General features: G+C 72.3%; 75 protein-coding genes, 1 tRNA gene and 1 pseudogene (1 of these 77 running past the window's edge). 46 read left to right on the plus strand and 31 right to left on the minus strand.

From position 1 onward, the window contains the following. The 8 genes from ACZ6YG_RS00470 to ACZ6YG_RS00505 all read left to right on the plus strand — a co-directional run. Nucleotides 1–4,312: the 3' portion of a type I polyketide synthase gene (locus tag ACZ6YG_RS00470; protein WP_466016797.1), read on the plus strand. Its footprint begins 533 nt before the window's first position; only the last 4,312 of its 4,845 coding nucleotides appear in the window; the start codon falls outside the window, past its left edge; it ends in the stop codon at nt 4,310–4,312. A gap of 8 nt (nt 4,313–4,320) precedes the next feature. After that, nucleotides 4,321–13,992: a type I polyketide synthase gene (locus tag ACZ6YG_RS00475; protein ID WP_466016798.1), complete on the plus strand. Its 9,672-nt coding sequence runs from the start codon at nt 4,321–4,323 to the stop codon at nt 13,990–13,992. 44 nt (nt 13,993–14,036) lie between these two features. Beyond that, complete coding sequence (locus ACZ6YG_RS00480; protein ID WP_148030048.1) at nt 14,037–14,888, plus strand: 3-hydroxyacyl-CoA dehydrogenase family protein; 852 nt, start codon at nt 14,037–14,039, stop codon at nt 14,886–14,888. 15 nt (nt 14,889–14,903) lie between these two features. Continuing rightward, entirely contained in the window at nt 14,904–15,158 is a 255-nt protein-coding gene (locus ACZ6YG_RS00485) for an acyl carrier protein (RefSeq protein WP_148030049.1), read from the plus strand. Next, a complete protein-coding gene (locus tag ACZ6YG_RS00490; protein ID WP_466016799.1) occupies nt 15,155–16,321 on the plus strand; it encodes an acyl-CoA dehydrogenase family protein in 1,167 nt (388 codons plus the stop codon). The genes ACZ6YG_RS00485 and ACZ6YG_RS00490 overlap by 4 nt, the downstream gene beginning before the upstream one ends. Next, a complete protein-coding gene (locus tag ACZ6YG_RS00495; RefSeq protein WP_466016800.1) occupies nt 16,312–17,391 on the plus strand; it encodes an HAD-IIIC family phosphatase in 1,080 nt (359 codons plus the stop codon). Before ACZ6YG_RS00490 ends, ACZ6YG_RS00495 begins: the two co-directional genes overlap by 10 nt. A gap of 9 nt (nt 17,392–17,400) precedes the next feature. Then, nucleotides 17,401–18,195 carry a thioesterase II family protein gene (locus ACZ6YG_RS00500; RefSeq protein ID WP_148030052.1) on the plus strand — a complete coding sequence of 265 codons (795 nt, stop codon included), beginning with the start codon at nt 17,401–17,403 and terminating at the stop codon, nt 18,193–18,195. A gap of 323 nt (nt 18,196–18,518) precedes the next feature. Then, nucleotides 18,519–19,325: a 4'-phosphopantetheinyl transferase family protein gene (locus ACZ6YG_RS00505; protein ID WP_187281022.1), complete on the plus strand. Its 807-nt coding sequence runs from the start codon at nt 18,519–18,521 to the stop codon at nt 19,323–19,325. Here ACZ6YG_RS00505 and ACZ6YG_RS00510 read toward each other — a convergent pair. From ACZ6YG_RS00510 to ACZ6YG_RS00530, 5 genes are read right to left on the minus strand one after another with little or no spacing between them, the layout of a single operon-like run. Then, complete coding sequence (locus ACZ6YG_RS00510; RefSeq protein WP_219547799.1) at nt 19,288–20,445, minus strand: acyl-CoA dehydrogenase family protein; 1,158 nt, start codon at nt 20,443–20,445, stop codon at nt 19,288–19,290. The two genes, ACZ6YG_RS00505 and ACZ6YG_RS00510, sit on opposite strands and share 38 nt — an antisense overlap. 7 nt (nt 20,446–20,452) lie before the next feature. Beyond that, a complete protein-coding gene (locus ACZ6YG_RS00515; RefSeq protein ID WP_466016801.1) occupies nt 20,453–24,373 on the minus strand; it encodes an SDR family NAD(P)-dependent oxidoreductase in 3,921 nt (1,306 codons plus the stop codon). Beyond that, entirely contained in the window at nt 24,370–29,070 is a 4,701-nt protein-coding gene (locus ACZ6YG_RS00520) for a type I polyketide synthase (protein ID WP_148030056.1), read from the minus strand. Before ACZ6YG_RS00520 ends, ACZ6YG_RS00515 begins: the two co-directional genes overlap by 4 nt. Nucleotides 29,071–29,113: 43 nt before the next feature. Then, the gene (locus ACZ6YG_RS00525; protein WP_148030057.1) at nt 29,114–29,899 is read right to left on the minus strand and encodes an ABC transporter permease; all 786 of its coding nucleotides are present in this window, start codon (nt 29,897–29,899) and stop codon (nt 29,114–29,116) included. Continuing rightward, nucleotides 29,889–30,719 (minus strand): ABC transporter ATP-binding protein, encoded by an 831-nt coding sequence (locus tag ACZ6YG_RS00530; RefSeq protein ID WP_315970644.1) that lies wholly within the window; start codon nt 30,717–30,719, stop codon nt 29,889–29,891. The genes ACZ6YG_RS00525 and ACZ6YG_RS00530 overlap by 11 nt, the downstream gene beginning before the upstream one ends. Before the next feature lie 187 nt (nt 30,720–30,906). Between ACZ6YG_RS00530 and ACZ6YG_RS00535 the strand changes: the two genes are divergently transcribed. The 3 genes from ACZ6YG_RS00535 to ACZ6YG_RS00545 all read left to right on the plus strand — a co-directional run bounded on the left by ACZ6YG_RS00535 (nt 30,907) and on the right by ACZ6YG_RS00545 (nt 34,633). Next, complete coding sequence (locus ACZ6YG_RS00535; protein ID WP_148030059.1) at nt 30,907–31,644, plus strand: phosphotransferase; 738 nt, start codon at nt 30,907–30,909, stop codon at nt 31,642–31,644. Then, complete coding sequence (locus ACZ6YG_RS00540) at nt 31,641–32,867, plus strand: acyltransferase family protein (protein WP_466016802.1); 1,227 nt, start codon at nt 31,641–31,643, stop codon at nt 32,865–32,867. Before ACZ6YG_RS00535 ends, ACZ6YG_RS00540 begins: the two co-directional genes overlap by 4 nt. Nucleotides 32,868–33,328: 461 nt before the next feature. Next, complete coding sequence (locus ACZ6YG_RS00545; protein WP_466016803.1) at nt 33,329–34,633, plus strand: hypothetical protein; 1,305 nt, start codon at nt 33,329–33,331, stop codon at nt 34,631–34,633. Nucleotides 34,634–34,745: 112 nt separating this feature from the next. Here the strand turns inward: ACZ6YG_RS00545 and ACZ6YG_RS00550 are convergent, their stop codons facing one another. Further along, entirely contained in the window at nt 34,746–35,363 is a 618-nt protein-coding gene (locus tag ACZ6YG_RS00550) for a hypothetical protein (RefSeq protein ID WP_466016804.1), read from the minus strand. 79 nt (nt 35,364–35,442) lie between these two features. On the opposite strand from ACZ6YG_RS00550, the gene ACZ6YG_RS00555 reads away from it, so the two are divergent. Together ACZ6YG_RS00555 and ACZ6YG_RS00560 are read left to right on the plus strand one after the other, a co-directional pair. After that, nucleotides 35,443–36,933 carry an MBL fold metallo-hydrolase gene (locus tag ACZ6YG_RS00555; protein WP_466016805.1) on the plus strand — a complete coding sequence of 497 codons (1,491 nt, stop codon included), beginning with the start codon at nt 35,443–35,445 and terminating at the stop codon, nt 36,931–36,933. Beyond that, nucleotides 36,930–37,529, plus strand: coding sequence for a TetR/AcrR family transcriptional regulator (locus ACZ6YG_RS00560; protein ID WP_308249101.1), 600 nt, complete (start codon nt 36,930–36,932; stop codon nt 37,527–37,529). Before ACZ6YG_RS00555 ends, ACZ6YG_RS00560 begins: the two co-directional genes overlap by 4 nt. Here the strand turns inward: ACZ6YG_RS00560 and ACZ6YG_RS00565 are convergent. From ACZ6YG_RS00565 to ACZ6YG_RS00585, 5 genes are all read right to left on the minus strand, one after another. Continuing rightward, nucleotides 37,523–37,717: a DUF4236 domain-containing protein gene (locus tag ACZ6YG_RS00565; RefSeq protein WP_466016806.1), complete on the minus strand. Its 195-nt coding sequence runs from the start codon at nt 37,715–37,717 to the stop codon at nt 37,523–37,525. The genes ACZ6YG_RS00560 and ACZ6YG_RS00565 overlap by 7 nt on opposite strands. A gap of 63 nt (nt 37,718–37,780) precedes the next feature. Continuing rightward, on the minus strand, nt 37,781–39,610 hold the full coding sequence (locus ACZ6YG_RS00570; RefSeq protein ID WP_466016807.1) for a glycoside hydrolase family 127 protein: 1,830 nt from the start codon (nt 39,608–39,610) through the stop codon (nt 37,781–37,783). Then, a complete protein-coding gene (locus tag ACZ6YG_RS00575; protein ID WP_148030066.1) occupies nt 39,603–40,367 on the minus strand; it encodes a carbohydrate ABC transporter permease in 765 nt (254 codons plus the stop codon). The genes ACZ6YG_RS00570 and ACZ6YG_RS00575 overlap by 8 nt, the downstream gene beginning before the upstream one ends. Beyond that, nucleotides 40,364–41,281 carry a carbohydrate ABC transporter permease gene (locus tag ACZ6YG_RS00580; protein ID WP_271280118.1) on the minus strand — a complete coding sequence of 306 codons (918 nt, stop codon included), beginning with the start codon at nt 41,279–41,281 and terminating at the stop codon, nt 40,364–40,366. The genes ACZ6YG_RS00575 and ACZ6YG_RS00580 overlap by 4 nt, the downstream gene beginning before the upstream one ends. Next, nucleotides 41,278–42,543, minus strand: coding sequence for an ABC transporter substrate-binding protein (locus tag ACZ6YG_RS00585; protein WP_466016808.1), 1,266 nt, complete (start codon nt 42,541–42,543; stop codon nt 41,278–41,280). Before ACZ6YG_RS00585 ends, ACZ6YG_RS00580 begins: the two co-directional genes overlap by 4 nt. A gap of 120 nt (nt 42,544–42,663) precedes the next feature. On the opposite strand from ACZ6YG_RS00585, the gene ACZ6YG_RS00590 reads away from it, so the two are divergent. Beyond that, entirely contained in the window at nt 42,664–43,668 is a 1,005-nt protein-coding gene (locus tag ACZ6YG_RS00590) for a LacI family DNA-binding transcriptional regulator (protein ID WP_148030069.1), read from the plus strand. 41 nt (nt 43,669–43,709) lie between these two features. On the opposite strand, the gene ACZ6YG_RS00595 is transcribed toward ACZ6YG_RS00590, so the two are convergent. After that, nucleotides 43,710–47,165, minus strand: coding sequence for an alpha-L-arabinofuranosidase C-terminal domain-containing protein (locus ACZ6YG_RS00595; protein WP_466016809.1), 3,456 nt, complete (start codon nt 47,163–47,165; stop codon nt 43,710–43,712). Between the two features lie 231 nt (nt 47,166–47,396). Here ACZ6YG_RS00595 and ACZ6YG_RS00600 point away from each other — a divergent pair, with 231 nt between their 5' ends. The 12 genes from ACZ6YG_RS00600 to araA all read left to right on the plus strand — a co-directional run bounded on the left by ACZ6YG_RS00600 (nt 47,397) and on the right by araA (nt 62,076). Then, complete coding sequence (locus ACZ6YG_RS00600) at nt 47,397–48,380, plus strand: LacI family DNA-binding transcriptional regulator (RefSeq protein WP_148034373.1); 984 nt, start codon at nt 47,397–47,399, stop codon at nt 48,378–48,380. A 74-nt stretch (nt 48,381–48,454) separates the two neighbouring features. After that, on the plus strand, nt 48,455–49,444 hold the full coding sequence (locus ACZ6YG_RS00605) for an ABC transporter substrate-binding protein (RefSeq protein ID WP_222708856.1): 990 nt from the start codon (nt 48,455–48,457) through the stop codon (nt 49,442–49,444). Between the two features lie 58 nt (nt 49,445–49,502). Then, a complete protein-coding gene (locus tag ACZ6YG_RS00610; RefSeq protein ID WP_148030072.1) occupies nt 49,503–51,008 on the plus strand; it encodes a sugar ABC transporter ATP-binding protein in 1,506 nt (501 codons plus the stop codon). Continuing rightward, nucleotides 51,008–52,021, plus strand: coding sequence for an ABC transporter permease (locus ACZ6YG_RS00615; RefSeq protein ID WP_148030073.1), 1,014 nt, complete (start codon nt 51,008–51,010; stop codon nt 52,019–52,021). Before ACZ6YG_RS00610 ends, ACZ6YG_RS00615 begins: the two co-directional genes overlap by 1 nt. After that, nucleotides 52,018–53,004 (plus strand): galactofuranose ABC transporter, permease protein YjfF, encoded by a 987-nt coding sequence (yjfF, locus tag ACZ6YG_RS00620; protein WP_148030074.1) that lies wholly within the window; start codon nt 52,018–52,020, stop codon nt 53,002–53,004. The genes ACZ6YG_RS00615 and yjfF overlap by 4 nt, the downstream gene beginning before the upstream one ends. 197 nt (nt 53,005–53,201) lie before the next feature. Further along, the gene (gene chvE, locus ACZ6YG_RS00625) at nt 53,202–54,320 is read left to right on the plus strand and encodes a multiple monosaccharide ABC transporter substrate-binding protein (RefSeq protein ID WP_246640663.1); all 1,119 of its coding nucleotides are present in this window, start codon (nt 53,202–53,204) and stop codon (nt 54,318–54,320) included. Between the two features lie 59 nt (nt 54,321–54,379). Then, entirely contained in the window at nt 54,380–55,921 is a 1,542-nt protein-coding gene (gene mmsA, locus ACZ6YG_RS00630) for a multiple monosaccharide ABC transporter ATP-binding protein (RefSeq protein ID WP_148030076.1), read from the plus strand. A gap of 6 nt (nt 55,922–55,927) precedes the next feature. Further along, nucleotides 55,928–57,190, plus strand: coding sequence for a multiple monosaccharide ABC transporter permease (gene mmsB / locus ACZ6YG_RS00635; protein ID WP_222708857.1), 1,263 nt, complete (start codon nt 55,928–55,930; stop codon nt 57,188–57,190). Nucleotides 57,191–57,263: 73 nt separating this feature from the next. Next, the gene (locus ACZ6YG_RS00640; RefSeq protein WP_148034375.1) at nt 57,264–58,256 is read left to right on the plus strand and encodes a LacI family DNA-binding transcriptional regulator; all 993 of its coding nucleotides are present in this window, start codon (nt 57,264–57,266) and stop codon (nt 58,254–58,256) included. Between the two features lie 51 nt (nt 58,257–58,307). Then, nucleotides 58,308–59,981 (plus strand): ribulokinase, encoded by a 1,674-nt coding sequence (gene araB, locus ACZ6YG_RS00645; RefSeq protein WP_466016810.1) that lies wholly within the window; start codon nt 58,308–58,310, stop codon nt 59,979–59,981. Beyond that, entirely contained in the window at nt 59,978–60,625 is a 648-nt protein-coding gene (locus ACZ6YG_RS00650; protein ID WP_148030078.1) for an L-ribulose-5-phosphate 4-epimerase, read from the plus strand. Before araB ends, ACZ6YG_RS00650 begins: the two co-directional genes overlap by 4 nt. After that, the gene (araA, locus tag ACZ6YG_RS00655; RefSeq protein ID WP_148030079.1) at nt 60,622–62,076 is read left to right on the plus strand and encodes an L-arabinose isomerase; all 1,455 of its coding nucleotides are present in this window, start codon (nt 60,622–60,624) and stop codon (nt 62,074–62,076) included. The genes ACZ6YG_RS00650 and araA overlap by 4 nt, the downstream gene beginning before the upstream one ends. A 41-nt stretch (nt 62,077–62,117) precedes the next feature. On the opposite strand, the gene ACZ6YG_RS00660 is transcribed toward araA, so the two are convergent. Next, a complete protein-coding gene (locus ACZ6YG_RS00660; RefSeq protein ID WP_466016811.1) occupies nt 62,118–63,494 on the minus strand; it encodes a DHA2 family efflux MFS transporter permease subunit in 1,377 nt (458 codons plus the stop codon). Nucleotides 63,495–63,574: 80 nt separating this feature from the next. Here ACZ6YG_RS00660 and ACZ6YG_RS00665 point away from each other — a divergent pair, with 80 nt between their 5' ends. Further along, on the plus strand, nt 63,575–64,189 hold the full coding sequence (locus tag ACZ6YG_RS00665) for a TetR/AcrR family transcriptional regulator (RefSeq protein ID WP_466016812.1): 615 nt from the start codon (nt 63,575–63,577) through the stop codon (nt 64,187–64,189). Nucleotides 64,190–64,300: 111 nt separating this feature from the next. Here ACZ6YG_RS00665 and ACZ6YG_RS00670 read toward each other — a convergent pair whose 3' ends face one another. Beyond that, a complete protein-coding gene (locus ACZ6YG_RS00670) occupies nt 64,301–64,678 on the minus strand; it encodes a hypothetical protein (protein WP_466016813.1) in 378 nt (125 codons plus the stop codon). Nucleotides 64,679–64,975: 297 nt separating this feature from the next. On the opposite strand from ACZ6YG_RS00670, the gene ACZ6YG_RS00675 reads away from it, so the two are divergent. Then, a complete protein-coding gene (locus ACZ6YG_RS00675; protein WP_466016814.1) occupies nt 64,976–65,272 on the plus strand; it encodes a hypothetical protein in 297 nt (98 codons plus the stop codon). 28 nt (nt 65,273–65,300) lie between these two features. Here ACZ6YG_RS00675 and ACZ6YG_RS00680 read toward each other — a convergent pair whose 3' ends face one another. Both ACZ6YG_RS00680 and ACZ6YG_RS00685 read right to left on the minus strand, forming a co-directional pair. Then, complete coding sequence (locus ACZ6YG_RS00680) at nt 65,301–66,278, minus strand: threonine ammonia-lyase (RefSeq protein ID WP_466016815.1); 978 nt, start codon at nt 66,276–66,278, stop codon at nt 65,301–65,303. 30 nt (nt 66,279–66,308) lie between these two features. Continuing rightward, complete coding sequence (locus tag ACZ6YG_RS00685; RefSeq protein ID WP_466016816.1) at nt 66,309–67,025, minus strand: TetR/AcrR family transcriptional regulator; 717 nt, start codon at nt 67,023–67,025, stop codon at nt 66,309–66,311. A gap of 79 nt (nt 67,026–67,104) precedes the next feature. On the opposite strand from ACZ6YG_RS00685, the gene ACZ6YG_RS00690 reads away from it, so the two are divergent. Further along, the gene (locus ACZ6YG_RS00690; protein ID WP_466016817.1) at nt 67,105–68,727 is read left to right on the plus strand and encodes an ABC-F family ATP-binding cassette domain-containing protein; all 1,623 of its coding nucleotides are present in this window, start codon (nt 67,105–67,107) and stop codon (nt 68,725–68,727) included. 14 nt (nt 68,728–68,741) lie between these two features. Here ACZ6YG_RS00690 and ACZ6YG_RS00695 read toward each other — a convergent pair. The 3 genes from ACZ6YG_RS00695 to ACZ6YG_RS00705 form a co-directional block, all read right to left on the minus strand. Then, nucleotides 68,742–68,814 (minus strand) — tRNA-Ala (locus ACZ6YG_RS00695). A 54-nt stretch (nt 68,815–68,868) separates the two neighbouring features. Further along, nucleotides 68,869–69,717, minus strand: coding sequence for an alpha/beta fold hydrolase (locus tag ACZ6YG_RS00700; RefSeq protein ID WP_219547848.1), 849 nt, complete (start codon nt 69,715–69,717; stop codon nt 68,869–68,871). Between the two features lie 40 nt (nt 69,718–69,757). After that, complete coding sequence (locus tag ACZ6YG_RS00705) at nt 69,758–71,185, minus strand: vWA domain-containing protein (RefSeq protein WP_466016818.1); 1,428 nt, start codon at nt 71,183–71,185, stop codon at nt 69,758–69,760. Nucleotides 71,186–71,307: 122 nt separating this feature from the next. Here ACZ6YG_RS00705 and ACZ6YG_RS00710 point away from each other — a divergent pair, with 122 nt between their 5' ends. Then, nucleotides 71,308–73,098 (plus strand): asparagine synthetase B family protein, encoded by a 1,791-nt coding sequence (locus tag ACZ6YG_RS00710; protein WP_148030085.1) that lies wholly within the window; start codon nt 71,308–71,310, stop codon nt 73,096–73,098. Here ACZ6YG_RS00710 and ACZ6YG_RS00715 read toward each other — a convergent pair whose 3' ends face one another. The 4 genes from ACZ6YG_RS00715 to ACZ6YG_RS00730 are packed head-to-tail and all read right to left on the minus strand — an operon-like array spanning nt 73,099 to nt 77,420. Continuing rightward, nucleotides 73,099–74,154 (minus strand): type III polyketide synthase, encoded by a 1,056-nt coding sequence (locus ACZ6YG_RS00715; RefSeq protein WP_148030086.1) that lies wholly within the window; start codon nt 74,152–74,154, stop codon nt 73,099–73,101. It lies immediately after the preceding gene. 9 nt (nt 74,155–74,163) lie between these two features. Further along, nucleotides 74,164–75,711, minus strand: a complete 1,548-nt coding sequence (locus tag ACZ6YG_RS00720; protein WP_466016819.1) for an acyl-CoA carboxylase subunit beta — start codon at nt 75,709–75,711, stop codon at nt 74,164–74,166. A 33-nt stretch (nt 75,712–75,744) separates the two neighbouring features. Next, the gene (locus ACZ6YG_RS00725) at nt 75,745–76,152 is read right to left on the minus strand and encodes a DUF3224 domain-containing protein (RefSeq protein ID WP_148030088.1); all 408 of its coding nucleotides are present in this window, start codon (nt 76,150–76,152) and stop codon (nt 75,745–75,747) included. A 35-nt stretch (nt 76,153–76,187) separates the two neighbouring features. Continuing rightward, complete coding sequence (locus ACZ6YG_RS00730; protein WP_466016820.1) at nt 76,188–77,420, minus strand: FAD-binding protein; 1,233 nt, start codon at nt 77,418–77,420, stop codon at nt 76,188–76,190. A gap of 27 nt (nt 77,421–77,447) precedes the next feature. Here ACZ6YG_RS00730 and ACZ6YG_RS00735 point away from each other — a divergent pair, with 27 nt between their 5' ends. Continuing rightward, complete coding sequence (locus ACZ6YG_RS00735; RefSeq protein WP_271277111.1) at nt 77,448–78,383, plus strand: DUF5996 family protein; 936 nt, start codon at nt 77,448–77,450, stop codon at nt 78,381–78,383. Nucleotides 78,384–78,417: 34 nt separating this feature from the next. Here the strand turns inward: ACZ6YG_RS00735 and ACZ6YG_RS00740 are convergent, their stop codons facing one another. Continuing rightward, nucleotides 78,418–79,341, minus strand: coding sequence for a DMT family transporter (locus ACZ6YG_RS00740; protein WP_466016821.1), 924 nt, complete (start codon nt 79,339–79,341; stop codon nt 78,418–78,420). An 80-nt stretch (nt 79,342–79,421) separates the two neighbouring features. Further along, a complete protein-coding gene (locus ACZ6YG_RS00745; RefSeq protein WP_466016822.1) occupies nt 79,422–80,372 on the minus strand; it encodes a GlxA family transcriptional regulator in 951 nt (316 codons plus the stop codon). Nucleotides 80,373–80,443: 71 nt separating this feature from the next. Between ACZ6YG_RS00745 and ACZ6YG_RS00750 the strand changes: the two genes are divergently transcribed. From ACZ6YG_RS00750 to ACZ6YG_RS00785, 8 genes are all read left to right on the plus strand, one after another. Further along, complete coding sequence (locus ACZ6YG_RS00750) at nt 80,444–81,709, plus strand: MFS transporter (RefSeq protein ID WP_219547866.1); 1,266 nt, start codon at nt 80,444–80,446, stop codon at nt 81,707–81,709. Next, nucleotides 81,706–82,386: a peptidyl-tRNA hydrolase gene (locus ACZ6YG_RS00755; protein ID WP_466016823.1), complete on the plus strand. Its 681-nt coding sequence runs from the start codon at nt 81,706–81,708 to the stop codon at nt 82,384–82,386. The genes ACZ6YG_RS00750 and ACZ6YG_RS00755 overlap by 4 nt, the downstream gene beginning before the upstream one ends. A 164-nt stretch (nt 82,387–82,550) precedes the next feature. Beyond that, entirely contained in the window at nt 82,551–83,435 is an 885-nt protein-coding gene (locus ACZ6YG_RS00760) for a hypothetical protein (RefSeq protein ID WP_466016824.1), read from the plus strand. 38 nt (nt 83,436–83,473) lie between these two features. After that, nucleotides 83,474–85,417 carry an ATP-dependent zinc metalloprotease FtsH gene (ftsH, locus tag ACZ6YG_RS00765; protein WP_466016825.1) on the plus strand — a complete coding sequence of 648 codons (1,944 nt, stop codon included), beginning with the start codon at nt 83,474–83,476 and terminating at the stop codon, nt 85,415–85,417. Nucleotides 85,418–85,484: 67 nt separating this feature from the next. Beyond that, the gene (locus ACZ6YG_RS00770; protein WP_187281024.1) at nt 85,485–86,033 is read left to right on the plus strand and encodes a DUF937 domain-containing protein; all 549 of its coding nucleotides are present in this window, start codon (nt 85,485–85,487) and stop codon (nt 86,031–86,033) included. 16 nt (nt 86,034–86,049) lie between these two features. Beyond that, nucleotides 86,050–86,631, plus strand: coding sequence for a Maf family protein (locus tag ACZ6YG_RS00775; protein WP_148030098.1), 582 nt, complete (start codon nt 86,050–86,052; stop codon nt 86,629–86,631). A gap of 10 nt (nt 86,632–86,641) precedes the next feature. Continuing rightward, nucleotides 86,642–87,370, plus strand: coding sequence for an EI24 domain-containing protein (locus tag ACZ6YG_RS00780; RefSeq protein ID WP_187281025.1), 729 nt, complete (start codon nt 86,642–86,644; stop codon nt 87,368–87,370). Between the two features lie 144 nt (nt 87,371–87,514). Next, complete coding sequence (locus ACZ6YG_RS00785; RefSeq protein WP_466016826.1) at nt 87,515–88,858, plus strand: DUF4192 domain-containing protein; 1,344 nt, start codon at nt 87,515–87,517, stop codon at nt 88,856–88,858. 939 nt (nt 88,859–89,797) lie between these two features. Here ACZ6YG_RS00785 and ACZ6YG_RS00790 read toward each other — a convergent pair. Beyond that, nucleotides 89,798–90,145: a hypothetical protein gene (locus ACZ6YG_RS00790; RefSeq protein ID WP_148030100.1), complete on the minus strand. Its 348-nt coding sequence runs from the start codon at nt 90,143–90,145 to the stop codon at nt 89,798–89,800. Nucleotides 90,146–90,327: 182 nt separating this feature from the next. Here ACZ6YG_RS00790 and ACZ6YG_RS00795 point away from each other — a divergent pair, with 182 nt between their 5' ends. Beyond that, complete coding sequence (locus ACZ6YG_RS00795; protein WP_261808380.1) at nt 90,328–90,879, plus strand: DUF1707 and DUF4870 domain-containing protein; 552 nt, start codon at nt 90,328–90,330, stop codon at nt 90,877–90,879. A gap of 205 nt (nt 90,880–91,084) precedes the next feature. Then, on the plus strand, nt 91,085–92,278 hold the full coding sequence (locus tag ACZ6YG_RS00800) for an RNA-guided endonuclease InsQ/TnpB family protein (RefSeq protein WP_466016827.1): 1,194 nt from the start codon (nt 91,085–91,087) through the stop codon (nt 92,276–92,278). 39 nt (nt 92,279–92,317) lie between these two features. Here the strand turns inward: ACZ6YG_RS00800 and ACZ6YG_RS00805 are convergent, their stop codons facing one another. Then, nucleotides 92,318–93,094: an alpha/beta fold hydrolase gene (locus ACZ6YG_RS00805; protein WP_466016828.1), complete on the minus strand. Its 777-nt coding sequence runs from the start codon at nt 93,092–93,094 to the stop codon at nt 92,318–92,320. A 57-nt stretch (nt 93,095–93,151) separates the two neighbouring features. Here ACZ6YG_RS00805 and ACZ6YG_RS00810 point away from each other — a divergent pair, with 57 nt between their 5' ends. Further along, nucleotides 93,152–93,616 carry a MarR family winged helix-turn-helix transcriptional regulator gene (locus ACZ6YG_RS00810; protein ID WP_148030103.1) on the plus strand — a complete coding sequence of 155 codons (465 nt, stop codon included), beginning with the start codon at nt 93,152–93,154 and terminating at the stop codon, nt 93,614–93,616. Between the two features lie 48 nt (nt 93,617–93,664). Here ACZ6YG_RS00810 and ACZ6YG_RS00815 read toward each other — a convergent pair whose 3' ends face one another. From ACZ6YG_RS00815 to ACZ6YG_RS00830, 4 genes are all read right to left on the minus strand, one after another. Then, the gene (locus ACZ6YG_RS00815; RefSeq protein ID WP_466016829.1) at nt 93,665–95,089 is read right to left on the minus strand and encodes an arabinose isomerase; all 1,425 of its coding nucleotides are present in this window, start codon (nt 95,087–95,089) and stop codon (nt 93,665–93,667) included. Nucleotides 95,090–95,103: 14 nt separating this feature from the next. Then, entirely contained in the window at nt 95,104–96,009 is a 906-nt protein-coding gene (locus tag ACZ6YG_RS00820) for a discoidin domain-containing protein (protein ID WP_466016830.1), read from the minus strand. Between the two features lie 12 nt (nt 96,010–96,021). Beyond that, on the minus strand, nt 96,022–97,590 hold the full coding sequence (locus ACZ6YG_RS00825) for an alkaline phosphatase D family protein (protein WP_466016831.1): 1,569 nt from the start codon (nt 97,588–97,590) through the stop codon (nt 96,022–96,024). Between the two features lie 92 nt (nt 97,591–97,682). Beyond that, nucleotides 97,683–98,468, minus strand: coding sequence for a DeoR/GlpR family DNA-binding transcription regulator (locus ACZ6YG_RS00830; RefSeq protein ID WP_271279191.1), 786 nt, complete (start codon nt 98,466–98,468; stop codon nt 97,683–97,685). A gap of 213 nt (nt 98,469–98,681) precedes the next feature. Between ACZ6YG_RS00830 and ACZ6YG_RS00835 the strand changes: the two genes are divergently transcribed. The 4 genes and pseudogenes from ACZ6YG_RS00835 to ACZ6YG_RS00850 all read left to right on the plus strand — a co-directional run. Continuing rightward, nucleotides 98,682–99,986 carry an extracellular solute-binding protein gene (locus ACZ6YG_RS00835; RefSeq protein WP_466016832.1) on the plus strand — a complete coding sequence of 435 codons (1,305 nt, stop codon included), beginning with the start codon at nt 98,682–98,684 and terminating at the stop codon, nt 99,984–99,986. Then, nucleotides 99,983–100,897: a carbohydrate ABC transporter permease gene (locus tag ACZ6YG_RS00840; RefSeq protein ID WP_364230304.1), complete on the plus strand. Its 915-nt coding sequence runs from the start codon at nt 99,983–99,985 to the stop codon at nt 100,895–100,897. Before ACZ6YG_RS00835 ends, ACZ6YG_RS00840 begins: the two co-directional genes overlap by 4 nt. After that, complete coding sequence (locus tag ACZ6YG_RS00845) at nt 100,894–101,706, plus strand: carbohydrate ABC transporter permease (protein WP_148030109.1); 813 nt, start codon at nt 100,894–100,896, stop codon at nt 101,704–101,706. The genes ACZ6YG_RS00840 and ACZ6YG_RS00845 overlap by 4 nt, the downstream gene beginning before the upstream one ends. Beyond that, nucleotides 101,703–103,226 (plus strand): annotated as a pseudogene (locus ACZ6YG_RS00850) (hypothetical protein); the annotation flags it as partial. The gene ACZ6YG_RS00845 and the pseudogene ACZ6YG_RS00850, both read left to right, overlap by 4 nt.

The raw sequence follows: 103,226 nt of genomic DNA on the forward strand, positions 1-103,226 counted from the left end.
CCTGGGCCAGGGCTCGGTGCCCAGCGTCGCGGCCGGGCGCATCGCGTACCAGCTCGACCTGAACGGCCCCACCCTCACGGTCGACACCGCCTGCTCCTCGTCGCTCATCGCGGTCCACCTGGCCTCCGAGAGCCTGCGCAGGGGCGAGTGCGACCTGGCCGTCGCCGCGGGCGCCTCGCTGACCATGCACCCGTCCCTCTACATCCAGGCGTGCGCGGGCCTGATGATGTGCTCCGACGGCCGGTGCAAGACCTTCGACGAGAGCGCCGACGGCTACGTCATGGGCGAGGGCGGCGGCCTGGTCGTGCTGGAGCGGCTGTCCAGCGCCGTCGCCGCGGGCCGCCGCATCCACGCCGTGCTGCGCGGCTCGGCGGTCAACCAGGACGGGCGCAGCAACGGGCTCACCGCCCCGAGCCGGCGCGCGCAGGCCGACGTGATCGGCCGCGCGCTCGCCGCCGCCCGCGTCTCACCGGACGACGTCGCCTACGTGGAGGCGCACGGCTCCGGCACCCGACTCGGGGACGCCATCGAGCTGTCCGCGCTGCACGACGTCTTCGGCCGCCGCTCGCCCGACCGGCCGCTGCGCGTCGGCGCGATCAAGACCAACATCGGCCACACCCAGGCCGCGGCCGGAGTCGCCGGTCTCATCAAGTCAGTCCTGATCCTGAAAAATGGGCAGATTCCGCCCAGCCTGCACCTGACCAACCCGGCCGCCGCCTTCCCCGAGAACGGCGCCATCCGCCCGGTCACCGGCCTGGAGCCGTTGCCCCAGGGGGACGGGCCCGCCCTGGCCGGAGTCAGCTCGTTCGGGCTGTCCGGCACCAACGCCCACCTGATCGTGGAGAAGGCGCCCCCGCCCGCCCCGCCCGAGACGCCGGCGCGCGACACCGTCCACCTCCTGCCGCTGTCGGCCGGCAGCGCCGCCGCGCTGCGCGAGCAGGCCACCCGGCTGGCGGACTGGGTGAGCGCCCACCCCGCTGCGACCGTGCCCGACCTCGCCCACACGCTGCAGACCGGCCGGGCCGAGCTGGACCACCGCCGCGCCCTGGTCTGCGCCGATCTGGACGACGCCGTACGCGGGCTGCGCGCCGCCGCCGACAGCGGCGGGGGCCACCGGGTGAAGGGCCGGCCCCGCGTCGCGTTCCTGCTCCCCGGGGTCGGCGACCAGTACGCGGGACTCGGCCGGGAGCTGTACGCCAAGGAACCGGTGTACGCCGAGGCGGTGGACAGCTGCGTCGAGCTGGTCCTGCGCCGCTCGGGCACGGACCTGCGGCCCCTGTTCCTCGCTGAGACCTCGGCCGCCCCCGGCGATCTCGCCGCCCTGCTCGGCCGCACCGGCGAGGCGCCCGAGGCTCCCGGGCCCCTGGACCACGCCGAGGTGGCCCACCCCTTCCTCTTCACCGCCGAGTACGCGCTGGCGCGGCTGCTCGGGCACTGGGGCGTCACCCCGGACCTGCTCATCGGCTACAGCCTCGGCGAGTACGTGGCCGCGTGCCTGGCCGGGGTCTTCACCCTGGAGGACGCGCTGCACGTCGTGCTCGAACGGGCGCACCTGATCAACGCCGTGCCCGCCGGGCGGATGATCGCCGTCGCCGCGCCCGAGGAGCGCATCGTCCCCGTGCTCGTGAGCGGCGGGATCGACGTGGACGTCGCCGCGGGCAACGGGCCGTCGATGACCGTGCTGAGCGGAAGCCCCGCCGAGATCGAGGCGGCGTCGGCCGCCCTGGCCGGGGAGGGCATCGCCTGCCGGGCGCTGCGCTCCGCCCACGCCTTCCACTCCAGGCTGCTGCAGCCGGCCAGGGAGAAGCTCGCCGCGGTGCTCGACACCGTGCCGAGGCGGGCGCCGGCCGTCCCCGTCGTCTCCAACCTCACCGGCCTGCCGCTCACCGCCGAGCAGGCCACCGGCACCTCCTACTGGGCCGACCAGCTCGTCAGCACGGTCCGCTTCGCCGACGGCGTGCGCCACTGCGTGGACCAGGACGTGGACGCGTTCGTCGAACTCGGCCCCGGCCAGACGCTCGGCGGGCTGGTCAGGCAGAACCTGGCCGGCGGCTCCGGCGTCGCCGTGCTCGGCACCCTGCCGCCCCGCTGGACCGGCGGCGCTCCCCGCGACCCCCACGAGGAGCTGCTCCGGACCTGCGCCCGGCTCTGGGAGCTCGGCGCCGAGGTCACCTGGGAACGCACCCGCGCCGGCGCGGGCCGCGTGCTCAGCCTGCCCACGTACCCCTTCCAGCGCGCCCGCTTCTGGCCCGACCGGACCACCGCTCACGGAGCTCCCGCTGGGTCAGATGCCGCCCGGGGTCCCGCAGCCACCGGCTCGGACGCCGATCAGTACACCGCGTCCGCTGGGCCGGACGCGGACCGGCACGCCGAGCCCGCGGACTACACCTTCGTCCCCTCCTGGCGGCAGGATCCGGTCCGGGAAGCGCCCGCGGCCGGTCTGGACCTGACCGGTCCGCTCGTCGTGTTCGCCGACTCCGGCGGTGTGGGCGCGGCGCTCGCCGACCTGGCCGGCGCCTCCGTGGTCGAGGTGGTCGCGGGCGACGGGCCGCCGCGCCGCGAAGGCCGCCGCCTGACCCTCGACCCCGCCGTCCCCGCCCACTACGGGGCCGTCTTCGCCGACCTGCCGTCCGACGGACCCGTGCACGTCGCGTACCTGTGGAGCCTGGACGCCGGGACCGGCGGCCTCCCCGGCGACGAGGAACTCCGGACAGCCGTCGCCCGCGGCTTCGACAGCCTCATGCTGGCCATCCAGGCACTGGGCGACCTGCCCGCCGAGCGGGAAGTGCGGCTGGTGACAGTGACCGGCGGCGCCGCCGAGATCCTCAGCGGCGACATCCCCGCCCCCCACCAAGCCCTGGCCCACGGTCTCGGCCGCGCGGCCAGGCACGAGTACCCCGCCCTGAACTGGCGAGGCCTCGACCTCGACCCCGAAACCGTCGGCACACCCGCCCACGGACCGGCCCCGGAAGCCGGCACGGCGGCGGGGCAGGTCGCTCGTGAGCTGCTTCGCGAGTGGGACTCCGGCGCGGCGGACGACGATCCGGTGGCCGGGTGGCGGCGCGGGCGGCGCTGGGTGCGGGCGTGGGCCGAGGTCACCGCAGAGCCGCCGGCGTCCCCGGTGTGGCGGGCCGACGGCTCGTACCTGATCACGGGCGGGACACGCGGGCTGGGCATGGCGCTCGCCAAGCATCTCGTACGGGCGGGCGTACGGCGGCTCGCCCTGGTCGGCCGCACCCCGCTGGACCGCGAAGCGGGCGGCGAGCGGGCGGAGGGCGTCGAGCGGACCCTGCGTGACGTCGCCGAACTGGAGGCCAGCGGGGCGGAGGTGCTGCTGCTCACCGCCGACGCCGGGGTGCCCGAGCAGCTCAGGGAGGCGCTGCGGCGCGGCAGGGAGCGGTTCGGCTCCCTGACCGGCGTGGTCCACGCCGCCGGGCTGCCCGCCGCCGGCCTGCTGAGCCGGCGCACCGTCGCCGAGGCCGGCCGGGTGCTCGCGCCCAAGGTGCTGGCCATGGGGCCGCTGGCCGAGCTGGTCGGCCCCGCGACCCCGGCCGCCGAACGCCCGGAACTGCTCGTGCTGTACTCCTCCGCGGTCACCGCGTTCGGCGGCATCGGCGAGGGCGACTACTGCGCCGCCAACACCGTCCTGGACGCGTACGGTGACGCGCTGGCCGCCACAGCCCCGTCGACCAGGGTCGTGTCGGTCGCCTGGGGCCCCTGGCAGCACGACGTGTGGCAGTCGGAGAACCTCAAGTCGGCGGGCGGGCTGGCCGACCGGGTGGCCGCCTACCGCGCCCGGTACGGCTTCGCCGAGGACGCCGGCTGCGCCCTGCTGGACCGGATCGTGGCAGGCGGCCACGGCAACGTGATGGCGGTGCGACAGCCGCTGCGCGAGGTGCTGGCCGCCTGGACGGGCATGCTCGACCTGGACGACCTGGTCGGCGCCGCCTCCGCCGTACCCGAAGGGGAGCGGTTCCCGCGCCCGCAGCTGCGCACCGACTTCGCCGCGCCGCGCACCGCCGCGGAGGCCGAGATGGCCGAGCTGTGGGGCGCCTACCTGGGCATCGACGGCGTCGGCGTGCACGACCCGTTCTTCGACCTCGGCGGCAACTCGCTGGTCGGCATGGCCATGGTGCTCGCGATCGAGCAGCGGCTGGGGCGCCCGGTGCCGCCCGCGCTGCTGTTCGAGCACCCGACGATCGCGGAGTTCGCCGCCGCGCTCGACGGCGGCGGGGGCCGCCAGGAATCGCTCACCACGAGTTCGGCACGGGGGCAGCGGCGGCGCCGGGCCCGTTCCAGTAACCGGAAATGAGGCCGGAAATGAGGTCCGCAGACGTGATCGACGACATCGAGGCCGAGAGCTCCGGTACCGACATCGCCATCGTCGGCATGTCGGGCCGCTTCCCGGGGGCGTCCGACGTCGCCGAGCTGTGGTCCGCCATCCGGGCCGGCGTGTCCGGGATCACCCGCTTCACCGACGACGAGCTGCGCGCCGCCGGCGTCCCCGACGACCTGCTGGCCGACCCCGCGTACGTGAAGGCCGCGCCGGTGATCGAGGACGTCGAGCTGTTCGACGCGGCCTTCTTCGGGTTCAGCCCGAAGGAGGCGCAGATCCTCGACCCGCAGCACCGGCTGTTCCTGGAGCACAGCCACGCGGCCCTGGAGGACGCGGGCTGCGACCCCCGGCGCTTCGACGGCTCGATCGGGGTCTTCGGCGGCTGCGCGCACAGCTCGTACATGCAGAACAACCTGCTGCCCAGCGGCATCGGCGCGGTCATGGGCGACCTCGCGCTCGGGCTCGCCAACGACAAGGACTCGCTGACCACCCGCGTGGCGCACACGCTGGGGCTGTCCGGCCCGACCTACGGCGTGCAGAGCTACTGCTCGACGTCGCTGGTCGCGGTCTGCGCCGCCGCCACCAGCCTGGCCGGCTTCGAGTGCGACCTCGCCCTGGCCGGAGGCGTCGCGGTCAGCGTGCCGCAGCGCGTCGGCTACCTCTACCAGCAGGGCGGCATCTCCCCGCCGGACGGCGAGTGCCGCGCCTTCGACGCGACCGGACTCGGCGCCCCGCTCGGCAGCGGCGTCGGCGTGGTCGCGCTGCGCAGGCTGGAGGACGCGCTCGCCGACGGCGACCAGATCTACGCCGTCATGCGCGGCTGGGCGGTCAACAACGACGCCGGTCGCAAGGCCGGGTTCACCGCGCCCGGCGTGCAGGGCCAGGCCGCGGTGATGGCCGAGGCGCTGGCGAGCGCCGACCTGACGGCCGCCGACATCGACTACGTCGAGGCGCACGGCACCGGCACGGCGCTCGGCGACGCCGCCGAGCTGGCCGCGCTCCAGCAGGTCTTCCACGGGCAGTCGCTGCTGATCGGCTCGGTCAAGACCAACCTCGGCCACCTCGACCGGGCGGCCGGGGTCACCAACCTGATCAAGGCAGCGCTCGCGCTGCGCAACGACGAAATCCCGCCGACGCTCAACCTCACCGAGCCCAACCAGCAGCTCGGCGCCGGTGACGCCCGGCTGGAGGTGGTCACCCGGCGGCGCGCCTGGCCGCGCGAGTCGGGACACATCCGCCGGGCCGGGGTCAGCGCGTTCGGCATCGGCGGCACCAACGCGCACGTCGTGCTGGAGGAGGCGCCGCTGGTCCCGAGGACGGAGGAGGAGCCGCGCCCCGAACCGCTGGTGTGGTCGGCCCGCACGGCCGCCGCCGCCGACGAGATGACCGAACGCCTCGCCGCTCACCTGGCCGGGCCGCTCGGCGGGACGCGCCTCGCCGACGTGGCCCACACGCTGCAGAGCGGGCGGCAGGTCTTCGGCCACCGCAGGATGCTGGTGGCCTCGTCCACCGCCGAGGCCGCCGAAGGCATCCGCGACGGGGCGGTGCTGGGCCGGACGGAGAGCCGCGCCGACCGGCCCGTCGCCTTCCTCATCGCCGGGACCGGCGAGCAGTACCCGGGCATGGCCGCCGAGCTGTACCGCACCGAGCCCGTCTTCCGTAAGGCGCTCGACGAGTGCCGCACCGTCCTGCGGGGCCTGATGGGCGGGACCGACCCGCTCGCCGAGATGCTGGCCCCGCGCGCCGAGGCCGGCGGTCTGGGCGCGCTGCTCGGCCGCGGCCCGGCCGCCGCGGCGACCCCGACCGCCGTGCTCCAGCCCGCGCTGTTCGCGGTCGAGTACGCGCTCGCCACCCTCGTGCAGTCGTGGGGCGTGCGGCCCGCCATCCTGGCCGGCTACAGCCTCGGGGAGTACGTCGCCGCGTGCCTGGCCGGGGTGCTGTCGCCGGAGTCGGCGCTGGCCCTGGTGGCGCACCGCGCGCGGCTCATCGGCGCGCTGCCCGAAGGCTCGATGAGCGCCGTCCCGCTGTCGGCCGCCGAGGCCCGCGAGCGCCTGGCGCGGGCCGGGATCGCCGGCGTGGACGTCGCCGCCGTGAGCGGTCCCGAGCTGACCGTGCTGGCGGGCGAACCGCACGCCATGGCGGCCGTGCGGGCCCTGCTGGAGGCCGACGCGGTGCCGTGCCGGCCGCTGGCCACCACGCACGCCTTCCACTCGGCCATGATGGAGCCTCTCCGCGAGCCGCTCACGGCGTGGATCGCGGAGAACGTGACGCTGCGCGCGCCGCGCGTGCCGTACGTGTCCAACGTGACCGGCACCCTGGCCACCGCCGAGCAGGTCACCGACCCCGCCTACTGGGCCGAGCACATGTGCGCGCCCGTCCAGTTCGACGCCGTCCTGGCCACCCTGCTGCGGGAGGAGGACGAGGCGGCGCTGCTGGAGATCGGGCCCGGCCAGTCGCTCGGCGCGATGGCCCGGGGGCACCGCGACTGCGCCCGCGAGCGCTGGCCGCTGGTCGTCGGCACGCTGCCGGGCGCCCAGGACCCGCGCCCGGCCACCGCAGTGCTGGCCGAGGCCGTGGGGCGGCTCTGGCTGGCGGGCGTGCCGGTCGACTGGGCCGGCTACCGCCAGGACCGGCCGGTCGCCAAGGTCGGCCTCCCCACCTACCCCTTCCAGCGCCTCCGCTACTGGGTCGACCCACCCGCTGCCGACCGCCCCGCCACCCCGCACGCCGCCGTCCCTGGTGCCGCCACACGCACCGCCGCCGATCCCGCCTCGGGCGCTGCCTCCGGTACCGCGTCGGGCGTCCTCTCCGGTGCCGCTTCAGGCGCCGTCCGAGGGGCTGTCTCCGGCGATGGGTCCGAGCCGCATGTGCGGTTGATGGCCGCGCGGTGGACGGCCGCGCCGGAGTCGCCGCCCCCGTCCGTGCCGGTTGCCCGCTGCGTGCTGCTGGCGGGCCGCGCCGAGGTGGCCGGGGTTCTGGCCCGTACGCTCGACGCCGACGGGCTCGACGTGGTGACCGTCACCTCGTCGGACGCCTTCGCCGAGACGCCCGACGGTTACGCCATCGACCCCGGGTCGGCGGCCTGCCATGCCGAGCTGGCGGGACGGCTGGCCGATGGCGCCCCCACCGTCCTGGTGGACCTGCGCCTCCTCGACAGGGAAGATCCCTCCGCCGACGGCCGCGACGAGCTGCCGCCCCTGGCCCGCCTGCTCGACGCCTGGGGCGACTCCGGCGGCGGGGCCCGGATCATCCTGGCCACCTCGGGCGGCCAGGCCGTCACGGAGGGCGAGGTGCCCCACCCCGCCCAGGCCGCCGCCGCCGCCCTGCCGATGGTCGGCAACCAGGAGTACCTGAACCTCGACTGCGCCGCCGTGGACCTCGACCCGGCGGCGTCCCCCGCCGAGCTCGCCGCCGCCCTCGCCGCCGAGATCCGCCGCCCCTCCGGCGAGGTCTTCACCGCCTACCGCGACGGCCACCGCCTGATCCGCACCTTCACCCCCGACATCCCCGCCCAGGCACCCGAAGTCCCCGCCCAGGGTCCCGAAGCCCCCGCCCAGGGCCCCGAAGAGCCCGGCCAGGCTTACGGAGAGCCCGGGCCGGCGGCCGCGCGGTCGACTGGGCCCGCTACGGCGCCCTCGCGCGCAGCCGCGGAGGTCGGCGCGGGGTTCGCGTCGGAGCTCAGTCAGGCCGGGTTCACGGTTCGCCGGGGTGGGACGTATCTGATCACCGGTGGGCTCGGGGACGTCGGGTTGCTTGTGGCCGAGCACCTGGTCCGGGCCGGTGCGGGCCGGCTGATCCTGACGAGCCGGCGCGGGGTGCCCGAGGAGGACGGCGACCCCCGCAGGGAGGGGGTGCGCCGGTTGCGGGAGCTGGGCGCCGAGGTGCTCACCCCGGTGGTCGACGTGACGGACGCCGCCGCCATGCGCGCGATACTCGACGGCGACGTGCGGGTGGACGGCGTGGTGCACGCCGCCGCCGACACCGGCCAGGACACCTTCCGCCCGCTGCGCGACCTGGACGCCGAAGCCGTCGAGCGGCACTTCGCCGCCAAGGTGGGCGGCGCGCTGGTCCTGGAGCGGGTGCTGGACGAGCTGCCCGCCGACCGGGCGCCCGGCTTCTGCCTGCTGTTCTCGTCCACCTCCGCAGTGCTGGGCGGCATCGCCTTCGCGAGCTACGCGGCCGCCAACGCCGCGCTGACCGCGATCGGCCGCCGCAACCACTCCCGCCGCACCCGATGGCTGAGCGCCGCCTGGGACACCTGGTCGGTCACCCTCGGCCGGGTGGAAGGCGGCCTCGGCGCGGCGATGGCCGCCCACTCCATGACCGCCGAGCAGGCCCTCGCCGCCTTCGACGAGTTGCTGGCCGCCGCCCGGCCCAGCCTCGTGGTGGCGGCGGGCGGTCTGGACGACCGGCTGCCGCACGCCATGCCCGCCGACTTCACCGGCCCGGAAACGGGTGCGGGGAGCGGCGACCGGTTTCCCCGCCCGGAACTGCCCCAGCCCTACACCCCGCCGCTGTCCGCGGTGGAACGCGACCTGGCCGGCCTGTGGTCGGAGGTGCTCGGCGTCGAGCCGGTGGGCACCCGGGACAACTTCTTCGACCTGGGCGGCAATTCGCTGGTCGCGCTCCAGATGCTCGCGCTGGTGAAGAAGCGGTTCGGCGTCGCGGTGCCGACCGTCTCGCTGTTCGAGGCGCCGACCGTGGCCACCCTGGCGGCGATCCTCGACGAGCGCGGCGCGAACAAGCCGGCCGCCGCCCGGCCCGCGCTCCGCGTCGCCGAGGCGCCTCTCCGCGACGCGGGCGAGCCCGCCGACGACCGGCGGATCGCGATCGTCGGCATGGCCGGCCGCTTCCCGGGCGCGTCCGACGTCGGCCAGTTCTGGCGCAACCTGCGCGAAGGCGTCGAGTCCATCACGTTCTTCTCCGAGGAGGAGCTGCTCGCCGCCGGGGCCGACCCGGAGCAGATCAAGGACCCGGCGTACGTGCCCGCCCGGCCGGTGCTGGACGACATCAGCGGCTTCGACGCGTCCTTCTTCGGCATGAGCCCCCGGATGGCCGCGATCAACGATCCGCAGCAGCGCGCCTTCCTGGAGGTGTGCTGGGAGGCGCTGGAGCAGGCCGGGTACGCCGCCCCCGAGCACCGGGGCCGCGTCGGCGTGTTCGGCGGCGCCAACATCAGCACCTACCTGCTGCGGATGACCGACCACCTGCTCGGCGGTGGCCAGCAGGAGGTCAGCGACTTCGAGGTCATCATGGGCAACGACAAGGACGCCCTGACCACGACCGTCTCGTACCTGCTCGACCTGTACGGCCCGAGCGTGGCCGTACAGACCTTCTGCTCCACCTCACTGGTCGCCGCCCACCTGGCCGTGCGGAGCCTGCGCGACGGCGAGTGCGAGCTGGCGCTGGCGGGCGGCGTCTCGATCCGGGTGCCCGACCGGGTGGGCCACCTGTTCGGCCCCGGCGGGCAGGAGTCGCCGGACGGGCACGTGCGCGCCTTCGACGCCCGCGCCAGGGGCAGCATGTTCGGCGACGGCGCGGCGGCCGTGCTGCTGAAGCGGCTGCCCGACGCGGTGCGCGACGGCGACCACATCTGGGCGGTGATCCGCGGCTCCGCCATGAACAACGACGGCGCGCTCAAGGTCGGCTACACCGCGCCCAGCGTCGTCGGCCAGGCCCGGGTGATCGCCGACGCGATGGCCGACGCGGACGTCACCGGCGAGGACATCAGCTACGTCGAGGCGCACGGCACGGCCACCGAGCTGGGCGACCCGATCGAGGTGGCCGCGCTGACCCGCGCCTTCGGCCCCACCAGGGACAAGGGGTACTGCCCCATCGGGTCGGTGAAGACCAACGTCGGGCACCTGGACCGGGCGGCCGGCGCGAGCGGCCTGATCAAGACGTCGCTCGCGGCCCGCGAGGGCGTGATCCCGCCCAGCCTGCACTACACCAGCCCCAACCCTGACATCGACTTCGACGACAGCCCGTTCTACGTCAACGCCGAGCTGTCCCCGTGGCGCACCCGCGACGGACGCCCGCGCATCGCGGGCCTCAACTCCCTGGGCATGGGAGGCACCAACGTGCACATGGTCATCGAGGAGCCGCCCCGCCGGCCCGATCCGGGGCCGTCGGCCCGCCGCTACCAGGTGCTGCCCGTCTCGGCCCGCAACGCCCCCGCGGCCGACGCCGCGGTGCGGCGGCTCGGCGAGCACCTGGCCGCCGAGCCGGGCGCGCGGCTGGCCGACGTGGCCTACACGCTCCAGGCCGGGCGCAAGACGTTCGAGCACCGGCGGGCGCTGGTCGCCGCCGACGGCGCCGCCGCCGCGGCCGTCCTCGCCGGGTCGCGCCGGGAAGGGCTGCTGGGCCGGGTGGAGACCGTGCAGGGCCGCCGGACGGGCTTCCTGCTTGCGGGCGTCGGCGAGCAGTACCCCGGCCTGGCCGGCGACCTCTACCGGCACGAACCCGCCTTCCGCGCCGCGCTGGACGAGTGCCTGGCGCTGCTGGAGAACGACCTCGGCGACGCCGGCCTCGCCGACCTGCTGACCGGCGACCGCGAGGCGGGCGCCGACCTGGCCACCTTGCTCGGCCGTACGCCAGCCGGCGGGGCAAGCTCGAACGGCGCGCTCACGAACCGGTCGCCGGCCGGCGGGGAGGGCTCGAACGGCGCGCTACCGGGCCGGGCGTCCGCTGGTGATGAGGGGCGGAACGCGGCGCTGCAGCGTACTGAAGTGGTGCAGCCCGCGCTGTTCGCCGTCGAGTACGCGTTGGCGCGCACCTTGATGTCCTGGGGTCTGCAGCCCGCGATCATGCTGGGTTACAGCCTCGGCGAGTACGTCGCCGCCTGCCTCGCGGGAGTCCTGTCGCTGCCCGACGCCATCGCCCTGGTGACGCACCGGGCGCGGCTGATCTCGGGGCTGCCGCCGGGCGCCATGCTGGCGGTGTCGCTCCCGGCGGACGCCGTCCGCCGGCGTTTCCGGCTGGAGGAGCGCGGGCTCGACGTCGCCGCCGTGAACGGCCCAGGGACGGTCGTCGTCGCCGGGCCGGTGGACGCGGTCGAGTCGCTGGCCGCGGACCTGCGGGGGGCCGGGATCGCGTGCCGCCCGCTGGAGACCACCCACGCGTTCCACTCCCGCATGCTGGAGCCGCTGGGCGACGAGCTGACCCAGTGGATCAAGGCCGAGGTCACGCTCAACCCGCCCGCTCTCCCGTACGTCTCGAACGTGACCGGCACGCTGGCCGACGCCGAGCTGGTGTGCGACCCCGGTTACTGGGCCAGGCACATGTGCGCGACCGTACGGTTCCAGGACGGGATCGAGACGCTGCTGGCCGAGCCGGAGCTCGCCCTGGTCGAGATCGGCCCCGGACAGTCGCTGGGCGCGCTGGTGCGCGCGGGGGGCTGCCCGGCGGAGCGCTGGCCCCTGATCACCCACACGCAGCCCGCCGCGAGCGACACCAGGCCGGGCGACGAGGCGCTGGCGGACTGCCTCGCCCGGCTCTGGCTCGGCGGCGTCACCGTCGACTGGGACGCCTATCACGGGCGCGTCGAGGGCGCCGACCTCGCGGGGCTGCCCGGGCGGATCCCGCTGCCCACCTATCCGTTCCAGCGGCAGCGCTACTGGATCGACCCGCCCGCCCGGCGTGAGATCGACCGGGGGGCGGCCGAGCCTGAGGACCTGTTCGAGGCCATCACCAGCCTGCCCAAGCTGCCCGAGGACGAGTGGCTCTACCTGCCCGTGTGGCGGCAGACGGCGCCGCCCTCCCCGGCGGACCGTACGCCGGGCTCGTGGCTGGTCTTCACCCGCGACGGGCTCGCCGACGAGGTGCTGGCGGCCCTGCGCGGGACCGGCGCCGCCGTCACGCCGGTCCGCCCGGGCGAGGCGTACGCGGCCACCGCCGACGGCCACACGGTCAGGCCGGGCCACGTCGCCGACATGCTCGCCGTACTGCGCGACCTGCGCACCGCAGGACGGCCCCTGGAGCGGGTCCTGCACCTGTGGAACCTGGAGCCTGCGACGCACGAGCCCGGCGTCCAGGACACGGGCGTCCGTGACACCGACATCGCGTACGGTCTGCACACGCTTGTCGCGCTTGCCCGGGCGGCCGGTGAGTCCGGTATCGGTGAATGGTCGCTCGACGTGGCCGTAGCCGGGACCCAGCAGGTGCTGGGCGAGGAGGTGGCCCACCCCGCCGGCGCCACGCTGCTCGGGCCGTCCCTGGTGATCCCGCTGGAGTACCCAGGAGTGACCACCCGCCTGATCGACCTCCCGGCGGGCCCGTCCGCGCGCGACCTCAGCGGTCTGGCCGCCGAGCTCGCCCGCCCGCAGGAGGACCGCACGGTGGCGCTGCGCCACGGCCGCCGTTACGTCCCCGACTACGCCCGCATGCCCGCCCCGCCGCTCCCCGCCGGCCCGGCCGCCGACGCCACCGGGCTGCGCCGGGGAGGCGTCTACCTGATCACCGGCGGGCTGGGCGGCATCGCGCTCGGCCTGGCCGGGCACCTGGCCCGCGACTACGAGGCCAAGCTCGTGCTGCTGGCCAGGCGCGGCCTGCCACCGCGAGCCGACTGGCCCGCCGTCCTGTCCGGCGAGCGTCCCGCGGACGAGGTCACGCGGGACAGGGTGCGGCAGGTGACCGAGCTGGTCGCGCTGGGAGCGGAGGTCGAGGTCGTCACCGGCGACGCCGCGAGCGCCCGGGACGTGCGCCGGGCCGTCGAGGCGGCGGCCGAGCGCTTCGGCGCGCTGCACGGCGTGCTGCACGCCGCCGGCGTCCCGGCCATGGGACTGATGCAGTTCAAACGGCCCGAAGAGCTGGACGAGGTGCTCGCCCCCAAGATCGCCGGCACGCTGGCGCTGGCCGAGGCGCTGCGCGTCGGCCGGCCGGACGAGGTCGAGCTGGACCTCCTGGTGCTGTTCTCCTCCATCACCTCCGCCACCGGCGGCGGCCCCGGCCAGGTGGACTACTGCGCCGCCAACGCCTTCCTGGACGGCTACGCCTGCCGTCTCGCCGCGACCGGGCGCCGGGTGGTGTCCGTCGGCTGGGGCGAGTGGACGTGGAACGCCTGGGAGGCCGGGCTCGACGGGTACGAGGAGGCGCTGCGCGACTTCTTCAGGAAGAACCGGGCCCGCGTCGGGATCGGGTTCGCCGACGGCTGGCGTTCGCTGCTGCGGGCGCTGTCGACCGGCGAGCCGCGGGTCGTCGTGTCCACGCAGGACTTCCCCACGCTGGTGTCCGGCAGCTCCCGCTTCACCCTGGAGGCGGTCACCTCTCCCGCCATCGGCGGCGGCGGGGAGCGCCATCCCCGGCCCGAGCTGGTCACGTCCTACCAGGAGCCCGACGGCGCCACCGAGGAGGCCATCGCCGCGATCTGGGGCGAGTCGCTCCGGCTCGACCAGGTCGGCGTGCTGGACAACTACTTCGAACTGGGCGGCAACTCGCTGCTCGGCGTCGCCATCGTGGCCGCGGTCCGGCGCGCGTTCGAGCTGCCGGAGCTGCCGCCGCACATCCTCTACGAGGCGCCGACCGTGGCCGCGCTGAGCCGCACCGTCGACGCGCTCGTCTCGGGCGCGGCCACGGCCGCCTCCGACGGCGGCAGCCAGGTGCGGGCCCAGCTGCGGCGTTCGGGCCTGGAGGCCTCGGCCGCCCGCAGACGCCGCTGACCACCGGATCCAAGGAGCGAAACGATGAGCAGAACGGAGATGACATGACTGTGACCGGGGTGATCGGCGCCGGCGTCATGGGAGTCGGCGTCGCCCAGAACCTCGCCGCGACGGGGCACGACGTCGTGCTCGTCGACAAGGACGAGGAGACGCTCGCCGCCGCGCTGGCGGCCATCACGCGCAACACCCGGATGAGCCGCCTCATGGGCGGTCCCGCCCTGGACCCCGACGAGGTGCTGTCCAGGATCACCACCGCCGTCGGGGCCGCCGGCGCGGCCAAGGCGGAGATCGTCATCGAGAACGTGACGGAGAACTGGGACGTCAAGCGGGAGGTGTACGAGACGCTCGACGCCGAGTGCGGCCCCGGCACCGTCTTCGTGGTCAACACCTCCGCCATCCCGATCACCAAGGTCGCCGCCGTCACCGGCCGCCCCGACAGGGTGATCGGCGTGCACTTCATGAACCCGGTGCCGGCCAAGCCGGTCGTTGAGCTGATCCCCGGCTTCCACACCTCGCCGGAGACGATCGAGCGCACCGAGAACCTGCTGCGCGCCATGGGCAAGAAGGCCGTGCGCGTCAAGGACTCGTCCGGCTTCGTCTCCAACCGGGTGCTCATGCTCACCGTGAACGAGGCGGCCTACCTCGTGCACGAGGGCGTGGCGGACGCCGCGTCGGTGGACGAGGTGTTCCGCGGCTGCTTCGGCCACCCCATGGGACCGCTGGAGACCGCCGACCTGATCGGCGTCGACACGATCCTCTACAGCGTCGAGGTGCTCTACGAGCACTACGCCGACAGCAAGTACCGCCCCTGCCCGCTGCTGAAGCAGATGACGGACGCGGGGCTGCACGGCCGCAAGTCCGGCAGGGGTTTCTACACGTACGCGTCAACGAACTGAAAGGGAGCCATATCCATGTCTGCTACCGCGAAGGACCAGATCCTCGCCTTCGTCCGCGAGCGTTACCCGCAGGCGGAGATCGACGCATCGCAGGACATCTTCGCCCTCGGCTTCGTCAACTCGCTGTTCGCGATGGAGCTGGTGATGTTCGTGGAGAAGACCTTCGAGCTCACCATCCCCAACGAGGAACTGCGGATCGACAACTTCCGCACCGCCGAGTCGATGGCGAGCCTGGTGGCCAAGCTCTCGGCCGACCTGGCCGCCGCGTGACGCTCACCGACCCGGCGCCGGCCCTCGGGACGGGCGCCGGGCAGGTCACCGACCGCCGTTCGGCCCGCGCGTTCGTCGACACGCACGTCGTCCCGTACGCCGACGCGTACGACCGGGCGGGCCGCGTCCCGGAGGAGCTCATCGAACGGGTCGCCGAGGCGGGCCTGTGGGCGCCCTTCCTGCCGCCCGGCTCGGGCGGCGCCGGGATGGACATGGTCACGCTGGGGGAGGTCCACGAGGAGGTGGGGCGCGGCTGCTCCTCCCTGCGCAGCCTCCTCACCGTCCACACCATGGTGGCGTGGACGGTGCAGCGGTGGGGCACCGCCGCCCAGCGCGAACGGTGGACGCCCGCACTCGGCAGCGGCGACGTGCTCGGCGCGTTCTGCCTGTCGGAACCCGGCGCAGGCAGCGACACCTCGGCGATCACCACGACCGCCGTCGAGTCCGGCGGCGGCTGGGTGCTCAACGGGGTCAAGAAGTGGACCACGGGCGGCCAGCGGGCGGACCTGTTCCTGGTGTTCGCCCGCACGGCCGCCAGCATCGGCGCCTTCCTGGTGAGCAGGGACGCGCCGGGGGTCCGGGTCAAGCCCATCGACGACATGCTCGGCACCCGCGCCTCGATGCTGGCGGAGATCTCCTTCGACGACGTCGTGCTCGGGCCGGACGCGCTGCTCGGCCCGAGCGGCTTCACCGCAGGCATGGTGCTCACCGGGACCCTCGACCTGGGCCGCTACAGCGTGGCGGCGGGGTCGCTGGGCATCCTCCAGGCGTGCCTGGAGGCGTCCTCCGCGTACGCCGCGCACCGCAGGGTGGGCGGCTCGGCGCTGCGGGAGCTGCCGCTGATCCAGGCCAAGCTGTCCGACATGGTGACCGACGCGCGAGCGGCCAGGCTGCTGCTCGCCGAGGCCGGCCGCCTGAAGGACGCCGGCGACTCGGCGACGCTCATGGCCACCTGGATCGCGAAGTACTTCGCCTCCACGGCCGCCGTGCGGCACGCGGCCGAGGCCGTGCAGATCCACGGCGCCAACGGGTGCAGCCCGGACTTCCCGGTGGCGCGCCTGTACCGCGACGCCAAGGTGATGGAGATCATCGAGGGCAGCAACGAGATCCAGCGGATCACCATCGCCGGCCAGGCGGAAAGGGAGAAGACGACATGTCCGTGACAACCGCGGTCACCGCCGCGGCCCCGCTCCCGGAGAAGCCGAAACAGGGCCGCATCAAGTGCATCGTGTGGGACCTCGACAACACCCTGTGGAACGGGGTGCTCCTGGAGGACGGCGACGTCACCGTACGGCCCGCCGTCGTCGAGCGGATCCACGAGCTGGACCGCATGGGCATCCTGCACTCCGTCGCCAGCAAGAACGACAGGGACGCGGCCATGGAGAAGCTGCGCGCCCTCGGGCTGGAGGAGATGTTCCTCTATCCGCAGATCAACTGGAACCCGAAGTCCGACTCCATCCGGCACATCGCCAAGGCGCTCAACCTCGGCCTGGACGCCTTCGCGTTCGTCGACGACCAGGAGTTCGAACGCGCCGAGGTGGCCCACGGGGTCCCCGAGGTGACCTGCGTGGACATCCTGGAGCTCGACGAGGCGCTGGCGCGGCCGGAGTTCCGGCCGCGCTTCGTCACCGACGAGTCGGCGTTGCGGCGCGGGATGTACCGCAGCCAGATCGCCAGGGACGAGCTCGAAGGCGATTTCGTCGGCACGAACGAGGAGTTCCTGGCCGGCCTGGAGATGTCCTTCACCATCGCGCCCGCCAGAAGGGAGGACCTGCAGCGGGCCGAGGAGCTGACGGTGCGCACCAACCAGCTGAACTCCACCGGGCGCACCTACTCCTACGAGGAGCTGGACGCGCTGCGGGAGTCGCCGGACCACCTGCTCCTGGTGGCCTCGCTCACCGACAGGTTCGGCGGCTACGGCAAGATCGGCCTGGCCCTGGTGGAGAAGGGCGAGGACGCCTGGTGGCTGCGCATGATGCTGATGTCGTGCCGGGTGATGTCGCGCGGGGTCGGCATGGTGCTGCTCAACCACATCCTCCGGCTGGCGGTGGACGCGGGCGTGGCCGTACGGGCCGACTTCGTGGAGACCGGCCGCAACCGCATGATGCAGATCACGTACGCGTTCGCCGGGTTCGGCGAGGTCAGCAGGGACGGCGCGCACGTCGTGCTGGAGGCCGACCTGACCGCGGTCCAGCCGCCGCCCGCGTACGTGAGAGTCGAGATCGTCGAGTGAGGGACCGAGATGACCGTCTATGACGAGACGACCGACGGCCTGCTGACCAGCTGGCTGCCGTTCCGCGCCCTGACCGGCGCGGAGCCCGGCGCGCTGCCGCTCTACTGCCTGCCGCACGCGGGCGGCTCGGCGTCGGCGTTCCGGCTGTGGCAGCGCGAGCTGCCGGGGATCGCGGTCCAGCCGGTGCAGCCGCCCGGACGGGAGAGCCGGCACAAGGAGCCGCCCTACCTGCGGATGGAGCCGCTGGTCTCCGACCTGGCCGACGCGGTGCTCGCCGACGTCGACCTGTCGGCGGCGGGCCACAGGTACGCCCTGTACGGGCACAGCCTGGGCGCCATCGTGGCCTTCGAACTGGTCAGGGAGATCAGGCGGCGCGGCGGCCCGCAGCCCGTGCACCTGTTCGTCTCCGGCTCCGACGCCCCGCACGTCACCTACGAGGGCGGGCCGCCGGTGCGCGAGATGACCAGGGCGCAGGTGGTCGCGCTGCTGCGCAAGCTGGGCGGCACGCCGGAGTGGCTGCTGGCCGACCCGGGGGCGCTGGAGATGATCCTGCCCGCCGTGCAGGCCGACTTCACCGTCAAGGAGACCTACCAGTACACGGACGAACCGCCGCTGGCCGTGCCCATCACGGCGATGCCGAGCGGCGCCGACCCGCGGGTCGCGCCGGCGAAGGTGGCGGCCTGGCGGGACCAGACCGCGGACGAGTTCGCCCTGCACCCCTTCGACGGCGGCCACTTCGCGGTCTTCGAACAGGCGGCCCGCACCCGCGGCATCGTGGCGGAGGCGCTGCGACCGTGGGTGTGAAGGCGCACCGGGCCGGTCCGGACGGAGGCGCTGCGGCCGTGGGTGCCACGGCTTGGCAGGCTGGTCTGGACGGAGGCGTCGCGGCGGTGGGTGCCACGGCTTGGCGGGCCGGTTCGGACGGAGGCGTCGCGGCGGTGGGTGCCACGGCTTGGCAGGCCGGTCCGGACGGAGGCGGCGCGGCCGCGGGCGCGCGGGTCCGGCGGGTCGGTTCGGATGGAGGCGCTGCGGCCGTGGGTGCCACGGCTTGGCAGGTCGGCCCGGACGGAGGTGTCGCGGCCGGTGGTGCTCGGGTCTGGCAGGCCGGTTCGGGCGGAGATGGCGCGGTGGGTGCGCGGGTCTGGCGGGTCAACGTGGACCGTCCGGAGCGGCCGGGATGGTGGCACTGCCTGTCCGCCGCCGAGCGTGAGAAGGCCGCGGCGCTGGCCGAGCCGCTCGCGCGGCGGCGGTACGTGGCCGCGCACGCGGCCCTGCGCGCGGTCCTCGGCGAGCTGTGCGGCGTGCCCGCCGCACAGCTCGCCTTCGGCACCGACGCGTCGGGCCGCCCGTGCCTGCGGAGCTCGGGGGGAGGGTCCGACTTCAATCTGAAGGGCTCGGGGGGAGGGCCTGACTTCAACCTGGAGGGCTCGGGGGAAGGGCCCGACTTCAACCTGGAGGGCTCGGGGGAAGGGCCCGACTTCAACCTGTCCCACTCCGGGGAAGTGCCGGACTTCAACCTGTCCCACTCCGGGGAGTGGGCGCTGATCGCGGTGGCGGCGCCGGGCGGCCGGGTGGGGGTCGACGTGGAACGCGTCCGGGACGACTTCGACCATCTGGAGATGGCGCGGCGGATGTACCAGCCCGAGGAGGCCGCCCGGGTGTGCGCGGCCGGGCCCGGCGCGGGCCTGGCGGAGTACTTCCGGCTGTGGACGGCCAAGGAGGCGTACGTCAAGGCGAGCGGGGCCGGGCTGGCCGGGCTGCGCGACGTCCTCGTGCGCCCGGAAGCCGGCACGTGCGCCGAGAGCCGGGGAGGGAGCGCGCTCTCGCGTTCCCTCCCCGGCTCCCAGGTTCCCGTCCGCTGGCTGGACGTCGCTCCCGGCTACGCCGCGGCGCTGGTCACGACCGCTTCGACACCGGCACCACGTACCGGCTGAAGACCAGGTCGCGCAGCACGTCGTCGCCGCCCTCCACGATCGAGACGTACCTCATGTCGCGCAGCAGCTTGCCGATCACCGCTTCGTGGGTGTAGCCGAGGCCGCCGAACATCTCCGACGCCGCCGAGGCGATCTGCCACCCGGTCTGGCCGCAGAACATCTTCGTGGTGAGCGCCGACTTCAGCGTGCCCACCCGCATGAACTCCTCGCCGGCGTCGGGCCGGGCCGCGATGGCGTCGTAGGCGCGGGCCGCGGCCAGGCACTGGTTGGTCATGACCTCGATCTGCATCTCGAACTGGCCGAGCCGGCCGGCGAACACCGCGTTCGCCGTCAGCGGGGCGCCCTTCACCGACTTGGACTTGCCGTACTCCATGCACACGTCACGGATGCGGCGGGCGATGCCCAGCGCGGTCGTGGCGATCAGGATGCGGCTGGCGTTCAGGCCGATCTCCAGCAGGCGCAGCCCGTTCCCGCGCAGGACGTTGCCCGCCGGGACCCGGACGCCGGACAGCGACACCTGGTAGGTCGCCGAGGAGCGCAGCCCGATCACGTCCCAGCGCTTCTCCACGGTCACGCCGGGCGCGTCGCCCGGCACCAGCACCGCCAGGTAACCGGACGGGTCGTCGGCGGCACGGGCGATCACCACGAGGAACCGCGCGAAGGCGGTGTTGGTGGAGAACGCCTTCTGCCCGTCCAGCACCACGGTGTCGCCCTCGCGCCGCGCGGTCGTGCCGATCCTGGCCAGCTCGCTGCCGGCCGCGTGCTCGCTGCCCAGCGTGGCGGCGAAGCCGCCGCCGGCCAGCCCGCCGAGGTGTTCCTTGCGCAGCTCCTCGCTGCCGTACCACTGCACCATGCTCGTGGTGAGCACCGGGATGAACAGGGTGAACGCCACCCCGGCGTCGGCGTAGGCCAGCTCGGAGGTGATCCTGACGCTCTCCTCCAGGCCGAGGCCGAGCCCGCCGTACTCCTCGGGCAGCCACCAGCCGGCCAGCCCGGTGCCGCCGAACCGCTCGTACAGCGGCAGCGGCGCCTCGGCCAGCGAGTCGAGGTAGGCGTCCTTGCCGGTCAGCTCCCGCCGTACGAAGCCCTGCAGGGCCCGGAGGTGGTCGGGACGGTTCATCGCCTGGTCACTCCTCTTCGTCGCGGGCGTCGAGCAGCTCGGCCAGCTGCCGCACGGTCGGGCACTCCAGGAGCCCGGTCACCGGCACCGACGCGTTCAGCGTCTTGCGGATGCGGGTCGTCAGCTCGATCGCCAGCAGGGAGTGCCCGCCCAGCTCGAAGAAGTTGTCCAGGGCCCCGATCGGCTCGATGGCGAGCACCCGCGACCAGATCTCGGCGAGCGTGGCCTCGGTGCCCTCCCGCGGCTCGACGTAGGGGTTGTTCAGCTCGGGGCGCGGGTGGCGCTCCTGGTCGTCGAGGTCCTCGCCGGCCTCGTGGATGTCGCCGGTGACCCACTGCGCGATCCTGCTGTCCAGCGAGCCGGTGGAGATGACCAGGTGCCCGACGCGGTCGGCGGCCGACAGCGCCCGTTCGAAGACGTCCACGCCCTCGGCGGGGGCCATCGCGAAGTCGATGACCGCGCCGCTGTGCCCCTCGACCCGGTCGGGGTCGATGTTCCAGGTGTCCCAGTCGACCGTGACCCAGCGCGCCCCGCCCGCGGTGCGGGTGGCGCGGACGTACGCGTCCAGCGCGGCGTTGGCGGCCGCGTACGGCGCGAGCGTCATCCCGCCGAGCACCGCCGCGATCGACGACAGCGTGATCCGGCGGTCCTGGCAGTGGTCGCCGAGCACCTTCTGCAGCACGTGGAACCCGTTCACCTTGGCGGCCAGGTGGGCGTCGCACTGCCGACGGTCCATGAGGTGGGCGAAGTTGAAGTACGCCCCGTCCTGCACGCCCGCGCCGTGCACCACCACGTCGATGCCGCCGAAACGCTCGACGGCCCGCTCGACGACGGCCCGCATCGCGTCCTCGTCGGCCACGTCGGCCGAGACGGCGAGCACGGTGGCGCCGCGTTCCTCCAGGTCCCTGATGTTGCGGATGTGCCGGGCCGTCCGGTCGCCCGGCGGCGCCGAGGCCAGGTGGTCGTCCCATCCTTCCCTGGGCGGCAGTTCGCTGCGGGCGGTGAGGACCAGGCGGCAGCCGTACGCGCTCGCCAGGTGCCGGGACAGGACCAGGCCGACGTCGCCGAGGCCGCCGGTGATGAGCACCGTGTCGCCGTCGCGGAACGGCCGCCGGTCCGGCTCGGGCGCCTCGATCGGGTACTGCTCGTAGTGCCGCACCCAGGTGTCGTCGCCGCGGATCGCGACCGGTCCCTCGTACGGGCAGACCGCCGCGGCCAGGATGCGGGCCGCGGCCGCCGCCGGGTCGAGGCCGCCGCCCACGTCCACGGCGCGGCAGCGCAGCCGGGGGTTCTCCTGGGCGAGGCTGGGCGCGAGCGCCCCCAGCGTGGCGTGCTCGGGGTGGCGCAGGTCGGCCCCGGCCACGCTCACCGCCTCGGGGGTGAGCAGGACCAGCTCGGCGCGGGGGGCCGAGCCGGTGTTGTCGATCAGCTCCCTGGCCAGCGCCAGCACCGAGGAGAAGCCGCGCCGCTGCTCGGCGGCGAAGTGCGCCACCGGGTCGTCGTCCGGTCCCGCCTCCTCGGCGGCCAGGCTGAACCCGTGCACGATCGCGCGCGGGGCGGCCACCAGCGAGTACATCAGCTCGGCGATGTCGTCGGCGGTGCCGATCCTGACGGTGAAGTCGCCGGCGTCGTCCTGCTCGAACCGGTCGCCGGGACGCACCGTCGTCACCTCGGCCCCGGCCTCGACCAGCCGTCCGACCAGCGCCTCGCCGTGCGGGCCGGCCGCGAACACCAGCCAGGGGCCCGCCTCGCGCAGCCGCTCGTCCAGGCCCGCGACGGACAGCGGCCGCTGCCGCCAGCCGGGCAGGTACGTCCACCGCGCCCTGTCGAACGTCTTGCCGGTGCCCACCTGGGCCTGCGCCTGGTCCTTGGGCGGGTTCACCCAGTACCGGCGGCGCTGGAACGGGTAGGTCGGCAGCTCGACCCGCCGCCCGGCCCCGCCGTGCAGCTTGACCCAGTCGACGGCGGCACCGGCCTGCCAGAGCCGCGCCACGGCGCCGAGCACCCACCCGGCCGCACCCACCCCGTCACCAGTCCTGTAGCCCGCCGCGTCACCTGCTCGATCGCCTGCCGCGTCACCAGCCCTGTAGCCCGCCGCGTCACCTGCTCGATCGCCTGCTCCACCGCCCGCCCGGTCGCCGGGCGCGACGGTGACCGTCTCGGCCGCGTCCTCGTCGTCGGTCACGTTCACGCCGATCCCGCGCAGCCCTTCGGCCAGCGCGGCCAGCGCCTCCGCGCGTCCCGGCTCCCGCGCCCCGCCCTGGGGAGAACCGGGGCGCAGCACCGCGCCGGCCGCCGCGTGCAGCTCGGCCCACCACTCCTCGGGTACGCCGGAGTCCGGCGCGACCAGCCGCACCCGGGGGTTGCGCCGCTGGGTCTTGCCGTCGATCCAGCGTTCCGGGTCGCCGAGCGCGGCGACGGCGTCCTCGCGATCCCGGCACACCACGGCGCGCCGCCGCGCGAAGCCGCCGCGCGAGACCTGGAGCGTGAACGCCACGTCCGCGAGGTCCTCGCCGTCACCGGTGCCGAGGTGGTCGCGGAGCCGCTCGGTGAGCGCGGTCAGCGCGCCGTCGTCGGCGGCGGAGAACACCAGCAGGTGAGGGCCCGGCCGGGGAGGCCGCGCCGGCCGGAGCGGCGCCTGCTCCAGCACCACGTGCGCGTTGGTGCCGCCGAGCCCGAACGAGCTGACCCCGGCGCGGCGCGGGTGCGGGCCCGCGGGCCAGGGCCGGTGCTCCTTCAGCACGGTGAAGCGGTCGTGCGCGGTGGCCAGCGCCGGGTTCGGCGTCTCGTAGCCGGGGGTGCCGGGCAGCAGCTCGTGCTTGAGACTGAGCGCCGCCCGCATCAGCCCGGTGACGCCGGAGGCGCGATCCAGGTGGCCCAGGCTCGGCTTGACCGACCCCAGCACGCACGGCGTCTCGCCGGCCTGGGTGAACACCCGGTTCATCGCCGCCAGCTCGATGGAGTCGCCCAGCATGGTGCCCGTCGCGTGGCACTCGACGTAGCCGACGGTCTCGGGCTTGACCCCGGCCACGCCCAGCGCCGACTCGATCACCTCGGCCTGCCCGTCCACCCCGGGCGCCGTGTAGCCGGCCCGCAGCCGGCCGTCGTTGTTGGACGCCGAGCCGAGGATCACCGCGTGGATGACGTCGCCGTCCGCGAGCGCGTCGGACATGCGCTTGAGCGCGACCGCGCCCGCGCCGCTGCCCATCACGGTGCCGCTCGCCTCGGCGTCGAAGCTGCGCACCCGCCCGTCGGGCGACATGATGCCGCCCTGCTCGTACAGGTAGCCGGACGGCTGGGGGAGCGGCGTGAACGCGCCGCCCGCCACCGCGACGTCGCACTCGTACGTCAGCAGGCTCTGGCAGGCCAGGTGCACCGAGACCAGCGAGGTGGAGCAGAACGTCTGCACCGACACGGCCGGCCCGCGCAGGCCCAGCTTGTAGGAGACCAGCGAGGCCAGCGAGTCGCGCTCGTTGCCGATCGCCGCCAGCAGCGCCCCGCCCGGCTGGGCGGACAGGTGGCGGATGTTCTGCACGATGTAGTCGGGGAAGCCGCAGCCGCCGAACACCGCGACCTGGCCGGGCACGTCGGTGGGGCAGTAGCCCGCGCTCTCCAGGGCCTCCCACGAGCACTCCAGGAACAACCGGTGCTGCGGGTCCATCATCTCGGCCTCGCGCGGGTTCACCCCGAAGACGGTGGCGTCGAAGGTGTCCAGGCCCTCCAGCGGGCCGCCGACGCGGACGTAGCGCGGGTCGGCCAGCATCCCCGGCTCGACCCCGGCGTCCCGCAGCTCCTCGTCGGTGATCGTACGCAGGCCCTTGACTCCGGCGAGCAGGTTGCGCCACAGGCCGGCGACGTCCGCGGCGCCGGGGAAGCGGCCGGACATGCCGATCAGCGCGACCGCGGAGTCGTAGTCGGTTTCAGTCATGAGGTCCTTCCGCTCCTGAGCATGTTGCGTCGCTGGGCGATGCGGGATCGCTGCTGTTCACGCTCCTCCGCCGGCGGTTCCCCGGACTCCTGGCCCGCGCGGGCCGCCTCGGCGAGCGAGGCGATGGTGGGCGCCTGGTAGAGGATGTGCGGAGGCAGGTACGACAGCTCCAGCGCCCGCCTGACCTCGGCGATGATCTCCATCCCGAGCAGCGAGTTGCCGCCCAGCTCGAAGAAGTTGTCGTGCACGCCGACCTGCTCCAGGCCGAGCGCCTCGGACCAGACACCGGCGATGGTCTCCTCGGTGGGCGACTGCGGCTCCACGTACGCCGTCGACAGGTCGGGTCTCGGGTGCCGCCCGAAGGCGTCCCTGATCTTCTTGACCGTCGCCTGGTGGCTCTCGATGGACGACTTGCGGCTCATCGCCACCATCGGGGCGAAGTCCTGCGTGGAGGCCACCACGTGCCGTTCGCCGCTGGCCAGCACCCGCAGCAGCGTCTGCCAGCCCTGGTCGAAGGTGAGGCCGAAGTTCTCGCGGTACCACTCGAAGTACTGCTTGGAGCCCTCGTCGTAGTTGTCCAGGCCGTCGGTCCAGCCGTTCCAGGTCCACTCGCACCAGTCGATCGAGGTGACCGCCACGCCGGGCAGGGTCCCGGCCAGGGCGAAGGAGTCCAGGAAGGCGTTGGCCGCGCAGTAGTCGACCTGGCCGGCGCCGCCGCCGGTGGCCGAGGTGGTGGAGGAGAACAGCGCCAGGAAGTCCACCGGCACCTCGCGCAGCACCCGCGCCAGGGCGAGGGTGCCGCCGACCTTGGGTGCCAGCACCCGCTCCATGTCGGCGACGGTCTTGAACTGCATGAGCCCGACCGCGGGCACCCCGGCGCAGTGCAGCACGCCGTTCAGCTCGCCGAACCGCTCGATCGCGGCGCCGACCGCGCGGCGCACGTCCTCGACCTTGGACACGTCGCCGGCGGCGGTGAGCACCTCGACGCCGGACGCCTCCAGACGGCGCAGGCCCTCCAGGCGCCTGCGGACCTCGCCCGCGGTGCTCTCCGCGCTCAGGATGGCGTCCCACTGCTCGCGTGGCGGCACCGGCGTGCGGCCGAGCAGCACCAGCCGCGCCTGGTACTGCTCGGCCAGCCGTTCGGCCATCGCCAGCCCGATGCCGCCGAGACCGCCGGTCACCAGGTAGACGCCGCCGCGCCGGACGCTCGCCGCCGGGGCGGCCGCCTCGATCACCGAGGCGTCCAGCGCCTCGTAGTCGGGGATCCAGCGGTGGCCGCCGCGCAGCGCGACGACCTGGTCCTCGGGCTCGGCCCGCAGTTCGGCCAGCAGAGCGGCGCCGCCGCCGGCGTCGAGGTCGATCAGCCGGGTCCGCACCCTCGGGTACTCCACCGGGATCAGCCGGGTCGGGCCGAGCAGGGTGCCGCGCTCGGCGTGCACCGCCTCGCCCGCGTGCACCCGGTGGCTGCCCGCCGTGACGATGTCCAGCGACCATCCGGGCAGGCCGAGGTCACCGGCCGCGCGGGCCAGCGCCACCAGTGTGTACAGGCCGCGCCGCAGGCACTCCTCGGCCGGCGGGTCCTCGGGGCGCGGCGCGGCGTCGTCCGCCGTCCACAGGTGCACGACCCGCTCGGGGAACCAGTCGCGGCCCGCCAGCTCGCGCAGCGCCGTCAGGGTGTCGTCCGGTGAGCCGGGGCGCAGCCGGAAGCCGTCGGGGCCGCTCTCGTAGCGCTCGCCCGGCCGCACCAGCACGACCTCGCGGCCCTGCGCCGCCAGGTGGGCCAGCAGCGGCGCGGCCAGCGTGTCGGCGAACCCCTCGTCGGTGTAGACCAGCCAGCGGGCGGCCTCCTCGGCGCGGGCCGGCCGCGTCGTGGTCTGTCGCCAGGTGGGCAGGTGGATCCAGCGGGTGTCGGGCAGCCTCGGGTACGCCTTGGCGATGCTCGTCGGATCGCTCTCGTCGAACGCGGGAGTCCCGCTCGCCAGCGCGCTCTCGTCGATGTCGAGCCAGTACTCCTGGTGCTCGAACGGGTAGGTCGGCAGCGGCACCCGGCCGGGCGACCAGCCCGCGTCGTCGTGCAGCGCGGCCCAGTCGACGGGCACGCCGGTCAGCCAGAGCTTGCCGACGGCGGTGGCCAGCGCCGCGCCGGCGTCCTGCGGGTCGTTGGCGGCCGGCAGGGTGGTCACGATCAGCGGCCACTGGGCGCGGTCGCAGCCGGGGTGGCCGCGCGTCAGCGCGCCCAGCGACTGCCCGGGGCCGATCTCGGCGAGCGCCAGGTCGGCGCCGAGCACGTGGCCGAGCCCCTGGCCGAACTCGACCGTCTCGCACATGTGCCTGGCCCAGTAGCCGGGGTCGCCCACCAGCTCCGCGGTGGCGAGCTCGCCGGTGACGTTGCTGACGTAGGGCAGCTCGGGCGCGCGCAGCGTCACGTTCTCCTTGATCCAGGCGGTCAGCTCCTCGGCGAGCGGAGCCAGCATCCGGGAGTGGTACGCGTGCGTGGTCTCCAGCCTGCGGTGGCCGATCCGCGCCTCCAGCAGCAGCGCGGCCGCCGCCTCCACGGTCTCGGCCGGGCCCGCGAGCACCACCTGCGAGCCGGTGCGCACCGCCACGTCCAGGTCGCGCATGATCGGCTCGCCCAGCACGACGCGCAGCCGGCGCTCGTCCGCGGAGATCGCGAGCATCGCGCCCTCGGGCTGCGAGGCGATCAGCCTGGCCCGGTGGGCGACCAGCCGCACCGCGTCGGGCAGGGACATGACACCCGCCAGGCAGGCTGCGACGTACTCGCCGAGGCTGTAGCCGATCATGATCTCCGGCGTCAGTCCCCAGCGGATCAGCTGCCGCGCCAGCGCGTACTCCGCGACGAAGATGGCCGGCTGGACCAGATGGGCGTCCGTCGTGGACGCCGGCGCGGGAGCGGCCCTGCCCAGTAGCCCGGCCAGGTCGCCGGCCGCCCGGTCGCGCTCCGCGGGCACGAACACGTCGGACAGCTGCGCGGCCTCGGTGAACCCGAGCACGGCCAGGCACTCGTCCACGTCGGCGCGGAAGGCGGGCTCCTCGGCGTACAGGGAGGCCACCATGCCGGGGTACTGCTCGCCCACCCCGGCGATCAGGAAGCCCACCTTCCTGCCCGTCGTCGCGTCGTTGCGTCCCAGCGGCCCGGCCGGGTCGGCGAGCCGCCCGGCGGCCTCGCCGGTGGAGCCGGCGACCACGAACCGGCGGTGGTTGAAGACCTTGCGGCCGACCTGCAGCGTGTACGCGACGTCGCCGAGGTCGTCCGGCGCGTCCGCCAGCCGCCCGGCGAGCCTGGCGCACGCCTGCTCGGCGGCGGCGGCGGACCGCGCCGACAGCGGCAGGATCTGCCAGCGGCGCGACCGGGTGGTGCGCTCGGCGGGCAGGGGCGCCTCGGTGACGATGGCGTGCGCGTTGGTGCCGCCCATGCCGAGCGAGCTGATGCCGGCGATGCGCGGCCGGTCGGGGGTGCGCCGCCAGGGCGTGGTGCCGGCGGTGACCCGGAACGGGCTGTCGCCGAAGTCGATCTCGGGGTTCGGGGAGCGGTAGTGCAGGGTGCCGGGGATCAGCTCGTTCCGCAGCGACTGGACGACCTTGATCAGGCCGGTCACGCCGGACGCCCTGTCGAGGTGGCCCACGTTGGGCTTGATCGAGCCGAGCACGCAGTACTGCTTCTCCTTCGTCGGCCCGAAGGCCCTGGTCAGCGCCGCGACCTCCATGGGGTCGCCGACCTCGGTCGCGGTGCCGTGCGCCTCGACGTAGGAGATGTCGGACGGGTCCACGCCCGCCTTGGCGAGGGCGGCGGAGACGCAGCGGCGCTGGCCGTCGATGCTGGGCGCCAGGTAGCTGAACTTCATCGCGCCGTCGTTGTTGATGGCCGAGGCGCGGATCACGGCGAGCACGGTGTCGCGGTCGGCCACCGCGTCCGACAGCCGCTTCAGCGCCACGACCGCCGCTCCGTCGCCGAACATGCTGCCCCGGCCCTCGGCGTCGAAGGTCCGCACGTGCCCGTCGGGCGACTCCTGCCCGCCTTCCTCCCACAGGTAGCCGGTGCGGTCGGGGATGCGCACGGACACGCCCCCGGCCAGCGCCATGTCGCACTCGCCGCGGCGCAGGCTCTCGCTCGCCAGGTGCACCGCCACCAGGGACGTGGAGCAGAACGTCTGCACGGTGACGCTCGGCCCGCCGAGGTCCAGCCGGAAGGAGACGTTCGTGGCCAGCGAGTCCTTGTCGTTGCCGATCATCAGGGCGGAGGTGTCGATGCCCATCGCGAAGGCCCGCAGGCGGGTGAGCAGGTAGCCGCTGATGTTCATGCCGGCGAAGACGCCCACGGTGCCGCGGCCCTCGGGGGCGGCGTAGCCCGCCGACTCCAGCGCCTCCCACACGCATTCCAGGAAGATGCGCTGCTGCGGGTCGGCCAGGGTCGCCTCGCGCGGGTTGTAGCCGAAGAACCCGGCGTCGAAGCCCCGCACGTCGTCGAGGACGGGCCGTAGCCGGACGTAGTTGGGTTGCTGGTAGACCGCGGCGTCGACCCCGGCGGCGGAGAGCTCCTCGTCGGTGAACCGGGTGAAGGACTCCACACCTGTGCTGATGTTGCGCCAGAACGTCTCGACGTCGGACGCGCCGGGGAAGCGGCCGGCCATGCCGACGATCGCCACGTCTCCCGCGCCCGGTGGTCGGTGCTCATCCATTCGACGTGCCCCTCTTCACTGAAGTCGCCATTGCTTACTCGCCTCAGATCAGCCCGCCGCGGCCCCAGCCGCGGGCCAGCCGCCGGGCCGCGAACGCGCCCGCCGCCAGGCCGATCGCCAGCAGGATCGCGGCGGACGGCAGCATGCCCGCCAGGTCGCCGCGCACCGCGGCCTGCATCAGGTTCAGCGCCCAGTAGCCGGGCGAGGCGGGCGCCACGAGCTGCGCCCACTCGGGCATCAGGCTCAGCGGCACCAGGGCGCCGCCCAGGGAGCTGAGCGTCAGCGCGCCCACGTCGCAGATCACGCTGAGCTCGCCGTGGCTGCGCACGATCGCGGCGAGCAGCGCGCCGAGCGCGAGCAGCGCGAAGGCCCAGATCAGGATCGCCGCCAGCACGTAGTGCGGCGCGCTGGGCACGGGCAGCCCGATGACCAGGCACCCGTACGTCAGCAGCAGCACCTGCTGCACCACCATGATCGCGAAGATCGGCAGGATCTTGCCCACCAGCAGCTCGGCGGCCGCGGCCCGGCTCACGCGCAGCCTGTCCCAGGTGCGCCAGGTGCGCTCGGACAGGATGGCGTTGCCGGCCAGCGAGATCGCGAACACCGAGAACATCACCATGAGTCCGGTGGACACCTGGGTGGCGCCCCCGTCGACCGCCCGCACGTACAGGGGCTTGAGCACCAGCATGAGGACCATCGGCATGACCACGTAGCTGATCGCCTGGCCCGGGTCGCGCAGCCGGATGATCGTGTTGTGCCTGGCCATCGCGGAGATCCGGTAGAGCGCGTCGAACGCGCCCGCCGGGCGCGGCACGCTGTCAACAAGCATCGTGGACCGCCAGGGATCTGTAGAGGTCGTCGAGGGACGGGTGGCGCACGTCGACCGAGCTGATCGGGCGGTCGAGGCGGCCGAGCAGCTCGATCAGCGTCGCCGTGGGCTCGGTGGTGGAGACGGAGATCTCCTCCTCGTCCTCCAGCGTCACCCGGACCTCGCCCGGCAGGTCCTTGGCCAGGTCCTCGTAGGTGCCCCTGGCGATGACCCGGCCGTTCTGCGCGACCGCGATCGTCGCCTGCAGCTCGGTCAGCTCGGGGAGGTAGTGGGTGGTGTAGACGACCGCCGCGCCCTCGCCGGCGCGCTGCTTGACCACGTCGAGCATGGCCTGCCGCGTCTCCAGGTCGGCGCCCGCGGTCGGCTCGTCGAGCAGCAGCAGGGCCGGCCGGTGCACGAGCGCGGTCGCGGCCTGGGTGCGCCGCTGCTGGCCGCCGGAGAGCTTCCCGGTCCGCCTGTCCATGATCTCCGAGAGCCGCAGGATGCCGGCGAGGTCGTCGATGGCCGCGCTCAGCGCCGCCGGCCTCAGCCCGGCGAGCCTGCCGAACAGCTCCAGGTGCTCGCGCACCGTGACGGAGGGATAGAGGGCGATGTGCTGGGGTGCGACGCCGACCTGGCCGCGCGTGGCGGACGGCGGTTTACCGTCAATGGTCACGTGACCGCTGTCGGGGCGGATCAAATCGGAGACGATTTCCACAAAGGTCGTCTTGCCCGCACCATTGTGCCCGACCAGTCCCACGATTTCACCGGCTGCCACATTCAGTGTGAATCCGTCGAGGGCTTGCACCGTGCCGTACCGCTTGACGAGATCGGTTACCACCAGCAATGTGTCACCTCCTCAGATGCCACACCATTAGGATTTGAATAATCCGATATACGCGATCGCCGGATGTTCCCTCTCACGATAGCCACGAACGCGGGCATGGCCGGTGGCAACAAGTTGCCGCAAAAAGCGGTCAACGGCCGTCGATTCCGGCCCGGCATCCTTACTGACTAATCTGACAAATATGCGTGTGGGCACCCTGATCGCATCCGGGCACGACTGCCTCGTCTTCGAGGCGGGCGCGGGCAAGGTCGTCAAGCGTTCCAGGCACGGACGCAGCCTGGAGCAGGAGGCGTCGATCATGCGCCACGCCCGCAGGAACGGGATCCCGACGCCCGAGGTCTTCGACGCCGACGGGCCCGACCTGCTGATGGAGCGCCTGGAGGGCCCGAGCCTGAGGGAGACGGCGCTGCGGCGCCCCGACCGCCTCGCGTCGTACGGCCGGCTCCTTGCCGAGCTGCTGCGCACGGTGGCGCGGGTGCGCGCGCCCGGCTGGCTCCAGGGCGCCGGGGGCTGCCCCGGCAACCGGCTGCTCCACCTGGACCTGCATCCCGCCAACGTCATCGTCACCGCCGCCGGGCCGCGCATCGTCGACTGGGCCAACGCCGCCAGGGGAGCGCCGGGCGCCGACGTCGCCTGCACCTGGCTCATCCTCGCCACCACCGCCGTGCCCGAGGCGCCGGTGCCGAACTGGCAGGAGATCATGCTCGGCGCGTTCCTGGACGCCGTCGACGTCGCCGCCGCGCGGCCGTACCTGCGCGTGACCGCCGCCCGATGGCGCGCGGACCGCGCCATCGAGCCGGCGGAACAGGCCGAGATCGACGCCTTCCTGTCCGGCGGGAAGCTCTGGGCCGAGGGAGGCAACAGGATGAACGAGCAGCCAGGGGCGCCCGCCCGCTACGAGAAGGTCCGGGGCACGTGATCGTGGAACCGCGCCCGGCCTCACCCGCCGACGGGGAGACCGCATCCCCCGCGCGCCGGAGCGAGCTCGACTCGATCCGCGTGCTGGTGGTCGTCGGGCTGGTGTTCTTCCACGCGGCGCTGGTCTTCGACGCCTCCGACGACTTCTACGTACGCAACGCCGAGACCACCGGGGCGTCCATCGTCGTCTCCGCCCTCGGGGTGGTGTGGGCGATGCCGATCCTCTTCCTCATCGCGGGCTTCGGCGCCTGGCACTCGCTGCGCCGCCGAGGTCCGGCGGGCTTCACCGCCGAGCGGCTGCTGCGGCTGGGCGTGCCGCTGGTCTTCGGCACGCTCACGATCGTGCCGGTGCCGCAGTGGCTGCGGCTGCGCGCCGATCCCGGCTACCACGAGTCCTACCTGGCCTTCCTGCCGCGCTTCTTCGAGGCCCGGTTCGACCTGGCCGAGTTCCCCTTCGTGCTGCAGGGCGAGCACTTCGAGACCGGGCACCTGTGGTTCATGCTGCTGCTGCTCGTGTTCGCCCTCATGCTCGCGGCCGTGGCGCGCTGGTTCCCCGCCGGCCGGGCCCGCGCGATCGGCGACCGGCTCGCCGCCGTCGCCGCCGGGCGTCGCGGCGCGCTGCTGGCGGCCGCGGTGCCGGTGTCGCTGCTCAGCGCGCTGGCCGGGCTGGAGCAGGAGTACGCCGGGTGGAGCCGCTGGGCGTACCTGCTGTTCTTCTGCTACGGCTTCGTGCTCGCGGCCGACGACCGCTTCCGCGCCGCGATCCGCCGCGACGCGCCGCTGGCCGCCGCCGTCGGACTGGCGCTGCCCGTGGTCGGCCTGCCCATGTTCCTGCTCGCCGGCGGCGACCCCTTCACCGACCTGACCCCCATGGCCGCCGTCGCGCGTGCCATGTACGGCGCGGCGGGCTGGTGCCTGCTGGTCGGCATCCTCGGCCTGCTCGACCGCCGCGCCGCCGCCCGGCCCCCCGCCACGCGCCCGCGGGGCGGGGCCCGCCGCCGCGTCTACGCCTATCTGGCGGCGGGCGTGCTTCCTCTGTACGTGCTGCACCAGCCCATCGTGGTCGCGGTCGCGTACGGGGTGGTCAGGCTGGACGCGCCGATCGCCGTCAAGTATCCGCTGATCGTGGCCGCGTCCCTGATCCTCACGGTGGTCGCCTACGACCTCCTGGTACGGCGCACCCGGGTCACCCGTTTCCTGTTCGGCATGCGCGACGGACGCTGACCCCGATCACCTTTTGTCGGGTGTTCACCTGACACGCCGGCATTCGCGCAGTCCGTAGGCTCTGCTGCGGTGCGGGGGGTTGACGGCGGAGCGTGCCCGCCGGCCGAGAGACCGTCCGAACCGCTCAGCCGCTGGACGATTCGCGAGAGGTCCCGATGTCCACCCCATACCCGCCCTCCTACGGACAGGGCCCCGGTGCGCAGGGTATGCCCGGTGGGCCTCACGGACACTCCGGCGGTTTCCCGCCGGCCGGAGCAGGGGGACCGGGCGGCGGCCCCGGGGGACGGCACGCCGGGCCGGGAGGACCGGGCGGCGCGCCGGGGGGACGGCACGCCGCGCCGGGGGGATGGCACGGGGGACCGGCCGGGCCGGGCGGGGCCGGTGGGGGGTGGCGGCCTCCGCCGCCCAGAGGGGGCGGGAAGGGCCCGCTGATCGCCGTACTCGCCGGGCTGGCTGTGATCATGCTGATCGGCGCGGTGGTCGGCGGCTGGCTGCTCCTCCGTCCAGACGACGGCGGACGGCCACCCGGCGCCTTCGAGCGCGAGGACCGCCTCCCGACACTGAAGCGCAAGCCGACGCCGTCGGTCGCGCCGGTGAAGCTGCGGGCGATCACCGGCGATCAGCTCTGCGCGGCCGTGCCGGACGCCTTCCGCAAGAGCCTGGTCACCGACGGCAGGTACGGCGGGAAGGACGCGTCCACCGGGGCGGCCACCGAGAGCGAGAAGCGGGCGGCCTGCTCGTGGAGCGACAACAAGATGGACGTCGGCGGCGGCGTCCTCGGCCACCGCAGCCTGAGCATCTCGGTGGAAGCCCGGAGCGGCGAGCGTGAGAACGCCGTCGAGCGGGCCAAGCGCCGGTTCGCCGACGACAAGAAGGCGCACGAGCGGCGGGTCAACGTCCGGGACGGCAAGCGGGTCGACGGCAGGACGTCCGGCTCCGCGTTCGGCGAGCTCACGCAGTTGCAGTACGGCGACGAGTCGTACAGCCAGAGTTCGATCGGCCACAGCGGGCTCAAGGCCGCCGTCCACATCCGGCAGGGTCCCTGGCTGATCAAGGTCGAGTACGGCGGTAGCAACAGGAGCGGCGCCAAGTACCCCACGGGCGACGAGGTGCGGGCCGCGGCGAACAAGGTCGCCGAGCACGTCACCGCCGAGATGGCCAAGGACGCCGGCAAGGTGAGGATCGACGGGCCGTGCGGGATCCTCACGGTCAAGAACGTCGAGTCGGCGTTCTTCCCCGCGGTCTCAGGACCGTCCGTCGGCACCAACGACGGCAGGATCAAGCAGACGGCCTGCACCTGGAACATCCGCGAGCAGGTCAAGCACGAGCCGGGTCAGGAGTACACCGCCCGTGGCGGCGAGCTGACCGCCCGCGTGGTCGACTGGGGCGGCGGCGACACCGGATCGGCCTTCCAGTTCGACCGCGACGCCAAGAAGTACGACCGCTACCGAGCCCAGGGCGGCATCGGCAACGAGGTGACCCACACGACCTTCGAGGCCCGCGAGGAGATCTCCGGCCTCGGCGAGAAGGCGTTCGCCGTGGAGTCGGCCACCACCAGGCCGAAGGAGCCGGACCGCAAGCCCACGCGGGAGATCCTGGTCAAGGTGCTGTCCGGCGAGAAGACGATCGAGTTCACCTTCAGGGGTACGACGACCGGCGGGGGCGTCGTCGAGGCCCCGGGCTACCAGGAGCCGGTCTTCGACCCGGCCGCCGCGCGCAAGGCCGTGATGGAGGTGGCCAGGCCTTTCGTCGACGGCGTGAAGTGACCGCCGGCGCGGGCCGTGCCGGTTGCGCGCTGGATAGGCGCCGCGATCCGTGGCCCGGTAAGGGCTCCGGCCATGAGGCCGTACCCGCCCGCGGCGGACTGTCGGGCACGCGTCACGGCCAGTAAGGGGCGGAGCGCCGGGCGGCGGAGACGACGGTGGCGCCGTCGAGTTCGGTGAAGGTCAGGCCGATGCCGCCGAGCGGCCATTCGACGGCGAACTCGAAGGGCTCGGCCGGGGGCAGCGGCCACAGCCACAGGGCCATGGAGTTGCCGGCGAGGTCATGCCCGCCGCGCATGGCGCCGCCGACGGGGAGCCAGGAGAGCAGGGGGCCGGCGGGCGGGCCCTGTCCGGGCAGGATGTGCCCGTTCGCCTCGATGGTGGTGGCCTTGGCGCCGCCGGGGTAGCGGACGCCGAACCGCAACAGCCGGTCGGGCAGCCGGTCGCCCGACGACCTGATGCGGGCGAAGGGGTAGAGGGACATCTGGAGGTCCCAGAAGGCCTGGGGGGAGAGGTCGCCCTGCCGCAGCACCACCTCGACGTTCAGCAGGCAGCCGGTGGAGAACGCGCGGATCGTCGAGAGCGCGACGGCGACGTTCGGGCCGCGGGCGAGCACCCGGTCGGCCGTCGTCGCGGCGCCCAGCTCCGTCCCGGGCGGCGCGGACCAGGCGGGGAGTGCCGGGCGCGGGGGGCTCGTCAGCTCCTCCCGCGCCGGTGGCGGCTCGAAGAACATCTCCTGATCGTACGCGCCGGGCCGTGAAAGGCCTAATATGTAAACGCAGTCGTTTGCGTATACATATTGGAGGGTTCCGATGAAGACGCTCGGCAAGATCGCGCTCGCGGTGCTCGGGCTGTTGATGGCCGCCGTGTGGCTGGTCATCCTGCGGCTGAAGGACGTGCCGCCGGTCGCGCTCGTCACGTACGGGGCCGTGCTCGTCGCGTTCCTCGGCGGCGTGCTGTGGCCGGGGCGGCTCGGGCGGCGGCGGATGCTGCTGTTCCTCGGCGTCCCGGCCGGGCTGGGCACGCTGGCCCTGTACTTCGCGGTCGTGTTCTACGTCACCGACGCGCCGGTGCTGCTCGGAGCCGTGGCCGTGGCGTGCCTGCTGGCGGCGCTCGCGGGCGCGGTCCGGCGCGGGCGCGGCGGGGCGGGGCCGTCGAGGCGCGCCCTGCTGACGGGTGGGGCGGGGATCCTGCTGGGCGTGCTGGCCGGGCTTTCCACCGGCCCGGTCGCCCGCCACCGGAGCGAGATCGAGGCCAGATGGCGGCGCGAGACGCAGGCGGCGCTGCGCGCGCCCGGGGCGCGGCGGCCCGTCGCCGACGGCAAGGTGCGGGTGTTCCCGCTGCACGTCGGCGACACGGTCGTGCCGTACGGCCAGTTCTACGGCGGGCTCGACGGGTGGGAGGGGCTTCCCGGTTACGTCCGCACGCTGGTGGACAAGGCGCAGATCACGGTGCCGGTCCACGCGTACCTGATCGATCACCCGCGACACGGGCTCATGCTGGTCGACACGGGCGTCAACTGGGCGCAGGCCCACGATCATGACGGGTACTATCGGCACAACCTCGCCTCGCGCCTGCTGACCGAGCGGAACGAATACCGGCTGACCCCGGAGCAGGACCTGCGGGTGCGGGTGGCCCGCCTCGGCTACGACCTCAAGGACGTCACCACCGTGTTCCTCACCCACGTGCACGAGGACCACGCCGGCGGTCTCCGTCACCTGGCGCACGCCCGCGTGGTGCTGGACCGGCGCGACTGGGAGCAGGGCACGCTCTACGCGCACACGTTCGAGGAGGTTCAGGACGCCCTGGTGTTCCCCGCGTACGGGTCCGGGCCCTTCCACGCCTTCCCCGAGAGCCACGACCACTTCGGCGACGGCAGCGTCGTCCTGCTGCCCACGCCCGGTCACTCGCCCGGCCACCTGTGCGTGGCGCTGCGCATGGACGGCGGCACCGCGCTGTTCCTGGGCGACACCCTCTACACGCTGCCGCACCTGGCGGTCGGCCAGGTGCGGCAGATGACGGTCGGCGGGCAGGCCACCGCCGACCAGCTGGAGGCCGCCGAGCGGGTGCGGCGCACGCTGGCCGCCGACCCCGCCATGGCGCCGCTGTTCGCGCACGACAACACGGCCTACCAGACCGAGGCGGTCGCCACCGCCTTCCGCGAGGGGCTGCCGGAAGCGGACGGGTTCCGGCGGCTGCGCGACCACCTCGGCGGCGTGCTCACTCCTGACTGGCGGCTGCGGCCTGGGCACGCCCCGGCCTTCGCGCCGGGCGAGGGCGTGGGGCGGGTGGAGTTCCGGTGACGGGCGGCGGGCGTCCCCGCGGCAGGCCGCGCGATCCGGGGGCCGACGACCTGATCATGAAGGCGGCGCTGGAGCTGTTCGCCGAGCGCGGCCTGGAGGGCGCGAACTTCGAGCAGATCGCCAAGCGCGCCGGCGTGGCCAAGGTGACCGTCTACCGGCGCTGGTCGTCCAAGGAGGAGCTGCTCGTCCAGGCCATCGAGCGGGCCCGCACGGTCGCGCCCGAGGAGGAGATCTGGGCCGGCGCCGACGTCCCCGAGCAGGACGGGCGGCTGATGGACTCGTGGGCGACCACGTTCGGCGACGCCCGCTTCCGCGCCGTGCTGGCCCAGCTCATCGGGTCGAGCGTGACCCATCCTTCGCTGCTGGAGACGTACCGCGAGACCTACATCGAGCCGCGGCGGCGGCTCGTCCTGGAGACGCTGGAGCGCGCCCGGCGCGACGGTCGGCTGGCCGCCGGCGCCGACGTGGAGGCGGCCGTCGACATGGTGGTGGGCGCGGCCATGTACCGCATGCTCGTCGGCCCCCGCGACGACGACACCCGCCGCTACCTGGAGCGCGTCATCCGCCAGGCCGGCCTGTCGCCCGGGGATCAGTAGCGGCGGCGCATGCCGAACGTCTTCCCGAGACGGAAGCCGCCCGGCAGGCGGAGCGTGACGTGACGGCGGCCGTCCGGCGAGGTGGACACGCGGAAGCGGCGGTTGCCGACGCTGTGCCCGACGCCGCGCCGCGACAGGTTCACCCGGAAGGGTCCCACCTTGATCGACTTACGGTAGTGCCAGCCCATGTCTCTCCTCCGGCTCCGGATCGTCTATCGGAAGAACGACCGGGGAGCCGGTGAGGGTTCCCGTCAGTCGGCCACCGGGAGCCAGACGCGCATGGTGGCGGGGCCGCGGTTGCCCCAGCGGTGGTACGGGATCAGCCGCAGCGCCGCCGCCGGGCCGCCGTTCCATCCGTGGGGACGGTCGCGGTACGGCCACGGCCCCGCCGGGGAGGCGCCGAGCACCGCCTCGGTCTCCAGCTCGACCACCTCGCCGCGGGCGTGCTCGGTCAGCGGGGCGCCCGGCCGGACGGCCACCTCGGCGAGCGGCGGCTCGTCCCCGACGGACTCGGCGCAGTACACCAGCGGCCCCCGTTCGACGGTGACGCAGCCGCGCAGGGCGTCGATCCGCCGGTCGGGGTAGGTCCAGCGGGGTTCCATCGGCAGCTCCAGCACGAGCGCGTCACCGGCCCGCCACTCCCTCTCCGCGTCCGCGTACCCGGGCGCGACCGTGCGGGTCTCGCGGGTGTCCGGGGAGGCGGCGGCCTCCTGGTACGCGAGCGTCGCCGAGGAGGCCCAGGCCGGGACGCGCAGCGAGATCCGGCCCGCCCCGCCCTCCAGCACCCGTACGGTCACCGTGCCGTCCCACGGATAGCCGGTCTCCACCCGCAGCCGCAGGTCACCGTGGCTGATCTCGCCCGGCGTGTACTGGTGGATCCGCACCCCGTCCGCGCCGGACGTCGCCAGGTAGGCGGGCAGCGAGGCCAGCGTGCGGGCGACGTTGTTCGGGCAGCAGGACACGTCGAACCAGGGGGAGCGCAGCCCGCCCTCGGCGGCGTGGTTGACGCCGTCGTGCGGCACCGCGGGCACCCGCACCTGCAGGGGGTTGGCGTAGAAGAACGACCGGCCGTCCAGCGCGACGCCGGTGGCGAGCATGTTGTACAGCGTCCGCTCGGTCAGGTCGGCGTAGCGGACGTCGCCGGTGGCCAGCAGCAGCCGGTGCGCCAGCATGATCGAGGCGATGCTCGCGCAGGTCTCGTTGTAGGCCCGGTCCGGCGGCAGCTCGTAGTCCTCGCCGAACGACTCGTCCTGGTGCCGCGACCCCATGCCGCCGGTCAGGTGGGTGCGGCGGGCGACCGTACGCTCCCACTGCGCCTCGACAGCCTTCAGCAACTCCTCGTCGCCGGTCTCGACGGCCACGTCCACCACGCCCGAGGCCAGGTAGAGCGCCCGCACGACGTGCCCGCGGAACACCTGCGCCTGCCGGACCGGCACGTCGTCCTGGAAGTAGCCGCGGCCGAACGGGATGTCGGCGAGCGCGGGCAGGCCGCGTCGCTCCACGAAGCGCCGGGCCATCTCCAGGTAGCGTTCGACCCCGGTGACCCGGTAGAGCTCGACGAGCGCCATCTCGATCACGGGGTGCCCGCACGTCTCCGTGCCCTCCATGAACCGGCGGCAGACGTGGTCGGCGGCCCGCGTCGCCACCCGCGTCAGCCGGTCCTCGCCGTGCATGCGCAGCCGGGCGACGCCGGCCTGGATGAGGTGGCCGTAGCAGTAGAGCTCGTGGCCCCACTCCAGATCGGTGTAGCGGCTGCCCGACCAGCGGGTGTTGATGTAGCCGTCGCCTTCCTGGACCCGGGCCACGGTCTCGGCCAGCTCGGGCAGGTCCGGATGGTCCGCCCAGGCCATGGCCTCCAGCAGCTTGTAGATCTCCGAGTCGCTGAACTCCCGGCCCCGCCGCGGGCCTTCGCCGCGGAAGTTGCCGATCCAGCCTTCGCGTTCCTCCCACTCCCTGCAGTGCGCGATGGTGACCTCGCGGTTGAGCGCCACCCGGTCGCCCCAGAAACCGGGCGAGATCCGTACCGCGTCGAGGCCGAGGGGAGACAGCACGCCCGAGGAGGGCAGGACAGGGTTAGCCACGCAGAGCTCCTGACATGAATCCGCGCACGTAGTGGCGCTGCAGCACGATGAACAGGATGAGACAGGGGACGGCCATGACCATGACGCCGGCCTGGAGCATGCCGTAGTCGATCGCGCCCATGGTGCGCGAGGTCATGCTGACCACGGCCACCGGCAGGGTGAACGAGGCGCCGTCGTTGAGCAGGATGAGCGGCGCGAAGAAGTCGTTCCACGAGGCGAGGAACGCGAACAGGCCCACGGTGATCAGCGCCGGCCGCACGGCGTGCAGCAGGATCCTGGTGAACGCCAGGAACGTGCCGCACCCGTCCACCAGCGCCGCCTCCTCCAGCTCGCGCGGGATCGCCTCGAACGCGTTGCGCATCATGAACAGCGCGAACGGGAGCTGGAACATGACGAACACCAGCGAGAGCCCGACCAGCGAGTTCTGCAGCCCGAGATAGCCGAGCAGCACGTACAGCGGGATGAGGATCGTCGCGTACGGCACCATGAGGATGGCCAGCGTGGCCAGGAACAGCAGGTTCTTGCCGGGGAAGTCGAAGCGGGCGAAGGCGTAGCCGCCCAGCGCCGACACGACCAGCGTGCCGCCGACGGTCATGACGGCGACGAGCACGCTGTTGGCGGCGTAGGTGCCGACGCCCTCGCCGTAGGCGGCCATCTCGACGTAGTTGGACGGTTCCTCCAGCGAGGCGTAGCCGCTCCACAGCAGCGGGAACAGGAACAGCACCGCCAGCGCCGACAAGGTCGTGTAGTACCTCATCTGAGCCTCCGCATCATCAGGACGTTCAGCCCGACCAGCGCGACCAGCAGCACCACCGACATGGCCGCGGCGCCGCCGAGGTCGAAGCGGAAGAACGCGGCGCGGTAGATCACCATCACCATCGACACGGTGCTGTTGTCCGGGCCGCCGTTGGTGAAGATGAAGAACTGGTCGAAGGCGAGCAGGGAGCCGGTGATGCTGAGGATCAGCATCAGCGCGAGCGTCGGGCGCAGCAGCGGCAGCGTGATGCGGGTGAAGATCTGCCACCGGTTGGCGCCGTCGCTCCTGGCCGCCTCGTACACCTCGGTCGGGATCGCCTGCAGGCCGGTCAGCAGGATCAGCATGTTGAACCCGGCGAAGCGCCACAGCACCAGCGCGATCGTGGAGAACAGCGCCATGTTCGGGGTGCCGGTCCACTTGACCGGCTCGTCGGTGACGCCCAGCGCGCGCAGCATCGGGTCGATCGGGCCGAAGTCGGCGTTCAGCATGCCGTAGAACAGCAGCGAGGTGGCGGCGAAGCCGACCGCGCCCGGCAGGAAGAACGCGGTGCGGAAGAACCCGACCCCCGGCCTGCTCTCCTGCACGAGCAGCGCCAGGCCGAGCGCGACCGCCGACAGCAGCACCGTGATGATCACGGTGTACTTGAGCGTGAAGAAGACCGAGTCCACGAAGAGCGCGTTGTCGGCGATCTTCGTGTAGTTGTCCGGCGCGTTGAACGTCGCCTGCCCCAGCAGGGGCCAGCGGTTCAGCGACATCCACAGCACCAGCAGCAGCGGCGCGATGAACAGGACGGCCACGATGACGGCGGTGGGCATGGCGTACAGCCATCCCTGGGCCTTGCGGCCGCGCCACCATGAGACGGGCGGCGCGCCGTGCCCCGCCCGTCCCCTGGGCCCGCGGACGGTCAACGTCATTGCTGCAGGGACTTCGTGACCTCGGCGTTCAGCTCGCCCGCCTTGGCGGCGTCACCGAACACCGCCTCGCGGGCCAGCCGCAGCCACGGCCCCTGCGGGTCGTTGAACGTCTGCCCGAAACGCAGCGCGTACGGCGTCTCGCCCTTGCCGACCAGCGAGTTGATCAGCACCACGCGCGGGTCCTCGGCCGAGTACTTGTTGTCGGCCAGGTCGGTACGCGCGACCACGTCCTTGTTCTTGGCCATGACCTCGACCTGCGCCTCGTCCGAGACGGTCCAGGACAGGAACTCCCAGGCGGCGTCGGCGTTCTGCGAGGTGGAGGAGATGCCGATCGAGTCGCCGCCGACGAAGGTGGACTCGCCGCCGTCGGGGCCGGCGATGGCGGTGACGCCGATCTTCATGTCCGCCGGCATCATGCCGAGCGTGGTCGAGGGCATCGGCATGACGCCGATCTCGCCCTTCGGGAAGAAGCCGGTCCAGGTCGGGCCCTGCTCCTCCTTGGTGGTGGGGCCGGTGGCGCCCTTCTCGTGCAGCTCGCGGTAGATCCTGAAGACGTCGGTCATCGCCGGCTGGTCGTTGAGCGACTCGGTGCCCTCCGCGTTCATCACCTGGGCGCCGGCCGCCCAGACCGAGGGCCAGAAGGTGAACACGTAGCAGCCGCCGCAGTTGCCGCCGAAGAACGTGCCGTGCACCTTGCCGTCCTTGCCGAGCTTCTCCTGGACGGTGGTGGCGTGCTGGGCGAACTCCTTGAGCGTCTTCGGCCCCTGCTCGGGGTCCAGCCCGGCCTTCTCGTACAGGTCCTTGTTCCAGAACCAGACCGAAAGGTCGAGCGTGTGCGGCAGCGTGTACTGGCGGCCGTCCTGGGTGCCGAGCTTCATGTGGGACGGGGCCAGGCCGTCCTTGAACGGCAGGGCGGCGATCCGGTCGCTGATGTCCAGGAACAGGCCCTGCGAGGTGTAGTTCGGCACGAAGATGACGTCGGCGGCGAACACGTCGGGCAGCTGCTTGGCGCCCGCGGCGGCGGCGATGCGCGGCTGGTAGTTGTCCGTCGGGATGACCGTCAGCTTCACCTGGTTCTTGTGGCTGCTGTTGTACGCCTTGACCAGCCGCTCGCTCTGCGCCTGGGTGGCGGCTCTGGTCCACATGGTGATCGTCACGGGCTCGTCGGCGGGCTGCTGCCCGCCTCCGCCCCCACCCCCGCCACAGGCGGCGGTGAGCGTTAACAACGCGAGGGTGGCCATTCCGGCCAGCCGTCGTCTCATGGTGACTCCTTCGGTCCCCGCGGACTAAAAGGTTTTCGGAAACGTAGAAGAAACCTCAGGCCATGTCAACGGTGTTAGGGTCTTCTCTAGCTGATCGGTGAGAGAAAAGGGTTTCGAGAGATGGCGGTTAGGCGGGCGACCATCAACGACGTGGCCTCGCTGGCGGGGGTGTCGGTCGCCACGGCGTCCAAGGCGCTCAACGGGCGGCAGGACGTGCGGGCCTCCACCCGGCAGCGGGTGCTGGCGGCCGCGGAGGAGCTGGCGTTCCAGCCGAGCCCGCTCGCGCGCGGGCTGTTGTCCGGGCAGACCCGCACGGTGGGGCTGCTCACCTCCGACAGCGCCGGCCGGTTCAGCATCCCGGTGCTGCTCGGCGCGGAGGACGCGTTCGGCGCGGGGGAGATGGCGGTGCTGCTGTGCGACGCCCGCGGCGACGCGATCAGGGAGCAGCACCACCTGCGGGCGCTGCTGTCGCGGCGCGTCGACGGGCTGATCGTGGTGGGGGAGAGCACCGACCCGCGGCCCTCGGTGAGCAAGGACCTGCCGGTGCCGGTCGTGTACGCGTACGGGCCGTCGGAGGATCCGTCGGACGTCTCGTTCGTGCCCGACGACGTGGGCGGGGCGATGCTCGCGGTGCGCCACCTGCTCGCGCTCGGGCGGCGCCGGATCGCGCACGTCACCGGCCCCGTCGACTACAAGGCCGCGGGCGACCGCGCCGAAGGGCTGGCCGCGGCGCTCGGCGAGGCCGGGGTGGCGCAGGCCGGGGAGACGCTGTGGGGGACGTGGTCGCAGCGGTGGGGGCGGCACGCCGCCGAGATGCTGCTGACGGCGGGCCCCGAGATCGACGCGGTCTTCTGCGGCAGCGACCAGATCGCGGCCGGGTTCGTGGAGGCGGCCCGCGAGCTGGGGCGGCGGGTGCCCGACGACCTCGCGGTGGTCGGCTACGACAACTGGGAGGTGCTGGCCGCCGAGACCCGGCCGCCGCTGACGACCGTCGACCCCAGCCTGGAGCGGCTGGGGCGCACGGCGGCCCAGCACCTGTTCGCGGCGATCGGCGGCAAGGCGACGCCGGGGGTCCACAAGATGGACTGCAAGCTCGTCATCAGGGATTCCACCGCCCGGATGTGAGAGGGCGGCCCGGGCGTGTGCCCCCGCCCGGGCCGCCCGGTTCACCGGTCCCCGCCCAGCCTGATGAAGGTGACCGAGTGGGCCGGGAAGTCGTAGGCGAACGAGCGGGAGAAGCCCGTCATCCGTTGCTCCACCGGCGCGATCCGGTCCGGGTCGGCGATGGAGTTGACGTCCGAGGGCGAGCCGGTCAGCGAGGTGACCGTGGCCGTGCGCCCGACGCGCGCCCGGCCCAGGTCCACCGTGCCGCGCACGGCGGTGTCCTGCGCGTTGACGGCCTTGATCACCAGGTCGCCCGACTTCGCGTCCTTCGAGACCACCTGGTAGAGCGGCTCCACTACGGCGTGGTCGGTGAACTCGTTCACCTTCTGCCCGTCCAGCCAGAGCGTGATCTTCCGGCCGGACACCTCCACCTTCAGCCGGTAGTCGCGCCCGGTCTCGATCGTGGTGGCGGAGGTCGCGATCGACGCCTTGGCGCCGTTGACCGCCTTCTCCACCGCCGACTGGGTGTTGTTCCAGCCGCCGAGGTTCCACCAGTAGAAGTTTCCGCTGTCGCGGACCCCGAACATCACCAGGAAGCCCTCCGCCCCGCCGATCTTGCGGGCGGTCAGCTCCATCGTGTAGTTCGACCAGTCCGCCGACCCGGCGGTGGACCGGGCGTCCTCCACGAGCGCCGTCTGCGCGTACGCGCCGTCCTGGACGGCCCAGGTGCCGGCGCCGGGCCGCCACCGGGCGGAGCCAGCGGCGAAGTCGTCCTCCAGCAGGACGGTCCCGTCGGCCGCCGTGACCTTGACGTCGTCGTACCGGACCGAGGTGTTCCAGGAGCCCAGCCCGACCGCGCCGGAGATGTCCTCGACGGGCCGGTTCGTGCCCTCGAACGCGCTCGGCAGCACCGTGTCGCCGACGTTCGTGGAGAACAGCTTCTGCACGTGGTAGCTGGGCGACCCGTACGCCTCGTCGTTATCGAACCAGATGAGGTCCGGCGTCCAGTCCACGTAGTCGACGTTGGCCAGCAGCGGCGCGTACGCTGCCAGCTCCACCACGTCGGCGTTGCGCTCGATGCCGGTCAGGTAGGACGCCTCGGACAGCGCGTTGAAGAACGTGTTGCCGCGCGAGGCGTACTCGCCGACGAACACCTTCGGCCCCTCGCGGTCGTAGGAGTCGTAGCGCCGGTTGTTGGTCAGGAACCAGTCGGGGTTGTTGTAGTAGTGCTCGTCGACGAGGTCGGCCTTCTGGTCGCGGGCGAACTGCCACATCCGGTCGAACCAGGCGCCCTGCGAGGTTTGCCCCGCGTTACTGATGATCTTGATATCCGGATATTTGGCCTTTATCGCGTTCGCGAACTTCGGGTAGTTGTCGAAGAACTCCGGATAGATCTCCTCGTTGCCCAGCCCGATGTAGTCCAGCCCGAACGGCTTGGGATGCCCCAGCTCGGCCCGCTTCTTCCCCCAGGGGGAGGTGACCGGCCCGTTGGCGAACTCGATCAGGTCCAGCGTGTCCTGGACCCAGCGGTCCAGCTTGGCCGGGTCGGTCAGCGGCCGGTTCTCGCCGCAGCCGTTCACGCCCACCGACAGCACCGGCAGCGCCTCGGCCCCGAGGTCCTCGGCGAACTGGAAGTACTCGTAGAAGCCGATCCCGTAGCTCTGGTTGTAGCCCCAGAAGTTGAAGTTCGCCGGCCGCTCCTCGACCGGGCCGATCGTCTCCTTCCACTGGTAGATGCGCCGCCGGTCCTGGTTCTCGCTGTACGGGTCGTACGTGCCGACATTGGTCACGCAGCCGCCCGGGAAGCGCAGGAAGCGCGGCTCCAGGTCGGCGATCAGCCGGGCCAGGTCCTCCCGCATGCCGTTCGGCCGGTTCTTGAACGTCTCACGCGGGAACAGCGAGACCATGTCGAGATCGGTCCTGCCCTCCGGGGCCAGCAGCACGAGCCGGCCGGCGTCGGTGGTGCCGGTCGCCCTGAACGAGGTCTCGTACTTGGTCCAGCCGCCCGCCCGCACCTTGACGGCCGCCTTCCCGTACGCGTCCGAACCGCTCTCGACGGTCACCGTCACCGTGCCGGGGGTGTCGCGGCGGGCCCAGAACGACAGGTAGTAGCGCGCGCCCCGCTTCAGCGGCAGACCGGTGTTGAAGCCCGCGTTCAGCACCCCGGCCGGGCCGCCGGTCACCTCCAGGCGCAGGTAGTTGCGGTTGGCCGGGTTGAGCGGCCGCTCGCCGGAGACCGCCGCTGCGGCGGTGCCGCCGCGCTCGACCTCGCTCCACGCGGTCAGGCCGTGGTAGCTCGGCTCGTCGACCCGGTCGAACTCGAACGAACGGTTCTGCACCAGCTCGGCGTAGAGCCCGCCGTCGGCGGCGTGGTTGATGTCCTCGTAGAAGACCCCGTACAGGTCGCGGCCGACCTTCTTGCCCTTCGCCCCGGTGTCGACCGTCAGCTCGCCGGTGGTGTACCCCTCGACGCGGAACTTGCCGGGGCTGGGACCGGCCACTCCGCCGCCTCGGCCGAGCGCGAGGCCGTTCGCGCCAGGAGCGGCCACGAGTCTGCCTCCGCTGACGGCGAGGTGGCGGTCGCCGGAGGTGACCGTGACCTTGCCGCCGCCCGCGTCGGTGAGCTGGAAGGCCGACCCGGTGGCGCCCAGGCGGACCCGGCTGCCGGAGACCTCCAGGTGCTTCCCGGTGTCCGCGTCCTTGAGCTTCCCGCCCGGCTCGGCGGTCAGCGCGAGACTGGTCATCGGAGGTTTCGCCGTCGCCCGCACGGCGCCGGAGGCGTCGGCCGACAGGTACGGGTCCTCGCCCGCGTGGCGGAGCGTGAACGTGCCCTCGGGCGCCACCGGCCGGCCCTGCGCCGCCTTGACCGCGAAGTAGTCGAAGTCGGCCGCCATCGAGGTGCCGTTCTGCGCGGCCAGCGCGAACAGGCCGACCTGTCTGACGTCGATGTCGGCCGTCACCCGGGAGGCCTCCTGCCAGGTGGCGCCGTCCCAGGTGGACGAGACGAACTCGGCGCCGGTCCTGGTCAGCTTGACGATCTCGGCGGAGGAGCCCGGCCGGGCCGAGAAGGCCGCGGTGAAGGCCGCGCCGACCTCGGTGTCGGTCTCGATCACCTGCCCGCCGGCGGAGCCCACGTGGGCCAGCCCGGTCCGCACGTAGTTGTCCCAGTCCTGCCAGGCCAGGATGCCGGCGCTCTGGAAGTCGAGCGCGACCGGCGCGCGGACGCTCGTGACCACCTCGAAGTCGCCGGCGGGGATGTCCATGAGGAAGAGGTTCCTGGCCGTGTTCGTGCCCTGGTAGGTGTCGCCGGGCAGGGCGTGCACGCGCAGCGAGCCGGGCTGCTCGGTGAGCGACCACCGGCTGTCGTCGCGGGAAAGCACGGTCCAGTCGGGGCCGAGCGCGCCGGCGTCGAACTGGTCGACGGCCGCGCCGTCCGGGACCGGTTCCGCCGCCCGCGCGTGCGCCGGCGCGGTGAGCAGCCCCGCCACGAGCATGACGGCCAAGGCGAGTCGGGTCACATGGAGCTCCTCGGGGGTGAGGTCTGTTAACGCTAACAACCAAGGTTTAGCGTTAACAATGAGCAACAGCGCTTAGTTAAGGGCGCGTCCGGCGGCCCGTCAAGAGTCCGCCGCGTAACGCGACCGTAATCGAAACGATCCTTGACGGACCGGCTTGTTAACGTTCACAGTCGTCCCAAGCCCGAAAGGAGCACGGCCGTGGGAGTTGACCGAGGACGCCGCCCGCCGGTGATGGCGGACGTGGCCAAGGAGGCCGGCGTCTCCCACCAGACGGTCTCGCGCGTCCTCAACGACCATCCCAACGTGCGCACCGAGACCCGGACCCGGGTGCTGGAGGCGATCGACAAGCTGGGCTACCGCCGCAACCTCGTCGCCCGCGCGCTGGTCACCAAGCACTCCAGGACCCTGGGCGTGGTGAGCTTCGACACCACGCTCTACGGGCCGGCCAGCACGGTGTACGGCATCGAGCAGGCGGCCAGGGCGGCCGGTTACTTCATCAGCATCGTCAGCCTCAAGTCCATCGACAAGACCGGCGTCCGCGACGCCCTCGACTACCTGGCCGACCAGGGCGTCGACGGCATCGTGGTGGTCGCGCCGCAGCGGTCGGCCGCCCAGGCGCTGGCCGACCTGCCGCTCGACATCCCGGTGGTCGCGGTCGAGGGCGGCGAGGCCGGCGAGGTGCCGGTCGTCTGCGTGGACCAGGTCGAGGGCGGCAGGCTCGCCACCCAGCACCTGCTGGACCTGGGCCACGAGACCGTCTGGCACGTGCGCGGGCCGGGCGACTGGCTGGAGGCCGAGGGACGGGTCGCCGGCTGGCGGTCCGCGCTCGAACGGGCCGGCCGGGAGGCGCCCGAGCCGCTGGCCGGTGACTGGAGCCCCCGCTCCGGCTACGAGGCCGGGCGCAGCCTGGCCAGCATGGCCGGCGTCACGGCGGTCTTCGTGGCCAACGACCAGATGGCGCTGGGCGTGCTGCGGGCCTTCACGGAGAAGGGGGTGAGAGTGCCCGGCCAGGTGAGCGTCGTCGGCTTCGACGACATCCCCGAGTCGGCGTTCTTCTCGCCCCCGCTCACCACCATCAGGCAGGATTTCGGCGCGGTCGGGCGGCACAGCATCGGGGTGCTGCTGCGGCAGATCGAGGCAGGCGGACCGCAGGCAAGCGGGCGGCTCGTCGTCCCACCCATGTTCGTCCCCCGCGTCAGCACGGCCGGGCGCTGAGCCCGGCCACTTGCAGGACGGCGCTCGCACGCCCCAGGTGTTAGCGCTCACAACTCAGAAAGGACACCCCCCACGTGTTGAAGAGGATCTCGATGCTGGTCGTCGCCGGGCTCGCCGCGGCGACCCTGGCGGGATGCGGCTCCGAAAGCGGCGGCGGCTCCGAAGCGGGAGGAGGCGGCGGCGGCGACGCGATCGTCATGGGCTTCTCCCAGGTCGGCGCGGAGAGCGGCTGGCGGACCGCGAACACCAAGTCCGTCCAGGACTCGGCCAAGGAAGCCGGCATCACGCTCAAGTTCTCCGACGCCCAGCAGAAGCAGGAGAACCAGATCAAGGCGATCCGCTCCTACATCCAGCAGAAGGTGGACGTCATCGCCTTCTCGCCGGTCGTCGAGTCCGGCTGGGACACCGTGCTCAAGGAGGCCCAGGGCGCCAACATCCCGGTCATCCTGACCGACCGGGCCGTCGACTCGGCGGACACCTCCCTGTACAAGACCTTCCTCGGCTCCGACTTCGTCGAGGAGGGCAAGAAGGCCGGCCAGTGGCTGGTGGAGGAGTACAAGGACGCCTCCGACACCGTCAACATCGTCGAGCTGCAGGGCACGACCGGCTCGGCCCCGGCCAACGACCGCAAGTCGGGCTTCGCTGAGGTCATCGGCGCCGACCCGAAGTTCAAGATCATCGCTTCGCAGACCGGCGACTTCACCAGGGCCAAGGGCAAGGAGGTCATGGAGGCCTTCCTGAAGGCGCATCCGGACATCGACGTGCTCTACGCGCACAATGACGACATGGGCCTGGGTGCGATCGAGGCGATCGAGGGCGCGGGCAAGGTGCCCGGCAAGGACATCAAGATCATCACGGTCGACGCGGTCAAGGACGGGATGCAGGCGCTCGCCGACGGGAAGATCAACTACATCGTGGAGTGCTCGCCGCTGCTCGGCCCGCAGCTGATGGACCTGGCCAAGAAGGTCGTCGCCGGCGAGAGCGTACCCGCCCGCGTGGTGACGGAGGAGACCACCTTCACCCAGGAGCAGGCCAAGGAGGCCCTGCCCAGCCGGCAGTACTGATCGCTGACGACCGGGCCGGCCGCGTGGCCGGCCCGGTCGGGAAGGGAGGGGGCGCCGGATGGACGCACCCGCGCCGATCCTGCGGATGAGCGGGATCGGCAAAGAGTTCCCGGGCGTGCGCGCCCTCGACCGCGTGGACCTGCGGCTGCTGCCCGGCGAGGTGCACGCGCTCATGGGCGAGAACGGCGCGGGCAAGTCCACCCTGATCAAGGTGCTGACCGGCGTGCACACCGCCGACGAGGGCGCCGTCGAACTGGCCGGGAAACCCGTCGCCTTCGGCAGCCCGCTGGAGGCCAGGCAGGCCGGGATCAGCACCGTCTACCAGGAGGTCAACCTCTGCACGAACCTGTCGGTGGCCGAGAACATCCTCATCGGCCGCGAGCCGCGCCGCTTCGGGCGCATCGACTGGCAGCGGATGCGGGCCCGCGCCCGGGAGTTGCTGGCGCGGATGGACCTGGACCTGGACGTCTCGGCGCCGCTGTCGTCGTACTCGCTGGCCATCCAGCAGATGGTGGCCATCGCCCGCGCGCTCGACGTCGAGGCCCGCGTGCTCATCCTGGACGAGCCCACCTCCAGCCTGGACGCCGACGAGGTGGGCCAGCTCTTCCAGGTGATGCGCAGGCTCAAGGACGAGGGCATCGCCATCCTGTTCGTCACGCACTTCCTGGACCAGGTGTACGAGATCTCCGACCGGATGACGATCCTGCGCAACGGGCGGCTGGTGGGGGAGTACCTCACCCGCGAGCTCAGCCAGGTCGAGCTGGTCGCCAAGATGATCGGCCAGGAGCTGGAGGCGCTCGACAAGCTGCACGGCGAGGCGAGGAGCTTCGCCACGCCGCTGGTCGAGGCCCGCGATCTGGGCCGGCCGGGCGCGATCGAGCCGTTCACGCTGACCATCCACGAGGGCCAGGTGGTCGGGCTCGCCGGGCTGCTCGGCTCCGGCCGCACCGAGGTGGCCCGGCTGCTGTTCGGCGCCGACCACGCCGCCGGGCAGCTCTCGATCGGCGGCGAGCCGGTCACACTGCGCACGCCCAGGGCCGCGATGGGCCACAAGATCGCCTTCTGCTCGGAGAACCGCAAGCGCGACGGCCTCATCGAGGACCTCACTGTCCGCGAGAACATCGTCCTCGCCCTTCAGGCCACCCGCGGCTGGACCAGGCCGGTGCCCCGCGAGCAGCAGGACGAGCTGGTGGACAAGTACGTCAAGGCGCTGCGGATCAGCCCGCCCAACCCGGAGATCCCGGTGCGCAACCTCAGCGGCGGCAACCAGCAGAAGGTGCTGCTGGCCCGCTGGCTGATCCTGGAGCCGCGGCTGCTCATCCTCGACGAGCCCACCCGCGGCATCGACGTGGGCGCCAAGACGGAGATCCAGCGGCTGGTCGCCGAGCTGTCCGGTGGCGGCGTGGCGGTGCTGTTCATCTCCGCCGAGCTGGAGGAGGTGCTGAGGCTCAGCCACAAGGTCGCGGTGCTGCGCGACCGCCGGATGATCGCCGAGCTGCCCAACGACGACGAGCTGACCAAGGACGTGATCATGGAGACCATCGCGAGCGGAGGCAGGACCTGATGCGCCGTCTGCTCTGGCCGATCCTGGTCCTGGCCGCGCTGTTACTGGTCAACCTGATCTTCACGCCGGGCTTCTTCTCCATCCAGCTCCGCGAGGGCCACCTGTACGGGAGCCTCATCGACATCCTGCGGTTCGGCGCGCCGCTGATCCTGGTGTCGCTGGGCATGACGCTGGTCATCGCGACCGGCGGCATCGACCTGTCGGTCGGCTCGATCGTGGCCATCTCGGGGGCGCTCGCCTGCCTGCAGATCAGCCAGGACCAGGGCCTGTTCGCGGCCGTGGCGCTGGCGCTCGGCCTGTGCACGCTGCTCGGCGCCTGGAACGGGTTCCTGGTCGCGGCGGTCGGCATCCAGCCGATCATCGCCACCCTGATCCTCATGGTGGCCGGGCGCGGCCTGGCCCAGCTCATCACCGACGGGCAGATCATCACCGTCAACGACCCCGCCTTCAAGCTCATCGGCGGCGGCTACCTGCTGACGGTGCCGTTCGGCATCCTCATCGTGATCGCCGTGCTGGCGATCACCGCGTTCCTCACCCGGCGGCTGGCTCTTGGCATGCTCATCGAGTCGGTCGGCGGCAACGCGGAGGCGAGCAGGCTGGCCGGCATCCGGGCGCGCGGGATCATCGTCATGGTGTACGCGTTCGCCGCCCTGTGCGCTGGCGTGGCCGGCCTCATGATCAGCTCGAACGTGTCCAGCGCCGACGGCAACAACGCCGGCCTGTGGATCGAGCTGGACGCCATCCTGGCCGTGGTGATCGGCGGCACGTCGCTGGCCGGCGGCCGGTTCTCGCTCGGCGGCACGGTGATCGGCGCGCTGATCATCCAGACGCTGACCACCACGATCTACTCCATCGGCGTGCCGCCGGAGACCACGCTCCTGTTCAAGGCGCTCGTGGTGACCGCGGTCTGCCTGATCCAGTCGCAGGCCTTCCGCGACAAGGTGTTCCACCGGCGCGGCCGGGCCGCTCCACCCCGCCCCGTGACCGAGGAGAAAGTACGGGTGAGCACATGACGACGCTCAGCCTCGGCGGGGGCAGGACGATCCCCGCCAAGTACGTGCCGGTGCTGGTGACGGCCTGCCTGTTCGTCGCCATGTTCGTGGCGGGCGGCATCCGCTACGAGGGGTTCGCCACCGGGCAGATCGTGCTGAACGTCTTCATCGACAACGCCTTCCTGCTGATCGTGGCGGTCGGGATGACGTTCGTGATCCTCACCGGCGGCATCGACCTGTCGGTGGGCTCGGTGGTGGCGCTGTCGACGATGATCGCGGCGAGCCTGATGACCGGGCCGGGCTGGCCGCCGTACGTGGTGGTGCCGCTGGTGCTGCTCGTCGGCTCGGCCCTGGGACTGGTGATGGGCTACCTGATCCACGCCTTCGACATCCAGCCGTTCATCGTCACGCTGGCCGGGATGTTCCTGGCCAGAGGGCTCTGCTACACGATCGGCACCGAGTCCATCCCGATCACCGACCCCACGTTCACCGCGTTCGCGCAGACCAGGATCGACCTGGTCGCCGACATGTGGATCTCGCCGAGTGTGATCATCGCGGCGGTGGTGGTGCTGGTGGCCGCGTACGTGCTGCACTACACGCGGCTGGGCCGGGCGGTCTACGCCACCGGCGGCAGCGAGCAGTCGGCGCTGCTCATGGGCCTGCCCGTGGGCCGTACGAAGGTGGCGGTCTACACGATCTCCGGCTTCTGCTCGGCGCTCGGCGGCGTGGTGCTGTCGTTCTACATGCTCTCCGGGTACGGGCTGCACGCGGTCGGCATGGAACTGGACGCGATCGCGGCGGTGGTCATCGGCGGCACCCTGCTCACGGGCGGAACCGGCTTCCTGCTGGGCACCGTGCTGGGTGTGCTGGTGCTCGGCCTCATCCAGACCGTCCTCAGTTTCGAGGGCACGCTGAGCTCCTGGTGGACCAAGATCGTCATCGGCATGCTGCTGTTCGCCTTCATCCTGCTGCAGCGGTTGTTCTCGGCCCGAACACGGTCCTGACCTGCGAGGAGCGTGCATGTGAACGTTACCAGGAGGTTACGCTCAGATGTTGACACCATGGTTGTTAGCGATAACAATCCTGGTCAACGGATGCGAGTTTTGTTCTGGTTCATCCCCCCTTGTGGTGAACCGTTTCGTTCATGGGCAGCCTTGGCAACTCGCGCTGCCGTGATCTTTCAAGCGAGGAGACACACACGATGAGGTTGGGACGGATCGGAGGCGTGGTCACCGCGATCGCGCTCGCCGCCACCATGACGGCCTGCGGCTCCAGCCAGAAGACCGTCGACGCCGAGGCGTCCTCCGGCGCGGCCGACGGCAACGCCGGCGCGCTGGTCGGCGTCACCATGCCGACCAAGTCGTCGGAGCGGTGGATCCACGACGGCGACAACGTCAAGAAGCAGCTTGAGGCGCTCGGCTACCAGGTCGACCTGCAGTACGCCGAGAACGACATCCCCACCCAGGCCAACCAGATCGAGAACCAGATCACCAAGGGCGCCAAGCTCCTGATCGTGGCCTCGATCGACGGCACGGCGCTCACCTCCCAGCTCCAGCAGGCGGCGGACAACAGCATCCCGGTCATCGCCTACGACCGGCTGATCCGTAACAGCCCGAACGTCGACTACTACGCCACCTTCGACAATTTCAAGGTCGGCGTCCAGCAGGCCACCTCCCTGCTCCAGGGCCTCGGCGTGGACAAGGGCGAGAAGGGCCCGTTCAACGTCGAGCTGTTCGGCGGCTCGCCCGACGACAACAACGCCACGTTCTTCTGGAACGGCGCCATGTCGATCCTCCAGCCGAAGATCGACGACGGCACTCTCGTGGTGAAGAGCGGCCAGACCGACTTCAAGACCGCCGCGATCCTCCGCTGGGACCCGGCCACCGCGCAGCGGCGCATGGAGGACATCCTCACCAAGACCTACACCGGCGACACCAAGGTCGACGGCGTGCTCTCCCCGTACGACGGCCTGTCCATCGGCATCCTGTCGGCGCTCAAGAGCAGCGGCTACGGCACCAGCGGCCAGCCCTACCCGGTCGTGACCGGCCAGGACGCCGAGCTCGCCTCGGTCAAGTCGATCATCGCCGACGAGCAGTACTCGACGATCTTCAAGGACACCCGCAAGCTCGCCGAGACCACCGTCAAGATGGCCGACGCCGTGCTCAAGGGCCAGAAGCCCGAGGTGAACAACGAGAAGGACTACGACAACGGCAACAAGGTCGTTCCCTCGTACCTGCTCGACCCGGTGATCGTCGACAAGACCAACTACGAAGAGATCATCATCGGCGGCGACTACTACACCGAGGACCAGCTCAAGTAGGCGCCGGCGCTCCGGGGGACGGCCCGTCCCCCGGAGCCCCTGACCGAGGGGCTTCGACCATGACCGATCACATTCTGCGGATGACCGGGATCACCAAGACGTTTCCCGGCGTCAAGGCGCTCCAGGACGTCAACCTGTCCGTGCGGCGCGGCGAGATCCACGCCATCTGCGGCGAGAACGGCGCCGGCAAGTCGACGCTGATGAAGGTGCTGTCCGGCGTCTACCCGCACGGCACGTACGAGGGAGACATCCACTTCGACGGGGAGCGGTGCGCGTTCGGCGGCATCCGCGACAGCGAGCACGCCGGCATCGTCATCATCCACCAGGAGCTGGCGCTCAGCCCGCAGCTGTCGATCGCCGAGAACGTCTTCCTCGGCAACGAGCGCGCCAAGCGCGGCGTCATCGACTGGAACCGCACCAACTACGAGGCCGGCCTGCTGATGAAGCGGGTGGGCCTGCGGGAGAACCCGACCACTGTCGTCTCCGACATCGGCGTCGGCAAGCAGCAGCTCGTGGAGATCGCCAAGGCGCTGTCGAAGGAGGTGAAGCTGCTCATCCTCGACGAGCCCACCGCGGCGCTCAACGACGACGACTCCGCGCACCTGCTCGACCTGCTGCGCGGGCTGCGCGACGAGGGCATCACCTGCGTGATCATCTCCCACAAGCTGAACGAGGTCACCGCGATCGCCGACTCCGTCACGATCATCCGCGACGGCCGCACCATCGAGACGCTCGACATGGCCGCCGACGAGGTGACCGAGGACCGGATCATCTCCGGGATGGTCGGCCGCGCCCTCGACAACCGCTTCCCCCCGCACGACCCGAAGATCGGCGAGGAGGCGCTGCGCATCGAGGACTGGACCGTCCACAGCCCCAGCCAGCCAGGCCGCAAGGTCGTCGACGGCGCCTCGCTCACGCTGCGCCGCGGGGAGATCGTCGGACTGGCCGGCCTCATGGGCGCCGGGCGCACCGAGCTGGCGATGAGCGTCTTCGGCCGCACGTACGGGGTCAACATCTCCGGCAAGATCTTCAAGAACGGCCGGCCGGTCGAGATCCGCACCGTACAGGACGCGATCAGGCACGGCCTGGCCTACGCCACCGAGGACCGCAAGCGGTACGGGCTCAACCTCATCGAGGACATCAAGCGCAACGTCTCCGCCGCCGGTCTGAGCGGGCTGTCGCGGCGCGGCTGGGTGAACGAGCACGAGGAGTACGCGGTCGCCGAGCGCTTCCACAAGAGCATGAACATCAAGGCGCCCAGCGTGTCGAGCGTCGTCGGCAAGCTGAGCGGCGGCAACCAGCAGAAGGTCGTGCTCTCCAAGTGGATCCTCACCGAGCCCGACGTGCTCATCCTCGACGAGCCCACCCGGGGCATCGACGTCGGCGCCAAGTACGAGATCTACACGATCATCAACCGGCTGGCCGACGAGGGCAAGGCGGTGCTGGTGATCTCCTCGGAGCTGCCGGAGCTGCTGGGCCTGTGCGACCGCGTCTACGCGCTCTCCGAGGGGCGCATCACCGGTGAGCTGCCGCGAGGGGAAGCCACGCAGGAACGCCTCATGCAACTGATGACCCAAGCAACGACCACGGGACAGGAGTAGGTCCAGATGAGCAGCACCACGCCCGCCGCCGTGGCGGCCGGCGCCACGGGCGGCGAACCGGAAGAGCCGAAGCGGCCCGGCCGCGTCTCTCTGGGCGGACTCTCGCTCAACCTGCGGTCGAGCGGCATCTACATCGCGTTCGCGCTGATCGTCGCGCTGTTCTCGGTCCTCACCGACGGCGCGCTCCTCACGCCGCAGAACATCTCGAACATCATCGTCCAGAACTCCTACATCCTGATCCTCGCCATCGGGATGATCCTGGTCATCATCGCCGGGCACATCGACCTGTCGGTCGGCTCGGTGGTGGCGGTCACCGGCGCGATCTCGGCCGTGCTCATGGTCAACATGGGCGTGCCGTGGCCGCTGGCCCTGCTGATCACGATCGCGGCGGGCGCCCTCATCGGGGCCTGGCAGGGCTACTGGGTGGCCTACTTCGGCATCCCGGCGTTCATCGTGACGCTGGCGGGCATGCTGCTGTTCCGCGCGCTCACCCTGACCGTGCTCGGCAACCAGGGCATCGGCCCGTTCCCCGACCAGGTCCGCACCCTGGCCAACGGGTTCACCAGCGGCTATCTCGGCAACGTCGGGCTCGGCCCGCTGGGCGGCGCCGACCTGTTCAGCCTGCTGGTCGCACTGGTCGCCATCGCGGGCATGGTCGTCTCGCAGTGGCGCACCCGGACGGCCAGGGCGGGTTACGGGCAGGCCGTGGAGCCGTTCGCGGTGTTCGTGGTCAAGATGGCCGCGGGGGCCGCGCTCATCCTGTTCCTGGTCGTGCAGCTCGCCCGGTTCAAGAACCTGCCCTGGGTGCTGGTGCTGCTCGCGGTGCTGGTGCTGGGCTACTCGCTGCTGGCCAACAAGACCGTGTTCGGCCGGCAGATCTACGCGATCGGCGGCAACCTGCAGGCCGCGGTCATGTCCGGCGTCAAGGTCAAGAAGGTCGTCTTCTGGATCTTCGTCAACATGGGCGTGCTGGCGGCCATCGCCGGCGTCATCTTCGCCGGCCGGCTCAACCAGGCGGGACCCACCGCGGGCAACATGTTCGAGCTCGACGCGATCGCCGCGGCCTTCATCGGCGGCGCGGCCGTCCAGGGCGGCGTCGGCAAGGTGGTCGGGGCCATCACCGGCGGTCTCATCATGGCCGTGATCAACAACGGCATGTCCCTGATCGGCTCGCCGAGTGAGCGGGTCATGCTCGTCAAGGGCCTCGTGCTGCTGGCCGCCGTCGCCTTCGACGTGTGGACCAAGCGCCGCGCGGGCGCCGCCGCCTGATCGTCCGCCCGCTCGTCCGTACCGCTGGAAAGGAGAGACCGTGGTAGCGCCACCGAAGCGCCGCCCTCCGGTGATGGCCGACGTGGCCAGGGAGGCCGGCGTGTCGCACCAGACGGTCTCCCGGGTGCTCAACGACCATCCCAACGTCCGGCCCGACACCAGGGCCCGGGTGGAGGAGGCGATCACCAGGCTCGGCTACCGCCGCAACCTGGCCGCCCGCGCCCTGGTCACCAAGCGGTCGCGGATGCTCGGCGTGGTCAGCTTCGACACCACGCTCTACGGACCGGCCAGCACGATCTACGGCATCGAGCAGGCGGCCAGGACGGCCGGCTACTTCGTGAGCATCGTGAGCCTGAAGACGCTCGACGTCGACAGCGTCCGCGACGCCATCGACTACCTGTCCGAGCAGGGCGTGGACGGGGTCGTGGTGGTGGCGCCGCGGCGCTCGGCGGGCCCGGCGCTGGAGAGCCTGCCGTCGGGCACCCCGGCGGTGGCGGTCGAGGGCACCCTGCGTGGCGACGTCTCGGTGGTCTGCATCGACCAGGCCGAGGGCGCCAGGCTCGCCACCCGGCACCTGCTGGAGCTGGGCCACCGGACCGTCCACCACGTCACCGGCCCGCCCGACTGGCTGGAGACCGAGGGGCGGCTGGAGGGCTGGCGGGCCGCGCTGGAGGAGGCGGGCCGGCCGGTGCCCGAGCCGCTGCCCGGCGACTGGAGCCCGCACGCCGGCTACGCGGCCGGCCGGAGCCTGGCCGCGATGGACGGCGTCACCGCCGTCTTCGCGGCCAACGACCAGATGGCGCTGGGCGTGCTGCGCGCGCTCTCCGAGGAAGGAGTGAAGGTACCCGACCAGATCAGCGTCGTGGGCTTCGACGACATCCCCGAGTCGGCGTTCTTCTCGCCCCCGCTCACCACGGTCAGGCAGGACTTCGACCAGGTGGGCAGGCACTGCATCGAGGTGCTGCTCCGGCAGCTCGACGCGGGGGCGGGCACGTGTGAGCGCCTCGTCGTGCCGCCCGGTTTCGTCGTCAGGTCCAGCACGGCTGCCGCCGCGCGGGTGCCGTGATATATGCCGTGTTATATCGCAAGGCCCCGTACGAATCCCCTGGAGATCAGTGTGAACGCTAACAAGTTCGTGGTCGGAGTGGACTTCGGCACGCTGTCCGGGCGTGCCGTCGTCGTCCGCGTGTCCGACGGCGCTGAGCTCGGCAGCGCCGTCCACGAGTACGCGCACGGCGTCATCGAGCGGGAGCTGCCCGGCTCCGGCGTGCGGCTCGGCCCCGACTGGGCGCTGCAGTCGCCGCAGGACTGGATCGACGTGCTCCGCGTGGCCGTGCCCGGCGCCCTCGCCGCGGCGGGCGTCCAGGCCGACGACGTGATCGGCATCGGCACCGACTTCACCGCTTGCACCGTGCTGCCCGCCACCGCCGACGGCACCCCCCTCTGCTTCCACACCCCCGAACGGCCGCACGCCTGGCCCAAGCTGTGGAAGCACCACGCCGCCCAGGCGCACGCCGACCGGATCAACGAGCTGGCGGCCCGGCGCGGGGAGAGCTGGCTGCCCCGGTACGGCGGCAAGATCTCCTCCGAGTGGGAGTTCGCCAAGGCGCTGCAGGTCCTGGAGGAGGACCCGGAGACGTACGCCGCGGCCGACCGGTGGATCGAGGCCGCCGACTGGATCATCTGGCAGCTCACCGGGGTGGAGAGCCGCAACATCTGCACCGCCGGATACAAGGGGATTTTTCAGGATGACGGCTACCCGTCCGAGGAGTTCCTGGCCGAGCTGAACCCCGGCTTCTCCGGCTTCGCCGCCAAGCTCGCCACCGGACAGATCGGCGAGAAGACCGGCGGCGTCACGCTCGCCCCGCTCGGCGGCCTCGCCGGCCCCCTGTCCGCCGAGGCGGCCGCCTGGACCGGCCTGCCCGAGGGCATCGCCGTCGCCGTGGGCAACGTCGACGCGCATGTCACCGCGGCCGCCGCCGACGCCGTCAGGCCCGGCCAGATGGTCGCCATCATGGGCACCTCCACCTGCCACATCATGCCCAGCGACCGGCTCGCCGAGGTGCCCGGCATGTGCGGCGTCGTACGCGACGGCATCGTGCCCGGCCTGTGGGGGTACGAGGCCGGCCAGTCGGCCGTGGGCGACATCTTCGCCTGGTTCGCCGACGCCCACGTCCCCGCCGGGTACGCGGAGGCGGCGGCGGCCCAGGGCATGAACGCGCACGAGTACCTGACCTCGCTGGCCGAGAAGCAGGCCGTCGGACAGCACGGCCTGGTCGCGCTCGACTGGTTCGGCGGCAACCGCTCCGTGCTCGTCGACCACAACCTGTCCGGCGTCATCGTCGGCCAGACCCTCGCCACCCGGCCCGAGGACGTCTACCGGGCGCTCATCGAGTCCACCGCGTTCGGCGCCCGCATGATCGTGGAGACCTTCGAGCAGGCCGGAGTCCCGGTCGAGGAGTTCGTCGTGGCCGGCGGCCTGCTGAAGAACCGCTTCCTCATGCAGGTCTACGCCGACGTGCTGCGCCGCCCGCTGTCGGCCATCGGCTCCGACCAGGGCCCGGCGCTCGGCTCGGCCATCCACGCCGCCGTCGCGGCCGGGGTCTACGCCGACATCGAGAAGGCCGCCGCCGCCATGGGCAAGCGCACCGAGGCCGCGTACGTGCCCGACCCGACCAGGGCCGACGCCTACGACCGGCTGTACGCCGAATACCGCAACCTGCACGACCACTTCGGAGACGGACGCATGCTGCACACCCTGCGCGCCATCAGGAACGAGGCCGCCTCATGAGGACCACGGTCGCCTCCCTGCACGCGGAACTGGTCCGCTACGGCCTCGTCGCCTGGACCGCCGGGAACGTCTCCGGCCGCGTCCCCGGCGAGGACCTGTTCGTCATCAAGCCCTCCGGCGTCTCCTACGACGAGCTGACCCCGGAGAGCATGGTCGTCTGCGACCTCGACGGCAACCTCGTCGAGGGCGACCACGCGCCGTCCAGCGACACCGCCGCGCACGCGTACGTCTACCGCCACATGCCGCATGTCGGCGGCGTCGTGCACACCCACTCCACCTACGCCTCGGCGTGGGCGGCCAGGGGCGAGCCGATCCCGTGCGTGCTGACCGCGATGGCCGACGAGTTCGGCGGCGACATCCCGGTGGGACCGTTCGCGCTGATCGGCGACGACTCCATCGGCCAGGGCATCGTGGCCACGCTCGACGGCCACCGCTCGCCCGCCGTGCTCATGCGGAACCACGGCGTCTTCACCATCGGCAAGGACCCCAAGGCGGCGGTGAAGGCGGCGGTGATGTGCGAGGACGTCGCCCGCACCGTCCACGTCGCCAGGCAGCTCGGCGAGCCTCTGCCGATCAAGCCGGAGCACATCGACCGCCTGTACGACCGCTACCAGAACGTCTACGGACAGAGGAGTCCACGTTGAACATCTGGTTTCTGACCGGCAGCCAGGGGCTGTACGGGGAAGACACGCTGCGGCAGGTGGCCGAGCAGTCGCGGCGCATCGCCGAGGCGCTGCCGGTGCCCGTGCAGTGGAAGCCGGTCCTGACCGACGCGGCCGCCATCCGGCGCGTGATGCTGGAGGCGAACGCCGACGACACCTGCGCCGGCGTGATCGCGTGGATGCACACGTTCTCCCCGGCGAAGATGTGGATCGCCGGCCTGGACGCGCTCCGCAAGCCGCTGCTCCACCTGCACACGCAGGCCAACGTGGAGCTGCCGTGGGCGAGCATCGACATGGACTTCATGAACCTCAACCAGGCCGCGCACGGCGACCGCGAGTTCGGGTACGCCCAGACCCGGCTCGGGGTGGCCCGCAAGACCGTGGCCGGGCACGTCAGCGACCCGGCCGTGGCCGAGCGCGTCCTGTCCTGGGTGCGCGCCGCCTCCGGCCTGGCCGAGCTGCGCACGCTCAAGCTGGCCAGGTTCGGCGACAACATGCGCGACGTGGCCGTCACCGAGGGCGACAAGGTCGAGGCCCAGCTCCGCTTCGGCGTCTCGGTCAACACCTACGGGGTGAACGACCTGGTCGAGGCCGTCGACGCGGCCGCCGACGCCGACGTCGACAAGCTGATCAAGGAGTACGAGGAGCTCTACCGGGTGGCGCCCGAGCTGCTCGGCGAACGGCGCGAGTCGCTGCGCTACGCGGCCAGGATCGAGCTGGGCCTGCGCCACTTCCTGGAGAGCGGCGGCTTCAAGGCGTTCACCACCAACTTCGAGGACCTCGGCGGGCTGCGCCAGCTGCCCGGCCTGGCGGTGCAGCGGCTCATGGCCGACGGCTACGGCTTCGGCGGCGAGGGCGACTGGAAGACGTCCGTGCTGCTGCGCACCCTCAAGGCGATGGCGCCCGGCGGCACCTCGTTCATGGAGGACTACACCTACCACCTGACGCCGGGCGAGGAGCTCATCCTCGGCGCCCACATGCTGGAGGTCTGCCCGACGATCGCCTCCGGCACCCCGTCGTGCGAGATCCACCCGCTGGGCATCGGCGGCCGGGAGGACCCGGTCCGGCTCGTGTTCGACGCCACGCCCGGGCCGGGCGTCGTGGTGGGCCTGGCGGACATGGGGGACCGGTTCCGGCTGGTGGCCAACGAGATCGACCTGGTCGCGCCGCCGCAGCCGCTGCCCGCGCTGCCGGTCGCCCGCGCGGTCTGGCAGCCCCGCCCGAACCTGCGCACCTCGGCCGAGGCCTGGCTCACCGCCGGCGCCCCGCACCACACGGTGCTGTCCACGGCCGTCGGGGTCGAGGAGCTGACGGACCTGTCCGAGATGCTCGGCGTCGAGCTCCTCGTCATCGACGCCGACACCACCCCGCGCCAGTTCGCCAAGGAGATCCGCTGGAACCAGGCGTACTACCGCCTGGCCCAGGGGTTCTGACGTCTTTCCTCCGGCCACCGCTTCCCGGGGCGGTGGCCGCGTCAGGCTGATCCCGTCCGCTCCGGGGCCGCCCGTGCTTCGGGGGCCGGGCGGCCGGGGAACAGGGGGGCCGCCGCCAGGATCACGACGACCATCGCCAGGGCGAACCAGAAGACGCCGCGCAGCCCGCGTTGCGGATCGCCCGCGGTCTGCACGATGAGCGTGACCACCGCGATGCCCAGCGCCGCGCCGAGCTGGTTCAGCATGTACAGCACGGCGCTGCCCTGCGGGATCAGCGGCGCGGGCAGCAGCCGGTAGAGCGAGCCCATCGTCGGAGCGCCGACGAAGCCCAGCCCGAGCCCCATGGCGCAGCCCGCGAGCACCGGCCATACCCACCCGGTCTCGGGACCGACCCGGGTGAAGGCCAGCCCGCTGAGCGCCGCCACCGCCGCGCCGCCCAGCGCCAGGCCGCGCGCGCCGAGCCGGTCCGACAGCCGTCCGGCCAGCGGCATCGCCACCGCGGCGCCCGCGCCGACCGGCGCCACCAGCAGCCCGGCGGCCAGCGCGCCCACCCCGTGCACCTGCCGGAAGAACAGCGGCAGCGCGAACAGGGTGGCGAACGTGGCCAGCCCGACCAGCCCCATGACCACCACGGCGGCGCTGAAGGAGCGCCGGGCGAACAGCCGCGGGTCGATCAGCGGCTGTCCACGGCGCGCGTGCAGGCCGTACCCCGCCAGCAGGGCCGTGCCGGCCGCGAGCGGGACGAGCACCTGCCACACCCCGAACGCGGCCTGCTCGGCGGCCTGCGACAGCGCCAGCACGAGCGCCGCGAACCCGGGCGCGAGCAGCACCACGCCGGTCACGTCCAGCCGGGTACGCCACCCCGCCGGCGGGGCGTCGGCCGGGATCACCCTTAGCGCCAGCAGGTAGGCCACCATCCCGACCGGCACGTTCAGCAGGAACATCCACTGCCAGGAGAACGCCTGCAGCAGCGCGCCGCCCGCCAGCGGCCCGAGCACCGGACCCAGCGACAGCACCACGCCCATCAGCCCCATCACCTGCCCAGCCCGCCGCGGCCCCGCCGCGCGGGCGAGCAGCACGAGCACCAGCGGGTCGAGCACTCCCGCGCCCAGCCCCTGGACAGCACGGAAGGCGATGAGAGCGCCGGTGTCCCAGGCCAGCCCCGCGCCGAGCGACCCGGCGAGGAACACCAGCAGCCCGAAGAGCCACAGCCGCCGCGCGCCGAACCGCTCGACGGCCCACGAGGTGACCGGGATGGCGGCGGTCACGGCCAGCAGGAACCCGGTCGACACCCAGCCGACCGCGCTGAGCGACGTGCCGAACGCGGCGGCCAGGGTGTCGATCCCGACGGCGACCATCGTGCTGTTGAGGATGCCGAGCATCCCGCCCAGCAGGACGACCGCGACCAATCGCGACAAATTTGAACTCACTGGTTCAATCTAACAGCCTAGTCAGTAACACTGAACCCATGAGTTCAGTACGCACCTAGAATGACGTCATGCCCACCACCCGTGGCCGCATCGACAAGCGGCAGGCCATCCTCGACGCCGCGATCACCGTCTTCGCCCGTCGCGGTTACGACCAGGCCTGCGTCCAGGAGATCGCCGACGAGGCCGGGGTCGCCAAGCCCACCGTCTACAACCACCTCACCGACAAGGCCACCCTGTTCCGCGAGGCGATGACGGCCGCCGCCGGCACTGCCATCGCCCGCCACCTGGCCACCCTCGACCGCCTCACCGACCCCGGCGACGACCTCCGCCCGGTCCTCCGGGAAGTGGCGCTCGACCTGCTCCGCTGCCACTGCGACGACCGCTCCCGCGCCGTCCGCCGCCTCCTCCACGCCGAGCTGGCACGCTTCCCCGACCTGCTCTCCCTCGTACGAGGCCCCTCCGGCCACCGCGTCACCGAAGCCCTCGCCGACCGCCTCGCCCGCCTGACCCTCGCGGGCCGCCTGCGCCCGGCCGACCCCTCGACGGCGGCCGAGCAGCTCCTCGCCCTCCTCACCGGCCCCGCCGACCTGCACTGGCCCCTGGAAACCCCCTCGGACGACGACCTCGCCCGCATCGCGGACGCGGCCGTCGACACCTTCCTCCGCGCCTTCGCCCCACAGTGATCAGCCATCCGCGGGCATGAGAAAACCCGGCCCGCAAGGAGCCGGGTGGCACACACCCTCAGCCCGCGACGAGATCGCCTTCTGCCGCCGGGCCGGTGGCGTCCGAGCCGATCAGTTCTCCGTCTTGCCGAGGACGGCCAGGATCTGCCTGAGATGAGACTCCATGCTGTCGAGGCGGGTGTCCATGCGGTCGAGGCGGGTGTCGACGCCGTCGAGGCGGGAATCCAGGTCGGAGAAGCGGTGCTCGAACTTCTCGGTCAGCCGCTGCTCCACCCCCTGCAGATCCTTGCGCGTGGGGAGCGTGGCGTGGCCGGCCATGATCTCGCCGAAGACCGGCTCGGTGTAGTCAAGGATCTCCTTACGGATCGTGCTCGGGAGTTGCTTGACGGCGGTCTTGAGTTCGGCGACGTCGGTCCCGGTGGCGAACACGCGCAATTCCAATCTCTTGACGCGGTCGGCGAGGTGCATACGGTGCTGGGGGGATGACATACGGTAATCATAAGGGTCGGCCACGCCGCTGAGCAGCGCAATCACCGTCCACACTCAAAGGGCAAGCCCTCGAACCATAGCCTGCGGGAGATCCGCCTGCGATGCGCCCGTCGCGGGGTCGGTCGAAGGCGCCGGAGAAGCAGGTGTATGTGAGCGCCGGGCACGGGGCGATGCGGCTGTGGGCGTGGGTTGTGAGCGCTAACGTGGGGCCGGTCCTTTGTCATGTCATTGAGTCAGGAGGAGCGCATGTCCCCCCGAACCCTCCAAACGAGAGCCGCCTTAGCTGGTTGTGCCTTGATGTCTCTCACTCTGTCCGCCTGTGGTGCCCCGGCCGTTTCGTCTTCTGACATCTGCGGTGAGGCGCGTCCGCTGCTCACGCTGGTGGCCAACAGCGGGCCGGAAGGCTACGCGGCGCGGATGGATGAGTGGCACAAGGTCCTCGACATGGCGAAGAACGCGGAAAACCCAGCGCTTGGCGAGTTCGCGCGGCTCGCCGACGAGCGGTCGCGCAACGACTCGAACTATTACTCGCCCCTGAACCAGATCATGCGCGTCTCCTGCGGGGGTGTGGAGCCCGACATGGACAAGGCCTGACGCTCGCCCGCTGGGCTGCTGCGAGAAGTCAGGACTCGCGGGCAGCCGGGCCGGTCCAGCGGCGGTAGGCGTCCGGGTCGACGTTGCCGCCGCACACGATGGTGACCACGTGCCGGCCGGCGAAGCGGTCACGGTCTTCGAGGATCGCCGCGATGCCGAGCGCGGCCGACGGTTCGACGACGAGGCCGGCATGGTCGAGGAGCAGCCGCATGCCGGCGATGATCGACGTCTCCTGGACGAGGACGGCGTCGTCGGCGACCTGGAGGAGGTCGTCCAGGACGGCCGCGATCGGCAGCCGGCCGGCGACGCCGTCGGCGATGGTGTCGGTCGTCTCGGTGGTGACGACGCGCCGCTGCCGCCAGGAGAGGGTCATCGCCGGCGCGCCCGCGGGCTGGACGCAGATCACCTCGACGCCGGGGGCCAGGGCCTTCACCACGTGGCCCACGCCGGTGGCCAGCGCCCCGCCGCCGAGGGCGATCAGCACGGCGTCGAACGACGGCACGGCGCCGGCCAGCTCCAGGCCGATGGTCGCCGCGCCCTCGCAGGTCTCGATGTCCAGGCTGTCCTCGACCAGCCGGATCCCCTCGTACCGCGCGATGCCGGCCGCCCGCTCACGAGCCAGGTCGAAGTCACCGTCCACCAGCTCCAGCCTGGCGTCCAGCGCGCGGATCCGATCAAGCTTGGCGGCGGGCGCGAAGCGGGACGCCACGACGGTGACGTCCAACCCCCGGCCGCGACCGGACCAGGCGAGGGCCTGGCCGAGGTTGCCCGCGCTGGCGCACACCACGGCTCGCGAGCCGCCGGCGGCGAGGGCGCTCGTCACGAGTTCGGTGCCGCGGGCCTTGAAGCTCCGGACCGGGTTCGCCGTTTCGAGCTTGACGCTCACCGCGCACCCGAGGCCGGGCTCCAGCGCCTCGCAGCGGTAGAGCGGAGTGTCGAGGAAGATCGGGTCGATCATCTCGCGGGCCGCCCGGATCCGGGCGGTGTCGAGGCGCGTCTCAGGCATGGCACAGCAGCGTAGCGCCGCCGGAGAGGATCACTTCCCGGCGATCCCGGCCTGGATGCCGTCGAGAAGCCAGGTCAGGCCGAGGGCGAAGCCGGTGTCCCAGTCGGCTTCCGCGACGTGCGGGCCGTGGGCGGCGAGGGCCGGGTAGCTGTCCCGATGGGCGCGCAGGTGCTCCTGAGCCGCCTGCCGCGCCTCCTGCCCCGCGCCGGTGGGCCAGGTGGCCTGCATCAGCCCGGAGCCGATGACGTAGTTGGACAGCCCGTACGCGGCCGCCGTGAGGTGGGGTTCGACGGCACCGGCCCTCAGGAGGGTCGCGTACAGGAACTCACTGCGGGCCAGCACGTTGGGCCCCAGCATCGGACGGCTCAGCAGCGCCGCCGACCAGGGATGCCGCAGCAGGACCGCGCGCCATCCGTCGATCAGCGCGGTGATGTCGGCGCGCCACCCCCGGCTTTCCGCCGGGATCCGGACCTCGGCGAAGATCATGTCGAGGGCGAGGTCGAGGACGTCGTCCTTGGTCTTCACGTGCCAGTAGAGCGTGGTCGAGCCGGTGCCGAGCCGTTCGGCCAGCCGGCGCATGGTCAGCCGGTCGGCGCCTTCGGCGTCCAGGAGCGTCACGGCCTCCTCGACGATCCGATCCCGGCTGAGCGGCGGGGCGTCGCGTCCCTTCCGCGCGGACGGGCGCAGCCACACGTCCCCCGCGCTCCCTGATCGGCGGGCTCCCGAATCTGCCTTGCTGATGTCCACGTACGTGAGTCTAGTATGGCGATCGGGCACCGGATCATTGATCCAGTGACCGGAACAGTGATCCGGCGAAGGAGGGATCGTGGCAGGACACGTCGAGGTGGACGGGCTGACCTACGTGCTGCCGGACGGGCGGCTGCTCCTGCACGAGGTGTCCTTCCGCGTCGGGGACGGCGTCAAGGCCGCCCTGGTGGGACCGAACGGTGCGGGCAAGACCACCCTGCTGAAGCTGATCGCCGGGGATCTGCGACCGGCCGACGGCCGGGTGGTCTCCTCAGGAGGGCTGGGGGTGATGCGGCAGTTCATCGGCGACATCCGCGACGGCCGCAGCGTGCACGACCTGCTGCTGTCGGTGGCGCCGGAGCGGGTCCGGGACGCCGCCGAGGCCCTGGCGCGGGCGGAGGAGGCGATCGCCGCCCGCGACGACGAGGCGTCGCAGCTGGCCTACGCGCAGGCCGTCGCCGACTACGCCGACGTCGGCGGCTACGACATGGAGGTCGTCTGGGACGTCTGCACCACCGAGGCCATGGGCCTGCCCTGCGACGCGGTCAGGGACCGCCCGGTGACCACCCTGTCGGGAGGCGAGCAGAAACGCCTCGCCCTGGAGGCCCTGCTCCGCGGCCCTGACGAGGTCCTGCTGCTGGACGAGCCGGACAACTATCTGGACGTGCCCGCCAAGGAGTGGCTCGAAGGCCGGTTGCGGGCCACGGACAAGACCGTGTTGCTCGTCTCCCACGACCGCCGGCTTCTGGCCGAGGCGGCCGACCGGATCGTGACCGTGGAGGACCGCGGCGTCTGGGTCCACGGCGGGGGGTTCGCCGCCTACGCCGACGCGCGTGAGCAGCGCATCAGCCGGCTGGAAGAGCGGCGCCGCCGCTGGGACGAGGAGCACGCCAAGCTCAGGCGGATGGTGCACACCCTGCGGCAGACCGCGGCCAACAACGACGCGCTGGCCTCGGCCTACCGCGCCGCGCGCACCCGGCTGAGCCGCTTCGAGGAGGCCGGTCCGCCCCAGCGCCCGCCCAGGGCGCAGAACGTGCGGATCCGCCTGCGCGGCGGCCGCACCGGCAAGCGCGCCGTCATGTGCGAGAACCTGGAGCTCGTCGGCCTGATGCGGCCGTTCGACACCGAGATCTGGTACGGCGAGCGGGTCGGGATCCTCGGCTCCAACGGCTCGGGCAAGTCCACGTTCCTGGAGCTGCTGGAGCAGGCCGCCGACGGCGCGGCGCCCGCGGTGCGGCACAGCGGCTCCGCGCGGCTGGGGGCGCGGGTGGTCCCGGGGCGGTTCGTGCAGACCCACGCCCGGCCGGACCTGCACGGCCGCACCCCGGTCGAGCTGGTCACGACCGGTCACGCGTGCACGCTGAACGAGGCGATGGCCGCTCTGGCGCGCTACGAGCTCGCGCCCGCCGCCGGCCAGTTGTTCGAGACCCTCTCGGGCGGCCAGCAGGCCCGGCTGCAGATCCTGCTGCTGGAGTTGTCCGGCGCCACCCTGCTGTTGCTGGACGAGCCCACCGACAACCTCGACCTGGCCAGCGCGGAAGCCCTGCAGCAGGGTCTGGAATCCTTCTCCGGCACCGTGCTGGCCGTCACCCACGACCGCTGGTTCGCCGCCGATCTCGACCGTTTCCTGATCTTCGGCGCTGACGGGACCGTGCACGAGAGCGCCGAGCCGGTCTGGCACGAGCGGCAGGCCCGAAAATGACTACCTGTGTGAGGTGGAGCTATGGGGATTCGAACCCCAGACCTCTTCCATGCCATGGAAGCGCGCTACCAACTGCGCCATAGCCCCTCGCATCGCTGCGTGCCCCAGTGTATCGGACCCTAAGACCTCTCTCGTACCGCTTTATTCACCGGCCAGGCCGCCGAGGATCACCTCGGCGTGCGTCCACAGCAGCGCCCCGCCCACCCCCGCGACGAGGTGCCGCCGCGCCCCGGGGATGCGCCCGGCCAGCGTCGCCCCCTGGTCGGGCGAGTGCCCGTGGTCCAGCTCGCCGTACCAGAGCTCGGCCGGTACGGTGACGCGCCCGAGGTCGAACGGCCACCGTCCCATGGCCAGCAGCGTGTCGCGGGCGTAGCCGCCGGGCCCCTGCTGGAACGCCTCCGCCATGGCCCTGCGGTAGGCCCGTTCGAAGGCCGGGTCCTCGTACACGGCCCGGTCCTCGGGAGGGCTGCCGGGCACGATCATGTCCCACAGCGCGTCGGGGGTGAACCGGGAGAAGAACTCCTCGGCGGCCACGGGGTCGCCGGTCACCGAGTCGACGAGGCCGCGCAGCTCGGGCGGCAGCCCGTCGCGGAACTCGGGCGCGGCCACCTCGTCGGAGCCGGACACGATCGTGACCCGGGAGGCGACGCCGGCCGCGGCGCAGGCCAGCGCGAACGGCGCGCCCTGGGAGAACCCGACGACCGGGATGCCGTCGAGCCCGGAGGCGCGCACGTCGCGGGGCCAGTCCGCGAGGGTGCGGCCCGGGCTGGGATCGGAGGCGCCGAGCCCGGGACGGTCGAGCGAGACGAGCCGGATGCCGAGCCGGTCGACCGTCCCCGCGCCGAAGCCGAGTGTCCGGCTGGTGCCCGCCCCGGGGCAGAAGAGCACGGGCCGGCCGTCGTGCGGCCCCCACTCGGCCCAGCCGAGCCTGCGGCCGTCGGGGAGGGTCGTCTGCCCGAGCCTGGCGGGCGGTTCGACTTTCACGCTCACCCTCTCAAGATGCCCAGACGGCCACAATCCTCGCAATCGGTTATCGCACCTCGCCCGCCTTGCCGATGAGCCCGGCCAGCTCGGTGACCATCGGGTCCTCGGAGGACCGCGCCAGGCGGGCGGCGTGCTCGCCGAGCGCGGGCAGGTCCATGCCGAACGCCTCGCCGTCGCGCATCTGGAGGGCGAAGGCCGCGGCGACCACGTCCACCTGGAGCCGCAGCGGCGCGCCGGACCACAGTTCGCCGGCGAGGGCGCCCACATCGACGGAGTCGGCGGCCTCGGCGGGCCGGCGGGTGTCGGGGTCCTGCCAGCGCACGGTGGCGGTGGCGAGATGGCCTTCGGCGCCGGGCCTGAGCTTGAGCGCGTACAGGGCGGTGACGGAGTGGCCGGGCCCGACCTCGCCGCCGTCGGCGCTGTCGTCGCGGAACTCCTCCGCCTTCAGCGCCCGGTTCTCGTACCCGACGAGGTGGTGCTCCTCGACCACGTCAGGGTTGAACTCGACCTGGGCCTTGGCGTCGCGGGCGCGCAGTTCGAGGGTGGCGGGCAGCCGGGAGACGAACGCCCTCTCGGCCTCCTCGGGGCTCGACACGTAGATGGCGGCGCCGTCGCCGTTGTCGGCCAGCTGCTCCATCAGCTCGTCGCCGTACTCGCGGCCGACGCCGACGGTGAGCAGCGTGATCTCCTCGGCGGCGCTCTCCCCGACCCGGTCGAGGATGGCCTGCCAGGCGGTGCTGCCCTGGTTGGCGAGGCCGTCGGAGAGCAGGATGACCCGGTTCGTGGCGGCGGGCCGGAAGGCGCGCGAGGCTTCCTCGTACCCGAGGACGAGCCCGGACTCGAGGTTGGTGCCGCCCTGCACGGTGAGCCGGTCGACGGCGGCGTGCAGGTCGGCCCGGGCGGCGAGCGGCGTCATGGCGGCGAGCAGCTGGGCCGTGTCGCTGAAGGCCACGACGGCGACCTGGTCGCCGGGGGTGAGCTGGTCGAGCAGCGTGCGCAGGGCCTGCTGGACGAGGTCGAGCCGGCCGGGCTCGGCCATGGAGCCGGAGACGTCGATGACGAAGGTGAGGTTGGCCGGCCTGCGGGCCTGGGTGGTGGAGCCGCGTGTCTGCAGGCCGACCCGGAGCACGGCCCGGTCGCGGCCGGGGAGCCGGGCGCCGTCGGTGTGCACGGTGAAGCCGTTGTCGGGCGGTTCGGCGTAGTCCTGGCGGAAGGAGTTGACGAACTCCTCGGGCCGGATCTGGCCGGGTTCCGGCCGGCGCCCCTCCCGCAGGGTGCGGCGCGCGTAGGAGTACGAGGCGGTGTCGACGTCCAGCGCGAACGTGGAGATCCTGGCGCTGGTGGTCTCCGACAGCTCCGGGCGCATGGGCGCCGGGTTCTCCTGGGCGGCGGGCGCGTCCCCGGCCGAGCCGCCGCACGCGGTGAGCGTCAGCAGCGCCGCGAGTCCGATCGCCGTCAGCGAACGTTTCTTCATGTGCGTCACCTCCAAGCCCTATGACGGGTCTGGGGAGCGGCCGGCCGGGCCGGTGACGCAAGCGAGCGCAAACCGCGACTCTTACGTGATCGATTGTCACGAAGTAGTCGTTTCCTGTAGGCATGGGTGCCGTGCGTATCTATGTGGGTCTGGCCGCCAAGGGCCGTGAGGTTCCGGCCAGGGTCCTGGAGAAGATCCGTTCCGTCGCCGAGACGGCCTTCCCGGTCCCGCCGGAGGTGATCCGCGGCAGCGAATGGCACGGCCGCGGCGTGTCCCTGTTCGGGTGGACGAACGAGCCGGACGACTCGCGGCGGCCGCCGCTGCTGACGGAGTCGGGCGGGCGGGTGCTCGGGCTGAACGGTCATCTGGCCGACCCGGACGATGCCGGCCGGCTGATCGGCGATCCGCTGGGCGAGGGGATCGGCGGCTGCTTCTCCGCCTGGGTGGCGGGCGACGGCGTGCTGTCCGCGGCGACCGCGATCAACCGGGTCTGCCCGGTGTTCTACGCCGAGACGCCCGAGCTGCACGTCGTCGGCAGCCGGGCCCTGCTCGTGCACCTGGCGGCCCAGCAGGGCGACCGGGTGGAGCACGACGTGCTCGCCCTGCAGACGATGGTCCGCCAGGGGTTCTTCCTGTCGGACGAGACCCCGTACCGGGGGGTGACGGCGCTGCGCCCGAGCACGCGGCTGGACGTGCGGGACGGGCGGCGCGTCATCACCGAGACGCCGCTGCCGGTGGCGGCGCCCGCGCCGACGTCGGAGCGGGGCAAGCGGAAGGCGATCGGCGAGCTGGCCGAGGCGCTGCTGGCCACCGTCGCCCCGCTGCGCGGGCTGGGCGAGCCGGTGAACCTGGCGCTGACCGGCGGGCGCGACACCCGCATCCTCGGGGCGCTGCTGTACGCCGCGAAGGTGCCGTTCCGGGTGACCACGAACGGGCTCGACGCGCACCCGGACGTGATCCTGGCCCGGCAGATCGCCGGCCGGCTCGGCGTCGAGCACACGGTGATCGCGCCGCCGCAGACGGCCGGGCAGGACGCGGTGCTGGTGGAGCACCCGCTGGACCGGGTCTGGGAGACGCTGCGCACCTGCGAGGGCATGACGTCCGCGTACGAGTCGATCGTCGGTTACCTGCCCTACTCCGGCAAGCCGACCATGTCCGGGCAGAGCGGCGAGACGCTCCGGGCGGGCAGCCTGAACCTGCTGCAGAGCGACCTGAGCGACAAGGCGCTGCTGCGCCGCATCACCACCACGTTCGGCAAGGACGACAAGCTGTTCACCGACGAGGCGAACGAGCACGCCCGCGAGCTGGCCCGGCCGTGGCTGGCCAGGAAGGACCGGCTGGAGGCGCTGGACCACATCTACGTCTGGTACAAGGTGGGCCGCTGGCAGGCCAGCGCCCGCGCGGGGTCGCTGCGCCGCGGCGACCCGGTCCGGCCGTTCCTGGACAACCGCGTGGTACGGGCCGCGCTGGGGCTGGATCAGGCCTGGCGGCTGTCCGAAGAGGTGATCTACGCGCTGATCCTGCGGTTCGCGCCCCAGCTGCGTGACGTGCCGATCGAGGGCAAGCCGTGGCGGTTCGCCGCGGCGCTGGAGAGCCGGCCGTCGCACTGGTGGCGGCGGGCGCCGAGGCCCCCGGCGCACATGCCGACGCTCCGCACGGGCGGCGGCTGGAGCTGGCGGACCAGCCCCGGCCCGGTGCTGACGGACGTGCTGCGGCAGCAGGTGCTGGGCAGTCTGGACGCGCTGGCGCCGATCGTGCGGCCGGACGAGGTGCGCGCCCTGTTCGCCGACCCGGTGGTCAAGAAGCCGGCCCTGGCCTGGCACCTGTACACGGTGAGCGCGCTGCTGACCGGCGTCTACCCGGGCAAGCGGCCGGAGGGGCTGGAGCGGATCCCGGTGTCGAAGCCGTCCTGATCACCAGTGCAGCAGGAGCAGTTCGGCGGAGAAGCCCGGCCCGAGCGCCAGCAGCACGGCCGGCTGGTCCTTGCGCCCGCGCGTCTCCTGCAGCACGTGCAGCACCGACACCGACGACAGGTTGCCGTGCTCGCGCAGCGACCGCCAGGTGACCTCCAGCGCCTCCGGTGACAGCTCCAGCGCCCCGGCCAGCCTTTCGATCACCTTGGGGCCGCCGGGGTGGCAGATCCAGGTGCCGACCTGGCCGGGGGTGAGGCCGTTGTCGGCGAGGAAGGCCACGACGTCCCCGGCCAGCACCTGGTCCACGAACTCGGGCAGCCCGGCGTCGAGCACGATGCGGAAGCCGTGCTCGCCGACCTCCCAGCCCATCAGGTGCTCGGTGCCGGGGTACAGCTTGCTCCGGGTGGCCACCACCTCGCGTCCGTCGCCGTGCCCGGCGGCCACGACGGCCGCGGCGCCGTCGCCGAACAGGCCGCTGGCTATCAGGTTCGCGACCGAGGTGTCGTCACGCTGCACGGTGAGCGAGCACAGCTCCACGCAGACGAGCAGCGCCACCTGGTCCGGCCAGCCGCGCAGGTAGTCGTGCAGCCGCGACAGCCCGGCCGCCCCGGCGGCGCAGCCCAGCCCGAACACCGGCACCCGCTTGACGTCCTCGCGCAGCCCCGCGCGCTGGGCGAGCCGGGCGTCGAGCGACGGCGCGGCGAGCCCGGTGGTGGAGCAGAACACCAGGAGGTCGACCTTCCCCGGCGGCAGCCCGGCCTTGTCCAGCGCGCCGGCGATCGCCCGCTCACCCAGGTCGAGCGCGATCTCCACGTAGGCGTCGTTGGCCCGGCCGAACGATTCGAGCTTGGCGTAGTCGTCCAGCGGCAGCGCCAGGTTGCGGCCGGTCACGCCGGTGGCGGTGTGGAAGCGCTTGAGCAGCCCCTCGTCGGCCGCCGTGAGCCGGGCGAACGCCTCGGTGATCTCCTCCTGCTCGTACCGGTGGTCCGGCAGGACGGTCCGTACCCCCCAGATGTGCATGCCTGGTTTCTGCCGCTGAGAGCCGCTGGCTAACATTTCGCCTGGTCACGGCCTCGTGGTGGCCCGCGGTCCCGGCTCCAGCACCTCGTACGCGTCGCGCGCCCACGCGGTGAGCACGGGGCGCGTCTCCGCGGGGTCCACGATGTCCTCGACCAGGAACGCCTCGGCGGTGCGGAACGGCGACCTGACCGCCTCCAGCCGCGCCGCGATCTCCGCCTTCATGGCCTCCGCGTCCGGCCCGGCCTCCGCCAGCAGCCGCTTGAACGCCACCTCCAGCCCGCCCTCGATCGGCAGCGACCCCCAGTCACCCGACGGCCAGGCGACGCGCAGGCCGTAACGGTGGTGCGGCCGGTGCGCGGCCCCCGCCACCCCGAACACCCGCCGCACCAGCACCGACGCCCACGGCACCGTCGACTGGTAGACGGCGGCGAGCGCGCGGGCGCCGTGCCTGATGGTCGCGGCCCGCTCGGCGGCGCCCCCGATCACGAACCCCGGCTGGTCGACCAGGTGCACGACCGGCAGGTGGAAGGTCTCGGCGAAGTCCAGGAACCGGGTCGTCTTGTCCGCGCCCTGGGCGGTCATCCCGCCGCCGTAGAAGCGCGGGTCGCTCGCGAGCACCGCCACCGGCCGCCCCGCGAGCCGGGCCAGCGCGGTGATCGTGGAGCGCGCGTGGCGGCGGCCGAGCTCCAGCACGCTCCCCTCGTCGAACACGGTGTCCATGATCGCGCGCATGTCGTACGGCTTGCGCCGGTCACGCGGGACGGCGGCGCGCAGCTCGGGAGAGAGGCGGCCGGGGTCGTCGGCGCACTCGGCGACCGGCGGGAGCCGCCAGGCGCTGCGCGGCAGGTAGCCGAGCACCCGCCGGGTCAGCGCGAACGCCTCCTGCTCGGAGCCGGCCACCAGGTCGACGGTGCCGGCGGCGGCCACGGTGCGCCAGCCGCCCAGCTCCTCCTTGCCCAGGCTCTCGCCCATCCCCGCCTCGACCACGGCAGGGCCGGCCACGAACACCTGGGACAGCTCCTTGACCATGATCGAGACGTGGGAGGTGACCAGCCGGGCGGCGCCGAGCCCGGCCACCGGGCCGAGGGCCAGCGCGACCACCGGGACCCGCCCCAGGTTGGCGACCACCTGGTCCCAGCCCGGGTTGTACGGGACGTAGGTGCGGCCGTACTCCTCCAGCTGCTTGACGCTGCCGCCGCCGCCCGTGCCGTCGATCAGCCGGACGAGCGGCACCCGCATCTCGCCCGCCATCCGCTCGGCCAGGATCTGCTTCTCGTGGGTGACTCCTCCGCTTCCTGAAGGAAGCGGCTTCTCGCTTTCCCCTGCTGAGGTAGGCGACGGACAAGCCCTGCCCGTTTCGAACAAAGAAACCATAACAGGGAAGCGATTCCCCTGCCGGGTGAACCCGGCAGTCCCCACGCTAGATCTGATGGCGGCGTCCGTCGCGCCGCCGCGCACGGTGAAGTCGTCGGCGGACACCACGACGCGGTGACCGTCGATCTCGGCGCGGCCGATGATCACGTTCGACGGGGTGAAGCTCTCCAGCCGGCCTTCCGTGTACTCGGCGCGCCCGGCGAGCTCCGGGTCCCACACGACGCCCTCCATCCGTACCGGCTGGTCGGTAGGTTAGTGGGCGGGACCCTCCAAGGTGTAGTCGAACACGTAGGAGTGCGCGCCGTCCTCGGTGATCTCGATGTCCATCTCGCCGCGCAGGCCGCGCAGCTCGCCGGTGGCGGAGTCGGGCACGACCGAGATCCGCAACGACTGCGTGCCCCGGTCGCTGGCGGCGTTGTGCTGCACGACGAAGCTGCCCGCCCGGCCGTTGAGCGTGCCCTCGATGCGCTCCACGGCCACGTACGCCTTCGACTCCTCCACCGGGGTCGTCACCACCGTCAGGTGGACGGTGCTGGTGGCGGTGAGGCCGCCGTGGAAGGTCTTGGTCATCGTGACGCGGCCGAGTGAGACGTCGTCGTGCTGCTCGAACGGCTGCTCGGCGTGCCAGTCGGAGGTCTCGAAGGGCCCTTTGACAATCATGCTTCCATCGTGCCGCGCTTACCTGCCAGCTCCCGTCAGGTATCCAGCAGTGTCCGGGTGAAAGTGTTGCCGAACGTGCCGTCCGGGTCGTACCGGCGCACCAGCTCACGGAACCGGTCAGGGACCGCCGGGCGGCGGGTGAACAGCTTGCCCCAGTGCGGCCTGGGGTCGAACGGCGCCAGCACGTCCTCCACCAGCTTGATCACCGGCAGCACCGCCTCCGGGTTCTTCACCCAGGTGAAGTGGAACGCCACGCTGTCGCGCCCGTACGAGGGACTCAGCCACAGGTCGTCGGCCGCGACCGTGCGCACCTCCGAGATCTGCAGCACCGGCCGGATCCGGTCGCCCGCCGCGCGTAGCTCGCGCAGCGCGGCGGCGGCGTGCGAGCGCTCCAGCAGCCACTCCGACTGCAGCTCGTCCCCGGCGCTGCTGGGCGGCGCGTCCGCGCGGAAGTGCGGCAGCCGCTCGTGCCACGGCCCCGGCACGCCGAGCTGTACGGTGCAGCTCTCGGCGGGCATGCCGGGCACGGGATGCCGCGGGCCGTCCGCCGGCCGGGTGCGGTGCCAGTCGTCGCCGGGCGGCTCGCCGCGGGTCTTGATCCAGGCCCGCGTGTCGCGGTAGTCGGTGAACAGGCTGACGCTGTAGCCGTCGGCCATGACCTCGTCGAACGGGGCGTCGTCCGGCACGCCCTCGCGCACGTACTGGCGCAGCTCGAACGCCGGCACCAGGTCCAGGGTGAGCGCGGACACCACGCCGAGCGCGCCGAGCGCGACCACCGCGCCGGGGAAGTCGTCGTGGCCGCGTTCGAGGGTGACCATCGAGCCGTCGGCGGTGATCAGCTCCAGGCCGCGGACGGCGGCCGACAGGCTCGGGTTGCCCACCCCGGAGCCGTGGGTGCCGGTCGCGACCGAGCCCGCCACCGAGATGTGCGGCAGCGACGCCAGGTTGGCCAGCGCGAACCCGCGCGCGTGCAGCTCGGGGGCGAGCCGCGCGTACGTGGTGGCCGCGCCGACCCGCACCCGCGCCGCCGCGCCGTCGATCTCGATCAGGGGCGGCATCCGGTCGAGCCGCACCAGCTCACCGGGGGAGTCGGCGACGTCGTTGAAGGAGTGGCCGCTGCCGAGCGCGCGCACCCGCCGGGCGGCGGCGACCAGGCTCCGGAGCTCGTCGAGGGAGGTGGGGTGGTGGATCCGGGATGCCGTGAAGGCGGTGTTTCCCGCCCAGTTCGTCAGCGTCACCGCCCCACTTTGGCACAACCCCTCATGCATCGGACGGCCGTGGGGATGGTGAGGGACATGGAACTGTTTCCCGCGATCCCGCTGGCCGCATGGCAGGACACCAAGGCCACGCTGCACCGCTTCGCCCAGATCGTCGGCAAGATCCGCCTCGCGGCCGGGATCCGGCGCAACCACTGGTGGCACGTGCCGTTCCACCTGACCGGGCGGGGCATCACCACCCGCCCGACGGGACGGGCCGACGGCGGGCCGATCTTCACCATCGACTTCGACTTCGTCGCCCATCAGCTGGTCGTCGCCACGATCGACGGCCGGGCGGTGACGTTCCCCCTCTACGGCCAGTCCGTGGCGTCGTTCTACGACGAGGTCATGCGGGCACTCGGGGACCTGGACGCGCCGGTCGACGTCGACATCCCGCAGCCGTTCGACCTGCCCGACTCCGGCCGGCCGTTCGCCGAGGACACCGAGCACGCGGCCTACGACCCCGTCCACGCGACGCGTTACTGGCAGGTGCTCAGCCAGGTCAACCTGGTGCTGGAGGAGTTCGCCTCCGGTTACTCGGGCAAGATCAGCCCGGTCCACCACTTCTGGCACACCTTCGACATCGCCTCCACGAGGTTCTCCGACCGGGTGATCGACCAGCCTTCCGGCAACGACCCGGTGACCCGCGAGGCGTACTCCCGCGAGGTGATCAGCTCCGGCTTCTGGTTCGGCGACGACACCTTCCCGCAACCGGCCTTCTACTCCTACACCGCGCCGGAGCCCGCCGGGCTGGCCGGCCAACCGCTGCTCCCCGGGACCGCGGAGTGGGTCGAGCAGCGCGGGAGCCACCTGGCCATCCTGCGCTACGACGACGCCAGGGCCGAGCCCTCCCCGCGCGAGGCCGTCCTGGCCTTCTACCAGAGCGCCTACGAGGCCGGGGCGCGGCTCGCGGGCTGGGACGTCGGAGCCGTCGCCTGCCCAGGCGGGGTCACGGACCCGGTCGCCTCGTCCTGACCGCCGCGGGCGCGCTGTCGCGCGGCGGCAGAGGTCAGCTCAGCTGGATCGTGACGGTGCCGCCCAGGAGCAGGGCCAGGCCGAGCAGGCGGGAGGCGTCCATCGGCCGCCTGGGCATGCGGAACAGGCCGTAGTGGTCGATGACGGCGGAGGTCAGCTGCTGGCCGGTGACCGTCAGGGCGATCGTCACCGCCGCGCCGATGGCGGGCAGGAGCAGGAACGTCCCCGTCACGTACGCGGCCGCGCACGCCCCGCCCAGCCAGCCCCACCAGGGCATCGCCCGCAGCCCCGCGAGGCGCGGGCGGGGCGTGCGGCGGGTGGCGGTCAGCACCAGCAGGAGCGCCGCGATGGTGAGCGTGGCGACGGTGAAGCTGACGGCGGCGACGGTGAGCGGCTCGTCCAGGCCGGCCCGGAGCCTGGCGTTGACGGCTCCCTGCACGGGGAGCGCCGCGCCGGCGACGAGCCCGAGGGCGAGCCAGCCGGGCCGCGTCCGGGTCCCGCCGGGGACGCCGCCGCCCAGGCCGCGGACGATGACGGTGATGCCCGCCAGCACCGCGAGGGCGCCCGCTACGATCCCGGCGTCCGGTTCCTCACGCGCCAGCCCGAGGAGTCCGAACGAGTCCAGCCCGAGCGAGGCGAACATCTGGCCGGTGACGAACAGACCGGCGGTCACCAGGGCGCCGAGCCGGGGGAACAGCAGGATGCCGCTGGTGATGTAGAGCGGGCTGGCCAGGCCGCCGAGCAGGTGCCAGACCGGGACGTCGGCCGTCCGGGCGAGCACGCCGAGGGCGCCGGTGGCCAGCGCGAGGACGGCCAGCAGGCCGGTCGCGACGCCCAGTTGCAGGGTCGAGGCGCCGTAGGGCGTGCCCACGGCCCGGTTGAGCTGCAGGTTCGCCGACGCCTGGACGGCGAGGAGGCAACCGGCCAGCAACGCGGCACCCAGAAGAGCGGTCTCCATGAGACTCCTCCACGAGACAGAAGCGGACGATGTGTCCACTTAATTGGCTCATGCAACTGGACGCTCTGTCCGGTTATTCCCTACTGGCGGCGGAACGTGTGCCGGTAGGCCAGGGGCGCCACGCCGACCACCGCGTGCAGGTGCTGGCGCAGCGAGACGGCGGTGCCGAAGCCGGCGCGCCTGGCCACCTCCTCCACGCCGAGGTCGGTGGTCTCCAGCAGGTGACGGGCGTGCTCGACCCGCTGCCTGGACAGCCAGCGGGCCGGGCTCATGCCGGTCTCCTCGCGGAAGCGCCTGGTGAACGTGCGCACGCTCATGCTGGCGTGCGCCGCCAGGGCCTCCAGGTCGAGCGGCGCGTCCAGATGTGCCAGCATCCAGGTGCGGGTGGCGGCGGTGCCGTTGCCGGTGGCGGGCGGCAGCGGGCGCTCGATGTACTGGGCCTGGCCGCCTTCCCGCCAGGGCGGCATCACGCAGCGGCGGGCCGCCCTGTTGGCCACCTCGCTCCCGTGGTCGCGCCTGATCACGTGCAGGCAGAGGTCGAGCCCGGCAGCGACGCCGGCCGAGGTGAGCACGTCGCCGTCGTCGATGAACAGCACGTCCGGGTCCAGTTTCACCTGGGGGAACAGCCTGGCGAAGCGGGCCGCGTTGCGCCAGTGGGTGGTGGCCGGGCGGCCGTCGAGCAGCCCGGCGGCGGCCAGCACGAACGCGCCCGTGCAGATCGACATCACCCGGGGCCGCCCCTGGAGTGCCTCGCGCAGCTCGCCGGGGATGACGCCCTCCCGCAGGGCGGGCCCGCCGTGCACGCCGGGCACCAGCACCGTGTCGGCGGTGTCGAGCACGTCCAGGTCGTGGTCGGGGTGCACGCTGTAGCCGGCCGAGCAGCGCGCGGGGGCGCGGCCCGGCGAGCAGGTCACCACCTCGTACAGGGGCTCGCCCGACGCCGACTCGGCCGTGCTGAACACCTGTCCGGGCACTCCCAGGTCGAGCGGCGCGAACTGGTCGAGCACGACGACGGCGATCCGGTGCGGCATGGCCGGATTCTTTCACATATTGGCCTTCGGGCCACTCGTGCCCGGAAACCGCGATAAATCAGGATTGGCGGATGACCCTGACCACCCCCGCCAGGCGCGTCCGCGTGCACCGGGCCTGGTTCGTCGCGGCCGTCGCCTTCGTGGCGATCCTGGGCGCCGCCGGCTTCCGCGCCACCCCCGGCGTGCTGATCAACCCGCTCCGGGAGGAGTTCGGCTGGAGCACGGGCACGATCTCCCTGGCCGTCTCCGTCAACCTCGTGCTCTACGGCCTGATGGCGCCGTTCGCCGCCGCGCTCATGGACCGCTTCGGCATGCGCCGGGTGGTCGCCCTCGCCCTGCTGCTCGTCGCCGCCGGCAGCGGGCTCACCGTGTGGATGACCGCGAGCTGGCACCTGTTGCTGCTGTGGGGGGTGTTCGTCGGGCTCGGCACCGGGTCGATGGCCCTGGTGTTCGCGGCCACGCTGACCGACCGGTGGTTCGTGCGGCACCGCGGCCTGGTCACCGGCCTGCTGACGGCCGCCGGGGCGACCGGGCAGCTCGTCTTCCTGCCCGTGCTGGCCCAGCTCGCCCAGGGGCCGGGCTGGAGAGTGGCCTCGCTGACGGTGGCCGGCTCGGCGCTGGCCGTGGTGCCGTTCGTCTGGTGGCTGCTGCGCGACCGCCCGGAGGAGGTCGGCACGACGGCGCTCGGCGCCGACCCGGACGCGCCCCGTACCCCACCGGCCCCGGCCGCGAACGCGGCGGTGCGCGCGCTGACCGTGCTGCGGTCGGCGGCGCGCACCCGTCCCTTCTGGTATCTCGCGGGCGGGTTCGCCATCTGCGGGGCGAGCACGAACGGGCTGGTCGGCACCCACTTCATCCCGGCCGCGCACGACCACGGGATGGCCGAGCCGACCGCCGCCGGGCTGCTCGCGGTGATCGGGGTCTTCGACATCGTGGGGACCGTCATGTCGGGCTGGCTGAGCGACCGGATCGACCCCCGGGTGCTGCTCGGCGTCTACTACGCGCTGCGCGGGCTGTCGCTGATGGTGCTGCCTGCCCTGTTCGCGGCCACCCCCGAGCCCAGCATGCTGGTGTTCATCGTCTTCTACGGGCTCGACTGGGTGGCGACCGTGCCGCCGACGGTGGCGCTGTGCCGCAGCCTGTACGGCGCGGACGGGCCCGTGGTGTTCGGCTGGGTGTTCGCCTCCCACCAGGTCGGGGCCGCCGTGGCCGCCGTCGGCGCCGGGCTCGCCCGCGACCAGCTGGGCCACTACGACGTGGCCTGGTACGCGGCCGGGGCGCTGTGCCTGCTCGCCGCCGGGATGTCGGTGGCGATCCGGCATGCTGGGAAGCGATGAACGACTCAGAAGAGATGGTCCTGCCCCTGGTGGTGCGGATCGAACGTGCCGGCCCGCCCGAGCGCGCCGACGCCCTTGAGGCCGCCGCCATGGCGGTGCTCTCCCTGCTCGACGACCCGGGGGAGTGGGCCGGGGAGCTGCGCGCCTGGCAGGCGGGCCGGATCCGCAAGGTGGTGCGGCGGGCCAGGGGCGCGGAGTGGCGGCGGGCCGTCGCGCTGCCCGGCCGCACGATCGAGCACCGCACCGCCGAGGTGCGCGTGCACCCGCCCGTCCCGCTCGACGCCTGGCCCAGGGAACTGGCAAGACTGCAGGTGTCGGGCACCGAGCTGGCCGACACCGGCGAGCCGGGCCCGGCCACCCCGCCGGTCCTGTGGGAGAACCCCGCCCTGCGCATGTCCGCGGGCAAGGCCATGGCGCAGGCGGGGCACGCCGCCCAGCTCGCCTGGTGGGCCAGCGACGCCGCCGGACGCGCCGCCTGGCGGGCGCGGGGTCTCACGGTGTCCGTGCGCACCGCCCGGCCCGCCGTCTTCTCGGCGAAGGTGGACGAGGGGCTGCCGGTGGTGCGCGACGCCGGGTTCACCGAGATCGAGCCCGGCTCGTGCACCTTCGTGGCCGACGCGCCCTGGCTCGGCGGAGACCGGATCGGACCCCGAGTCCCACCTGTTACACCAACCTGAGATGACACTTCGGTAGCAATCGCCCGCAGATGGGTCGGTTTTGTCGTACGCTCCGGTTCGTGCTCGATGGGGTTGATGAGACCAGAGGTTCCCGCGTGAGAACCGAAGACCGCCCGGGAATCCCTGCCTCGCCGCCCAGACGCTCCCGCATCGGAGACATCCGGATGGGGGCGATCTACCGGGGACTCGCCGTGGTCGCGGCGGTGGCGGTCGCCGCCGTCGGGGTGGTCCTGGCGCTTCCCTCGCGGCCGGACGAGACCGGCGCCCGGCCGGTCGCCGCGCCATCGGCCGTACCCGTCTCGTCCGGCCCGCCCACCGCCGAAGCCTCCGTCGGCACCACTGTGGGCGCCACCGCCGAAGCCACCGCGGGCGCCACCGTCGAGGCCACCGCGGGCGCCACCGTCGAGGCCACCGCGGGGCCGACCGCGGAGGCCACCGTCGAGCCCGCCTCGGGCGTCTCGGGCGACGATCCGGCGCCCCGCCCCACTCCCACCCCCGGCACGTCGCTCGCGCCCGGCTACACCGCGATGGAGGCCCTGTACGCGGACGAGCGCCTGCCCCGCCTGCCCGCCAAGGTCAAGCGGCTGAAGCTGCCCCGCGCCGGCAAGAGCGTCATCAAGGACAAGCGCACCGGCCTCGCCGTGCCCAACCTGCCCAAGCCCTGGAAGTCGTACGGACCCGCCCCGTTCACCAGCCGGCAGGTGCTGCCCAAGCCGAGCAAGGGCCCGCGCGGCATGCTGGTCAGCTGCCCGGTGCCGATCGAGGCGCAGAAGTCCGACCGCGACACCGCCCTGCTGGCCGCCCGGTGGACGCTCAACCACCACCCCGAGGGCTCCAAGATCCGCTGGCTCGGCTCTCAGCGGATCAAGGACGGCTGGACGCTGCTCTACCAGGTCACGTACGGCAAGCGCAGCTCCCGCGCGGCCGTGATGGTCGTGGACGGCGGAATGAGCAAGCCGGGACTGGTGTTCATCACAGTGCCGGACACGCAACGCAACAGGTGGCGCGACATTCCTCACGCGATCGCCGGGGTGCGCGTCCTACGCTGAGATCATGAAGGGCGGCGATTTTGGGGAGTGACGACGCCGTGGAACGCTCTGGGGCGCCGCGATCATCGGAGAACGGCAAGACCAAGCGACCGTGGCGGGCCGAAGGGCTCCCCGGCACCCCCGGAGGCCGCCCCAAGATCAACTGGTGGCGGTTCGTGGCCACCCTGCTGGCCGTCTACGCCGTGTTCTTCCTGGTGTCGTCGTTCTTCGACAGCGGCGAGAGGGAGACGATCTCCTACACCCAGTTCACCCAGCAGGTGACCGCCAAGAACGTCAAGGAGATCTACGCCACCGGCCTGTCGGTGGAGGGCCAGCTCAAGTCGGCGGCCAACGACCCCGACAGCGGCAACCAGTCCTACACCGAGTTCCGCACCGAGATCCCCACCTTCGCCGACACCGACCAGCTCTCCCAGCAGCTGCAGACCGCCGCGGTGGAGATCAGGGCCGAGCCGCTCAGCACGGGCCGGGGCTTCTTCCTCAACCTGCTGCTGGCGTTCTTCCCCGTGCTGCTCCTGGCCGGCCTGTGGATCTGGATCATGCGGCGCGGCGCGGGCATGATGGGCGGCGGAGTCGGCGGCCTCGGCAAGTCGAAGGCCGCCAAGCCGGTCGAGGCGGGCAAGGTGCGCGTCACGTTCGACGACGTGGCCGGCATCGACGAGGTGGAGAACGAACTCGTCGAGATCGTCGACTACCTCAAGGACCCGGCCAAGTACCGCAGGCTCGGCGCCAAGCTGCCCAAGGGCGTGCTGCTCGCCGGCCCGCCGGGCACCGGCAAGACGCTGCTGGCCAGGGCCGTGGCCGGTGAGGCGAACGTGCCGTTCTTCTCGGCCAGCGCCTCCGAGTTCATCGAGATGATCGTCGGCGTCGGCGCCTCCCGCGTACGCGACCTGTTCGAGGAGGCGCGCAAGGTCGCGCCGTCGATCGTGTTCATCGACGAGATCGACGCCATCGGGCGCGCCCGCGGCGGCGCGGGCGGCATCGGCGGCCACGACGAGCGCGAGCAGACGCTCAACCAGATCCTCACCGAGATGGACGGCTTCTCCGGCGTCGAGGGCGTCATCGTCATCGGCGCCACCAACCGGCCCGAGGTCCTCGACCAGGCGCTGCTGCGCCCCGGCCGGTTCGACCGTACGGTGCAGGTCGGGCTGCCCGACGCGGCCGGCCGCGCGGCGATACTCGGCGTGCACACCCGGGGCGTGCCGCTGGAGCCTGACGTCGGCGCCGACCGGATCGCCAAGACCACGCCCGGCATGACCGGCGCCGACCTGGCCAACCTCGTCAACGAGGCGGCGCTGCTCGCCGCCAAGCGCGGCAAGGAGAAGGTCGGCACGGCCGACTTCGCCGACGCGCTGGAGAAGCTGCAGCTCGGCGCCGCCCGCAGCATCGTCATGCCGGAGGAGGAGCGGGTCAGGACCGCCTACCACGAGGCGGGTCACGCCCTGCTCGGCATGCTGCTGCCGGGCGCCGACCCGGTCAGGAAGATCTCCATCATCCCGCGCGGCCGGGCGCTCGGCGTCACCCTCTCCACGCCCGAGACCGACCGCTACGCCTACGACGAGCGCTACCTGCGCGGCCGCATCACGGGCGCGCTCGGCGGCATGGCGGCCGAGGACGTGATCTACGGCGTCATCACCACCGGCGCCGAGAGCGACCTCGAACAGGTCACCATGATCGCCCGCGGCATGGTGGGCCGCTGGGGCATGTCGCAGAAGGTCGGCCCGCTCACGATCCTGTCCAACGACGGCCAGCAGCCGCAGGCCTCGCCCGCCACGCTCGCCATCGTGGACGAGGAGGCGCGGCGGATCGTGGACGAGTGCTACGACGACGCCGTCCGCATCCTGCGCGAGAACCGAGCCAAGCTCGAAGGCATCGTGGCCGCCCTCCTGGAGCACGAGACGCTCGACGAGGACAGCGCCTACACCGCCGCCGGGCTGCGGGAACCCGTCCTCGACGCCGAGCCGGGGGAGTTGGCCAAAAGTTAGGACGCCCCCGGACTTAACCGGAGGCCGGGCGGGGAAGGTCTCCCGGACGAGGATCAGGGGGACTGCCGTGAGACTGACCGACCGGCTGCTCGCCGAACTCGGCGATCCCGGCCTGGAGCAGATCGGCGGGATGCTGGCGACCGACGCCGGCAGGGCCCGCGACGCGATCGCGGCCGCCTCCGGGATGATCGTCGGTGGCATGGCCCGCGACGCCGAGCACCCTGACGGAGCCGAGGCCCTGCGCGCCGCGCTCGACGAGCACACCGACGCCGACCCGTTCAACGGAGACGTCGCCTCCCTGGCCCGCGACGGCCAGAACATCCTCGCGCACGTGCTCGGCGGCCAGGGCACCGAGACCGTCGCGTACGGGCTGGCCCGGCTGTCCGGCCTCGACCCGGGCGCCGTCATGCGGCTGCTGGCGCTGCTCGCGCCCATGGTGATGTCCCTGCTCGCCATCCGGGCGGGGGAGCTCGACATGACCACCGAGGAGATGGCCGCCGAGCTGGCCCGCGAGCGCGCCACCCTGCCCGACGAGCTGGCCGCCCTCCTCGCCGACGCCTTCGGCGACCTGCCCGAGCCGCACACCACCAGGGGCGCGCGGGGCCCCGCCTGGTGACGGGTAAGCTGGTCCGGTGATCGTTCTGGCCTCCGCGTCCGCCGCCCGCCTGGCCCTGCTGCGCAACGCGGGCCTCGACCCCAAAGTGATCGTGAGCGGGGTCGACGAAGACGCGTTCAGCGCTCACACCCCCGCCGCGCTCAGCCTCGTCCTGGCCAGGGCCAAGGCCGAGGCGGTCGCCGCCGGGCTGGGCGACGGCCTGGTCATCGGCTGCGACTCCATCCTGGAGCTCGACGGCCGCCCTTACGGCAAGCCCGCCACCCAGGAGGAGGCGCTCGACCGCTGGCGGATCATGCGCGGCCGCACCGGGCGGCTCGTCACCGGCCACTGCGTGATCGACGTGGCGGCGGGCAGGCAGGTCGCCGAGACCGCGACCACCGTCGTCCACTTCGGCAGCCCCTCCGAGGAGGAGATCGCCGCCTACGTCGGCACCGGCGAGCCGCTCAGCCTCGCCGGCGCGTTCAGCATCGAAGGGCGCGGCGGCTGGTTCGTCGAGGGCATCGAGGGCGACCACGGCACCGTGCTGGGCATCTCGCTGCCGCTGCTGCGCGAGCTTTTCGACGAGCTTGGTTACGCGGTCACCTCGTTCTGGCGCTAGCCTGCCGGACATGCGATCGCTGCGCGACTTCGGCTCCGGTGTCGGCTTTTTCCTGCGAGGCGTGGGCTGGGTGGCGAGGAACGGCCGGTGGTGGCTGTTCGGGCTCATCCCGGCGGTGATCGCGTTCGCCGTCTACGTGGTGGCGCTGATCCTGCTCGGCACCAACGCCCTGAGCCTCGCCGAGTTCATGACCCCGTTCGCCGACTCGTGGTCCTGGGCCCAGGCGTTCCGGGTTACGGTCGCGATCGCGCTGTTCCTCGGCGGGCTGGCGCTGGCGGTGGTGACCTTCGCGGCGATCACCCTCACCATCGGGGAGCCGTTCTACGAGAAGCTCTCCGCCAAGGTCGACGGCGTCGAGGAGGCCGACGGGCAGCCCTGGTGGCGCACCCTGCCGCGGTCCGTCAAGGACAGCCTCGTGACGCTGATGTTCGTGCTGATGTTCACCGTGCCGCTGTTCTTCCTCGGCTTCGTGCCCGTGCTCGGGCAGACCGTGGTGCCGGTGCTCGGGGCGGCCGTCTCGGGCTTCTTCCTGACGGTCGAGCTGAGCACGCTCGGCATGGAGCGGCGCGGGCTGCTCCGCAAGGACCGCTTCCGCCTGCTGCGCGGCAACCTGCCCGTGGCGCTCGGCTTCGGCGTGGCCGTGTTCCTGCTGTTCATGGTGCCGCTGGTGGCGGTCGTGGCGATGCCGGCGGCGGTCGCGGGCGCCGCGCTCATGGTACGGGAGCGCCTCGCGCCGTAGTTCACAGGCGGCGCCGCTCGTCCGCAGAACCGGTTGGCGGCGCTTCCCCCTCAGATCCACAGGCGTTCGGCCGCGGTGCTGCTTGTCCACAGAACCTGTTATCGGCGCCTTCCCGGGGCCCGGCGCGCGGCACGCTCTGTGCCCATGACGACCGACATCTCCGCCACCTGCCTCACCCTCACCAGCCCGGCCGACATCCTCGCCGCCGTGCCCTACCTCGTCGGCTTCCACCCGGCCGACAGCCTCATCGTGGTCGGCCTGGCCCAGAGCCGGGCCAAGGTGGCCGCCCGCTGGAACGTCCCCATGCCGCCGGGCACCCTCGCCCCCCTGACCGCGCTGTTCGAACGGGAGGAGGTGTCCCAGGTGGTCGTCGTCGGCTACGGCCCGGGAGAGGCCGTCACCCCGGCCGTCGACGAGGCCACCGCGATCGCCGCCGGGGCGGGCGTCGAGGTGGCGGAAGCACTGCGCGCCCACGACGGCCGCTACTGGTCCTACGTGTGCGACAGCGCCACCTGCTGCCCGCCGGAAGGCACCCCGTACGACCCGCGGAGCAGCCGCGTGGCCGCCGAGGCCACCGTCCGCGGCCTCGTCGCCCTCCCCGACCGCCAGACCCTCCAACGCACCATCGCCCCGGCCACCGGCCCGGTACGTCTCGCGATGCGCCGCGCGACAGCCGACGCGATCCACACCCTGCGCACAGCCCTCACCACGACCTCCGGCGGCGCGGTCTCCGCTGTTCATCCTGTCTCTGGTGGCGCTGTCTCCCCGATGGCTGGCGCTTGCGGCGTCGGGGCTGGGGCCGTCTCCGACGTCGCCGACTCGGGGCCGGGCTCCGCTGTGTCCGGCGTATCTGGCGGTGCGGTCTCTGCCGTTCATCCTGTTTCTGGTGGCGCCGTCTCTGCCTCTGATGAATTCGCCGGGGTGTTCGTGGCCGAAGGGCTCGCACGGGTCCGGGCGGCTCTGGCGCGTGCCGCCGCTGGTGACCGGCTCGATGACGCCGAGGCCGCGAGGCTGGGCCTCGCCCTCGCGGTCATCAGGGTTCGGGACGAAGCCTGGACTCTGATGGACGACTCCCACATCGGCCTGTGGAAGGACCTCACGCGTCGGCTGGAGCCCGCCTTCATTCCTCCGGTGGCGTCCCTTCTGGCCATGGCAGGGTGGCGGGCCGGTGACAGCATTCTGGCCACGATCGCGCTGGAGCGGGCCCTGGCGATCGATCCTCATTACTCGATGGCCAACCTGCTCATGCACGCCCTGCAACACCTGCTGCCGCCGGCGGTCCTCGATGGCCGGATGCCCGCCCCTGACGAACTCGACGCCGCGATGGGGGAACCCAGGGCGTCCTGGCTCCAGCCCCTCCTCGCCCTGATCGAGCACCATCCCGAGCCAGATGCGCTCCAGGCGGGCGATCTCGGCCCGTCCGCCTTCCCGAGTGACACGTGGCCCAGTACTGGTACTCCGGACCTCGCGGATGAGAAGACCACATGACGGTGCCGCAGGGTTGCGTCCTCGCCGAGTGAAATGACGCAGGGTGGTGCTCTCGCCGGTCGAGGTCATTGGGGGGTGTCTCAGCGAGTCCCGGGTAGTCCGGCGATGTCTACGCGTCGTGCGGGGTGTGCCTGTTCGCGTAGTTCGCGGGATGGTTTATCAGCCTGTCCGCGTGGTTCGGGATGTCTACCCCAGCAGCGTCGTGCGGGTGTGCCTGCCTGAGTGGTTCGCGAGGTGGTGTCTCAGCCTGTCCCAGGTGGCTCGGGCGATGTCTACGCCCTTCAGGATCGTGCCGGGAGATGTCTACGCCTGTCAGGATCGTGCCGGGAGATGTCTACGCCTGTCAGGATCGTGCCGGGCAATGTATACGCCTGTCAGGATCGTGCCGGGTGATGCCTCAGCCTGTCTGGGTGCCCCGCCGAGTGGGATCAACGATCTCATCGTGCGTGACCTACCTGGGCGAACAGGGCTGTGCGGGTGAAGGATCGCACCGCCCTAGGGGACGCTACCAGCCAGAGTGGGTCTTTAAGGACGTTGGGGGTTGGGTCTTCTAGGACGGTGGGGCGAGTGTTTTCGCTGAGGCGGCCAGGGTGGTGGCTCAGACGGCGGGGTGACAGTTCGGGTGGGCGACCGAGGTGGGGTGTCTTCGTCCGGTGGGTGGCGGCGGGCCGGCAGGTCGGGGTGCCATGCTCTCGTCGCGGCGGGCGGCGCTAATGCTGCTCACCCCTTCGCGCGAGCAGAACTGCTCCCCCTTCGTGCGGGTAGTGCTGCTCGCACCCTTCGCGTGGACGGCGCTGGTCGCTCTCTTCGCGCGGACGGCGCTGCTCGCTGCCTTTCGCGTTGGGCGGCGCTAGTGCTGCTCGCACCCTTCGCGCGGACGGCGCTGGTTGCTCTCTTCGCGCCGGGTGGTGCTGCTTGCTCCCTCAGCGCCGGGTGGCGCTAGAGTTGCTCGCCTCCTTCGCGCTTGCGGCGCTCGTTGTAGCTGCGCATGCGCTGTGGATAGCCGGTCAGCTGCACGTCATACACCGGCAGCGCCAGGTCACGGGCCACCTTGTGGATCACTGCGGGTGATCCGACCCTGCGCCGGGTCCACTCGCCGTCGTCGGCTACTGCGACCGCGGTGGTGTCCGTCGCGAAGGTCTCGGGCTCGACGTAGAACTCGACGCCGCGCCGCGACTTGGCGAAGGCGATGAGCGCTTCGATGTCGGCGTCGGTGGCCTCGCGATCGAACTTCGCGATCTTTTTGCCACGCAGCCGCCGGAGGCCGTAGCGATCTCGCCATCTCATGAGTCCTTTTTATACCGTCAAACGCTTCGACGCGTCGGGGAAGATCTCGGGGATACATCCGGGATTCTCCCGATGCCCACGACCACCCCCGGTCGAGCAGTATGGGAAGAGACCGTTCGTATCCCGTAGGGAGAGGCATGGCTGTGATGACTGGGGTACCCACACCCTCGAGGCCGGGACAGGTGCCGCAGACTGAGCTGCGCGTCACCGACCAGGATCGGGAGCACGTCGTGGAGCACGTCAAGGCCGCCTACGCCGAAGGCCGCTTCGACAAGATCGAGTTCGACGACCGGCTGGAGCGCGCCATGACGGCGCGTACGCACGGCGACCTCATGCCGATCATGAGGGAGCTCTACGGCCCCAACGGCGTGCCCCGTTTCGCCGCGCCGCAGGCGCCCGCGCCCCGCTTCACGGCCGAGCCCGAGAGCAACGAGCGACTCGGCGCCTCGGCGGCCCACCTGCTGACCCTGGTCGGGTTCCCGATCATCGGGCCGCTCATCCTGATGCTGACGGCCGGCAAGACCTCGCCGTACATCCGGCGTCACGCGGTCGAGGCGCTCAACTTCCAGCTCACGATCACGGGGGCGTCCATCCTGCTCCCGATCACGATCATCGGTCTGGTGCTGGTGCCGGTCATCTGGGTGGTCGGCGTCGTCCTGTCCATCGTGGCGGGCGTCTCGGCCCTGTCGGGCGGCGACTACCGCTACCCGATGACGATCCGCCTGGTGAAGTGACCACCGTCGAAACGCCCGGCGAACGACCACGGACCCGCCTTCACACGAAGGCGGGTTTTCCCTTTCCCGGCCGAGGCGCGCGGACGCGGTGTCATCGGACACCGACAGGCTGGAGGCCCCGTCCTTCAGGGCGGGGAGGAAAGCCGGAACGGCCGGACACTGCGGTCTCCCGGTTTTGTCGGTGGTGGTCGGTAGTTTGATCGGCGTGTCCCGCTACCGGCTCCAGCCTTCGCCCGCCCAGGAGCAGGCACTGCTGGAGCACTGCGGGCACGCCGGGTATGTGTGGAATCTCGCGGTTGAGCAGCACGCTTGCTGGAAGCCGGGACGTATGTCCGCGCCGGGGTTCGCCGAGCAGTGCCGCCAGTTGACCGAGGCGCGGGCAGCGTTCGCGTGGTTGCGCACCGGGTCGATCATCGTTCAGCAGCAGGCGCTGAAGGACTTCGCGCAGGCCATGGCTAACTACTTCGGCGGAACCCATAGGCGTCCGGCATGGCGCAGGCGTGGGCGGGGTGAGGGGTTCCGGATCGTCGCCGTCAAAGCGGGTGATGTGCGCCGCCTGTCTCGGCACGTGGGCGAGGTGAGGGTTCCGAAGGTGGGCTGGATCCGTTTCCGCTGGTCGCGCGCCGTTCCTGACAGGGTGAAGTCGTACCGCGTCACCCGCGACCGCGCCGGGCGGTGGCATGTGGCGTTCGCCGCCATCCCCGATCCCGCCCCGGCGCCGGGTACGGGCGAGGTCGTCGGCGTGGACCGGGGTGTGGCCGTGTCGGCCGCTTTGTCCACCGGAGAGATGCTGAACGCTCCCGGGCTGCGCGACACGGAGAAGGCACGCCTTCGGCGGCTGCTGCGCAAGCTCGCCAGGGCCAGGCGCGGATCGAACCGGCGTGCAGAGGTCAAGGCCGCCATCGCCCGGGTGAAGGCGCGCGAGAGCGACCGGCGCGAGGACTGGGTGGAGAAGGTCAGTACGGGCCTCGCCCGGCGGTTCGACGTGATCGCCGTCGAGGACCTGAAGATCGGTGCCATGGCCCGGTCGGCGCGCGGCACCGTGGACGCGCCGGGCCGCAATGTCCGGGCCAAGGCGGGGCTGAACCGGTCGATCTTGGCCGCCGGATGGGGCGGTCTCGTCCGACGCCTGGAGGACAAGGCGCCCGGGCGGGTGGTGAAGGTCAGCCCCGCGTACACGAGTCAGCGGTGCTCGGCGTGCGGGATCGTGGACCGGGTAGCGCGTGAGAGCCAAGCGCGTTACCGGTGCCGGTCGTGTGGATACGTCTGCAACGCTGATGTGAACGCGGCCAGGAACATCGCATACGCGGCAGGGCATGCCGTGTCTGCGCGGGAAGGGCCACGGGTTGCCGGGCCGGTGCACCGCGAACCTCAACGCGACCTCCTCCTCGTGGGGTAGTTGCGGTTGGAATCCCCGTGCTTCAGCACGGGGAGGATGTCAAACGGTGCGCAGGAAGTCTCCGAGGATCCTGTTGAAGGCGTCCAGGCGTTCCATGTTGGGGTAGTGGGCGGCCCCGTCGATCGAGGTCGCGCGGCCGTCGGCCACCGCGCCGGCGAGGCGTTCCGCCATGCCGATGTGGTCGGGGGAGTCGGCGGCGCCGTTGACGGCCAGTACGGGGACGCCGATGGTGGGGACGCGTTCCCAGGTGTCGCGGACCGGGACGAGGTGGTCGGGCTCGCCGGCGCCGTGCTTGGACATGGTCTCCACGGCCATGCGGCGCAGGCGGCTCACGACCTGGGCATCGAGCTCGCCGAGCGAGCGGTGCGGCCCGGCGGCGAAGAGCATGAACCCCTCGACCGAGGCGTCCAGATCCCCGGCGGCCATCCCGGCGTGCCAGGTGGCCATGGCCCGGGTGGTCCACGGGTCGGTGAAGTAGGGCTCGCTGGTCCCCGCCCCGCTGACGACCACGGCGCTGACCAGGTCGGGGTGCTCCAGCGCGGTGTCTACGGCGAGGGCGCCTCCCATGGAGACCCCCACGAGGATCGCGGGGCCGGTGTCCAGGTGGCGCAGCAGGGCGGCGAGGTCGTCGGTGAGCCGGTACGGCCCGGTGGCGTTGGCGGACCGGCCGTGGCCGCGGGCGTCGGGCGCGATGACGCGGTACTCCTCCGCGAACACCGGGATCTGGTCCTCCCACATGCGGTGGTCCAGGAAGCCGCCGTGCAGGAGGACGAGCGGGCGGCCGGTGCCGGTGTCGATCCAGAACAAGTCATCCATGACAACCAAGGTGTCATTCTGTGGCGAGAATGGCAACCCAGGTGTCATCATGGTGGAGTGAGTGAGACAGCGGTTCCCGGAGAGCTGCCCGACCGGCTCATCGAGGTGTTCGACCTCGTGGGGCCGCTCTACCGGCGTGCCCACCGCAAGGTGGAGCAGGACGCGCCCGTCGAAGGGCTGTCGGTCGGGGTCCGGGCCGTGCTCAACATGCTGCGCGAGCACGGGCCCATGACCGTCCCCCAGATGGGCCGGGCCCAGGCGCTGAGCCGCCAGTTCGTGCAGCGCATGAGCAACGACGCGGCCGCGCTGGGGCTGGTGGAGTTCGTCGCCAACCCGGCGCACAAGCGGTCCTCGCTCGTACGGATGACCGAGGCGGGCCGCGCCGCCATCACCGCCCTGATCGACCGCGAGCGCGCGATGCTGGCCCCGGTCGGCGAGCACGTGACCGGGGCCGAGGTCGACGCCTGCGTCCGCGTGCTCTCCAGCCTGCTCCGGCTCCTCGACGACGTGGAGGTCGACTGAGGCGTCGGTGTCCGGCGGGCGGGCCGCCCGCCGGACCCCGAGGGCGGGTCAAGGCTGGACGTGGACCAGGTTCGCGCCCAGGAGGTCGGCCGTGGCGCGCAGGTCCGCGGCCCGGTGACCGGTGCCCAGCGCCCAGTGGTGGGAGATGCCGGTGGCGCTCCACTCGTCGGTCCACTCGCCGGGGTCGCAGCCGAAGTCCACCCGGGAGGTGGTATTGCCGATCCGCAGCAGCGGCCCGTCCACGACCTCGCCCTCCGAGACGACGAACCCGTAGCCGCCGTCACGCGCCTGGCGCAGCCCGAACACGGTGACCGGCCCGTGCTTGACGTCGAACTCGACCGACACGCCCCAGCCGCGCTTGCCGTGGTAGACGCCGAGCCCGCGCAGCAGCGGCTTGCGGGCGCTGATCGCCAGGTGGGCCGGGCCGTCGTGACCCATCTCGACGTGGCCGCGGTGGAAGTCGAGCGCCTGCAGCTCGGTGAACGAGCCGCCGGCGCCGAGCCGGTCCATGATGAGCATCGCCAGGCTGGTGCGCAGCTCGTACTCCCCGGCGGCCGGGATGCCGCGGGCGGTGAGCAGCGACGAGCCGAGGATCATGCCCGCGCCGAGCCGCTCGTGGATCTCGCCGTCGAGGCCGCGGTGGTAGTAGGCGAGGCTGTCCAGCTCGAAGTCCTCGACCAGCCGGTCCAGGCCGACGGACACCCGGGCCGCCCAGGCCAGGTCGTCGTCGTCGACGGAGGCGTCCAGCTCGAACACCTCGCGGGCGAGCTTGACGCGCTCGTCCGCGTCGCCGTCGGTCACCTTCTCCACGCGGACGCGCAGGTCGTCGAACTCCAGCACCTCCACGTGCCCGCCGAGGTTCGCGGTGACCAGGGTGAGGTCGGTCGCGACGTCCAGCATGCCGGGGTAGAGGTGGCCCATGAGGCCGTGCCGTCCCCGGCGCAGCGCGGCGCGCACGCCGGCCGCCCGCACCCAGCGGCCGATCTTCTGCCACGCCCGCTCGTCCTCCAGGTAGCCCGACACCGAGCGGAACGGGATGCCGAGCCGGGTGAACGCGTTGGCCATCTCCGGCAGCGGGCACGCCCCGCAGTAGGCCAGCCACTGGCCGGTGTCGAAGGTGGCGTGGTCCATCGACTCGGTCGGCTGCAGGTTGATCAGCAGCATGGGGGCGCCGCTGCGCTGCGCGATCGGCGCCAGCATGGTGGCCGTCATGTACGTCGTGAGGAACCCGACGATGAGGTCGCAGCCGGCGGCCCTGAGCTTCTCGGCCGCGGCCGCGCCCTCCTGGGCGTCGGAGATGAAGCCGACGTCGACGATCTCGGCGTCGAACTCCCCCATCCGCTCCGACACGCGCGCGGCCGAGCGCTGGAGCTGGGGGAGGAGGTCGGGGAACTGCGGCCAGTACGCTCCCAGCCCTCCGGCCACCAGCCCCACCTTGACGCGGGGCGGGGTGATGCGGGTGAACGTGCTCATCGGAGCCTCCTTCGTCAACGGACCTCGACTTCGACGATCCGGGTGTAGTCGTTGGCGCCGTTCGAGGCGAGCGCCACGATGCGGACGGCGTCCGCGGTGACGGCCGCGAAACCGGACTGCACGGCGCCGGCGATGTTGCCGCGTACCTGGGCGACGGTCTGCCACTGGCCGGCCACCCGCGCCTGGACGTCCCAGTCGCGCAACCCGTAGCGCGCGGCCGGGTAGCGCTCGGAGTCGAGCGTGTACAGGTCCACGCGGGAGATCTGCCGGGCGCCGCCCAGCTCGACAGCGACGGTGTCGGGCCAGGAGCGGGAGGTGGCGTCGTTCCAGCCGTTGCCTCCGGCCCAGCCGCTGGAGGAGCGGTCGCCGTCCACGATGCTGCAGGCCGGGTAGTTGGCGTTGGCGTGCTGGGAGGAGGCGGTGACCGGGCGGCGCAGCGCGTGGTTGCCGCCGTTGTCGAGGCTGTCCACGGAGACGACCTCGACCGGCACCTTCACTGTCTGCGACGGGGTCCGCAGACGCAGTTCGTACGAGCCTTCCGCGGTGCCGGGAGGCGGGGTGACGAGCAGTTTCGTGCGGACCTCGTAGCCCGGCGGCAGGTAGCTGGTCAGCATCGTGCGGGAGGCGGTGAGCGGCCGGTCGATCTCCACGTCCATGGTGGCGTACCGGGCCTTCTTGGCGTCGCTGCGCAGGCCGATGTCCACCCGGGCGGGGCAGGAGGGGTCGGCGCCGAGGAGGGCGACGATCCGGTCGGCGCCCGCGACGGGGGTGAGCTTGCCGGAGCCCTTGGCGGATCCCGGCTTGACCTTCATCAGCACCGCGGGCGGCGGCTCGGGGGTGGGAGCGGGGGCGGGGTCCCAGGCGGCGGCGGTGGTGAGCGTGAGGGCGGCGGCGGCCAGCGCGGCGGTGAGGTGACGCATGATCGTTCCTTCCTAGAGCGCGTTGAGGCCGGGGGCGCCGTCGAGGGTGACCAGGCTGGCCCTGGTGGACACGGGGGCGCCGGGCCGGTCCACGTACGGGATGACCTTGTAGTCGGCCCGCCACTGGTCGCGGGTGGCCTCGCAGGAGACGTAGCCGCGCTGGTAACTGGAGAACCTCAGGTGCGGGTTGACGGGGTCGCTGCCGCCGGGCGGCAGTCCGGTGTCCGGGTTGCCGTTGCCGCCGCTGGTGATCGAGGTGCAGACGAACTCCACGCCGACGGTGCGGGAGGACGGGTCGTCGAAGTTCTGCTTCAGCTCCCCGGCGAGGTTGTAGTGGATGTCGCCGGTCAGCACGACGGGGTTGCTCACCTGGCGGTCCACCATGCCGTTGACGACGCGGTCCTTGGCGGCCTTGTAGCCGTCCCAGAGGTCCATGCTGAGCTGCTGGGCGGGGCCGGGGTCGAAGTCGAGCTGGATCATGGCGATCTGCTGGGCGAGCACGTTCCACTTGGCGGGGGAGGCGGCCAGGCCGTCGAGCAGCCACGTCTCCTGCTCGGCGCCGAGCATCTGCCGCGCGGGGTCGAGACGCTCCTCGCAGCCGATCCGCTGGCCGTCGCCGCAGACCTGGTCGTCGCGGTACTGCCGGGTGTCGAGCACGTTGAACTCGGCCAGGTCGCCGAAGGTGAACCTGCGGTAGATCCGGGCGTCGGGGCCCTCCACGGGAGGCACCCTGACGGGCATGTTCTCCCAGAAGGCGCGGAAGGCGTTGGCGCGGATCACCAGGTAGTCCTGCTCGGTCACGTCGCCGCCGGGACCGTGCCGGCCGGCCCAGTTGTCGAGCACCTCGTGGTCGTCCCAGGTGACGATCCACGGCGCCCGGTGGTGGGCGGCCTGCAGGTCGGGGTCACTCTTGTAGAGGCCGTACTGGATCCGGTAGCGGTCGAGGGTGTCGCACTGCACCCGGTACTGCTCGGGTACGGGGATGTCGCGGTTCCCGCCCGTCGGCCGGATGCCGTACTCGTAGAGGTAGTCGCCGAGGTGGAAGACCACGTCGGGGTTCTCGTCGGCGAGATGGCGGTAGGCGGTGTAGTAGCCGTCGGGCCAGGAGGCGCACGAGGCGAAGGCCAGCCGCAGCGAGTCCGGGCTGCTGCCGGGGGCCGGCGCGGTCTTGGTGCGGCCGGTGGGGCTGATCTCACCGCCGGAGCGGAAGCGGTAGAAGTACTCGCGGCCCGGCTCCAGGCCCTTGGCGTCGATGTGGACGGAGTGGCCGTACTCGGGGCGGGCCCAGGCGGAGCCGTGGCGGGCTCGCCGGGTGAACCCCTCGTCCTCGGCGATCTCCCATTCGACCTTGAGCTTGGCGAACGGCAGCCCGCCGAGTGGCTGTAACGGGTCGGCCGCCAGGCGCGTCCAGAGGATGACCCGGTCGGGCAGCGGGTCCCCGGAGGCGACGCCCAGCCGGAAGGGGTAGTCACCCTTCACGGCGGCCTGCGCGGTCCAGGGGTCGGCCAGGTCGGTGGTGAAGGCGAGGGCGAGTGCGGAGCCGCCGAGCCCAAGGAAAGATCGTCGCGAGGGACGGTGCATGTTGCTTCCTAAGGTGGGGGGCGAAAGCCCTCACTTTGTAGCAAGATGCAATCGTTTTAACAAGCCTCAAGTTACAAATAACAGCTTCGGCGTTACAACTGCGCCACCTCGACGTGCGCGTGGTGGTCGCGGAGCCGTTGGAGCAGGTCGGCGGGGGCGTTGGCGTCGACCACCACGACGTGGAAGTCGTCCAGCGGAGCCACCCGGTGCAGCGCCACCCGGGCCAGCTTGGAGCCGTCGACGGCGAGGATGCGCCGGGTGCCCGAGCCCAGCATCGCCCGCTTGACCAGCACGATCTCCTGCTCCTGGTGGAAGGCGTACTTCTCGGAGATGGCCGAGGTCGAGACCACCACCACGTCGGTGCTCACCGCCTCGACCGCGTCGACGCAGCCGAGACCGAGAAAAGAGTCATGCGTGGCGTGATATTCGCCGCCGAGCGCGATGAGCCGGATGTCGGGATGGCCGGCCAGGAGCCTGATGGCCTCCAGGAAGTTGGTCACCACGGTCAGCGGGGCGAGCTCCTGGAGCTGGCGGGCCACGGCCAGCGCGGTGGTGGAGTCGTCGAGCATGACCGAGCTGCCCGGCTCGATCATGCCCGCCACCACGCGCGCGATGGCGTCCTTCTCCGCCGTGTGGGCCTTGAGCCGGTAGGCGATGTTGCTCTCCCACACGTTGCTGGCCTGCGCGGTGGCCCCGCCGCGGACCTTGCGCACCATCCCCTGGCGCTCCAGCTCGTCGAGGTCGCGGTGGACGGTCATCACGCTGACCCCGAAGCTCTCGGCGAGCTCGGTCACGGAGACGGAGCCCTGGCGCACGATGTGCTCGGCCATGCCCTGCCATCGCGCTGACCTGCTGGAGGTGTGGGGCCGCGACTTCACCTGAGTCTCCACCTGCTCGGAGGGCTGCGAATTCTACTCTTGACACCCAACTTGGGCGACTCGTAGTCTCCCGGCATCTCTCAGATTTAACAAGTTTGATTGGTAAGTTAACAAACTCGCGGCCCGCCGTTCTTCGCGCAGCCGTCGTTAAAACGTTCGCATCGGCTACCACCTCCCGGGGATCACAACCCTCCGCACGACCGAGGAGAGACAATGACCGACCTGCTGCGTGAGGCCCGGCTGAGCCGGGGGAACTTCCTGCGCATGATGGGCGGCCTGGCCGCCGCCACCCTCGTCACCGCCTGCTCCACCCGCCCGGAGACCACGACCACGACCACCGGCGGGCAGAGCACGACCGAGCTGAAGTTCATCGGCGTGTCCGACCAGAAGGCGCCGATGGACAAGCTGGCGGCCGCCTATCAGCAGGCCCGGCCGTCGGTGCGGATCGCCGCCTCGTACGCCCCCACCGACCAGGTGCAGACGTCGGTGCGCACCCAGCTCGGCGCCGGGAACGCTCCCGACCTGTACGTCGTGTACCCCGGCAACGGCAGCGCGATGTCGATGACCCAGATCGCCCAGGCCGGGCTGCTGGCCGACCTGTCGGCCCAGGCGTGGACGAAGACCATCCCCGAGGGTTTCAAGCCCGCCTTCCAGCTCGACGGCAAGACCTACATCCACTCGGCGGGCTCGTCGGTCATCGGCGCGGTCTACAACAAGAAGGTGTTCCAGAAGGCCGGCATCGAGGAGCCGCCGGCCACCTGGAGCGAGTTCCTGTCGGTCTGCGACAAGCTGAAGAAGGCCGGCGTGGTGCCCATCGCGCTGGGCGCGCAGACCCCGTGGGTCACCCAGCTCATCACCTACGCGCTGGTGCCCTCCACCGTCTACGCCAAGGACCCGGCCTTCGACGACAGGCAGCTCGCCGGGCAGGCCACCTTCGCCGACTCCGGCTGGCGCCAGGCCATGGAGATGTACCTGGAGCTGCAGAAGCGCGGCTTCTTCAACGACAACGTCAACGGCACCACGTTCGAGCAGCAGACCTCCATGGTCGCCTCCGGCAAGGCCGCCATGGCCGTGCAGGTGTCGGCCGTGCTGCCCGACTTCCGCAAGGCCGCCTCCGCGCCGGACGACCTGTCGATGTTCCCGCTGCCCGGAGCCGACCAGGCGTCCGAGGTGTGGATCCCGGCGGGCGTCGTGGTCGGGCTCGGCGCGAACGCCAAGGGCGAGCGCGTCGAGGAGGCCAAGGCGTTCGTCGACTTCCTCGGCAAGCAGGAGAACATCAACGCCTGGGCCGAGGCCATCGCCGCCATCCCGCTCACCCAGGACGCCTCCTCCAAGGTCGACCCGGCCGTGGAGTCGTTCCTGCCGTTCACCAAGGACCGGGCGGTGCCGTTCATGGACCAGCGCTGGCCCAACGCCGAGGTGCAGCCGGTGCACTTCGCGGTGGTCCAGGAGCTGCTCGCCGGCAAGTCCACGATCGACGAGGCTCTGAAGAAGATGGACGAGGCGTACCGGAAGTGACCCCCCTGACTGCCTTCCGCGCCCGCGCCGCCCGCGTCGCGGGGCGGCGGCGGGTCAGCGCGGATGCTCCGCCCTGGCTGTTCGCCGCGCCCGCGCTGCTGGTCTACGCGCTGGTGGTGCTCTATCCCGCGGCGAGCGGCGTGGTGTACGCGTTCACCGACTGGAGCGGGATCGGCCAGGACATGTCGTTCGTGGGCCTGGCCAACTTCCGCACGCTGCTCGGCGACGAACAGGCCCTCGGCTCCATCGGCAACACGCTGCTGCTCACCGTGGCGATCGTGTTCGTGCAGAACGCCGTCGGCCTGCTGCTGGCGCTCGGCGTGCACGCGAAGCTGAAGAGCCGGGCGCTGCTCCGGGTGATCTTCTTCGCCCCTGTCGTGGTCAGCCCCGTCATGGTGGCGTTCCTGTGGAAGTACATCTACAACCCCGACCCCACCGCGGGGCTGAACGGCCTGCTCGGGCTGCGCGTGGACTGGCTGGGCGACCCGTCGGTGGCGCTGTGGTCGATCGCCGGCATGGTCGTGTGGCAGTACGCCGGATACTCCATGGTCATCTTCCTGGCCGGGCTGGAGGGCGTGCCCAAGGAGCTGCACGAGGCCGCCATGATCGACGGCGCGGGCACGTGGCAGCGCTTCCGGTACGTCACCTGGCCCCTGCTGGCCCCCGCCGTGACGATCAACCTGATGCTGTCCACGATCGGCGGGCTCAAGTTGTTCGACCAGGTCTTCGCGGCCACGAACGGCGGCCCCGGCTACGCCACCGAGACGCTGTCGACGGTGCTCTACAAGCAGGCGTTCGTGTTCGGCAAGTTCGGCTACAGCACGGCGATCGCGCTGGTGCTCGCCCTGTTCGTGGCGGCCGTCTCCCTCGTCCAGGTCTACTACCTGCGCAACCGCGAGGTGACCGTATGAGAAGGACCTTCCTGCTCGAGATCGTGATGATCGCGGCAGCGGTGGCGTTCATGTTCCCCGTCTACACGCTGGTGTCGCTGTCGCTGAAGGACCCCGCGCAGATCTCGCAGTCGCCGCTGGCCCTGCCGGACCCGCCCACGGCCGACAACTTCGCCAGCGCGTGGACGGCCGCGGCCCTGGGCCCCTCGCTGGTGAACAGCACGGTCATCACGGTGGTCAGCCTGGTGGCGCTCATCGCGCTCGGCTCGTTCGCGTCGTACTTCCTGGCCCGGGTGAAGACCCGCCTCGGGTACGGGCTCTACATCCTGTTCCTGCTGGGCATCGTGCTGCCGTTCCAGCTCGGCATGATCCCGCTCTACCAGCTGGTGACCGAGCTCGGGCTGATCGGCACGCACGCCGGGATGATCCTCTTCTACACCGGCATCCAGCTGCCCTTCACCGTCTTCCTCTACACGGGCTTCATCCGGGCGCTGCCCCGCGACTACGCCAGCGCCGCCCAGATCGACGGCGCCTCGCACCTCGTGGCGTTCACCCGGGTCGTCTTCCCGCTGCTGCGGCCCATCACCGGCACGGTGCTGATCCTCAACGCCGTCTTCATCTGGAACGACTTCTTCACGCCGCTGATCTACCTCGGCGGCTCCGGCTACGAGACGGTCCCGGTCAGCGTCTTCGCCTACGTGGGCCAGTACGTCTCCCAGCACGGCCTGGTCTTCGCCGGCCTGGTGCTCGGCGCGCTGCCGATCGTGCTGGTGTTCCTGGCGCTGCAGCGCTACGTCATCAAGGGCTTCGCGAGCGGACTCAAGGGATGAACGTCCACGACCTGCTGCGGGAGCCGCCCCCGGAGTTCTCCCCGGCCGCCATCTGGTGGTGGAGCGGGGAGCCGCTGCGCCGCGACCGGCTGCGCTGGCAGATGGAGCGCCTGGTCGCGGGTGGGGTGCGCAACCTGGTGATCCTCAACCTGGCGCCCTCGGGGCCGACGTTCGGCGCCGACGCCGACGACCCGCCCTTCATGTCGGACGCGTGGTGGGAGCTGCTCGACGGGGTCTGCGCCGACGCCGCCGAACTGGGCGCCCGCCTGTGGTTCTACGACCAGCTCGGCTTCTCCGGCGCCGATCTGCAGGCGCGGCTGGTGGCGGAGCGCCCGGAGTTCGCCGGTCAGTGGCTGGCCCCCGACGGCTCCGTGACCTCGCGCGGTTTCGACTACCTGTCGCCCGAGGCGTGCGCGGTGCTGCTCGACAAGGTGCACGGCGAGTTCGAGCGGCGGGTGGGACACTGGTTCGGCCGGGTGATCGCCGGGTCCTTCCAGGACGAGCTGCCCACCCTGCCCACCTGGTCGGCCCGTTTCGCCGAGGAGCACCTGGCCCGCCGCGGCGAGCCGTTCACGATCGAGGACCCTGACTGGCTGGCCTACCAGCGCACCCGCGCCGAGCTCGCCGAGGAGGCGTTCTTCCGGCCGCTGGCGCGCTGGCACGAACGGCACGGCCTGGTGAACGGCTGCGACCAGCAGGACCCGGCCCGCGCCGGACACCCGGTGGCGGGCGTGCAGCTGTACGCCGACTACGCCGGCACCCACCGCTGGTTCGGCGCGCCCGGCTCCGACCACCACGGCGACGCCCGCCTGCATGCCTCGCTCGCCCACCTGTACGGCAGACCGCGCACCTGGATCGAGGCCTTCCACTCCAGCGGGTGGGGCGGCACGCTGGAGGAGACCCTCGACTGGCTGCTGCCCTGGCTGCGGGCCGGCGCCACCCTCTACAACCCGCACGCCGTCTACTACACGACCCGGCGCGGCTGGTGGGAGTGGGCGCCGCCGTCCACCGACTGGCGTCAGCCCTACTGGCGTCACCACCGCGTCTTCGCCGACGCGGTCACCCGTCTGTGCGCGGTCCTGTCGCAGGGCCGCCACGCCTGCGACGTCGCCGTGCTGCTGCCCACCGCCACCGCGCAGGCGGGCACCGGGACGGGCCACGTGGACGCGGCCGCCGCCCGCGCCGACGAGGTCTACCGGGAGATCGTCGGCGACATGGCGTGGTTCGCCACCCGTCCCGGCGTCCTCGACCGGCTCGGCCTCGACGCCGACGTCATCGACGAGGACTCGGTACAGCGGGCGACCGTCGCGGACGGTCGCCTCACGGTGTCCACCGAGGCCTACCGCGCGATCATCCTGCCCGCCGTCACGGAGCTGGACCAGGACGTCGCCACCAGGCTCGCCGACTTCGCCGCGGCCGGCGGCCTCCTCATCACCGTAGGCGACCCCCCGCAGTCTCTCCTCGACGCCCACCCGGCCCGCCCCGCGGCGGCCTCGGCCGGATCTCGGGACCTCTCTTCG

Source organism: Nonomuraea sp. NPDC054003 (assembly GCF_055585125.1).

Bases quoted from the DNA above. Each gene is read 5' to 3' on its own strand.
- ACZ6YG_RS00475 (WP_466016798.1), top strand. From the start codon at position 4,321: ATGAGGTCCGCAGACGTGATCGACGACATCGAGGCCGAGAGCTCCGGT.
- ACZ6YG_RS00480 (WP_148030048.1), top strand. From the start codon at position 14,037: ATGACTGTGACCGGGGTGATCGGCGCCGGCGTCATGGGAGTCGGCGTC.
- ACZ6YG_RS00485 (WP_148030049.1), top strand. From the start codon at position 14,904: ATGTCTGCTACCGCGAAGGACCAGATCCTCGCCTTCGTCCGCGAGCGT.
- ACZ6YG_RS00495 (WP_466016800.1), top strand. From the start codon at position 16,312: ATGTCCGTGACAACCGCGGTCACCGCCGCGGCCCCGCTCCCGGAGAAG.
- ACZ6YG_RS00500 (WP_148030052.1), top strand. From the start codon at position 17,401: ATGACCGTCTATGACGAGACGACCGACGGCCTGCTGACCAGCTGGCTG.
- ACZ6YG_RS00510 (WP_219547799.1), bottom strand. From the start codon at position 20,445: ATGAACCGTCCCGACCACCTCCGGGCCCTGCAGGGCTTCGTACGGCGG.
- ACZ6YG_RS00515 (WP_466016801.1), bottom strand. From the start codon at position 24,373: ATGACTGAAACCGACTACGACTCCGCGGTCGCGCTGATCGGCATGTCC.
- ACZ6YG_RS00520 (WP_148030056.1), bottom strand. From the start codon at position 29,070: ATGGATGAGCACCGACCACCGGGCGCGGGAGACGTGGCGATCGTCGGC.
- ACZ6YG_RS00525 (WP_148030057.1), bottom strand. From the start codon at position 29,899: ATGCTTGTTGACAGCGTGCCGCGCCCGGCGGGCGCGTTCGACGCGCTC.
- ACZ6YG_RS00535 (WP_148030059.1), top strand. From the start codon at position 30,907: ATGCGTGTGGGCACCCTGATCGCATCCGGGCACGACTGCCTCGTCTTC.
- ACZ6YG_RS00545 (WP_466016803.1), top strand. From the start codon at position 33,329: ATGCTGATCGGCGCGGTGGTCGGCGGCTGGCTGCTCCTCCGTCCAGAC.
- ACZ6YG_RS00550 (WP_466016804.1), bottom strand. From the start codon at position 35,363: ATGTTCTTCGAGCCGCCACCGGCGCGGGAGGAGCTGACGAGCCCCCCG.
- ACZ6YG_RS00555 (WP_466016805.1), top strand. From the start codon at position 35,443: ATGAAGACGCTCGGCAAGATCGCGCTCGCGGTGCTCGGGCTGTTGATG.
- ACZ6YG_RS00565 (WP_466016806.1), bottom strand. From the start codon at position 37,717: ATGGGCTGGCACTACCGTAAGTCGATCAAGGTGGGACCCTTCCGGGTG.
- ACZ6YG_RS00575 (WP_148030066.1), bottom strand. From the start codon at position 40,367: ATGAGGTACTACACGACCTTGTCGGCGCTGGCGGTGCTGTTCCTGTTC.
- ACZ6YG_RS00580 (WP_271280118.1), bottom strand. From the start codon at position 41,281: ATGACGTTGACCGTCCGCGGGCCCAGGGGACGGGCGGGGCACGGCGCG.
- ACZ6YG_RS00585 (WP_466016808.1), bottom strand. From the start codon at position 42,543: ATGAGACGACGGCTGGCCGGAATGGCCACCCTCGCGTTGTTAACGCTC.
- ACZ6YG_RS00590 (WP_148030069.1), top strand. From the start codon at position 42,664: ATGGCGGTTAGGCGGGCGACCATCAACGACGTGGCCTCGCTGGCGGGG.
- ACZ6YG_RS00600 (WP_148034373.1), top strand. From the start codon at position 47,397: ATGGCGGACGTGGCCAAGGAGGCCGGCGTCTCCCACCAGACGGTCTCG.
- ACZ6YG_RS00610 (WP_148030072.1), top strand. From the start codon at position 49,503: ATGGACGCACCCGCGCCGATCCTGCGGATGAGCGGGATCGGCAAAGAG.
- ACZ6YG_RS00615 (WP_148030073.1), top strand. From the start codon at position 51,008: ATGCGCCGTCTGCTCTGGCCGATCCTGGTCCTGGCCGCGCTGTTACTG.
- yjfF (WP_148030074.1), top strand. From the start codon at position 52,018: ATGACGACGCTCAGCCTCGGCGGGGGCAGGACGATCCCCGCCAAGTAC.
- chvE (WP_246640663.1), top strand. From the start codon at position 53,202: ATGAGGTTGGGACGGATCGGAGGCGTGGTCACCGCGATCGCGCTCGCC.
- mmsA (WP_148030076.1), top strand. From the start codon at position 54,380: ATGACCGATCACATTCTGCGGATGACCGGGATCACCAAGACGTTTCCC.
- mmsB (WP_222708857.1), top strand. From the start codon at position 55,928: ATGAGCAGCACCACGCCCGCCGCCGTGGCGGCCGGCGCCACGGGCGGC.
- ACZ6YG_RS00640 (WP_148034375.1), top strand. From the start codon at position 57,264: ATGGCCGACGTGGCCAGGGAGGCCGGCGTGTCGCACCAGACGGTCTCC.
- ACZ6YG_RS00650 (WP_148030078.1), top strand. From the start codon at position 59,978: ATGAGGACCACGGTCGCCTCCCTGCACGCGGAACTGGTCCGCTACGGC.
- ACZ6YG_RS00665 (WP_466016812.1), top strand. From the start codon at position 63,575: ATGCCCACCACCCGTGGCCGCATCGACAAGCGGCAGGCCATCCTCGAC.
- ACZ6YG_RS00670 (WP_466016813.1), bottom strand. From the start codon at position 64,678: ATGTCATCCCCCCAGCACCGTATGCACCTCGCCGACCGCGTCAAGAGA.
- ACZ6YG_RS00675 (WP_466016814.1), top strand. From the start codon at position 64,976: ATGTCTCTCACTCTGTCCGCCTGTGGTGCCCCGGCCGTTTCGTCTTCT.
- ACZ6YG_RS00680 (WP_466016815.1), bottom strand. From the start codon at position 66,278: ATGCCTGAGACGCGCCTCGACACCGCCCGGATCCGGGCGGCCCGCGAG.
- ACZ6YG_RS00705 (WP_466016818.1), bottom strand. From the start codon at position 71,185: ATGAAGAAACGTTCGCTGACGGCGATCGGACTCGCGGCGCTGCTGACG.
- ACZ6YG_RS00710 (WP_148030085.1), top strand. From the start codon at position 71,308: ATGGGTGCCGTGCGTATCTATGTGGGTCTGGCCGCCAAGGGCCGTGAG.
- ACZ6YG_RS00715 (WP_148030086.1), bottom strand. From the start codon at position 74,154: ATGTTAGCCAGCGGCTCTCAGCGGCAGAAACCAGGCATGCACATCTGG.
- ACZ6YG_RS00725 (WP_148030088.1), bottom strand. From the start codon at position 76,152: ATGATTGTCAAAGGGCCCTTCGAGACCTCCGACTGGCACGCCGAGCAG.
- ACZ6YG_RS00730 (WP_466016820.1), bottom strand. From the start codon at position 77,420: ATGCATGAGGGGTTGTGCCAAAGTGGGGCGGTGACGCTGACGAACTGG.
- ACZ6YG_RS00735 (WP_271277111.1), top strand. From the start codon at position 77,448: ATGGAACTGTTTCCCGCGATCCCGCTGGCCGCATGGCAGGACACCAAG.
- ACZ6YG_RS00740 (WP_466016821.1), bottom strand. From the start codon at position 79,341: ATGGAGACCGCTCTTCTGGGTGCCGCGTTGCTGGCCGGTTGCCTCCTC.
- ACZ6YG_RS00745 (WP_466016822.1), bottom strand. From the start codon at position 80,372: ATGCCGCACCGGATCGCCGTCGTCGTGCTCGACCAGTTCGCGCCGCTC.
- ACZ6YG_RS00750 (WP_219547866.1), top strand. From the start codon at position 80,444: ATGACCCTGACCACCCCCGCCAGGCGCGTCCGCGTGCACCGGGCCTGG.
- ACZ6YG_RS00755 (WP_466016823.1), top strand. From the start codon at position 81,706: ATGAACGACTCAGAAGAGATGGTCCTGCCCCTGGTGGTGCGGATCGAA.
- ACZ6YG_RS00760 (WP_466016824.1), top strand. From the start codon at position 82,551: ATGGGGGCGATCTACCGGGGACTCGCCGTGGTCGCGGCGGTGGCGGTC.
- ACZ6YG_RS00780 (WP_187281025.1), top strand. From the start codon at position 86,642: ATGCGATCGCTGCGCGACTTCGGCTCCGGTGTCGGCTTTTTCCTGCGA.
- ACZ6YG_RS00785 (WP_466016826.1), top strand. From the start codon at position 87,515: ATGACGACCGACATCTCCGCCACCTGCCTCACCCTCACCAGCCCGGCC.
- ACZ6YG_RS00790 (WP_148030100.1), bottom strand. From the start codon at position 90,145: ATGAGATGGCGAGATCGCTACGGCCTCCGGCGGCTGCGTGGCAAAAAG.
- ACZ6YG_RS00805 (WP_466016828.1), bottom strand. From the start codon at position 93,094: ATGGATGACTTGTTCTGGATCGACACCGGCACCGGCCGCCCGCTCGTC.
- ACZ6YG_RS00815 (WP_466016829.1), bottom strand. From the start codon at position 95,089: ATGAGCACGTTCACCCGCATCACCCCGCCCCGCGTCAAGGTGGGGCTG.
- ACZ6YG_RS00820 (WP_466016830.1), bottom strand. From the start codon at position 96,009: ATGCGTCACCTCACCGCCGCGCTGGCCGCCGCCGCCCTCACGCTCACC.
- ACZ6YG_RS00825 (WP_466016831.1), bottom strand. From the start codon at position 97,590: ATGCACCGTCCCTCGCGACGATCTTTCCTTGGGCTCGGCGGCTCCGCA.
- ACZ6YG_RS00835 (WP_466016832.1), top strand. From the start codon at position 98,682: ATGACCGACCTGCTGCGTGAGGCCCGGCTGAGCCGGGGGAACTTCCTG.
- ACZ6YG_RS00845 (WP_148030109.1), top strand. From the start codon at position 100,894: ATGAGAAGGACCTTCCTGCTCGAGATCGTGATGATCGCGGCAGCGGTG.